The sequence below is a fragment of the Streptomyces sp. NPDC005931 genome (assembly GCF_042871235.1).
GTDB lineage: Bacteria > Actinomycetota > Actinomycetes > Streptomycetales > Streptomycetaceae > Streptomyces.
The window spans coordinates 317133-432475 of the sequence record NZ_JBIAIG010000002.1; the positions used below are offsets into that span (position 1 = coordinate 317133).

A 115343-nucleotide genomic window follows, 5' to 3' on the forward strand; every position below is an offset into this window, starting at 1 on the left:
AGCGGGTCGCTCAGCTCGCCCGGCAGCGGGTCGCGATGGAGAGCGCCCGGCAGAAGCGGCTGCGGGACGCCGACCCGCACCGCTTCGGTCTGCGCCGCTCCGTGCTCGCCGAGGCGGGCGTCGCCGTCGTCCTGCTCGCCGTCACCACCGTGCTGACCCAGACCGAGCCCGGCCGTACCGAGCTGGAGGCCAGGGCGGCGACCTCGGACCCGTCGTCCGCGCCGTCCGGCCAGGGCGTCGGCGCCGTGACCCTGGACATGCCGTTCGACACCGGCGGCAAGAACGGCAAGGGCGTCGTCACCGTCGAGATCGACCCCGCGCGGGTGGGTGGCAACACCCTGCACGTCTATGCGAAGCGACCGGACGGGGAGGCGGTCGACCTTCCCGAGGTGAAGGTCGCCTTCACCCTGTCCGCCAAGGACATCGGGCCGCTGCCCGTGGTCCCCGACCGCCTGGCCACCGGACACTGGTCGGCGAGCGGAGTGCAGATCCCCATGGCGGGTGACTGGGAGATCGAGGTGACCGTGCGCACCTCGGACATCGACCAGGTGACCGTCTCCAAGAACGCGAAGATCGGCTGAACCACCCATGGCTGACCAGTCCCTTCCGCAGGCCCGTGGCCCGGAGGCACCCCAGGAGGGCGCCGCCGTCGCGCAGGGCACCACGGACGGCATCTCCCGGCGCCGACTGCTCGGCACCGCCGGTGCCGCCGGGCTCGTGCTCGGCGCGGCGGGCGGTGCCGTGGGGTACTCCACCGCACCCGCCGAGGCCACGACGCCGCTCGCCTCGGTGGGCGAGGGCCGGGTGATGTTTCACGGGAAACATCAGCCCGGCATCACCCAGGCGCTTCAGGCCCGCGGTCACCTCGTCGCCTTCGACCTGGCACCGGCCGCCGGCCGAAAGGAGGCCGCCGCACTGCTGCGCCGCTGGTCGGACACCGCCCGGCGGCTGATGGCGGGTGAGCCGGCCACCCAGGAGGACACCGGTGTGGCGCGCGACGCGGGCCCCTCCTCGCTGACCGTCACCTTCGGATTCGGCCACAGCTTTTTCGGCCGCACCGGACTGGAGAAGCAGCGCCCGGTCGCCCTCGACCCGCTGCCCGACTTCTCCTCCGACCGCCTCGACAGGGCCCGCAGCAACGGCGACCTGTGGGTGCAGATCGGTGCCGACGACGCGCTCGTCGCCTTCCACGCGCTGCGCGCGATCCAGAAGGACGCGGGGTCGGCCGCCCGGGTGCGCTGGCAGATGAACGGCTTCAACCGTTCACCCGGGGCCACCGCCCGCCCCATGACGGCCCGCAACCTGATGGGCCAGGTCGACGGCACCCGCAACCCGAAGTCCTCCGACCCCGACTTCGGCCGGCGGATCTTCGTGCCGGAAGGCGGCGAGCCCGGCTGGATGGCCCACGGCTCCTACGCCGTCGTACGCCGGATCCGCATGCTGCTCGACGACTGGGAGAAGCTGTCGCTCACGGAGCAGGAGAGCGTCATCGGGCGCCGCAAGTCCGACGGGGCACCGCTGTCCGGGGGCACCGAGACCTCGGAGATGGACCTGGAGAAGACGAACGCCCACGGCGATCTGGTCGTCCCCATCAACGCACACGCCCGGATCACCCGCCCCGACCAGAACGGCGGTGCGGCGATGCTCCGGCGCCCCTTCTCCTACCACGACGGCATCGACGCGGACGGGGTGCCGGACGCGGGGCTGCTGTTCATCTGCTGGCAGGCGGATCCGTTGCGCGGCTTCGTTCCCGTGCAGCGCAAGCTGGACCGGGGCGACGCCCTCACGCCGTTCGTCCGGCACGAGGCGAGCGGGTTGTTCGCGGTGCCGGGCGGGGCCGCGGAGGGCGAGTATGTGGGACAGAAGCTGCTGGAGGGGTGAGAGCCGCCCACTGTCACTCCTGGGAGCGCAACCCGCGATGGTGCCGGGCGCGGGCCCATTAGGGTGAGGTCATGCCAGCGAGCTATGCGTATCTGGGCCCCGAGGGCACCTTCACCGAGGTCGCCCTGCGCACCCTTCCCGAGGCGGCCACCCGGGAGCTGATCCCTTACGTGTCCGTGCAGTCCGCGCTCGACGCGGTACGCGCCGGCGAGGCCGAGGCCGCGTTCGTGCCGATCGAGAACTCCGTCGAGGGCGGCATCACCACCACCCTCGACGAACTGGTCGCGGGCACGCCGCTGATGATCTACCGCGAGGTGCTGCTGTCGATCACCTTCGCGCTGCTCGTCCGTCCCGGCACCAAGCTGTCCGACATCAAGACGGTCACCGCCCACCCCGCCGCCCAGCCGCAGGTCCGCAACTGGCTGCGGAGGCACCTCCCGGACGTCACGTGGGAGTCGGCCGCCTCCAACGCCGACGGCGCCCGGTTGGTGCAGGAGGGCCGCTACGACGCCGCCTTCGCCGGCGAGTTCGCCGCCGCCCGGTACGGCCTGGAGGCCCTGGAGACCGGGATCCACGACGCGGAGAACGCCCAGACGCGGTTCGTGCTGGTCGGACGGCCCGCCCGGCCCGCCGCACCGACCGGTGCCGACAAGACGTCCGTCGTGCTGTGGCAGCGCGACGATCACCCCGGTGGGCTGCGCGATCTGCTGGGCGAGTTCGCCACGCGGGGCATCAACCTGATGCTGCTCCAGTCCCGGCCCACCGGCGCGGGCATCGGCAATTACTGCTTCTGCATCGACGCCGAGGGGCACATCTCGGACCGCAGGGTGGCCGAGGCGCTGATGGGGCTCAAGCGGATCTGCCTCCAGGTGCGTTTCCTGGGTTCGTATCCGCGTGCGGACGTCAGGCCCGGTGATGTGGGGGCGCCGCTGCTCGGGACGTCGGACGAGGAGTTCGTGTCGGCGGCGGACTGGGTGGCGCGGTGCCAGGACGGCCGGTTCTGAAGGGAGCCGTGGTCCGGTGGCCGCCGGGCCCCCCGTGTCGTTCCGCCGGTCCGGCCTGCCGCACCGCAGGTCCTGCCTGCTGATCCTCAGGTCCTACCTGCTGATTTTCGTTGTCCACAGGAGTTATCCACAGGTCCGCTTCTCGACCTGGGGACAAGTCGACAGCGAAGAGGCATTCAGTCGACAAATCGCCCTTCGGGCCATGATCGAGTTCATCGTTGCGCATCTCGCCCTTCGTCCGTGCTTTTCCTTTGGTCAACCCTTTGGGATGAACCCTTTCCGCTCGAAAGTGGGGTCAAAGGGAGTTTGGCCTGGGATTCCTCGGATGTGGCTCGGCGTATCGGAGTGATCAATTCCGATGTCCACAGATCTTCCCCACACCCTGTGGATAACTTCCGTCCCTACACGGGATCCCTGTGGACAACCAGACGCCAAATCCCCCTGATCGCAAGGGACTCGGGTCAACCGGTCTCCGGCGGGCCACCGCTTCGGGGCGGCCACCCCGCCTTTCCTTGACCGGAGGAACACAATGCGCAATTCCCCCATAACGTAAGGTAAGCGACACCCCGCAATAGTGAGTCGTGAGCCGTCGTGCCGCACCGGTAGCCTTGACCGCGTGATTGACCTTCGCCTGCTCCGTGAGGACCCCGACCGTGTGCGCGCCTCGCAGCGCGCCCGTGGAGAGGACGTCGCGCTCGTCGACTCCCTCCTGTCCGCTGACGAACGGCGCAGGTCGTCCGGCGTCCGCTTCGACGAGCTGCGCGCCGAGCAGAAGGCGCTCGGAAAGCTCATTCCCAAGGCGGCCGGTGACGAGAAGGCCGAGCTGCTGAAGAAGGCGAGCCAGCTCGCCGCGGACGTCAAGGCGGCCGACGCCGAGCGCGACGCCGCCGCGGCCGAGACCCAGGAGCTGCTGCTCAAGCTGAGCAACCTCGTCCACCCCGACGTGCCCGTCGGCGGCGAGGAGGACTTTGTCACGCTGGAGACGCACGGCACCGTCCGCGACTTCGACGCCGAGGGCTTCGAGCCCAGGGACCACCTGGAACTCGGCCAGCTCCTCGGCGCCATCGACGTAGAGCGCGGCGCCAAGGTGTCCGGCTCGCGCTTCTACTTCCTCACCGGTGTCGGCGCGCTGCTCGAGCTCGCCCTGGTGAACGCCGCGATGGCGCAGGCCACGGCGGCCGGCTTCACCCCGATGCTGACCCCGGCGCTGGTCCGTCCGCAGTCCATGGCGGGCACCGGCTTCCTCGGCCAGGCGGCCCAGGACGTCTACCACCTCCCCGCCGACGACCTCTACCTCGTCGGCACCTCCGAGGTGGCGCTCGCCGCGTACCACTCGGACGAGATCATCGACGCCGACCGGCTGCCGCTGCGGTACGCAGGCTTCTCGCCCTGCTTCCGCCGCGAGGCCGGCTCGCACGGCCGGGACACCCGGGGCATCTTCCGCGTGCACCAGTTCGACAAGGTGGAGATGTTCTCCTACGTCACCCCGGAGGAGTCGCAGGAGGAGCACCAGCGGCTGCTGGAGTGGGAGAAGCAGTGGCTGACCTCGCTGGAGCTGCCGTTCCGAGTGATCGACGTGGCCTCGGGCGACCTCGGCTCCTCGGCCGCGCGCAAGTACGACTGCGAGGCGTGGATCCCCACCCAGGGCAAGTACCGCGAGCTGACCTCGACCTCGGACTGCACCGAGTTCCAGTCCCGCCGCCTCCAGATCCGGGTCCGTGACGGCAAGCAGGTGCGCCCGCTGGCCACGCTCAACGGCACGCTGTGCGCCGTACCGCGCACCATCGTGGCGATCCTGGAGAACCACCAGCAGGCCGACGGCTCGGTGCGGGTGCCCGAGGTGCTGCGTCCCTACCTGGGCGGCCGGGAGATTCTGGAACCGGTCGCCGAGTGAGCACGGACGCCTCGACCCTGCCGTACCGGCTCGTAGCGACCGACCTCGACGGCACGCTGTTGCGTGACGACCACTCGGTCTCCCGGCGCACCCGGGACGCGCTCGCCGCGGCCACCGCGGCGGGCGCCGCACACATCGTGGTCACCGGCCGCGCCGTGCCCTGGACCCGCCCGATCCTCGACGACCTCGGCTACCGGGGCCTCGCCGTCTGCGGCCAGGGCGCCCAGGTGTACGACGCCGGTGCGGGCCGCCTGCTCACCTCGGTGACGCTGGACCGGCAGCTGGCCGGGGTGGCGCTGGCCAAGATCGAGGCGGAGACCGGTCCGCTGCACCTGGCGGCGAGCCGCGACGGGCTGGACGGCGAGGTGCTGGTCGGTCCCGGTTACGAGGTCGTGGGCGGGCTGCCCGGGATCCCCTTCTCGGACGCGTCCGACCTGTGGACGGCGCCCCTGAACAAGCTGTACATCCAGCACCCGAACCTCGCCTCCGACGAGCTCGCCAAGGTGGCGGACCGTGCCGCGGGCGGTTTCGTCACCGTGACCATGGCGGGCGAGGGCATCGTCGAGCTGCTGCCACTCGGGCTGTCCAAGGCCACCGGGCTGTCGCTGGCGGCCCGGCGGCTGGGCGTGAAGGCCGCGGAGACGATCGCCTTCGGCGACATGCCCAACGACATCCCGATGTTCGCCTGGGCCGCGCACGGCGTGGCCATGGCCAACGCCCACCAGGAACTGCGGGCGGTGGCCGACGAGGTGACGTCCTCCAACCAGGAGGACGGGATCGCGGTGGTGCTGGAGCGGTTGCTGGGCTGACGCCCGGCATGCTGCGGAGGATGCACGGATCGAACGTGCGCGGGCTTTCCGGCCCGACCGTGGTTTGAGCCCAAACCAGTGCCTTACCCCTCGGCCAATCCTCCGGGTGGGCGGCCTCACGCGGCCCGACGGCGCGTGCTCGAAGCGGCCGCCCCGGGCAGCTCCCCGTGCGGGGCGGACTCGACGGAGCAGTGGGACCACCCCGGAGTCCGCCACGGGCTGCCCTGACGGGAGCGGGACGTACTGCCGTGCATGGACATGCGCCCCGCTCCTCTCCCCGTGCGCGACACCGGACATTCCCGGCGGTGCGGACACCACCACTCTGCCCGCCGGGCCCCGCGGACGCCACCGAATTAGCCGGCCCGCGGATGCGGGGACCGCGCCGAGCACGCCGGCCCGGCGCAGGTGAGATCCCCGGCAAGAGCGCGTCCGCCTCACTCCTCGCCGGCGAGGGTCAGGGTGCGCAGCTTCCGGCCCGCGTACCAGGTGGCCAGAACGGTGACCGCGACCAGCAGGGCCGTTGCGGTCGTCAGGCCCACGTCCGAGGTGACCATGTCGCCGCCGGAGACCTTTTGGGCCACGGCGAGCGACCACTGCTGGACGCTCAGCGTGCGCGCGCCGGGCACCAGCGAGCCGAACAGCGCCTCCCACACCAGCGCGTAGACCAGGCCGAAGACCACGGCGTGCCGGGACACCGTGCCCAGCAGCAGGAACAGCGCGGCGTAGGCGATGGAGGCGACCAGCGCGGCGACCGTGTAGGCGACGGCGATCTGCTGCCCGTTGCCGTTCAGGACCAGGCCCGCGATCAGCGTGGGCACCGCCGAGAAGACCATCGTCACGGCGATCGCGACGATCAGCTTGGTGTAGATGATCGTCGGCCGCTTGATCGGCTTGGACAGCAGGTAGACCACGGAACCGTCGTCGATCTCGGGACCGATCGCGCCGGTGCCCGCGATGACACCGATGATCGGCACCATGGTGGCGAGCGCCAGACCGCCCAGCAGGTCGGCGGTCGTCTGGTCGTCGGCGCCGGCGAGACCGCGCACCGCCACGGAGATCACGATCAGCAGCAGCGGCAGGGCGCCCAGGATGAGGGCCCGGCGACGGCCGAGCAGGGCCCGGTAGGTGAGCCGGGCGACTGTGGGGTCGTACATCTTTCGGCCTCCTACGCCGCGACCAGATACGAGAAGACGGACTCGAGGGACTCGTCGGACGGCGAGACCGTGAGCAGGCGGATGCCGTGCTCGCGCGCGACCCTGGGCAGCAGGACGGTGAAGCGGCCGAAGTCGACGGCCTGGACGCGCAGCGCGCCCTCGGCGTGGTCGACCTCGATGCCGGAGGTGGACGGGTCGGCGATCAGCGCGGCGGCGAGGGCACGGTCGTCGCTGGAACGCACCAGGTAGCGGTGCGGGCGGTCGGTCATCAGCCGGCGGATCCTGCGGAAGTCACCGCTGGCCGCGTGCCGGCCGGCGACGACGACCTCGATGTGCCAGGCGAGCTGCTCGACCTCCTCCAGGATGTGGGAGGAGAACAGCACGGTGCGGCCCTCGTCGCCCATGCGCCGCAGCAGGTCCATCAGCTGCATGCGCTGACGCGGGTCCATGCCGTTGAAGGGCTCGTCCAGCAGCAGCAGCGACGGCTGGTGCACCAGGGCGGACGCCATCTTCACGCGCTGGCGCATGCCCTTGGAGTAAGTGGCGATCTTGCGGTCCTGCGCGTACTCCATCTCGACCGTGGCCAGCGCCTGCTGGGCCGCCCTGGCGCCCAGACCGTGCAGCTCGGCGTTGGCGAGGACGAACTCGCGGCCGGTGAGGAAGTCGTACATCGCCTCCCGCTCGGGGACGATGCCGATGTGGCGGTAGACGGCCTCGTTGCGCCACACCTGCTGCCCGTCGAGGGTGACGGTGCCGGTGGAGGGGGCGAGGAAGCCGGCCATCATGTTGATGAGGGTGGACTTCCCGGCTCCGTTGGGGCCGAGCAGCCCGGTGACACCGGGGCCGATCGTCATGGTGATGTCGTTGACGGCGACCACGTTGCCGAACCAGCGGGAGACGTGGTCGATGCTGAGCGTGGTCACAGTCCCACCTTCTTGTAGCGCCGCACGAGGAGTCCGTAGCAGGCGGCGATCAGGCCGAGGCCGACCAGGACGTAGACCACGCCCTCGGTGTCGCTCGGACCCACTCCGCCGGGGAAGGAGGAGTTCGCGCCCAGGAAGGCCGACTGCACCCCGTCAATGAGGGTGATCGGCGAGAACAGGCCGATCCAGGCGATCGAGCCGCCGCTGCCCTGGACGTCCGCGATCGCCTGGAGGGTGGAGACCGCGCCGTAGGAGATGGTCAGGACGGCGATCACGGCGGCGATGCCGAAGCCGCGGCGCGGGGTGACCGAGGCGATGACCAGTCCGATGCCGGCGAAGAGCAGTGAGAGCAGTGCCACCGAGACGAGTCCCTGTGCGAATCCCTTGGTCTGGTCGGTGAGGTCGAGCTTGGCCAGCAGCGCCCCGATGTACAGCACCAGCAGGGGAGCTGCGGTGAGGACGAACAGCGCCGAGGCCAGCGCCGCGAACTTGGCGCGCACGTAGTCGGCGGTCTCGATGGGCCGTGAGAAGTACAGCGGCACCGTCTTGAAGCGCAGGTCGCGCGAGACGGACTGGGGCGCCTGCGAGGCGACGTACAGGCTGATCACGGCCTGCATGATGATCGCGTAGCGCGTGTAGTCGACCGGCAGTTCCTTCGCCTTGGTGGCGACCGCGACGGCGACCATGATGGCGGCGGGCACGCACATCACCACGAACAGCAGCATCGGCAGCACCTTGGACTTCGCCGAGCGGCCGAGGCCGTAGGCGCCGCGCAGGGACTGCGAGTACAGCGAGAGCCGTGCGTAGGCGCGGCCGAGGCGAGGACCGTCGTAGGAGCGGTAGCCGATGTTGTGGATGCGGGTCTGGTCGCCCGGCGCGGTCGCCGGTGTGGGCACGGGGTGCTCAGCCGCCATGGCCGACCTCCTCCTTCCGCTGCTCGCCGCTGCCGGTGCCGGCCGCGGAGTCGCTGTCGTGCGTGAAGACCTCGGAGATGTGGTGTCGGCGCTGTTCCATGCGCACCAGGCCGAGGCCGAGGTCGGCGATGACGTCGCGGACCAGGTCGTAGGTCTCCTCGCCCTGCGCGGTGAGCAGCAGCACGTGTCCGGCGCCGGGCAGGCCGCTGCCGTCCTCGACGCTCACCCCGCGCGCGTGGAGCGCGTCGCGCACCGCGCGGGTGCCGTCCGGGTGCTCGTCGGTGTCGGTGACCTCGATCGCGAGGGTCGTGGTGGTCTGGGTGAAGTCGGTGGTGGAACTGGAGCGCAGCAGCTTGCCGCCGTCGACGACGACGACGTGGTCGCAGGTGCGTTCCAGCTCGCCCAGCAGGTGGGAGGTGACCAGGACCGAGATGCCGAAGTCGGTGTGAATGCGGCGGATCAGGCCGAGCATCTCGTCCCGGCCGACCGGGTCGAGGCCGTTGGTCGGCTCGTCCAGGAAGACCAGCTGCGGGTCGTGCACCAGGGCCTGCGCGAGCTTCACGCGCTGCTTCATGCCGGTGGAGTAGCCGCCGATGGGCCGGTAGCGCTCCTCGTAGAGGCCGACGTGGCGCAGGGTGTCCGCGGTGCGCTCCCGCGCGGCGGCCGGCGGCAGGCCGGACATGCGCGCCATGTGGACGACGAACTCGGTGGCCGAGACGTCGGGCGGCAGGCAGTCGTGCTCCGGCATGTAGCCGACGCGCTCCCGGATGGCGGCGCCCTTGGTCGCGACATCGAGTCCGAGCACTTCGGCGCGGCCCTCGGTGGCGGGGGACAGACCCAGCAGGATCTTGATCAGTGTGGACTTGCCGGCCCCGTTGGCTCCGACGAGTCCGGTCACACCGGGCCCGACCTCCACGGAGAGCCGGTCAAGCGCGGTCACCCGGGGGAACCGCTTGCTCAGGCTTTCGGTCGCGATCACAGTCACGTCCACGACGGTAGTGACCCGCGCCACGCCGGTCGTCAGACCGGAGAGCAGTCCTGCGTCCGCCTGGAGTCGTACGGGCCCGTAGGGGATCCCCTGCCTGAGAGGTACCACGGACGGTCCGGCACTGTTGACGGATTCTCTAACAAGTGCCAGATTCGCCGGTGTCACCCCACGGACACGTACCGTTGGCGTGGGCGGGCGACAGCGGCGCGGGACGGCCGGTCCCCGGGGGAGCGGAGGAGAGGTGACGGACTTGTCGCAGGTCGAGGCCCGGCTGAAGGGCGCGCGGGAGCGGTGGGTGCGCACGGGCGGGATCGAGCTGTGCGTGGCCGAACTCGGTGACCCGGAGCGGCCGACGATCGTCCTGGTGCACGGCTACCCCGACACCCAGGAGGTGTGGTCCGAGGTCGCACCCCGCCTCGCGGAGCACTTCCACGTAGTGGCCTACGACGTGCGGGGCCACGGCCGGTCGACGGCGCCGCGGCCGCTGCGCGGCGGCTTCACGCTGGAGAAGCTGACGGACGACTTCCTGGCCGTCGCGGACGCGGTGAGTCCCGACCGGCCCGTACACCTGGTGGGGCACGACTGGGGCTCGGTGCAGTCCTGGGAGTTCGTCACCGTCGCACGCACCGAGGGGCGGATCGCCTCCTTCACGTCCATGTCCGGGCCGTCCCTGGACCACCTCGGCCACTGGATCAACGGGCGGCTCCGGCGGCCCACCCCGCGCCGGGTCGCCCAGCTGCTCGGCCAGGGCGCCCGGTCCTGGTACGTCCACCTGCTGCACATACCCGTGCTGCCCGAGCTGGCCTGGCGCGGCCCCCTCGGCAAGGGCTGGCCGCGCATTCTGGAGCGCGGTCAGGAAATCACCGGTGGTGACCACCCGGCCCCGACCCTCCCCCGGGACGCCGCCCACGGGGCGTGGCTGTACCGGGACAACGTACGCCCGCGGCTGCGCAGGCCGCGCACCGACGCCTACGCACACGTGCCCGTGCAGCTGATCACGCCCCTGGCCGACAGGTTCCTCTCCGAGCGGCTGTACGACGACCTGGAGCTGTGGGCGCCGCGGCTGACCCGCCGGTCGCTGCCGGCTCGCCACTGGGTGCCGCGCACCCGCCCCGACCAGCTGACCGCCTGGATCACCGAGTTCGTCGGGTCCGTCGAGGGCGGCAGGACCGCGGTGTCCGCCCCCGGCCCGCACGCCGACCGGTTCGGCGGGCAGCTGGTCCTGGTCACCGGGGCGGGCAGCGGCATCGGACGGGCCACGGCGCTGGCGTTCGCCGGTGCGGGCGCACGCGTGGTGGCCGTCGACCGGAACGCCGGGGCCGCGGTGCGCACCGCCGAGGAGTGCCTGCGCGCGGGCGCGTCCGCGGCCTGGGCGGAGACGGCGGACGTCTCCGACGGGCAGGCGATGGAGACGCTCGCCGAGAAGGTCACCGCCGAGTACGGCGTGGTGGACGTCCTCGTGAACAACGCGGGCGTCGGACTGTCCGGCTCCTTCTTCGACACGACGCCGGCGGACTGGAAGAGGGTCCTTGACGTCAATCTGTGGGGAGTGATCCACGGCTGCCGGCTCTTCGGGAAGCGGATGGCGGACCGCGGCCAGGGCGGCCACATCGTCAACGTGGCCTCCGCCGCGGCCTTCCTGCCGTCCCGGGCGCTGCCCGCCTACAGCACCTCCAAGGCCGCGGTGCTGATGCTCAGCGAATGCCTGCGGGCGGAACTGGCGGAGCGGGGGATCGGCGTGACGGCGGTGTGCCCCGGCTTCGTCAACACGAGCATCACCTCCACCGCGCGCTTCGCGGGCGTGGATGCCGAGGAGGAGCGGCGCCTGCAGAAGCGTGCGGCCCGCCTCTACGGGATGCGCAACTATCCGCCGGAGAAGGTGGCCGACGCCGTCCTGCGGGCCGTGGTGCGGAACGAGGCGGTGATGCCGGTGACCCCGGAGGCGCGGGGGGCGTACGCGCTGCGGCGGTGGATGCCGGGCGTGCTGCGGAGGGCGGCCCGGGTGAGGCCGCCGGTGTGAGGGCGGGCGGCGGGGGCGGTCTCGGGGGCGGCGGTGCCGCCGCCCACCGCTGCCGCGACGATCGCCACCGCGTCGGTGCCGGCGTCGGCACGGGCTCGGCGTAGGGGCGCGGGGTCGACGTCGAGGGACGGGGTGCCTCGAACTCGCCTGAGTCCGGGGTGGGTTGTCCACAGAGCCGCCCATTTCCGCTGTGGATAACCGCACTTGGCTGTGGATCAAACCTGCGAAGGTAAATCTTTCGCGTGATGCGTGTCTCCCCCGGCAGTCTGGACGCATGGACGAAAGACACACCGTGAAGGTGTCGAAGTACCTCGCCAGGCATCTGCGCCACCAGCCCGACCGCATCGGGCTCACGCTCGACGAGGGCGGCTGGGTCGAGATCGACACGCTGATCGCGGCTGCCGCGGCGCACGGCTTCCCGTTCACCCGCGACGAACTCGACCACGTCGTCGCCGCCAACGACAAGCGGCGCTTCGCGATCGAGGGCGGCCGGATCCGGGCCAGCCAGGGCCACAGCGTCGAGGTCGACCTCGGTCTGCCGTCGGCCACCCCGCCGCCGTATCTCTACCACGGCACCGTCGCCCGTTCTCTGGAGGCAATCAGGGCCGAGGGGCTCAGACCCATGGACCGGCACGACGTGCACCTCTCGGCCGACCGCGAGACGGCGACCCGTGTCGGTGCCCGCAGGGGCCGACCGGTCGTGCTGTCGGTGGACGCGGGCGCCATGCACCGCGACGGCCACGTCTTCCGGATCAGCGCGAACGGCGTGTGGCTCACCAGGGCGGTGGCCCCGCGGTATCTGCGGTTTCCCCAGGGCCATTGAGCCTGCATCATCACCGGTATGGATCACCTGCCCACGACGGAAGCCGCCGTGACCGCCCTGCGGGAACTCGCCGAGGAGTACGAGCGCGAGTTGGAGGTCACCCACGCCATCGGCGCCGACCAGACCTCGCGGCGCACCTCGGCGGGCGTCGGCGTCACCACCGACCCGGACGGCTCGCTCCCCCACGAGGCCTTCGCCGAGTTCGGCGGGGTGCCCCGGGTGAGCGTACGGCTGTTTCCCGAGGACGACGCGCTGATCGACGTCGAGGGCGTCGAGTGCCCCGACATCCCCCGCGACGACGTACCGGCCTTCCTGCGATCCGTCTTCGGCGGCCTCGCGTATGTCAGGGCGCGGCGCTTCCCTCCGGGCTACTTCCTGATCGTGCCGCTGCCGGGGGACCGTACGCACAAGGAGTTCATCCCGATGATCGTGCTCACGCCATGGCTGAGCGGGCGGGTGCGCTGAGTGACCGGCACCGGGCATGAGGTGGCGGTTTCACGTGAAACACATGAGGGCACTTAGGCTCGACCCCATGAGCCTGCGTCTGAGCACCGTGATCCTTCCCCACCGCCGCTGGCACGAGGGCGGCCGTGCGGCCTGGACGCGGGCCGAACAGCTCGGCTTCCACACCGCGTACACGTACGACCACCTGTCCTGGCGCAGCTTCCGCAACGGCCCGTGGTTCGGTGCCGTGCCCACGCTGACCGCCGCCGCGTCCGTGACCGAGCGGATGCGGCTGGGCACCCTGGTGACGTCGCCGAACTTCCGGCATCCGGTGACCCTCGCCAAGGAGCTGATCTCCCTCGACGACATCTCCGGTGGCCGGATCACGCTGGGCATCGGCGCGGGCGGCACCGGTTTCGACGCCACCGCGCTGGGCCAGGAGCCGTGGACCCCGCGCGAGCGCGCCGACCGCTTCGCCGAGTTCGTTCCGCTCCTCGACCGGCTGCTCACCAAGGACGCGGTCTCCTACGAGGGCGACTTCTACCAGGCGCACGAGGCCCGCAACATCCCCGGGTGCGTGCAGCGTCCCCGGCTGCCCTTCGCCGTGGCGGCCACCGGCCCGCGCGGTCTGCGGCTCGCCGCCCGCCACGGCCAGGCATGGGTCACCACGGGCGACCCGAAGCTGTTCGAGGACGGCACCCCCGAGCAGTCGGTTCAGGCCATCCGCCGCCAGGCGGAGAAGCTGGCCGACGCCTGTGCCGAGATCGGCCGTGACGTGACGGCGCTGGACAAGATCCTGCTCACCGGCTTCACCCCGGACCGCGGCCGCCCGCTCGCATCGCTGGACGCGTTCGTCGACTTCGCGGGGCGGCACGCGGAACTGGGATTCACCGAGATCGCGGTCCACTGGCCCATCCCCGACTCGGACTTCGCCGCGGACCAGAAGGTCTTCGAGCGCATCGCCATGGAGGCCCCGGCACAGCTGCGGTGAGCCGGTCACCCTCCGGAACCGGCCCCGGGCACGCCGTTCCCGGCCGGTGCCGTGGCAGCCGGGCCGGTCGTGCCGCCGGGCACGGGCGGCGCCGCCGGCAGGAGCGGTTACCACTCAGATGTGCGGAGTGCCGCACGGGCGTGCGGGCATATGCGGGACAATGGCCGGGTGACCTCAGCGACCCGTCAATCCGAGACCCCGGCCTCCCCCAAGCTCACGACCGCGACCGAGCAGGGAGGTGCTCCCATCACCCCACCCCGGCTGATCGCCACCGACCTCGACGGCACCCTGCTGCGCGACGACAAGTCGGTGTCCCCCCGCACCGTCGCCGCGCTGGCCGCCGCGGAGGAGGCGGGCATCGAGGTCTTCTTCGTCACCGGCCGCCCGGCCCGCTGGATGGACGTGGTCAGCGACCACGTCCACGGTCACGGTCTCGCCATCTGCGGCAACGGTGCCGCCGTCGTCGACCTGCACGGCGGCCCCGGAGCGCACCGGTTCGTCAAGGTCCGCGAGCTGGCCCGGGAGAACGCGCTGGACGCCGTACGGCTGCTGCGCGAGGCCGCGCCGGGCACGGTGTACGCCGTCGAGCAGACCTACGGCTTCAACCAGGAGCCGGACTACCCCAAGCTGCACATGGAGATCCCGGACGTCCTGGCCCCCGCCGAGAACCTGCTGGGCCCGGACGCCCACACCGCCGGTGAGCCGGTGCTCAAGATCCTCGCCTTCCACCCCGAGATCGAACCCGACGCCTTCCTCACCCTGGCGCGGCTGGCCATCGGCGACCGCGCCAACGTCACCCGCTCCAGCCCCAGCGCCCTTCTGGAGATCAGCGGCCCCGGTGTGTCCAAGGCCAGCACCCTCGCCCTGTGCTGTGCCGAACGCGGTATCTCGCACGACGAGGTCGTCGCCTTCGGCGACATGCCCAACGACGTCGAGATGCTCACCTGGGCGGGACGGTCCTACGCGATGGGCAACGCCCACCCGGACGTGCTCGCCGCCGCTTCGGGGCGCACGATCGCCAACAACGACGACGGGGTGGCCGTCGTCATCGAGGAACTGCTGGCCGAGCGCGGGTAGCCGCCCCGGCACCGGCCGGTGCCGGGCCCGGGCAGGGGGTTCACAGCTCCACCCCGCGCCGTGCCAGCCACGACGCCGGATCCACCGCCGAGCCCATCTCCGGGGTGACCCGCACCTCGAAGTGCAGGTGCGGACCGGTGGAGTTGCCGCTGGTTCCGGACTGCCCGATCCACTGCCCCGGCGACACGTGCTCACCCTGGTCGACGGCGACGGCGGCGAGGTGCGCGTACTGCGTGTAGTAGCCGCCCGCGTGCTCGAGCACGATCTCGATGCCGAAGGCCCCGCCGCACGACACCTTCACCACCCTGCCGGCGCCCACCGCCCGCACGGGTGTGCCGATCGGCACCGCGAAGTCCTGCCCGGTGTGCCGGTTCGCCCACCGCGCGCCACCGCTCCCGAAGGAAGCAGACAACTCGTACGTCTCCACCGGGGCGACCCAGGAACGCGTGAACATCGTCTCCGCCTGGTCGAGCCGCACCGCGCCCCGGCAGGCACCGGCCGCGACCGAGGAGTCCGCCTGCCCCTGGAGCTTCCACCGTGCCGCCTCGAGCTTCCCCTCGATGTCCTTCTTCAGCTCGGCCAGTTCCTCGTTCCGCCGCTCCAGCGTGCGCCACTCCGCCGCGGCCTTCGCCTCGTCCCGCGCCAGCCCGGCCTCGGCCCGGGCGCTCTTCTCGATGGCGTTGTTGAGAGCCAGGTCGGCCTGCCACACGGCACGCTGACCGCGCATCAGCTCTTCGGGATCGTCCGCGAAGATCAGGTGCGCCGTGAGCGGCAGTCCGCCGCCGCTGCGGTACTGGGAGCGCGCGATCCGGCCCAGGTCCTCGCGCAGGCCGTCGATCTGCCGCCGCTCGCGGTCGAGGAGCCTCTCCAGCCGCTGTGCCTTCGTCCGCTGCTTCTCCGCCGCCTGCCGTCCGGCCTCGTAGCGCCGGGTCGCCGCCTCCGCGTCCTTGTACAGCCGCACCACGTCCGCGCTGATGCCGGAGCCGGAACCATGGCCGGGAACAGGGGGGCCGTCCTCGGCGGGCCGGGCCGCGAGGACGGCGAGCGCGCACAGCAGCACGGCGAGGGGGAGGGGGTGACGGCGGGTGAGACGCATGACTGCGATCCTTGCCCCGCCCCCGCGCCCGGTCCTGTTCACCTCGTACACACGGGGGAACCGCCACCACGGATGGCCCAGGGACACCGCCGAACAGGGCGGGAGAACCCCGGGACTGACGTGCCGTCACTCCATGGAGGCCCCAGGCCCTTCGTCCTCTCTAGCCCACACCCGCCATCAGGTCCGCCTCGGCCTCCCGGCGGACCATCGTCCGCAACAGCCCTTCGACGGCGAGCAGTTCGGTGTACGTACCGCGCTGTGCCACGCGACCCTCGTCCAGGACGACGACCTCGTCCACCGCCTCCAGGCCCGCCAGCCGGTGGGTGATGAGCAGGGTCGTACGGCCCTCGGTGGCGGCGAGCAGGTCGGCGGTGAGCGCGTCGGCGGTCGGCAGGTCCAGATGCTCCGCCGGCTCGTCGAGGACCAGCACCGGGAAGTCCGCGAGCAGCGCCCGGGCGAGGGCCAGGCGTTGCCGCTGCCCACCGGACAGGCGGGCCCCGTGCTCGCCGACGAGCGTGTCGAGCCCGTCGGGCAGGCCGTCGGCCCAGTCCAGCAGCCGGGCCCGGGAGAGCGCGTCGCGGAGTTCCTCCTCGGTGGCACCCCGCTTCGCGAGGAGCAGGTTCTCGCGCACCGTACTGTCGAAGAGGTGCGCGTTCTGGGCGCACAGCCCGACCAGCCGCCGCACGTCGTCGCCGTCCAGGGCGAACGCGTCCACCCCGGCCAGCGTGCAGGAGCCCGCCCGCGGGTCCAGGAAGCGCAGCAGCACCTGCGCGAGCGTCGTCTTGCCGGAACCGGACCTGCCGACCACGGCGATCCGGCGACCCTCCTCCAGGCGCAGGTCCAGCCCGGCGAGCGCGTCCCGGTCCTGCCCCGCGTGCCGGGCCGACAGCCCCTTGACCACGAGCGGGAACGGGGCGGCGGGCGCCTGCCGCGGCTGCTCCGGCTCCCGCACGGGCACCGGGGCGTCCAGAACCTCGTACACGCGCTCGGCACTCCTGCGCACTCGCTGCCGGTACTGCACGGCGAGCGGCATCCCGAGCACGGCCTCGAAGGCGGCCAGGGGAGTGAGGACCACGACGGCCATCGTGACCCCGGCCAGCCGCCCGTCGGCCACCGCCTGGGCACCGACGAGCGCGGTGGCCGCGACGGTCAGGCCGCAGACCAGCGCGGTCAGCCCATCGCCGAGGGCGGTGGCGGTGGCCGCGCGCGAGGCGATCCGGGTGAGGACGCCGTCGGCCCGCCGCGCCTCCGCGGCCCGGGTGGGAAGCGCACCGGCGACGGTCAGCTCGGCGGTGCCGGTGAGCAAATCGGCCACGCGGGTGGCGAGCGTTCCGCGGGCGGGCGCCAGCCTGCGCTCGGCACGCCGGGCCACCGCACCCGTGAGCAGCGGCACCCCGGCCCCCGCGGCCAGCAGCCCGAGGGCGAGCAGGGCCCCTGCCTCGGGCAGCAGCCACGCGGTGAAACCGACGGACAGGGCGGAGACCGTGACGGCCGCACCGGCCGGCAGCAACCAGCGCAGCCAGTAGTCCTGCAACGCGTCCACGTCGGCGACCAGGCGGGAGAGCAGGTCGCCCCGGCGCATCCCGCGCAGTCCGGCCGGCGCCAGCCGCTCCAGCCTCCGGTACACCGCGACCCTGGTGTCGGCGAGCATCCGCAGCACCGCGTCGTGCGACACCAGGCGCTCGGCGTACCGGAACACGGCCCGGCCGATGCCGAAGGCCCGCGTCGCGGTCACCGCCATCATCAGGTACAGCACGGGCGGCTGCTGGGAGGCCCGGGAGATGAGCCATCCGGACGTCGCCATGAGGCCGACGGCGCTGCCCAGCGCGAGACTGCCGAGCAGCAGGGCCAGCGTGAGCCGCCCGCGCCGGGCGCCGGACACGGCACGGACCCGGGAGAGCACACCACCGGATCCCGGTGCCGGGACGGGCGGGCGGCCGACGCCCTCGGTGACGGTCGCCCCCGCGTCGGCGCGGGTGTCCGTGCCCCGGTCCACCGGCCCGTGGCCAGGGGTGCCCGCCTCGGCCGCCTGCGCGGCGGAACCGGTCTCCCCGTGCGCACCGGTGCCGGCGCCCGGCCCGCCGGTCCGCCCCCTCAACCGCACCACGCGGTCCGCCACCGCCAGCAGCGCCGGGCGGTGCACCACCAGCAGGACCGTCCGGCCGGCCGCGAGCCGCCGTACCGCCGCCACGACCTCCGCCTCGGTGGCCCCGTCCAGCGCGGCCGTCGGCTCGTCCAGCAGCAGCACGGGCCGGTCCGCCAGGAACGCCCGGGCCAGCGCGAGCCGCTGCCGCTGCCCCGCCGACAGCCCGGCACCGTCCTCACCGAGCACGGTGTCCACGCCCTCGGGCAGCCCGTCCACGAACTCCAGCGCCCCCGCGTCCCGCAGGGCCCGCCGCACGGCGTCGTCGTCCGCGTCGGGGCGGACCAGCCGCACGTTCTCGGCGACGGTACCGGCGTACAGGTGCGGCCGCTGCGGCACCCAGGCGACGTGGCTGTGCCACTCGGCCGGGTCGAGGCCGGCGAGATCGGCTCCCCCGATCCGCACCCGTCCCTCGGCCGGCCGTACGAAGCCCAGCAGCACGTGCAGCAGCGTCGACTTGCCCGCCCCGCTCGGCCCGACGAGGGCGACCGTCTCTCCGGGTTCGACCGTGAGGGACACGCCGGACACGGCGTCCGCGGAGCGCCCGGGGTAGCGGACCGTCACGCCCTCGAAGGAGAGGGCCCCGCCCGTCGGCACCGCCCCGGTCCCCGTCGCCGGTACGGGGGTTTCCAGCACCTCGAAGATCTGCTGGGCTGCCGCCAGTCCCTCCGCCGCCGCGTGGTACTGCGCCCCGACCTGCCGCAGCGGCAGGTACGCCTCGGGCGCGAGCACGAGGATGACCAGTCCGATGTAGAGGTCCATCTCGCCGTGCACGAGGCGCATGCCGATCGTCACCGCGACCAGCGCCACCGAGAGGGTGGCCAGCAGCTCCAGCGCGAAGGAGGAGAGGAAGGCGATCCGCAACGTGCGCATGGTCGCCCGCCGGTACTCGGCGGTGATCCGCCGGATCGACTCGGCCTGCGCCTTGGCCCGCCCGAACACCTTCAGCGTCGGCAGCCCGGCGACGACGTCCAGGAAGTGCCCGGACAGCCGGGACAGCAGCCGCCACTGCCGGTCCATCCGTGACTGGGTGGCCCAGCCGATCAGCATCATGAAGACCGGGATCAGCGGCAGGGTGCCGACGATGATCGCCGCCGACACCCAGTCCTCGGTGACGATCCGCGCCAGCACCGCCACCGGCACGACGACCGCGAGCCCCAGTTGGGGCAGATAACGCGAGAAGTAGCCGTCGAGTGCGTCCACGCCCCGGGTCGCCAGGGCGACCAGGGAACCGGTTCGCTGCCCACCCAGCCATTCCGGGCCCAGCGCCGCCGCCCGCTCCAGCAGGCGTCCGCGCAGCTCCGACTTCACCGCCGCGCTCGCCCGGTGCGCGGCCAGCTCGGTGAGCCAGGCCACCACCGCTCGCCCCAGGGCGACGGCCACCAGCAGCACCAGGGGAGTGCGCAGCTGGGTGACCGTCAGCCCGTGCTGGAAGGCACCGACCACCACCTCGGCGATGAGCATCGCCTGGGCGATCACCAGCACCGCCCCCGCGGCACCCAGACCGACCACCGCCAGCAGGAAGAGCCGGGTGGTGCGGGCGTGGCGCAGGAGACGCGGGTCGATCGGTTTCACGTGAAACACACCTCAGTGCACGGATTCGGCGATGTGCTGGGTGCCGATCCGCTTGCGGAACACCCAGTACGTCCACCCCTGGTAGAGGAGCACGACCGGCGTGGCGATGACCGCGAGCCAGGTCATGATCTTCAGGGTGTAGGGGCTGGAGGAGGCATTGGTGACGGTGAGGCTCCAGTCCGCGTCCAGCGTGGACGGCATGACGTTCGGGAAGAGCGTCAGGAAGAGCATCGCCACCGCGGCCACGATGGTGACACCGGAGAGCGTGAACGCCCAGCCCTCCCGTCCCGCCCGGTTGGCCGCCAGGGCGGCGACCAGCGCGGCGACCGCCACGACCAGGGCGAGCAGGCTCGTGCCGTCACCGCTGTCGGCCTGTGTCCACAGCAGGAAGGCCAGCGCCAGCACCGCCGTGACGAGACCCACGCGCGTCGCCAGGTCCCGCGCCCGATCCCGGATCTCCCCGACCGTCTTGAGCGCGGTGAACACCGCGCCGTGGAAGGTGAACAGCGTCAGCGTGACCAGGCCGCCGAGCAGCGCGTACGGGTTGAGCAGGTCCCAGAGGGTCCCGACGTACTCGAAGTCGGAGTCGATCTTCACGCCGCGCACGATGTTCCCGAACGCCACCCCCCACAGGAACGCCGGCAGGAGCGAGGTCCAGAAGATGGCCGTCTCCCAGTTGCGCTGCCAGTTCTCCTCGGGCCGCTTCGCCCGGTACTCGAAGGCGACACCGCGGATGATCAGACAGACCAGGATGAGCAGCAGGGGCAGGTAGAAACCGGAGAAGAGGGTGGCGTACCACTCCGGGAAGGCCGCGAAGGTCGCGCCGCCCGCCGTGAGCAGCCACACCTCGTTGCCGTCCCAGACGGGGCCGATGGTGTTGATCAGCACCCGCTTCTCGGCGCGGTCTCGAGCGAGCAGCCGGGTGAGGATGCCGACTCCGAAGTCGAAGCCCTCCAGGAAGAAGTAGCCGATCCACAGGACGGCGATGAGAACGAACCAGACGTCGTGCAGTTCCATGACTGTGCAGCTCCCTCGGCCTAGTACGAGAAGGCCATCGGCCTGTCGGCGTCACGGAGGTCGCCGCCGATCTTCGTGGGCGGGTTGAGGTCGTCGTCGGTGAGCTCGGGCGGGCCCGCCTTGACGTACTTCATGAGCAGCTTGACCTCGATGACGGCCAGCGCGGCGTACAGGAGGGTGAAGACGCTCATCGACGCGATCACTTCGGCCTGCGAGACACCGGGGGAGACCGCGTCCTCGGTCCGCATCACGCCGTAGACGACCCAGGGCTGCCGGCCCATCTCGGTGAAGATCCAGCCCCAGGAGTTGGCGGCCAGCGGGAAGGCCATGGTCCACAGGGCCAGCAGCCAGTACAGCCGGGTGAGCCTCGTGCCGAGCGGCTGCTTCAGCAGCACCAGGTGCGGCACGTCGTCGTCCCCGGTGCGCAGGGCGGCGGGCAGCAGGAACTTCTTCCGCGTGAGCCACAGCCCCAGCACGCCGAGGCCGAAGGAGACCATGCCGAAGCCGATCATCCAGCGGAAGCCCCAGTAGGCGACGGGGACGATGGGCTTGTAGTCACCGGGGCCGAACTGCTCCTGCAGGGCCTCGTTGGTGTCGTTGATGCCCGGCACGTACGACTCGAAGTCGCTGTGGGCCAGGAAGGAAAGCAGGCCGGGGATCTCGAGGGCGACCTTGTTGTGGCCTTCGTCGACGTCTCCGTAGGCGAAGACGGAGAAGGGCGCCGGCCCCTCGCCGTCCCACAGGGCCTCGGCGGCGGCCATCTTCATCGGCTGCTGCTCGTACATGACCTTGCCGAGGGTGTCACCGCTGATCGCGGTGAACAGGCCGCCGACCGCCAGGGTGACCAGGCCGAGGCGGAGCGAGGTCCGCATCACCGGGACGTGCTTCCTGCGCATCAGGTGGAAGGCGGCGATGCCGACCATGAAGGCGCCGCCCGTCAGGAAGGCCGCGGAGAAGCTGTGGAAGACCTGGTTGAGGGTGGTGTTCTGGGTGAGGACCAGCCAGAAGTCGGTGAGCTCGGCGCGGCCCTTCTCCCCGTTGATCCGGTAGCCGACGGGGTGCTGCATCCAGGAGTTGGCCGCGAGGATGAAGTACGCCGACAGCAGCGTGCCGATGGAGACCATCCAGATGCAGGCCAGATGGACCTTCTTGGGCAGCTTGTCCCAGCCGAAGATCCACAGGCCGATGAAGGTGGACTCGAAGAAGAAGGCGATCAGGGCCTCGAAGGCGAGCGGGGCGCCGAAGACGTCGCCGACGAAACGCGAGTAGTCGGACCAGTTCATGCCGAACTGGAACTCCTGCACGATGCCGGTGACCACACCCATCGCGATGTTGATCAGGAACAGCTTGCCCCAGAACTTCGTCGCCCCGAGGTACTTCTCCTTCCCCGTCCGCACCCAGGCGGTCTGCAACCCGGCGGTGAGCGCGGCGAGCGAGATCGTCAGGGGAACGAAGAGAAAGTGGTAGACGGTGGTGATACCGAACTGCCATCGCGCCAGGGTCTCCGGCGCCAAAGCCAGCTCCACGTCGTGGCTCCTTACTTCGCCGTGGTCACAGCGGCCGTTTGCTCCCGTTCGTCCCCCGCAGGCCAGGAAAACGGGACGCGCTTGTGAACGCGTTCACATTCACAAGCAATTATGACCTACTGCTTTTCAGACGCGTAAGGGGGGTCCCCTGTGACGTCAACCCCTTCACGACAGTCAGTCGGCCGGTGACCGAAGTCACCGGCCGGCTGAGGTCTCCGCGGGCGTGGGTACGGTGTCCGCGGGCGTGGGTACGGCTCAGAACTCCTTGCGGAAGTCCCCCGCCACCTTCAGGAAGATGTCGTTCGCCTCGGCCTCGCCCACCGTGACCCGCACGCCCTCGCCGACGAACGGCCGGACGACCACGCCCGCCTGCTCACACGCCTGCGCGAACGCCACCGTGCGCTCCCCCAGCCGCAGCCACACGAAGTTGGCCTGCGTCTCGGGCACCGTCCAGCCCTGGCCGCGCAAGCCCTCCAGCACGCGGTTGCGCTCGCACACCAGCGAGCCGACCCGGCCGATCAGCTCGTCCTCGGCACGCAGCGAGGCGATCGCCGCGTCCTGCGCGATCTGGCTCACCCCGAACGGCACCGCCGTCTTGCGCAGCGCCGCGGCCACCGGCTCATGGGCGATCGCGAAGCCGACCCGCAGCCCCGCCAGTCCGTACGCCTTGGAGAAGGTGCGCAGCACGCAGACGTTGGGCCGCTCCCGGTAGATCTCGACGCCGTCCGGCACCTCGGGATCGCGGATGAACTCGCGGTAGGCCTCGTCGAGCACCACCAGGACGTCGCGGGGCACCCGGTCGAGGAAGCGCTCCAGCTCGGCCCGCCGGACCACCGTGCCGGTCGGGTTGTTCGGGTTGCAGACGAAGATCAGCCGGGTCCGGTCCGTGATCGCCTCGGCCATCGCGTCCAGGTCGTGCACATCGCCCGGCGTCAGCGGCACCTGCACGGACCTGGCCCCACTGATCTGGGTGATGATCGGGTACGCCTCGAAGGACCGCCAGGCGTAGATCACCTCGTCGCCGGGGCCGGACGTGGCCTGGAGCAGCTGCTGGGCGACGCCGACCGAGCCGGTGCCGGTGGCCAGGTGGGAGGCCGGGACGCCGAAGCGCTCGGACAGCTCCGCCATGAGGGCCGCGCAGGCCATGTCGGGGTAGCGGTTGAAGGAGGAGGCCGCGGCCGTCACGCGCTCCATCACGCCCGGCAGCGGCGGGTAGGGGTTCTCGTTGGAGGACAGCTTGTAGGCCACCGGGCCACCGGCCGCCGCCGGCTTGCCCGGCTTGTAGGTGGGGATCCCCTCCAGCTCGGCGCGCAGCTTGGGGCTCGTCTCGCTCACCGCAGTCCTCCTCGCGAAGACCGGCGGCCCTGACCGCCGCCGACATCCAATACTGCTCACCTTAAGAGGATTCGCGACCGCTGCGTAGAGCGGCGGCGAAGACGGGGCGCCGGGGCCTCAGCAGTCACACCGGCAACACGGGCAACACCGCCCCAAGCGCGCGAAACGGGGGGCGCGCCTCACATATATCTATGCGCCGGTGGCTCGCGCCGTGGCGCGCATCCCCCGTGCAGGTGAGTTGAGACCTCTTCGCAACATCGCCCCCTCGACAGGCCCGCGTGCGCCGACACGTCAGGTCCTGGCATCGAGGGACTCAACCTCCTTTATTTCTTAGGAACTTGACCCTTGAGGATCATGCAGAAACGTGCCTGTCGACGCGTGCATATGCGTCCGCCCTACCCCACCGCATGAGCCCTACTATCGGCTCGCCATGACAGCAGCAGGGAAGCACCAGGTGAGCCGCGCGGAAACCTCCCGTCGAGGCAGCCGGCCGGGTCGAGCGGGCATCAGGGACGTGGCCGCCGCCGCCGGGGTCTCCATCACGACCGTCTCCGACGCCCTCAACGGCAAGGGCAGGCTCCCGGACGCCACCCGTCGCCACGTCCGCGAGGTCGCCGACCGGCTGGGATACCGCCCCTCGGCGGCCGCCCGCACGCTCCGCACGGGCAAGTCGGGACTCATCGGCCTGACGGTGACCACGTACGGGGATGAACCTTTCACCTTCACGGAGTTCGCATACTTCGCCGAGATGGCCCGCGCCGCGACCTCCGCGGCGCTCGCCCGCGGCTACGCCCTCGTCATCCTCCCCGCCACCTCCCGCCACGACGTGTGGTCCAACGTCGCCCTCGACGGCACGGTCGTCATCGACCCGTCCGACCAGGACCCCGTGGTCAGCGAGCTGGTACGGCAGGGGTTACCGGTCGTCTCCGACGGCCGCCCGGCCGGCGCGCTCCCGGTCACGGCCTGGGTGGACAACGACCACGAGGCCGCGGTCCTCGGCATCCTCGACCATCTGGCCGACGCCGGCGCCCGCCGCATCGGTCTGCTGACCGGGACCACCACCGACACCTACACCCATCTGTCGACCACCGCGTACCTGCGCTGGTGCGAGCGGGTCGGCCAGGATCCCGTGTACGAGGCCTACCCGGCGCACGATCCGTGCGCGGGCACCGTCGCCGCCGACCGGCTGCTCGCCCGCCCGGACCGGCCGGACGCCGTCTACGGCCTGTTCGACCCCAACGGCACCGACCTGCTCGCCGCCGCCCGCCGCTACGGCCTGCGCGTACCCGACGACCTGCTGCTGGTCTGCTGCAGCGAGTCCACCGTCTACGCCAGCACCGATCCGCCGATCACCACCCTCTCCCTGAAACCGCGCCGCATCGGGACCGCCGTGGTCCAGTTGCTCATCGACGCCATCGAGGGCGTCGCCTCGGACCGTCCGGTGGAGCAGGTGATACCGACGGAGCTGATCGTGCGCACCTCCTCTCAGCGCAGGCCGCAGCGCAGGACCGTCAGCCCGCCGCGCTCACCGGAGGAGCAGTGACGGCGGGGCACGGACGCGGTGCGGCGACTCACCCGCACGCCCGACCCGGGACCGGCGGCCGAGCCCGCGCCGTCGGGGGCCACCGGCCCCGGAACCGGCCCCCGGAGGGGTGAACGGGGCCCGCCGCACCGCCACGCCTGCGGGGGAAACGGGCCGGTCTCCCGACAAACCGGGGCGCTCCCGTCCGGGGCGGACGCGGGAGCAGGCGGGCGAAGACGGTCACAGAACGGCCGAAGCCCGGTCCAAACGGGATGAAAGCCTCGGTGAACTGGAGTATTGCTCCGATTCACCACCCCTGGGTCATCACATGGCGCGATCCGCATTCCTATGATGGGCCCACGACACCGCGGGCCGCTGCGACCAGGCAGTCCGATGCGGTGCAGATGCGGCGCGATGGTGGAGGGGTCGATGACTCAGGGGGCCGGTCAGGGACCCGAGGTGGAGCGGACGGCGACGTTGCGCGACTTCCGGGTACCCGCGTACGTCCACGAGACCGGTCCGTACGCCCACAGCACCCACCCCGGCAACGTGGCCCCGCCGGACCAGGAGACGTATCCGGAGGGCTACACGCCCACCGAGCGCGACCTCCCCGTCATCAATCGGGGGGACACTGTTCAGGTGACCGTCGACCCCGCGTCCGTCGCCACCCCGCAGCCGGCCACCGGCCCCGGCCCGCTGTACGTGGTCGGTGACGTCCACGGCTACCTCGACCAGCTGGTGGCCGCGCTCCAGGAGAAGGGCCTCGTCGACTCCGCGGGCCAGTGGTGCGCCGGCACCGCGCGCCTGTGGTTCCTCGGCGACTTCACCGACCGCGGCCCGGACGGCATCGGCGTCATCGACCTCGTGATGCGGCTGTCCGCCGAGGCCGCCGCGGCCGGCGGCTACTGCAAGGCGCTCATGGGCAATCACGAGCTGCTGCTGCTCGGCGCCAAGCGGTTCGGCGACACCCCCGTCAACTCGGGCGCGGGCACAGCCACCTTCCAGGCCGCCTGGCTGCTCAACGGCGGGCAGAAGACCGACATGGACCGCCTCCAGGACCACCACCTCCAGTGGATGGCCCGCCTGGACGCCGTCGAGGAGGTGGACGGCCACCTGCTGTTGCACTCCGACACCACCGCCTACCTCGACTACGGCCGCTCCATCGAGGAGGTCAACGACACCGTCCGCGAAACGCTCACCCGTAACGACGCGGACGAGGTCTGGGACCTGTTCCGCAAGTTCACCAAGCGGTTCTCCTTCCGCGACGAGGGCGGCGCCGACGCGGTGCGCTCCCTGCTCGACACCTACGGCGGCACCCGAGTGGTTCACGGCCACAGCCCCATCCCGTACCTGCTGGGCGAGGTCGGTTCCGAGGACGGCGAGGACGACACCGGGCCCGTGGTCGAAGGACCGCACGTCTACGCCGACGGTCTGGCCATCGCGATGGACGGCGGCGTGACGATGGCCGGAAAGCTGCTGGTCCAGCAACTGCCGCTGGACAACTGAGCGTTCACCGCCCGGTGATCCCCCGGCCCGGGACCGTACCGGGCCGGTGCCAATTTCGGTAAATCCTCTGTCACCACGCGCCGTCACCGCTCTACCATCGGCTTATCCGTAGCAGGCTCCCCTCCGTTTCTGCCCGACGGCTCGTCAGCATGCCGAGCCCCAAGCCCTACGGAGCATCGGGGGATGCACATGAACAGCGTTCCGCAGCACCTGTTGAGCGAGGACCGCCAGGAATACGAGCGGATTCTCGATGAGGCGCTGCGCTCCGCACCACACCGCCCGGAACTGACCGCTGTCGGACAGCGGCTCAACCCCGAACAACTGCGCACCATGGCGCTCAACGCCACCGCGATCATCACCGCGGCCGCGGCGGCCGAGTACCAGCACTACGTGAAGGTGCGCGAGGCACTGCGCCGCCCACCGGCGCCGTCCACCCCGTCCCCGCGCGAGTCCGCCTCCACCGAGACGGACACCGGCGCGGCGGGAATCACCGCCGCCATGGGCGAGGCCGCCGAGACCGCCGGCGCGGGCGCCGTCGCCGTCGTCGCCGTGCTGGCGCCCGTCCTGGCCGGCACGGCGGCCGCGATCTTCCTGCTCGTCGGCTACCTCCTGCGGATGCTCGACCCGGAGGCCGCGTTCGCCCGGACCATGCTCACCACCGGCTGGGTGTTCGGCGCGGTCACCGCGGTCGCGATCCTCGTCGCCGCGGCGGGCCTGCTGCTCACGGCCCTGCGCAATGCGCCCGCGGTCCAGAGCGGCGCGTACGACGAAGCCGACGGGGAAGTCACCCGGGCCAGGGACGCCTGGCGTGAGGCACTCGTGGAGCGCGGCATCGTGCCGTTCCTGCGGGACGCACTCGCCGACCCGGGCACGGCCGCCGCGCTGCACCCCGCGGCACCGTCCGCACCGACCAGCCGTATCCCGCACCTGGGCTACGACCGGCCGGGTTTCACCAGCCCCGACGGGGGGCCGGCCCGCGGCCCGCGGCCGAGCTTCTCCAGCCCGGACTACACCAGCCCGGACTTCGGCGGGCCGGAACACCAGCCCGAGTAGCGCCCCGCGTTTCGTCCCTCCCCGGCGGAGCCCCTCTCGTCAGGCTCCGCGTCGGGGGCGGGATGAGGGGCGCCGGGGGCCGTCGCAGCGAGCGGACCTCGGGGTGTCAAGTGTCGCGGGCGTCAGGGCGTCGGCGGTGTGACGGCATCGGGGCGTCGCGGCGGTACCCTCCGGGTCGCCGGGCCGGTCAGATGATGCCCGCGCGCCCCGCCGCCGTGATCCACTGGGGGAACTCGGACAGTATCCGGTCGTAGAGTTCCTGGTCGGGCACGGTGCTGATGTCGTCGACGGCGAAGAAGCCGACGTTGTCGACACGGCGGCCCGGGAGCGTGTCGAAGCGCTCCAGCACCCCGTAATTGGCCCGGCCCAGCCCCACGAACTGCCAGAAGACGGGTTCCTCCACCGCCTCGCGCAGTTCCCGTTCGATCTCGGCGTTGCGGTAGACACCGCCGTCGGAGAAGAACAGCACCAGCGTGGGAGCCGCCGCCGGGTTCTCCCGGACGAACCCGCGGACCTCGGCGATGACCTTCTGCTCCTCGTTCTGGATGCCGACGTCCCGCATGTCGACCTGATCGGCCGCCAGCCCCTTCTTCCGTCCGCGCCGCCGGAACAGACCCATCTCGCCGACGCGCACGTGCAGCCGCAGCCACTCGGGTAGCTCGCCCAGCCGTAGGTCCGGCAGCCGGGCCGGGTTCGAGGCGAACGTCCAAGCCTGCATCTCGCCGTCGTCATCGAGCTGCGCGGCCACGGCGGCCATGCGCTCGACGACATCGCTCACGACGCCCTTGGAGTAGAGCATCGCCATCGACCCGGAGGCGTCGAGGACGAGCACGACGCGCGCGGTCACCCCGGCCGCCCCGTGCTTGCGCAGGCTGACGGCGACCTGCTCCTTGCGCAGGGACAGCCGCTTGCGCATGTCGACGGGCAGCCGCTCCTCCCCCTTGGTGAGCCGGGGGGCGCCGGGCGGGGGAGCGGCGGGTGGGACGGAGGCGGGTCGCCTGGAGGGGGCGGCGGTGGCTGCGGGCTCCGTCACCGCCGGAGATGCCGGAGATGCCGGGGGTCCGGGAGGAGCGGCAGGGGGAGTGGGCGCGGAAGACGCGGGGGCCGCGGAGGGAGCGTCGTCCACCGTGATGCCGAAGTCGGTGGCCAGTCCGGCGAGTCCGGAGGCGTACCCCTGGCCCACCGCGCGGAACTTCCACCTGCCCTGTCTCCGGTACAACTCCCCGCCGACGAGCGCCGTCTCCGTCCCGGCCTCGATGTCGAACCTCGCGACCTCGCCGCCCGTGCCGGCGTCGAGCAGCCTCAACGACAGCCCCGGCACCTGGCCGAACGTCCCGCCGTCGGCCGAGGCACACAGCACGATGCGCTCGACGACCGGCTCCAGCGAGCGCAGGTCCACCTCCACGGTGTCGGTCGCGGCGGCGCCGGTACTCCGCTTGCCCAGGTGCGTCACGGCCCGGGACGCGTGACGCGGCTGGTTGTAGAAGACGAAGTCCCCGTCGTCCCGCACCCTCCCCGCCGCCGTGAGCAGCAGTGCCGAGGCATCGACGTCGGGCACCCCGGGCCCGCCGGTCCAGGCGATCTCGACGCGCACCACAGGGGCGTCGACGGGAAGGTTGGAGCCCTTGCTCATGGATGTCACGGTCATGCACCCAGTCTGCCGAGTGGACGCCCACGGTGCGGAGAGGTGGGCGGAGCAGCGCATCCGGCGTTGGCATCGGTTCCGGCGTACTCCGAGGAGAACGCCCGCGATGCGGATCACGAAGCGATACGAGAGGTACCCGATCGGTTCAGCGTCGGCGCGTGCGGAGTTGCCCATCGATACACGTCCGGAATCGGGAACCCGAAATCGGGACACCGGAATCTGGCACCCGGACGGCAATACGGTGCGACTCCGCCCGCACACACGGGCGCCATGGATGACGAGGCCGAGGATTCCGGTCCGGCCCGCGCTACAGCGCACCGGACCGGATTCCCCGTGGAGGGACTCAGTCGGCCAGCGGGAGGTACACCCGGTTGCCCGCCGCCGCGAACTCCTTCGACTTCTGGGCCATGCCCTCCTCGATCTCGGTCCGCGTACCGCCGTGTTCGCGGCGGATGTCCTGCGAGATCTTCATCGAGCAGAACTTCGGCCCGCACATCGAGCAGAAGTGGGCCGTCTTGGCGGGCTCCGCCGGCAGCGTCTCGTCGTGGAACTCCCGTGCCGTGTCCGGGTCGAGGGCCAGGTTGAACTGGTCCTCCCACCGGAACTCGAAGCGCGCGTCGGACAGCGCGTCGTCCCACTCCTGCGCGCCCGGGTGCCCCTTGGCCAGGTCCGCCGCGTGGGCGGCGATCTTGTAGGTGATGACGCCGGTCTTGACGTCGTCCCGGTTGGGCAGACCCAGGTGCTCCTTGGGCGTGACGTAGCAGAGCATCGCCGTGCCCCACCAGGCGATCATCGCGGCACCGATGCCCGAGGTGATGTGGTCGTAGGCAGGCGCGACGTCGGTCGTCAGCGGGCCGAGCGTATAGAACGGAGCCTCGTCACAGATCTCCTGCTGAAGGTCGATGTTCTCCTTGATCTTGTGCATCGGGACATGTCCCGGGCCCTCGATCATGGTCTGCACGTTGAAACGCTTCGCGATCCGGTTGAGTTCCCCGAGCGTCCTCAACTCCGCGAACTGAGCCTCGTCGTTGGCATCCGCGATGGACCCCGGCCGCAGGCCGTCGCCGAGGGAGTACGTCACGTCGTACGCGGCGAGGATCTCGCAGAGCTCCTCGAAGTTCTCGTACAGGAAGGACTCCTTGTGGTGTGCCAGACACCACGCGGCCATGATCGAGCCACCGCGCGAGACGATGCCGGTCTTGCGGTTGGCGGTGAGCGGCACGTACGCCAGGCGCACGCCCGCGTGGACCGTCATGTAGTCCACGCCCTGCTCTGCCTGCTCGATGACCGTGTCCTTGTAGATGTCCCAGGTCAGTTCCTCGGCCCTGCCGTCGACCTTCTCCAGCGCCTGGTAGAGCGGCACGGTACCGATGGGCACGGGCGAGTTGCGCAGCACCCACTCGCGGGTGGTGTGGATGTTGCGGCCGGTGGAGAGGTCCATGACGGTGTCGGCGCCCCAGCGGGTCGCCCAGGTCATCTTCTCGACCTCCTCCTCGATGGAGGACGTCACCGCCGAGTTGCCGATGTTGGCGTTGACCTTCACCAGGAACCGCTTGCCGATGATCATCGGCTCGATCTCCGGGTGGTTGACGTTCGCCGGCAGAACCGCCCGGCCCGCCGCGATCTCCTCCCGAACCACCTCGGGAGACACGTTCTCGCGGATCGCCACGTACTCCATCTCCGGCGTGATCTCGCCCCGCCGTGCGTACGCGAGTTGAGTGACGGCCGCACCGTCACGCCCCCGGCGCGGCAGGCGCGGCCGTCCCGGGAAGACCGCATCGAGGTTGCGCAGACCACCGCGCGGTGAGGTGTGCTTGATACCGTCGTCCTCGGGACGGACGGGACGGCCCGCGTACTCCTCGGTGTCGCCGCGGGCGATGATCCAGTTCTCCCGCAGCGGCTGCAGACCCCTGCGGACGTCGGTGTCGACGAGTGGATCGGTGTACGGGCCCGATGTGTCGTACAACGTCATCGACTGCCCGTTCGTGAGATGCACCTGACGGACCGGCACGCGCAGATCGGGGCGGGTGCCCTCGATGTACGCCTTGTGCCAGCCGATGGACTTCCCGGCCTCCCCGCTCACCGACGTCTCCGTCGAGTTCTGCGTGGAGGCAGGCGTGCGCGCGTCCTTGCTGGTCATGAGACCTACTCCCTACGCCGGCATTACCCGGTAACAGGTTCGGCGGTCGACGCAGCGGTATCCGTCTGCCGACGTTCCGTGTGAAACATCACTCTGCTTCGGTGATGTTTCATGTGAAACATCGCAGGGACGGAGGTCAGCGCCCTCTCAGCCCGGTGCTCCGAGCTCCCGCGTGTACAAAAGGTGCCTCCACGCTAGCGTCAGTTCTGGCGCGGTGACCAGAGGGTCCCCTTCGTTCTTGCGATGATCGGTCGGTGACCTCGACGCAACCTCCCCCGTACCCACCGCCCGAACCACCCCGCGGATCCGGCGCCGGAAACGGCGTGGGCCGTGGCGGAGGCGATGCCGGATTCGGCTACGGTCGGGCGCCCGGAACCGGAGCGCCCGACGGGCACGGCACCGGCCGGAACCCGGGTGGTGACGTCTACGGCAGCGGCCCGAACCTGGGCGCCGGCCACGGCGACCAGCCCCAGCGGGGAGGACGAGGCGGCTACGGCGACGGCCCCGGCCATGGTCGTGGCGAACACGGCCACGGCGGAGGTCGGGGTTCCGGTGACCGTGGCAGTGATGGCACGGGCGACGGTTGGGGTGCCGGTGACCCTGGCGGTGCCGGTGGCGACGGCGGGGGCGACGGCGGGCGTGGACGCGGCGGGGATGCCGGGGGCGGTGGCGGGCACGGCCATCCACATGGTCACAGTCACAGCCACGGTCCGGCCGCTCCCGTGTCGCAGCACCTGCGCAAGGTCATCGCGGCGATCCTGATCCCGTTCGCGGCCGCGGTCCTGATCGGCCTCGCCGTGCTGTGGCCGGGCGGTGCTCCGGGGCACGAACGCACCGGTGTCGGTTTCGACCGGCAGACGCAGCAGGCCACCGTGACCGAGGTGGTCGAGGTGAGCTGCGCGTCCGTCAACGCCTCCGGAGGCGTCCCGACCGGCGACACCTCCACCGCCGAGGGCTCCTCCGCCCAGCAGCAGGCGGACGGCACCTGCAAGAAGGCGACCGTCCGCGTCGACACCGGCAAGGACAAGGGCCGTACGTTCACCGAGATCGTGCAGCCGGACCAGTCCCGTCAGCTGAGCGAGGGTCAGGAAGTTGTCGTGGCCTACGAGCCCTCGGCCCCCCAGGACCTCCAGTACTCGGTGACGGACGTGAACCGGCGCCTCCCCCTGGCGCTGCTCGCCGGCATCTTCGCGCTCGCCGTCGTGGCCGTCGGCCGGTTGCGCGGTGTGATGGCGCTCGTTTCGCTGGCGATCAGCTTCCTGGTGCTGAACTTCTTCATCCTGCCCGCCATCCTCCAGGGCTCGAACCCGCTGGTCGTGGCGGTGGTGGGGGCGAGCGCGATCATGCTGATCGCCCTGTACCTCTGTCACGGGCCATCGGCGCGCACATCCGTGGCGGTGCTCGGCACCCTCGTCTCACTGCTGCTGATCGGTGTCCTCGGCTCGGTCTTCATCGGGTGGGCGGCGCTCACCGGCAACACCGACGACAACACCGGCCTGATCCACGGGCTGTATCCCGAGATCGACATGAGCGGTCTGCTGCTGGCCGGCGTCATCATCGGTTCCCTCGGTGTCCTCGACGATGTGACGGTCACGCAGACGTCCGCGGTCTGGGAGCTTCATGAGGCCAACCCGTCGGTGGGCCGGCGCGGGCTGTACCGCGCGGGCATCCGGATCGGCCGCGACCACATCGCCTCCGTGGTCAACACGCTCGTCCTCGCCTACGCGGGCGCCGCACTGCCCCTGTTGCTGCTGTTCTCCATCGCCCAGAGCAGCGTGGGGACGGTCGCCAACAGCGAGCTGGTGGCGGAGGAGATCGTGCGCACACTGATCGGATCTATCGGTCTGGTCGCCTCGGTGCCGGTCACCACGGCCCTGGCCGCCCTGGTGGTCTCGGCCGACCGTCCTCCGGCCAAGGGACAGACGGAGGCTGCCCAGTCGGCTCCGGCGCGCGGCGGCCGGGGCAGGCGGCGCAAGCGCTGACGTCGTCCGCTCCGGGCGGCGGTTCACGCCCCCACCGCCTCGTCAGCTGCCGGTATGGCCTGTTCCGAGCCTGCTCCCGGCCGTCCCCGGCCGCTGGACCGTCCGTCCCGGCCGACGGCTCACCCCCCTCCGTCCGCCGGGCCACGCCGCGTCCGGTGTCAAGGCCGCCGCCCCCTCCGCAGAACCGTTCCTGCCTAGAGGGGCGGCGACCAGGGCAAGCCGACCGACGCCGCCCCGGGTGAAGCATTGCATCACCCTCCCGGGCGAGCGCTTCACCCGGCCCCCTGCTCCGCCAGGATGCGGTCCAGCGCGTCGTCGAGGTGGGCGTCGAAGTCGGCCAGCGCCCCCTCCTGCCCCAGTGGCACCAGCTTGTCCGTGCGGTCGAGGAAGGCGACGAGGGGCGCCGTGGACGACCGGAACAACGCGTGGTCGGTGCCGACCTGAAGCCGGATCAGCACCTCGCCCAATGTGTCGGGTTCCACCGGCCCGACCCGCACATCGCCCTCACCGCAGGGCCGCCCGACGCCGTCGATCAGCAGTTCCCGGCCGAACGCCCACGTCACGGGGGCGTCGCCCGGCAGATGGAAGGTCAGCCGTACGGCGTAGGGATCACAGGTGTCGTAGCGCAGCTCCACCGGGATGCGGAAGGACAGCTCCTCCGACACGAGAAAGCTCATCATGACCTCTGCCTGCACGGACTCGCGCATCGCCTACCCCGTCATTCGCCGTCGACTGGCCGGGAATGGACCCCTGACACTTGGTGAATCTTGCTGAACGTACACACCAGATCACAAGGAGTGATTTTTCAGATACTGATAGAGAGCGCGAACGAACCGATCAGCCGGCCCACCTCCGCCTGGAGCCGCTGTGCCGCGGGCACCAGCCGGTCGGACTGGTGGACGGGCAGGGAGATGGCGATCGTGGCGGCCATGGTGCCGACGGTGATGGGAAGGGCGGCGCAGACCGTACCCAGGGCGTACTCCTGCCGCTCGGTCACCAGATCCATGCGACGGGTGCGCTCCAGCCGCCGCAGCAGACTGTGGTCGTCGCGCACGGTGTACGGGGTCACGGGCTGGGCCGGGTAGCGGTCGAGGTGGTCACGACGGGCGTCCTCGTCGAGCTGGGACAGCAGACACTGACCCACCGCGTGGGCGTGGGCGGTCTCCCGGAAGCCGGCCCACTCCTCGACCGCCGGGTAGGCGGCGCTCTCCGAGACGCACAGGACGTCGACCTCCCCCTCCCGGTACGCCGCGTAGTAGACGGGAGCTCCGACGAGGTCACGCCAGCGGGCGAGCGCGTCGACAACCGTGCTGCGACGTTTCTGCTGTGCTGCGCTGCTGCTCAGCAGCTCGGCCGCCTCACCCAGGAAGAACAGTCCCCGGTCCCGGCGCAGATAGCCCTCGTGGACGAGGGTGCGCAGCAGGTGGTACGTCGTGGGGAGCGCCAGCCCCGTCTCGCGGGCCAGTTGCTTGGCGGGCGCGCCGTACTCGTGTCCCGCGACGGTCTCCAGCAACCGCATGGCGCGCTGCACGGAGCCGATGAGGGTCGCGGTGGGGGCCGCCGCGGGGGGATCCGGTGAGCGGGGCTGCGCGGGGACCGCGGTGAGGTGTGCAGGGGCGGTGTCAGCCGTGGCCAAGGGTCACTCCCGAAGCGCGAGGGGGCAGCCCGTGCGGGTGCACGGGTGGGGGTCTACGCCGCTCGCGGGGATCGTCCCCGCGTCGAGTTCCCGGACTCTAACCGCCTGTCACCGCACGCAGACGGGCCCTTCGGGAAACTTCCCCCGCCCGAGGGAACCGGCGGATTCCGTTACCGCTCCACCGGTCCCCGTGGCACTCACCAGTCGCCGCGCGACGAGGAACTCGTTGTGAACTTCCGTACGACATAGATCAGTCCGCCGACCAGGGCGACGAAGACCAGCAGTTTGAACAGCAGTCCGACGACGAACCCGACCACGCTGGCGATCAGTCCGCCGAACACGACCAGGGCGATGACCGGCACCGCGATCCACTTCACCCACCACGGAAGTCCCGCGAAGATCTCTCGCATCGCCCTCGTCCTTGCCTCTCCGCCCGTCGAGCGCCCGGGTCGCTTCGATGATGTCCTGCACTCGATGCTAGGGCGGCGGGCGGGACGGCGGGGGCCTCGCATCCCTTGTCCTCCCCTGACGCGTCCCCTAGGGAACCCCGAGGACGCGGCTCAGCTCTCCGGGGGAGAGAACACCACCAGGACCCGCAGGTCCTCGCTGATGTGGTGGAACTTGTGGGCGACGCCGGCCGGCACGTAGACGACGCTTCCGCGCGCCACCTGCGTGGTCTCCATGCCGACGGTGATCGCCGCCCGGCCGCTCACGACGAAGTACACCTCGTCCTGGTCGTGCGGCTTCTGCGGGTCCAGGGCACCGGCGTCCAGGGCGTAGAGGCCGACCGACATGTTCCGCTCGCGCAGGAACTGGAGGTACGCCCCGTCGTTGGCGGCGCGTTCCGCCTCCAGTTCGTCCAACCGGAATGCTTTCATCGCCTTGTCCGCCCCCGCATCACTGCTCAGTTCCGGTCGTGTCTGCCACGATCAGACACATGATGAATTTCCTAGTCAAGACGATCGCCAACGCGGGCGCCCTGGCGGTCGCGGTATGGCTGCTGGACAAGATCACCCTCACAGGTGACAGCACGGGCAAGAAGATCGGTACCCTGCTCCTCGTCGCACTGATCTTCGGCCTGGTGAACGTCCTGGTCAAGCCGATCGTGAAGCTCCTCAGCCTCCCGTTGCTGATCCTGACGCTGGGCCTGTTCACCCTGGTGGTGAACGCGTTGATGCTGCTGCTCACCTCCTGGCTCGCCGACGGGCTCGACCTGAGCTTCCATGTGGAGGGCTTCTGGACGGCCGTCCTGGGCGGCCTGATCATCTCGATCGTCTCCTGGGCGCTGAACGTCGTCCTGCCCGACAAGGACTGAGCGATGACCTACCGCGTCTGCTTCGTCTGCACCGGCAACATCTGCCGCTCCCCCATGGCCGAGGTCGTCTTCCGCGCACGCGTGGCGGAGGCCGGACTCGAGGGCCTGGTCGAGGTCGACAGCGCCGGGACCGGCGGCTGGCACGAGGGCGACGGCGCCGACCCGCGCACGGTGACCGTCCTGGAGGAGCACGGATACGACGCCGTCCACATCGCCCGGCAGTTCGATCCGTCCTGGTTCTCCCGGCTCGATCTCGTCGTCGCGCTCGACTCCGGCCACCTCCGGGCGCTGCGCCGCTTGGCGCCCACGGAGCGGGACGCGGCCAAGGTGCGCCTGCTGCGCTCGTTCGACCCGGCCACCGACGACGACCTCGACGTTCCCGACCCGTACTACGGAGAGGCGGACGGCTTCGACGCGTGCCTCGAGATGGTGGAGGCGGCAAGCGTCGGTCTGCTCGCCGCGGTACGCGCGCAGGTGGAAGGACGAGCCGCATGAACGAGTCGATCACGGACGGGGGAGCCGACGGCGGGACCGGTGACGGCACGCGCGCGGTACGGGCCGGGCTGCCCGAGCCGGTCAAGCACGAGCCGACCCTGCCGGGGCCGGTGTTCGCCGCGCACTTTCATCTGCCCGGCGACCCCGTCGGCCCGTACACCTACGGCCGGGACGAGAACCCGACCTGGACCCTGCTGGAGCGGGCCATCGGCGAGCTGGAGGCGCCGGGGGAGGACGGCGTCGAGACCCTCGCCTTCGCCTCCGGCATGGCCGCGATCTCCGCGGTGCTCTTCTCCCAGCTGCGCGCCGGTGACGTGGCCGTCCTGCCCGACGACGGCTACCAGGCGCTGCCCTTGGCGCACGACCAGCTCCGGGCGTACGGCATCGAGGTGCGCACCGCGCCGACCGCCCGGGACGCCCAGCTCGACGTGCTCGACGGCGCGAAGCTGCTGTGGATCGAGACCCCGTCGAACCCCGGCCTCGATGTGTGCGACGTGCGGCGCCTCGCCGAGGCGGCACACGCGCGCGGTGCGCTGGTCGCCGTCGACAACACCCTGGCCACGCCGCTCGGCCAGCGTCCGCTGGAGCTCGGCGCCGACTTCGCCGTGGCCAGCGGCACCAAGCAGCTCACCGGACACGGTGACGTCCTCCTGGGATACGTCGCCGGACGCGATCCCGAGGCCCTGGCGGCCGTGCGCAGATGGCGCAAGATCGCCGGGGCGATCCCCGGGCCGATGGAGGCGTGGCTCGCACACCGTTCGATCGCCACGCTGCACCTGCGCGTCGACCGGCAGAACGCCACCGCGCTGACGGTCGCCCGGGCGCTGCGGGAGCGGCCGGAGGTGACGGGACTCCGGTATCCGGGACTGCCCGAGGACCCTGCGTACAAGATCGCCTCGCAGCAGATGCGGCGCTACGGGTGCGTGGTGTCCTTCACGCTGCCCACGCGCACACGGGCGGACCGGTTCCTGGACGCCCTGCGGCTCGTGGACGACGCGACGAGCTTCGGCGGGGTGCGCTCCACGGCCGAACGGCGCGGTCGCTGGGGAGGGGACGCGGTGCCGGAGGGCTTCATCCGGCTCTCCGTGGGCGCCGAGGATCCCGAGGACCTGGTCGCCGATGTGCTCCGCGCACTCGACGAGTCGGCCGACTGAGCCGTCCGGCAACGGGCGACACCGTCGCACGGCATACGACGGACGGTCCGAGCCTCCCCCCTCGTGGCTCGGACCGCCCCGGTTCCGCGCGCGAGAACCGCGCGACCAAGGCTAGTTGACTGTCTGTCAGTGTCCAATCACGGTAGCGACAGAGGCCTATCGACAAATTTATAGTTGGGCCTGGTCGGGGGCCGGGATCGGGGGCCGCAAGAGGGAGGAGAGCCGTGGATCTGGCCTTGCTGCGGACCTTCGTGACCGTGCACCGGGCCGGCTCCTTCACTCGCGCCGCCGCCCTGCTCGGCCTTTCCCAGCCCGCCGTGACCTCACAGATCCGGACGCTGGAACAGCAGTTGGGACGACCTCTGTTCCTGCGGCAGGCACGCGGGGTGACCCCGACGACCATCGGGGACGAGCTCGCCCACAAGGCCGCACCGCATCTGGACGCCCTGGTGGAGATCGCCGAGACAGGGCTGGAGGAGGACTCCTCCTTACGGACCCTGCACCTGGTCGGGCCTCTGGAGTTCACCGCCGAGCGGGCGTTGCCCGCGCTCACCGAGCTGACCGGCGAGGACGGCCAGGGTTTCGCCCTGCGTGCCTCCTTCGGCACCGCCGAGGAGGCTCTGGAGGGACTCGCCGCCGGCCATCATGATCTGGCCATCAGCACCGTCCGCCCCCGCGGCGCACTGCTCTCGGCGACCACTCTCTGCGACGAGGAGCATGTGCTGGTCGCCGCCCCGTGGTGGGTCGAGCACCTCGGCACCGGCGACCCCGACCGGACCGCCTCGTCCACCCTGGACGCTCTTGAACGGACTCCGGTGATCGAGGTGCACGAGTCGCTGCCCTTCGTCTCCCGCTACTGGGCCTCCGTCTTCGACTCCCGCCCTGTGGCCCCCGGGAGGGTCATCGTCCCGGATCTACGCGCGGTGCTCGCCTGTGCCGTGGCGGGCGCCGGGCTCGCGGTCCTGCCGCGCTATCTGTGCGAGCCCGCGCTCGAGCGGGGTGACGTGATCGCGCTGCACGAACCGGCTGTGCCTCCGCTGCGGACGTACTTCCTGGTGGTGCGCACGGGCACCCTGGCGATGCCGCATATCGCGCGGGCCCACGAGTGGTTGAGGCAGGCGGCCGAGGACTGGTGCTGAGCGAGCCGTAATGATCTCCCGCCGGCAACGCGACGGGTGGCCCATGGATGTTTCACGTGGAACCAGCCGGGCCACATTTCACCCATGACCGTCCGTCCTGTCGTCAAGCGCACCGCCCGTGCCGTTCTTCTGGACGGTGACGACCTGATCCTTATCAAGCGCACCAAGCCCGGTGTGGATCCCTACTGGGTCACCCCGGGCGGTGGAGTCGAGCCGGAGGACCCGACCGTCGTCGACGCCCTGCACCGAGAGGTGTACGAGGAACTCGGCGCCAAGATCACCGATGTGGTGCCCTGTTTCGTCGACACCATGGAACACATCGGCGAGGACGGGGGCGCCACGGGTGTGAAGGTGCAGCACTTCTTCGTATGCCGTCTGGAGTCCATGGACCCCTCCTTGCGGCACGGCCCGGAGGTCGACGAGCCGACCGGCGAGTACGAGATCGTTCGGGTGCCGTTCACCCGGGTCGGTATCGCATCCGTCCATCTCGTTCCGCTGTCGCTGCGGCACTACCTGGACGGCAACATCGAGGGGGTCCGCGCCATGCACGCCCCCGACCTGGGCTGACGTGGACCAGCCGTCCGCCCTCACCAGAGCGCAGGCCTCCCACAGGTCCATGTCCGCCGGCCACCCACCGTTCGTGCACGTTCCACGTGAAACACCCGCGCCCGCCATGTCGGGGGCGTCCTGACCGCTGCATGACCAAAAGCTCATGCGTGTCCGACGAAACGGGTGGACGCCGACGGTTCAGGTCGGACAGCCTGACCTGCGTGCCGACACCTTCCCTTGACGCTCTGCCCATTCGCCGCCTGACGCTCCGCGATCTCACCGCCTGCGCCGACCTGTCCGAGGACCGGGGGTGGCCACGGGAGGAACACAAGTGGGGGCTCCTCCTCTCCGCCGGCAAGGGTTACGGCATCGCTGACCCCGGTGGCGGCCTGGTCTCCGCCTGCGTCGTCACCGAGTACGGACCGCGGGAGTACCCGGCCCTCGGCGCCATCGGCATGGTGCTGGTGGCCGAGCGGCACGCACGACAGGGCGTGGGCCGTCGACTGATGCGCCACGTCATCTCGGCCATGGGCACCACGCCCCTCACCCTTCACGCGACGCCCAACGGCCGTCCTCTCTACGAGGAGCTCGGCTTCAAGGTCACCGGCCGGGCGGAGATGCTGCGCGGCCGTTTCGTCCCCGGTGGGCCCAAGCCCCGGATCGCCACCCGTGCGGCGACCGCCGAGGACCTTCCGGCGATTCTCCGGCTCGACGAGGAGGTGTTCGGCGTGGACCGTACGCACATCGTCACCCGGCTCCCCGCCTTCGCCGACCACCTGCGCGTCGCCGAGGACGGCGGGCGGCTCATCGGGTACGCGGCCGCCTGGCCCAACATGGACACCCATGTCGTGGGTCCGTTGATCGCCCGCGACACCGGCACGGCGAAGGCGCTCCTGGCGTCCCTCGCCGCACACAGCGACCGGCCGCTGCGCACCGACATCGACGTCCGGCACGAGGAGCTGCTGGCCTGGGCCAAGGAACGTGGTCTGGCGTCCGTCGCCTTCAACGCCGTCATGACCTACGGGATCACGGAGTTGCCAGGGGTCTGGCAACGGCGGTTCGCCCCGGTGACAGTCGCAGCGGGCTGAGCCGCACCGGCATGACGAACGCCGGTTCCCGATGCTCTCGGGAACCGGTGTTTCGTATGAGCAAGCCGGTGTCAGGCGAGCGCCTCCACGGCAGCCGTCGCTAAGGCGTGGTCCTGCTCCGGCGCTCCACCACCGACGCCGATAGCGCCGATCAGGCGTCCGTCGCGGTGGATGGGCAGGCCGCCCGCGATGAACAGCAGTGGCCGGTCGAGCGCGGTGGGAAGGGTGTGGAAGGGGCCACCGGGCTGCACGGCGTCGACGAGATCGGCGGTGGGCGCGTTCAGCTGGAGCGCGGTGTACGCCTTGCGAGTGCTGGTCTCGCCGGAGATCAGCACGGCCCGGTCGTCACGCCGGAAGGCGAGCAGATGGCCTCCGGCGTCCAGGACGGTGACGCTGACCGTCGCCCCGGCGGCTTCGGCGGCCCGGCGGGCGGTGGCCACGAGCGATTCGGTGTCGGCGATGCCGAGCGGGGCAGCGGTGGTGATGCGCATGGGATCGGTCTCCTGGTGTGGTGCGGGTGGTGCCGGCTGTGCCGAGGTGGGGCCAGCCGATGGCGGCGGGAACGGTCTTGACACCGCAGCGGTCGTTCGGGGGCTCAGTGATGCACGGGGGTCGGCCGGTCGGCGGACAGGGAACCCGTGATCACGGTGCCGGTGGCCTGCTCGCGGCGCTCGAGGCCGGCCGAAACGAACGCCAGCACCAGGGCGGCCGCGGCGAGGACGGCACCGACCCAGTTGGGGGCGGTGTAGCCCAGGCCCGCTGCGATGACGAGACCGCCGAGCCAGGCGGACAGGGCGTTGCCGAGGTTGAAGGCTCCGATGTTCACCGCTGAGGCGAGGGTGGGGGCACCGTGCGCCTGGTCGAGCACCCGCTTCTGGAGCGGTGGGACGGTGGCGAAGCCCAGGGCGCCGACGAGTGCGATGGTGACGGCCGCGGCGAACTTGTTGTGCGCGGTCAGCGTGAACAGCGCGAGGACGAGGGCGAGGGCGCCCAAGGACACGTAGAGCAGGGGCATCAGGGCCCGGTCGGCGTAGGCGCCCCCGACCAGGTTGCCGCCGACCATGCCGAGGCCGAAGAGGACCAGCAGCCAGGTGACGGAGCCATCGGCGAAGCCGGCCACGTGGGTCATCATCGGTGCGATATAGGTGATGGCCGCGAAGACACCGCCGAAGCCGAGGACGGTCATCGCCATGGCGAGCAGGACCTGGACGTTCTTGAAGGCGGCCAGTTCGTGGCGCAGGTGGACGCCCTCGGTCCTGGGCAGGTCGGGCACGAGCCGGGCGATGCCCGCCAGGCCGATCACGCCGAGAGCGACGACGATGCCGAAGGTGACGCGCCAGCCGGCGGACTGGCCGACGAGCGTGCCCAGCGGGACACCCACGACGTTGGCGACAGTCAGCCCGGTGAACATCATGGCGATGGCTCCGGCCTTCTTGTCCGGGGCGACCAGGTCGGCCGCGACCACCGAGCCGATGCCGAAGAAGGCGCCGTGGGCCAGCGAGGCGATCACCCTCCCGATCAGCATGACACCGAAGGCCGGTGCCAGGGCCGAGAGCAGGTTCCCGGCGATGAACAGGCCCATGAGCAGCATCAGCATCCGCTTGCGGGACATCCTGGTGCCGAGCACGGTCATGAGCGGGGCCCCGAACATGACCCCCAGGGCGTAGCCGGTGACCAGGTAGCCGGCCATGGGGATCGAGACGCCGAAGTCGCTCGCGACCTCGGGCAGCAAGCCCATGATCACGAATTCCGTCGTTCCGATCCCGAAGGCCCCGATCGCGAGGGCGAGGAGCGCGAGAGGCATGGGGACAGACACCTTCCAAAGTGATTGCAGGAGCTCCTAAGGCTTGACCACAATAATTGCAGACGCCGACTATTTGCAAACGTCGTCTATTGCGTTCCTGCTCTACCCTGGGGTGAGCCGCTCCTGGACGGAGGAACCGCCAATGACCGCGACGGACCCCGCGCTCACCGCCCTGGCCCAGGGCTGGTGCGCCCTCTCCCTGCTGCACGGAAGGATCGAGGCCCAGATCGAGCGCGCCCTGCAGGCCGAACACGATCTGAGCGTGCGCGAGTACTCCCTGCTCGACGTGCTCAGCCGGCAGCACGACGGCGACGGGGGCCATCTGCAGATGAAGCAGGTCGCCGATGCCGTCGTGCTCAGCCAGAGCGCCACGACCCGGCTGGTCACCCGGCTCGAGGACCGCGGCCTGCTGGAGCGCTACCTGTGCCCCACGGACCGGCGCGGCATCTACACGAACGTCACCGAGGCCGGTCTCCAGCTTCTTGAGGAGGCTCGGCCGACCAATGACAGGGCTCTGCGCCAAGCCCTCGACGAGGCGGCGAAGAACCCCGAGCTCGCTCCTCTGGTCCGGGCCGTGGAAACGCTCAAGGCCCCGGTACCGGCATAGCGCCGCGAGTCGCCGTGATGTCCGCTTAGGGTGCACCCATGGGAGATGTGCATATACGCCCCGCGGTCGCCGAGGACGTCCCCGCGATCGTCGGCCTGCTCGCGGACGACCCCTTGGGCGCGCAGCGCGAGTCGCCGGACGACCTCGGCCCGTACCTGTCCGCACTCGAGCGGCTCAGCTCCGATCCGAACCAGCGCCTGGTCGTCGCCGTGCGCGACGGCCGGGTCGTCGGCACGCTCCAGCTCACCGTCATTCCCGGTCTCTCCCGGCGGGGCTCCACCAGGTCGGTCGTCGAGGGCGTGCGGGTGCACGCCGATGAACGCGGCAGCGGCCTGGGGACTCGGCTCATGGAGTGGGCGATCGACGAATCCCGCGCTCAAGGCTGCCAGTTGGTACAGCTGACCTCGGACAATTCCCGCACGGACGCCCACCGCTTCTACGAACGGCTCGGCTTCACCGCCTCCCACGTGGGCTTCAAACGCCCCCTGTGACGGACCATGGCGCTGTTTCACGTGAAACAGCGCCCGCTCCGGTCAGAGCCCGCCGATCCCCCTCCACCCGTCGGGATCCACTCCGCCCGGCACCGACGCACTCGGGTCGTACGGCTGGCGCGTGAACACGAACGATCCCAGGTCGAGATGGCTCACGGCCCCGTCCGATCGCCGTACGGGCTTCAGAAACTCACCGGCGTAGTAGCCCTCCAGGCCCGTCCACGTGCCGTCACCGTTGGAACGGAAGCGGGAGCGACGGCCGTGGCCCGACAGCGGCTCCAAGGAGAGGAACTCGTCGGCCGACAGGCGCAACGCGAAGGCGGACGTTCCCCAGTACCACTGCCCCACGAGTTCCAGCACCGTCGGATCCGCCTCACGCAGCGGCTGCCACGGAGCGGGGATGCGCGGTTCCGCCTCGGCGACGATCCGGACGAGATCGGTGGCGACCGTGAGCAGCGGAACACCGGAAGTGCAGTTGGCCAGCACCACCGCGGCCACGTCGTCCTCCACGCTGATCACGAGACAGGCGAGGAAGCCGGGCAATGAGCCCGTGTGCCCGACGAGGGACCGTCCGTCCTGGTGACGCAACTCCATACCCAGGCCATAGGCGTAACCGCTCGCGACGTCCGCCGCCTCGGCCGGCGCCGCGGGGGTCCTCATCTCGCTCAGCGAGTCGGCACTCAGGACGCGCTCGTCTCCGTCGGCCAGGAAGGCCGCGAAGCGAGCGAGGTCGTTCGCGGTGGACCACAACTGCCCCGCAGGAGCCATCCGCCCCAGGTCTTCCGCGGGTTCCGCCATCATCACGTCGGCCCATGGATGCACCGCCCACCCTCCCGCGTGCGGGGCCGTCGGACGAACGTCCGTCCGGTTGAGACCCAGCGGTTCGAGCACTTCACGGCGAAGCACCTCCTCCCACGGGGCGCCCCGCAGTTCTTCCACCAGCGCGCCCAGCAGCGCGTAGCCGGGGTTCGAGTAGTGGAACCGCCGCCCGACGGGGTGCACGAGGGGCCGCTCACCCAGAACGTCGGCGAGTTCGGGGCGCAGGGCCCCCGGGCTCCGCTCCCACCAGGGCCCCGGCGTCTCGGCCGCCAGCCCTCCGGCATGCGCGAGCAGCTCAGCAATGGTCGCCTCCCCCACGCCCGTACCCGGGAGATGTTCCTCCAGCGCATCCCCGAGATCGATCACCCCCTCGTCCCTCAGCCGGAGGACGAGCACGGCGGTGAACGTCTTGGTGATCGAACCGATCCGGTACTGCACGTCCCCGTCCGGTGCATGCCCCTCCACGGAGGTCCGCGCCCCCGTCCACACGCTCTGCCCACCCCGCACGACCGCCGCGACAACCGACGGCGCCCGCCCCTCGGCCTGGGCAACAGCGATCCGGTGCAACAGGGCCCGACGCGTGGTGGGCAGAAGTTGTTCTTCCTGAGGTGTCGTCATGCCCTCAGTTCATCAGCTGCCGCACCCCCTTCCGGGCCGAAGGGCAGAGCGAACGACGGGGTCGGGGCGCGCGAGCCACGGCGGGGCCGGACGGTTCTCAAGAAGCCCCCGCGCCACATCCGGCTGGGACGATCTCATGGACGGTGTGGCCGGCTGCGGCGTCGTGGACATGGCGTCAGGTCTGGGCCATGTCCACGAAGCGGGAGTAGTGGCCCTGGAAGGCGACCGTGATGGTGGCCGTGGGGCCGTTTCGGTGCTTGGCGACGATCAGGTCGGCCTCGCCCGCGCGGGGGGACTCCTTCTCGTAGGCGTCCTCCCGGTGCAGCAGGATGACCATGTCGGCGTCCTGCTCGATGGAGCCGGACTCGCGCAGGTCGGAAACCATCGGCTTCTTGTCGGTGCGCTGCTCGGGCCCACGGTTCAGCTGCGAGAGTGCGATGACCGGGATCTCCAGCTCCTTGGCGAGCAGCTTGAGATTACGGGACATGTCCGAGACCTCCTGCTGACGGCTCTCGGCGCGCTTGGAGCCGCCGGACTGCATCAGCTGGAGGTAGTCGATGACGACCAGTTTGAGGTCGTTGCGCTGCTTCAGCCGGCGGCACTTGGCGCGGATCTCCATCATCGACAGGTTCGGGGAGTCGTCGATGTAGAGGGGTGCCGCGGAGACGTCCGGCATCCGGCGCGCCAGACGCGTCCAGTCCTCGTCGGTCATGGTTCCGGACCGCATGTGGTGCAGGGCGACCCGCGCCTCGGCGGACAGCAGACGCATCGCGATCTCGTTGCGCCCCATCTCGAGCGAGAAGATGACGCTCGGCAGGTTGTGCTTGATCGACGCCGCCCGCGCGAAGTCCAGCGCGAGCGTCGACTTGCCCATGGCGGGACGCGCGGCGATGACGATCATCTGGCCCGGGTGCAGGCCGTTGGTGAGCGAGTCGAAGTCGGTGAAGCCGGTGGGCACGCCCGTCATCTCGCCGCTGCGCGAGCCGATCGCCTCGATCTCGTCGAGCGCGCCCTCCATGATGTCGCCCAGCGGCAGGTAGTCCTCGCTGGTGCGCTGCTCGGTGACCGCGTAGATCTCGGCCTGGGCCCGGTTGACGATCTCGTCGACGTCGTCGTCGGCCGCGTATCCCATCTGGGTGATGCGCGTACCGGCCTCGACGAGACGGCGCAGTACGGCGCGCTCGTGCACGATCTCCGCGTAGTACGCCGCGTTGGCCGCCGTCGGCACCGTCTGGACGAGGGTGTGCAGGTACGAGGCCCCGCCGACCTTGTTGATCTCGCCGCGCTTGGTCAGCTCCGCGGCGATCGTGATGGGGTCGGCCGGCTCGCCCTTCGCGTAGACGTCGAGGATCGCCGTGTAGATGGTCTCGTGCGCCGGCTTGTAGAAGTCGTGGCCCTTGAGGATCTCCACGACGTCGGCGATGGCGTCCTTGGACAGCAGCATGCCGCCGAGGACGGACTGCTCGGCCTCGAGATCCTGAGGAGGCACCCGCTCGAAGGCGGAGCCTCCGCCGTCCCACGCTCCGGTGTCCCGGCCTCGTTCGTGCTGCTCGTCACGGCCCCGGCCGACGTCCTCACGGCGGCGGGAGGCGGGCAGACGATCGCTGGGTCCGCTGTCGGCCCACGGGTCGTCCAAGGGCTCGGAAATGCTCAACCGAGCCACCTCCTCCCGTCCGCCGAGCGGACCTCGCCGTGCCCCTCAGTTCTACGGCACGGCACTGACAAGTAAGAGGCCCAACTCCGGTTGCACCGTGCCGGAATTGTGGGGGTTTCTAAGCCGGCGGACGGAGGGGGCGCCGCACCACCGTAGGCCCGGCGGCACCGTCAGCCAATCTGGTTATCCACAGGCCATGTGGACGACTGGCCCAATGCTGTGGAGAACTCCGCGAAACCTGTGCACGACCCAGTGGACAGTCCTGTGAACAAGACCCCAGACCCTTCTCCCTCACCGCTTTGACCTGCTGTTTTGTCATCCACGGGTTGTGCAGGAGAAAAAGTTTCCCGGTCGGGTCAAGATCCCCTCCGGAGGTGTACGCAAGCACACACCCTCACCTTGCATGTAAGGACTGAGATTCCTTTGCATCTCTTACCTGTGGAAGATTAGATTGGTGCACATGACACAGGCCCCCGCGCGCCCTGGAGCCGCCCGGCGACAGCACGACCGAGAGATCGTCATGCTGGCCGTCCCGGCCTTCGGTGCCCTTGTCGCCGAGCCCCTTTTCGTCATGGCCGACAGCGCGATCGTCGGTCATCTCGGCACGGCACAGCTCGCCGGCCTCGGTATCGCCGCGGCTCTCCTGATGACCGCTGTCAGTGTGTTCGTCTTCCTCGCCTACGCCACCACGGCCGCCGTGGCCCGACGCGTCGGTGCCGGCGACCTCCCCGCAGCCCTCCGCCAGGGCATGGACGGCATCTGGCTGGCGCTGCTGCTGGGCGCCGCCGTCATCGCCGTGGTCCTGCCCACGGCGCCCGCCCTGGTGGACCTCTTCGGCGCCTCGGACACGGCAGCCCCGTATGCGATCACCTATCTGCGGATCTCGGCACTCGGCATACCCGCCATGCTGATCGTGCTCGCCGCGACCGGCGTGCTGCGCGGGCTCCAGGACACCAGGACGCCGCTGTACGTGGCCATCGGAGGCTTCATGGCCAACGGCGTCCTGAACGCGGTGCTCGTCTACGGCGCCGGCCTGGGTATCGCCGGCTCCGCCTGGGGCACGGTCATCGCGCAGAGCGGCATGGCCGCGGTCTATCTGGCCGTGGTGCTGCGCGGGGCGCGCAGACACGGGGCCTCGCTGCGGCCGGACGCCGCGGGGATCAAGGCTTCGGCCCAGGCCGGGGCGCCCCTGCTCGTCCGCACGCTCTCGCTCCGGGCGATCCTGATGATCGCGACGGCCGTGGCGGCCCGTCTCGGTGACTCGGACATCGCCGCCCACCAGATCATCCTCTCCCTGTGGAGTCTGCTCGCCTTCGCGCTGGACGCCATCGCCATCGCGGGGCAGGCCATCATCGGGCGCTACCTCGGAGCCGGCGACGCCCAGGGAGCACGCGAGGCATGCCGCCGCATGGTGGAGTGGGGCATCGCTGTCGGAGTCGTCCTCGGCGTGCTCGTGGTGCTCGCGCGGCCAGTGTTCCTGCCGCTGTTCACCGGCGATCCCGCGGTCAAGGACGTCGCCCTGCCCGCTCTGATGATCGTTGCCCTCTCCCAGCCCATTTCCGGAGTCGTCTTCGTCCTGGACGGGGTGCTGATGGGCGCCGGTGACGGCCCCTACCTGGCCTGGGCCATGCTGCTGACCCTGGCGGTCTTCACCCCGGTCGCCCTGCTGGTTCCGGTGTTCGGCGGCGGGCTCACCGCCCTCTGGGCCGCGATGACGCTCATGATGACGGTGCGGATGCTGACGCTGTGGCTGCGGACCCGCTCGGGCCGATGGATCGTCACGGGCGCCACACGCTGACCGCTTCACGTGAAGCGACGTGTTTCACGTGAAACGCGGGCGCCATACCCGGAACACTCTGCCGTTTGGCACACCGACGAACACAGCGATGGGGGCCGCACCCCGAAGGGTGCGGCCCCCATGCTCACTGCTTCAGCGAGCGCAGCACTCAGGCCGCGACGACCTCGATGTTGACCTTGGCGGCAACCTCGGGGTGCAGACGCACGGACGTCTCGTGAGCGCCCAGCGTCTTGATCGGCGCGCCGAGCTCGATGCGGCGCTTGTCGACCTCGGGGCCACCGGCAGCCTTGATCGCGGAAGCGATGTCGGCCGGGGTGACGGAACCGAAGAGACGACCGGCGTCGCCGGAACGGACCGCGAGGCGGACCTTGACGCCCTCGAGCTGGGCCTTCACCTGGTTGGCCTGCTCGATGGTCTGGATCTCGTGGATCTTGCGAGCACGACGGATCTGCTCGACGTCCTTCTCGCCACCCTTGGTCCAGCGGATCGCGAGCTTCCGCGGAACCAGGTAGTTGCGAGCGTAACCGTCCTTGACGTCGACGACGTCGCCCGCGGCACCGAGGCCGGAGACCTCGTGGGTGAGGATGATCTTCATGAGTCGGTCACCCTTCCCTTATCGCGCGGTGGAGGTGTAGGGCAGCAGCGCCATCTCACGGCTGTTCTTGACGGCCGTGGCGACGTCACGCTGGTGCTGCGTGCAGTTGCCGGTCACGCGGCGGGCACGGATCTTGCCGCGGTCGGAAATGAACTTCCGCAGCATGTTCGTGTCCTTGTAGTCCACGTACGTGACCTTGTCCTTGCAGAAAGCGCAGACCTTCTTCTTCGGCTTGCGCACAGGCGGCTTCGCCATGGTGATTCTCCTGTGTGATCAAGAAGTGTGGGTACGGCCCGCCTAGAAGGGGGGCTCGTCCGAGTAGCCGCCACCGCCGCCGGAGCCACCGCCCCAACCGCCGCCACCACCCTGCTGGCCACCGGCAGGAGCGCCGGTCGCCCACGGGTCGTCGGCGGGAGCGCCGCCCTGCTGGCCACCACCGGGGCCGCCGCCCCAGCCGCCGCCACCCTGCTGGCCGCCACCGCCGTATCCGCCCTGGCCACCGCGGCCGGTGGTCTTGGTGACCTTGGCCGTGGCATTGCGCAGGCTGGCGCCGACTTCCTCGACGTCCAGCTCGTAGACCGTGCGCTTGACGCCCTCACGGTCCTCGTAGGACCGCTGCTTCAGCCGGCCCTGCACGATGACGCGCATGCCTCGCTGGAGCGACTCGGCGACATTCTCCGCCGCCTGGCGCCAGACCGAGCAGGTCAGGAACAGGCTCTCGCCGTCCTTCCACTCGTTCGTCTGGCGGTCGAAGGTGCGGGGAGTCGACGCGACACGGAACTTCGCGACGGCCGCACCGGACGGGGTGAAGCGCAGCTCGGGGTCATCGACAAGATTGCCGACGACCGTGATGACGGTCTCGCCTGCCATGGGTGAACCTCTCGGCGGGTTTGCTGCTGGCTGCTGGTGCTGCTACTCGAATCCCGAGATCAGCTGAGCGAGAGCTCAGTGGGTCTCGGGGCGGAGGACCTTGGTCCGGAGGACCGACTCGTTCAGGTTCATCTGGCGGTCGAGCTCCTTGACGACCGCAGGCTCGGCCTGCAGGTCGATGACCGAGTAGATGCCCTCGGGCTTCTTCTTGATCTCGTACGAGAGACGACGACGGCCCCAGGTGTCGACCTTCTCGACCTTTCCGCCACCGTCACGGACGACAGAAAGGAAGTTCTCGATCAGCGGGGAGACAGCACGCTCCTCGAGATCGGGGTCGAGGATGACCATCACCTCGTAGTGACGCATGTGGAACCCACCTCCTTTGGACTCAGCGGCCACGGTCGTTCCGTGGCAGGAGGGTCGTGATGCGTTGCGCAACGATGCCTGTCAGTAAAACAGCCGCCACTGACAATCGAGGTCGGGCGGCGGTTTCCCCAGGCCGGCCGGGACGGACCGCGGTCCTCTCCCCGACTCCTGCCTGGCTCTGTCCGGACAGACACCGGTGCAGACGGTACAGACTACCCGCACACCGGCTTCCGGTTGAAATCCGCCCGGGGAGCCCGTCAGTCTGTACGCATCGGGTGTATATGGCGCTACCGTGCGCCGTCCCTTCGCAGGAGGTGCCCCATGGCACAGGCAATGCGACCCAACACCGCCGGAGGACTCTTCGCCTCGGACGGCAAGCCCCACCCGCTCCAGGACACCCTGCTCGCGGTGACCCTGGTGCTGGGGATCACGTCCTTCGTCACGGCGATGTTCCACCACCTGCACCTGCTCAGCTCCTGGACCGGTCTCCTGGGCATCATCGCCGGCGGGTACGGCCAGTGGATCTCGGAGACGACGCGTGAGCGCTTCGGGCTGATCCTGGGCCTCGGTGCCGCTGGGGTCGGCTTCTTCCTGGGCATGGCGCACGGCGGCCTCTTCGGCGGACTCGTCGACTGACGCCGGACTCACTGCAGAACACCGCGGAACGCCCCGGCCGGCGGACGGCCGGGGCGAAGCGTCCGTGCGCCCAACCGGGGGGCTCGCCAGGCGCAGTAGGCTTCGCGCGAGAGCCGGAGCCCCTGAACCCATGGGGACACACCAGCCCGAGGAGCGCCCCGAATGAGCCTGACCCTGAGGACCATCAGTCGAGAGCAGCATCTGGCCTACATCCAGAGCCTGCCGTCGGCGAGTCACATGCAGGTCCCGGCCTGGGCAGACGTGAAGGCGGAATGGCGCTCGGAGAACCTCGGCTGGTTCGACGACCGGACCGGTGAACTGGTGGGCGCCGGCCTCGTCCTCTACCGGCAGCTTCCCAAGATCAAGCGGTACCTCGCCTATCTTCCCGAGGGCCCGGTCATCAACTGGTTCGCGCCAAATCTCCAGGAGTGGATCGAGCCGATGCTGGCGCACCTGAAGCAGCAGGGCGCCTTCTCGGTCAAGATGGGGCCTCCGGTGATCATCCGGCGCTGGGAGGCCGCGACCATCAAGAAGGGCATCCAGGACCCGGACGTGAAGCGTCTGCGCGACCTGGAGGCCGACTTCATCGAGCCCCGCGCCTTCGAGGTCGCCGACAAGCTGCGCCGCATGGGCTGGCAGCAGGGCGAGGACGGCGGCGCCGGTTTCGGCGACGTCCAGCCGCGTTACGTCTACCAGGTGCCGCTGGCCAACCGCTCCCTGGAAGAGGTGCACAAGAACTTCAACCAGCTGTGGCGCCGCAACATCAAGAAGGCCGAGAAGGCCGGCGTCGAGGTCGTCCAGGGCGGCTACGAGGACCTGGCCGAGTGGCAGCGGCTGTACGAGATCACGGCCGTGCGCGACCACTTCCGGCCCCGCCCGCTCTCTTACTTCCAGCGCATGTGGACGGCCCTCAACAGCGAGGACCCCAACCGTATGCGGCTGTACTTCGCGCGGCACAACGGCGTGAACCTCTCGGCGGCCACGATGCTGATCGTGGGCGGCCACGTCTGGTACTCCTACGGTGCCTCCGACAACATCGGCCGGGAGGTCCGGCCCTCGAACGCGATGCAGTGGCGGATGCTGCGCGACGCCTACGCCCTCGGTGCCACCGTCTACGACCTGCGCGGCATCTCCGACTCGCTGGACGAGACCGACCACCTTTTCGGCCTGATCCAGTTCAAGGTGGGCACGGGCGGCCAGGCTGCCGAATACCTCGGCGAGTGGGACTTCCCGCTGAACAAGTTGCTGCACAAGGCGCTCGACATCTACATGTCGCGCCGCTGACCCCACGTCCGCCGCCCCGACGGCTTCGTTCGCTCCCATACCTCTGATACACCGCAGCCACGAGAAAGGTTCCAGGTCCGGCCATGGCGCTCACGCTCTACGTCGACACCGCGCGCTGGCGGGCGCACCACAAGCACGTGCAGGAGCAGTTCCCGGGTCTCGTCCCGGTCTGCAAGGGCAACGGCTACGGCTTCGGCCACGAGCGGCTGGCCGAGGAGGCCACACGGCTGGGCTCGGACGTGCTCGCCGTGGGCACGACGTACGAGGCCGCCCGGATCAAGGACTGGTTCGGCGGCGACCTGCTGGTGCTGACCCCGTACCGGCGTGGTGAGGAGCCTGTGCCGCTGCCCGACCGTGTCATCCGCTCGGTGTCGTCGGTCGACGGCGTGTACGGCCTCGTCGGCGCGCGTGTGGTCATCGAGGTGATGTCCTCGATGAAGCGCCACGGCATCAGCGAGCAGGACCTGCCGCAGCTGCACGCCGCCATAGAGAACGTCCGGCTGGAGGGCTTCGCCATCCATCTGCCGCTGGACCGCACCGACGGCTCGGATGCGGTCGAGGAGGTCATCGGCTGGATGGACCGCCTGCGGGCGGCCCGCCTGCCGCTGCACACGATGTTCGTCAGCCACCTCAAGGCCGATGAACTCGCCCGGCTTCAGCAGCAGTTCCCGCAGACCCGCTTCCGGGCCCGGATCGGCACGCGCCTGTGGCTGGGGGACCACGAGGCCACCGAGTACCGTGGCGCGGTTCTGGACGTCACGCGCGTCGCCAAGGGGGAGCGGTTCGGCTACCGGCAGCAGAAGGCCGCCTCCGACGGCTTCCTGGTGGTCGTGGCGGGCGGCACGTCGCACGGTGTGGGCCTGGAGGCCCCCAAGGCGATGCACGGTGTCATGCCGCGGGCCAAGGGCGTCGCCCGCGCCGGCCTCGCCACGGTGAACCGGAACCTCTCCCCGTTCGTCTGGGGCGGCAAGCAGCGCTGGTTCGCCGAGCCGCCGCACATGCAGGTGTCGATCCTGTTCGTGCCGGCGGACGCCCCGGAACCCAAGGTCGGCGAGGAGTTGGTGGCCCATCTCCGGCACACCACCACGCAGTTCGACCGTCTTGTCGACCACTGAGCCGAGCGCGAGCCGGAAAGGCCGTACACGGATATCCCGTGTACGGCCTTCCCCTTTCTCGAACCTCCCCAGGCGGAGCGTTCGCTCAGAGCGAACCGCCCGTGGCACCGGTCCGGCCCCACTCGACCGCAGGCCCCTTGATGTGCGCCGCGTGTCGCGCGGGACGGGCAGCGGGCCCGAAGACATGGACGTCCTCGGCCCCGTCGAGCACTCCGCCCGAGGGATCGTCGTCCCCGCCACGGCGCACGGGGTCCCGCTCCGGCATGAGGATGTCGCGCACGACCATGGCACACAGGTAGAACGTCCCCATCAGGTGCAGAACGATGGTCCAGTGGTAGCCGTCGGTCGGCAGGCCCTTGTGGGCGTCCCCGCTGGTCGTGTACGCGAGGTACATCCAGATGCCGAGGAAGTACGCCACCTCACAGGCCTGCCAGATCAGGAAGTCCCGCCACCGGGGCCGGGCAAGGGCGGCCAGGGGCACCAGCCACAGGACGTACTGCGGCGAGTACACCTTGTTGGTCAGGATGAACGCCGCGACGATCAGGAAGGCCAGCTGGGCGAAGCGCGGCCGGCGCGGAGCCATGAGGGCGAGTGCGGCGACGCCGACGCAGCCCAGGACCATGAGCAGCGTGGCAAGGGTATTGACCGTGTCGGTGCTGAGCGGGTCGGAGGAGTTCTGGGCCAGGATCAGCCAGAACGAGCCGAAGTCGACACCGCGCTCCTCGCTGAACGAGTAGAACTTCGACCAGCCGTCGAAGGCGGTGAGCATGACGGGCCCGTTCACCAGGGCCCAGGCGGCCAGCGCACCGCCCAGCGCGGTGCCGTACGCCCGCCATCGTCCCGTACGCCAGCACAGCACCAGCAGCGGCCCTAGCAGCAGCACGGGATAGAGCTTGGCGGCCGTCGCGAGCCCGAGCAGGACACCGAACGCGAAGGGACGCCCCCGCGACCACATCATCATCGCGGCGGCCGTCAGGGCGACCGCCAGCAGGTCCCAGTTGATCGTCGCGGTGAGCGCGAAGGCGGGCGCGAGGGCGACCAGCAGACCGTCCCAGGGCCGTCGTGCGTGCGTGCGGGTCACACAGACGGCGATGACGGCCACGCAGAGCATGAGCATCCCGGCGTTGGCCATCCAGTACCACTGGGCCTGCTCCTGGAGCGTGCCGGAGCCCGGCGTGAGCCAGGCGGCGACCTCCATGAACACGCCGGTCAGCACGGGGTACTCGAGGTACTCCATCTCGCCGGGGAGCTTGTCGAAGTACGGCACGAGTCCGTCGGCGAAGCCGCGTCCCTGGTAGAGGTGCGGGATGTCCGAATAGCAGGCGTGCGTGTACTGGGAACTGGCGCCGAAGAACCATGCGCCGTCGTAGCAGGGTGCCTTCTGCACCAGCCCGAGGGCGTACATGCCGATCGCCACGAGGGCGATCACCCGGACCGGGGTCCACCAGGAGGTCCCGAGCAGCGCACGGCGCCCGACGGGGCCGCCGATCAGCTCACTGCCGGCCGCGGCTACCTCGTCCTCCTCCGTCGGCCGCACCAGCTCGGGCTCGTGGGCGCTCGCTTGCGTCGATTCTCCACTGGGCATGCCGCACATCCTGCCGTACGTGTCCGGGAAAACGCCGAGGGCCGCCGTACCGGAAAGGTACGGCGGCCCATGTTTCACGTGAAACACCCGAGCGTTTCTCGCGAAACGCCGATGTCGGCCGATCGTGGGCTAAGCGGCGGGCCCCCCGAAGAGGCCTCCGCCTCCGTTGCCGTTCCCGCCCTTGTCGTCGCCGGAACCGTCCGTTGCGGTGGGCGTGGGTGAGGTGGTCACCCCACCGTCCGTGCCACCGGTATCGGTTCCGCCCTGGCCGTTGCCGCCCGTGTCCCCACCGCCGTCGTCACAGGTGAAGTCGAACGGATCACAGGTGGTGGTCTCGGTGGGGGTCGGGCTCTTCCCCGGCTTCTGGGTCGGCGTCTCGCTCGGCGTGGGAGTCGTCTCCACAGTCTCCGACGGCGTCGGAGTCGCACTCGGTGTCGGAATGTCGTTGACGATCTCGCCGATGGGCTGCGGTACCGGGAATTTCACCGGAGGCAGGTTCTTCAGTGCGTCCTCCATGTAGTCGGCCCAGATCACGGAGGGGAAGGAGGCACCGTGGATCTTCTTCTGGCCGCCCGTTCCGAACATCTCCAGGAACTGCCGGTCCTTGATGGACTCGTCGTCGGGATAACGGAACATGGTGATCGCGGTCGACAGCTGGGGCGTGTACCCGACGAACCAGGCGGATTTGTTGCCGTCCGTCGTACCGGTCTTGCCGGCCACCTCGCGGCCGGCCAACTGCGCGTTGGTACCGGTGCCCTTTTCGACGACGGTCTTCAGGACATCCGTGACGTTGTCGGCCACGAGGGAGGTGAACGCCTGCTTGGTCTCGGTCTTGTGGGTGAAGACCGTGCCGTTCTTGCTCGTCACCTTCTTGACGGAGAAGGGCGTCCGCTGCTTGCCGCTGGATGCGAACGTGGCGTAAGCGCCCGCCATGCGGATCGCACTGGGGTTGGATGTACCGATGGAGAACGACGGGTAGTCCGTGCCGGCAAGGCTGCTCTCGAGGATGCCCGCGTCGACCGCGGCCTCCTTCACCTTGTCCAGGCCGACATCCATGCCGAGCTGCACGAAGGAGGAGTTCACCGACTCCCGCATCGCCTCACGCAGATCGATCTTGTAGTCGGGCGGGGTGCCGTACGAGACGTCGCCGTCGTTGACCTGCAGCCACTCCTCTCCCTTCTCGTTCTGCCAGATCGACCCGTCGTAATTCTTGATCTTGAGTTTGTTCTTGCCGGGGTACAGGCTCTTCTCGGAGACCTGGGTGCGCTCGTCCTGAGCCTGATCCGGGTCCAGCTCGGGGTCACGGACGCCCCACTTCATCGCGGCCGCGAGCACGAACGGCTTGAACGTCGAACCGACCTGGGCGCCGGTCGCGTCCGCGTTGTTGGTGAAGTGCTTGGTCGCGTCCTCACCGCCGTAGATCGCCCTGATCGCGCCGGTCGCCGGGTCCACCGAGGCACCACCGAACTGGACGTGGGTGTCGGTCTCCGGACGCTCCTTGGGCTTGATGTTCTGCTTGTAGACCTTCTTGACCGACTTCTCGAGTTCCTCCACCTTCTTCCTGTCGAAGGTGGTGTAGATCGAGTAGCCGCCCTGCTCGAGGTCGCTCGCGGTGATTCCGGTCTCTTCGCTGTTGTTGACGATGTACGCCTTGGCGAGGTCCACGAGGTAGCCGACCTGGCCGCTCAGCGCGGTGTTCGACCGGGGGTTCTGCACGTGGGGCAGCTCGGGGTACTCACCCCTCGTCCCCGCGTCCAGAAGGCCGTACTCGACCATCTTGTCCAGCGTGTCCTGCATCTGCCGCTCGGCACGCTTCTTGTTCTTCGCGGGGGTCGCGCCGACCGGGTCGATGGAGGTCGCGCCGGCCGGGTCGTAGTAGGTGGCTCCCTTGAGCACCGCGGCCAGGAAGGCGCACTGGCCCTCGTTCAGCTGGATGGCGTCCTTGTTGAAGTAGGCCCGCGCCGCCGCCTGGATGCCGTAGGCACCACGACCGTAGTACGCGGAGTTCAGGTAGCCCTCGAGGATCTTGTTCTTGTCGACGGTGGCGCCCACCTTGACCGAGACCAGGACCTCCTTGAACTTGCGGGAGATCGTCTGGGACTGGTCGTCCAACATCGCGTTCTTGACGTACTGCTGGGTGATCGTCGAACCACCCTGCGTCTCGCCGCCCTTGGCCATGTTGAACAGGGCCCGGGCGATGCCCTTGGGGTCGATGCCCTTGTCGTCGTAGAAGGTCTTGTTCTCCTGGGCGATCACGGCGTTCTGCATCGCCTTGGGGATCTGGGCGAGGCCGACGATCTGGCGGTTGCGCTCACCACCCGTGGCGACCATCTGCGAGCCGTCGGCCCAGTAGTAGACGTTGTTCTGCGCCTGGGCGGTCTTGGCCACGTCCGGCACACCGACCAGCGCGTAACCGATCCCCGCGACGGCGACCATGCTGCCCAGGAAAGCGAGGCACAATCCGGACACGAGCTTCCAGGACGGCATCCAGCGCCGCCAGCCGTACTTGTCGTGCCGCGGATAGTCGATGATCCGCCTCTTGCCGGGGGGAGCGCCGCGTCCCCTGCCTCGACCGGGCCCCGCGGAACCGGCACGACGGCCGCCCCCGCCCCTCTGGGCCGCGCGCCGCGCCTCGGCACGGCTGCCGTACTGACGTTCCTCACCCCCCGAGCCGCGGGAACCCGTCCGATAGGACTCGGACGGAGACCCGGTGGCGCCTCGCGGTGCCGCGCGGCGGCCGGAGGACGAGCCGGACTGGCCGCGTCGGGCCGCGGCACGTCCGCCTCCCTGCGGCTGCGGCGGTTTGCGACGGTGCTCGCTCATCGAACGACTACTCCTCGGGCAGGCGCACCCTTGCGCGCCTGGAAACGGCGGCTGGTTTCCGGTCCCCCCGAAGTACGGATGCGGCTGGTGCCACATTCACCCGTACTGCACCGAGGACCATGACGCCCCCAGACATCACTCGGTTCCCGGTGTTGTGCATGGCGCACAGACTACGCACCGCCAAAACCTGCCGAGTCCAGAAGTTCACCTCAAATCAGGCAACTTACCTGTGACGAATCAGTGATGTGATCCCGTTCACCACACTCCCCCTTGTCGCAACCGGAACGCCGTTCTATCGTGCTGATGTATCGAGTCGATACATCAGCACGGCATAAGGACGGCGGCACTCCGTTCCGAACCCGTCACGGCACGACCGCGGCAGAGAGGAGGCGACGATGAGCCGGCGTTCCGGGATCCTCGAGTTCGCCGTACTCGGCCTGCTCCGCGAATCTCCTATGCACGGTTATGAGCTGCGCAAACGACTCAATACGTCGCTGGGCGTGTTCCGTGCCTTCAGCTACGGGACGCTCTACCCCTGCCTCAAGACGCTGGTCGCAAACGGCTGGTTGATCGAGGAACCGGGGAACACCGCCGAGGACGCCCTCGCCGCTCCGCTCGCGGGACGCCGCGCCAAGATCGTCTACCGGTTGACCGCGGAAGGTAAGGAGCACTTCGAACAGCTCCTGTCCCAGACGGGGCCGGACGCCTATGAGGACGAGACCTTCGCCGCGCGGTTCGCCTTCTTCGGGCAGACGTCGCGCGACGTACGGATGCGCGTGCTGGAGGGCCGTCGCAGCCGGCTGGAGGAGCGCCTGGAGAAGATGCGCGCCTCTCTGGCGCGGACCCGGGAGCGCCTCGACGACTACACGCTCGAGCTCCAGCGCCACGGTATGGAGTCCGTGGAGCGCGAAGTGCGCTGGCTGAACGAGCTCATCGAGAGTGAGCGGGCGGGGCGGGACCTGAGAGGTTCCGCGTCCGGGCGACCCGCTCAGCAGGACACCACACAGGGAGCGACGGGCGGCCTGCCCCGGCCGGGGGACGACCCCCGACCGGATACGCCCGACGACACCGCCACGTGAGGACCACTGAAGGTCCCCACTCGTACACATAGGGAGCAACCGGAATGGGTTCGGTTCGCGTAGCCATCGTCGGCGTGGGCAACTGCGCGGCATCGTTGGTGCAGGGAGTCGAGTACTACAAGGACGCCGACCCGGCGTCCAAGGTGCCGGGCCTGATGCACGTCCAGTTCGGCGACTACCACGTCCGTGACGTCGAGTTCGTCGCCGCGTTCGACGTGGACGCCAAGAAGGTCGGTCTCGACCTCGCGGACGCCATCGGCGCCTCGGAGAACAACACCATCAAGATCTGCGACGTGCCCAGCACCGGTGTGACGGTCCAGCGCGGCCACACCCTCGACGGTCTCGGCAAGTACTACCGCGAGACGATCGAGGAGTCCGCCGAGGCTCCCGTCGACGTCGTCCAGGTGCTCAAGGACAAGCAGGTCGACGTCCTCGTCTGCTACCTGCCCGTCGGCTCCGAGGACGCGGCGAAGTTCTACGCCCAGTGCGCCATCGACGCCAAGGTCGCCTTCGTCAACGCGCTCCCGGTCTTCATCGCCGGCACCAAGGAGTGGGCGGACAAGTTCACCGAGGCGGGCGTGCCGATCGTCGGTGACGACATCAAGTCCCAGGTCGGTGCGACCATCACGCACCGCGTCATGGCGAAGCTGTTCGAGGACCGCGGTGTCATCCTGGACCGCACGATGCAGCTGAACGTCGGCGGCAACATGGACTTCAAGAACATGCTCGAGCGCGAGCGCCTGGAGTCCAAGAAGATCTCCAAGACGCAGGCCGTCACCTCCCAGATCCCCGACCGGGACCTCGGCGAGAAGAACGTCCACATCGGCCCGTCCGACTACGTCGCGTGGCTCGACGACCGCAAGTGGGCCTACGTCCGCCTCGAGGGCCGTGCCTTCGGTGACGTCCCGCTGAACCTGGAGTACAAGCTCGAGGTCTGGGACTCCCCGAACTCCGCCGGTGTCATCATCGACGCCCTGCGCGCCGCGAAGATCGCCAAGGACCGGGGCATCGGTGGCCCGATCCTGTCGGCGTCCTCGTACTTCATGAAGTCCCCGCCGGTGCAGTACTTCGACGACGAGGCCCGCGAGAACGTCGAGAAGTTCATCAAGGGCGAGGTCGAGCGCTAGGACCGTCACCTTGCGGGCAGTTGAGGGTCTCCGGGTCGTACGGCCCGGAGACCCTTCCCCTATGTGAGGCTGAGCCCCATGGCCGTCGTCCGTGATCTGCGCGTCCTGCTGCGCTTCCAGGGCTTCAGGCGCCTGCTCGCCGTACGGCTGCTGTCCCAGGGTGCCGACGGAGTCTTCCAGGTCGCGCTCGCCGCCTACGTGGTCTTCTCGCCCGAGCGGCAGACGTCGGCCGCGGCGATCGCCTCCGCGATGGCCGTCCTGTTGCTCCCGTACTCCCTGGTCGGCCCCTTCGCCGGCGTGTTCCTGGACCGCTGGCGCCGCCGTCAGGTCTTCCTGTACGGCAATCTGCTGCGCGGGCTCATGGCCGCGGTGACCGCCGTGCTGATCCTCGCTCAGGTACCGGACTGGATCCTCTACGTCTCCGCCCTGTGCGTCACCGCCGTCAACCGTTTCGTCCTCGCGGGCCTGTCCGCCGCGCTGCCCCGCGTGGTCGACACAGAACGACTGGTCGTCGCGAACTCACTGTCGCCGACCGCGGGGACACTCGCCGCGACCGCCGGCGGTGGACTGGCGTTCGCCGTGCGCCTGGTCGTCGCGGACTCCGACGCGGCCGTCGTGGTCGTGGGCGCCGCCCTGTACCTGGGTGCGGCACTGGCGTCGCTGCGCATCGCGGCGGAACTGCTGGGCCCGGACCGCGCGTCGACGCCTCCGCGGCTGGCCACCGCGCTCACCGGCACGGCACGCGACCTGCTGGCGGGCGTACGACACCTGGCCGCCCCGCCGCGCAGGGAGGCCGCGTGGGCGCTCGTGGCGATGTCCCTCATGCGCTTCTGTTACGGCGCCATGCTCGTCATGCTGCTGATGCTGTGCCGGTACGCCCTGACGTCGACCACGGACGAGGGACTCGCCCTGCTGGGGCTGGCGTTGGGCGTCTCCGGCGCCGGCTTCTTCGCCGCCGCCGTCGTCACGCCGTGGGCAGCGGGGCGGCTGGGGCCGGGTCGCTGGATCATGGTGTGCGCCGGTGCGGCGGCAGTCCTGGAACCCGCACTCGGTCTGCTCTTCGCCACCGTTCCCTTGCTTGCCGGGGCGTTCGTCCTGGGGCTGACCACCCAGGGCGCCAAGATCGCCACGGACACCATCGTCCAGTCCTCCGTCGAGGACGGCTTCCGGGGCCGGATCTTCTCCGTCTACGACGTGCTGTTCAACGTGGCCTTCGTCGGCGCCGCCGTAGTCGCCGCCCTGATGCTGCCGCCTGACGGCCGGTCGGTTCCGCTGGTGGTAACAATCGCCGTTATCTACGGAGCGGTAGCTATCGCTATGGGCCGTTTTGCACGCCAGTAAGTGTCACATCAGTGCCACAGAGCCCCACTGGACTACAGGGATGTCAGTAGAGGCCGGTAGCTTACGTGCGTCTTATCAACGCGTCGTGTTATCGCCTCGTGTTATCGCGTCTTCGCATCACGCACCCAAGTTCTAGGGGGACCCCCAAGTGACCACTCCGCCGCCCCAGGGCAACCCGTTCGCGCAGGGTCAGCAGCCGCAGCCCTACGGTCAGCCGCCGCAGGGTTTCCCGCAGCAGGCGGGTCAGCCCGGGTTCCCCGCGCCGGGTGCTCCCGTTCCGCCCGAGCAGCCGCGCAGCAAGTGGGGCTTCAAGAAGATCAAGAACATCGTCGTCGTCGTGGCAGTGCTCAGCATTGCCATCGGCGGCTACATCGCCAGCCGGGACGACGCGGACCAGGCCAAGGTCGGCGACTGCCTGAAGGCCGCGTCGTCGTCCTCGGACCGCATGGAGGTCGTGGACTGCTCCTCCGCCGAGGCCGAGGCCAAGGTTCTCAAGAAGGTGCCGGGCAACTTCATCTCGCTGACCGCTGAGACCGAGTGCCGCAAGGTCAAGGGGGCCACTGGCTTCTACGCCGAGACGGGAGACGGCGAAGAGTTCCTGCTGTGCCTCGGCGACGCCTGACCCGTCGTTCCTTCAGCTGCTCAGCTGCAGAGGGCGGTGTTTCACGTGAAACACCGCCCTTCTTGCTGTGAGCGGTGTTGTTTCACGTGAAACACCCCCGTTCCCGACTCAGCCCTGCTGCTCGGCCCACCACTCCCTGAGTGCCGCCACCGCCGCATCGTGCTCCATGGGCCCGTGCTCCAGGCGAAGCTCCAGCAGGTGCTCGTAGGCCTTGCCGACGGCCGGGCCCGGCTTGATGTCAAGGATCTTCATAATCTGGTTACCGTCGAGGTCCGGACGGATGGCGTCCAGCTCCTCCTGCTCCTGCAGCTTGGCGATCCGCTCCTCCAGGCCGTCGTACGCGCGCGAGAGCGCGGCGGCCTTGCGCCGGTTGCGTGTGGTGCAGTCCGAGCGGGTCAGCTTGTGCAGGCGATCGAGCAGCGGGCCCGCGTCACGGACATAGCGCCGGACGGCCGAGTCCGTCCACTCTCCCGTGCCGTAGCCGTGGAAGCGCAGGTGGAGTTCGACGAGGCGCGAGACGTCCCTCACGAGCTCGTTGGAGTACTTGAGCGCCGTCATGCGCTTCTTGGTCATCTTCGCCCCGACCACCTCGTGGTGGTGGAACGAAACCCGGCCGTCCTTCTCGAAGCGGCGGGTGCGCGGCTTGCCGATGTCGTGGAGCAGTGCGGCCAGGCGCAGGGTGAGGTCGGGTCCGTCCTCCTCCAGGGCCATCGCCTGCTCCAGGACGATCAGCGTGTGCTCGTAGACGTCCTTGTGCCGGTGGTGCTCGTCGCTCTCCAGCTGCAGAGCCGGCAGCTCGGGCAGCACACGATCGGCCAGCCCGGTGTCGACGAGCAGCGTCAGCCCCTTGCGCGGATGGGCCGACAGGATCAGCTTGTTCAGCTCGTCCCGCACACGCTCGGCGGAGACGATCTCGATGCGCCCCGCCATCTCGTTCATGGCGGTGACGACCTCGGGAGCCACCTCGAAGTCGAGCTGGGCGGCGAAGCGCGCGGCGCGCATCATCCGCAGCGGGTCGTCCGAGAAGGACGCCTCGGGGGTGCCCGGGGTGCGCAGGACGCGCGCGGCGAGATCGTCGAGACCACCGTACGGGTCGATGAACTCCTTCTCCGGCAGCGCGACGGCCATCGCGTTCACCGTGAAGTCCCGGCGGACGAGATCCTCCTCGATCGAGTCACCGTAGGACACCTCCGGCTTGCGGGAGGTGCGGTCGTACGCCTCCGACCGGTAGGTGGTGACCTCGATCTGGTAGCCGTCCTTCTGGGCCCCGACCGTGCCGAACGCGATTCCGACCTCCCAGACGGCGTCCGCCCACGGACGCACGATCTTCAGCACGTCCTCCGGGCGGGCGTCGGTGGTGAAGTCCAGGTCGTTGCCGAGCCGGCCGAGCAGCGCGTCCCGGACCGAGCCGCCGACCAGGGCAAGTGAGAACCCGGCCTCCTGGAAACGGCGGGCGAGATCGTCCGCCACAGGGGCGACCCGCAGCAGTTCGCTCACTCCGCGGTGCTGCACTCGGCTCAGGGCACTGGTTTCTTCGTTGGCGTTCGGCACAACAGAAGAGGGTACGTGCCCCGGGCGGCCGACAGCTCCCTCATGGGAGCCCGCACGCACTGCCGAGGCGCCGTGCCGGTCCCCCTCACTGTTCCCGCGGCCCGGTCCGTGGCACGTCCCCACAGCGCGCATCGTTACCATGCGTGGACGCACATTCCGACGACCAATGAACGACGACGAGGGACGGACGAGCGCGTGGCCGAGGCGGCAGACTTCCAGGGGACCCTTCCCTCACCTGCCCGCCGCTGGCTGCGGCGCACCGGAGCGCTGCTCACCGGGGCGCCCCTGCTGGCCGCCCTCCTCCAGCTGCCCGCCGCCGCCACCGCCGCCGCCACCGGACAGGACGCCCCGCAGGCCCGTTCCGCCACGGGCTCCGTCTCCGTCTCCGTGGACTCGCTCACTCCCGGCGCTCCCACCGAGGACGACACGGTCACCGTGTCCGGCACAGTGACCAACACGGGCAAGCAGGCGGTCACCGACGCCCACGTCGATCTGCGCGTGGGCCAGCCGCTGACGACCCGCTCGGGAATCGACATCGTCGCCAGGAACAGCGACGACGTGCAGAGCACCGTCGGCACAGAGATCGACGAGAAGTACACGCAGGAGTTCACCGAACTCACGCCCGGCATCTCCCGCCCCTTTCGCATCTCCGTACCGGTCGACGAGCTGAACCTCGGAGAGGACGGTGTCTACCCGCTCGCCGTGTCACTCGCCGGGCAGACCTCGGCCCAGCCGTGGGAGCAGGTCCTCGGCGTCCAGCGGACGTTCCTGCCGTGGCAGCCCGAGGAAGCCGACACGAAGACGAGGACGACCTTTCTCTGGCCGCTCGTCTCCACCACCCACATGACGGCCGAGACCAAGTCGGACGAGCAGCAAACCCCGGTTTTCCGCGACGACGACCTCGCCAAGGAGATCGCGCCCGGAGGCCGGCTGGACCGGATGGTCGCGCTCGGCAAGGACCTGGACGTCACCTGGGTGATCGACCCCGACCTGCTGGCCTCGGTCAGCGCGATGACCGAAGCGTACGAGATCCAGGGCGAGGGTGGCTCCACCATCGCGGGCACTCACCAGGCCGCCGCCAACCGGTGGCTCGCCGAGCTCCAGGAGGCGGTGGCGGACAAGGAGGTCGTCGCCCTTCCGTTCGGTGATCCCGACCTCGCCTCGCTCGCCCACGGCGGCACGTCCGTGACCGGCTCGCTGAGCCACCTCAAGGAGGCCACGGACGTCGCCGTCGACACGGTGTGGTCGATCCTCCACGTGACGCCGAGCACGGACTTCGCCTGGCCGGTGAACGGCGCCGTCGACCCCTCGATCGTCAAGGTCGCGACCTCCGCCGGCGCCGACAAGGTGATCGCCCGCAGCGACAGCTTCCAGGAGACCGGCGGACTGTCCTACACACCGTCCGCGGCACGTCCCATCGGGGGCGGCACCACGGCGGTCGTCGCGGACTCCCGGCTGTCCACCGCGTTCCAGGGCGACATGACCAAGGCGTCCACGTCCACACTGGCGGTCCAGCGGTTCCTGGCCCAGAGTCTGATGCTCGGCCTCCAGACGAGTGAACAGCGCAGCGTCGTCGTCACTCCGCAGCGCACCCCCTCTGCCAGCCAGGCCCAGACGATGGCCGAGGCGCTGCGAGCCCTCCAGGACGGCGACTGGTCCCAGTCCCAGGACCTCACCGCGGCGGCCAGGGCCAAGCCGGATCCCGCCGCCACCACCAAGGTCCCCGCCGCCTCCGCGTACCCCTCCTGGATGCGCAAGCAGGAACTGCCCCGGACGGCCTTCGAGCAGATCGCCCGGACACAGGCCCAGCTCGACAAGTTCAAGGTGATCCTCTCCGACAAGTCCCGGGTGGTGACCCCGTTCGGGCGCGCCCTGAACCGCGGGATGTCCGTGTCCTGGCGCGCCCGGGCCGCCGAGGCAGCGATCTACCGCAGCGGGGTCGAGTCGTACCTCGGCACCCTCACCGACCAGGTGAAGCTGATCGACAAGTCGGACACCAAGCTCTCCGGCCGCAGCGCCACGATTCCCGTGACCGTCCAGAACAACCTGGTGCAGGGCGTCGAGCACCTCGTGCTGCGGCTCTCCTCCACCAACCCGACCCGTCTCGAGATCGACGGGGACGCCTACCAGGAACAGCCCATCGCGGTCTCCGGCGGCCACAGCCAGTCGGTGAAGTTCACCACCTCCGCCAACGCGAACGGCCAGGCCACGGTGGTGGCGCAGCTGTACACACAGGACGGTCAGAAGTACGGCGACCCCGTCACGTTCGACGTCAAGGTCACCGAGATCACCGCCACGGTGATGCTGGTCATCGGTGGCGGCGTGCTGCTGCTCGTGCTCGCCGGATTCCGTATGTACACGCAGCGCAAGCGAGCCGCTGCCCGCGAGGCCGGGGACGACGCCCGGGAGGACGGGCAGGAGGCGACGGCGCCGGCACGGACGGGCCACGACGCCGACGGCACCGAGGACGAAGGCCCGCGGAACCAGAACCCGAGTGCCCCAGGCGGGCGTCTCACCCAGGAGTCCGAGGCCGGCTCCCGGGCGGACGCCCCGGAGCAGCCGAGTGACCCGGCCCCGGACACCGAACCGGAAAGCGCCGACCCGTCCGGCACGGGTGAGAGAGTGGACCGTTGAGGATGTCGTGGCCGGTGGGCCCGGGACGATGAGGTGGGGTAACCATGAACGCGCCGTACGACGGTGACCGCGGCAGCGCCGCGGGCAGCTCGGGCCGCCCCGAGCCGGGTCATCCCGAGGGCCCGCCGCCCGGGCACGACCAGGTGCCGCAGCCACCCGCTGACATGTACCTCCAGGACGCCTACGACCAGGACCCCTATCGGGGCCAGGACATCGCCGCGCAGGATCCGGTGGCGGAGGCGCTCTACGACCGTGCGGCGCACCCGCCGCCGCCCCCGGGCACGCATCCGCCGCAGCAGCCGCTGTACGGGCAGCCGCCCCAGTCCCCGTACGCACCCGACCCACGGGTGTGGGCCCAGACCCCGGCCCCGGAACCGGAGGGACCGACGCAGTACCTGCCGTACGGCGACGATCCGCGCACGACCCAGTACGTAGGGGTGGACGACCTGATGGGCCGGTCCGGCGAGCAGCGCCACGAGCACGACGCCTTCGCGCATCTCTTCCGCGATCAGCAGCACGGTGGCGCGTTCCCCGACCAGCACGGCGGCGGACACCCCGAGCGGCCCGCCGGTGGGCACCCCGGCCACCACCAGGGCGGAGCACACCCGCAGCACGAGCCCGCCTCCGTGCCCGCCCCGTCTCCCGCGCCGGGCCAGTACGCGGCCCCGACGCCTCCCCCCGCCGCGGAGGCTCCCGAGCCGCAGGCGGCCCACGCCCCCGCCCCGAAGAAGGGCGGCCGGGCCGGTGGCCTGCTGAAGTCGAGCGCCGTGATGGCGGCGGGCACGATGGTGTCCCGTCTCACGGGGTTCATCCGGTCCGCGCTGATCGTCTCCGCGCTGGGTCTGGCTCTGCTGGGCGAGTCGTTCCAGATCGCGTACCAGCTGCCGACGATGATCTACATCCTGACCGTCGGCGGCGGCCTCAACTCCGTCTTCGTGCCGCAGCTCGTGCGGGCCATGAAGGACGACGAGGACGGTGGCGAGGCGTACGCGAACCGGCTGCTGACCCTTGTGATGGTGGCACTGGCGGCACTCACCGCGGTCGCGTGGCTGGCCGCTCCGCTCCTCGTGCGGGCGCTGTCGAACCCGGTTGCCACCGACCCCGAGGCCAACGACGTCGCAGTCACCTTCACCCGGTTCTTCCTGCCCTCGATCTTCTTCATGGGCGTTCACGTGGTGATGGGTCAGATCCTCAACGCCCGTGGCCGGTTCGGCGCGATGATGTGGACCCCGGTCCTGAACAACATCGTCATCATCGTCACGCTCGGCACGTTCATCTGGGTCTACGGCACCGCCGCCGAGTCCGGCATGACCGTCGAGACCATCCCGCCGGAGGGCGAGCGGCTGCTCGGCGTGGGTGTCCTCCTCGGACTGGTGGTCCAGGCCCTGGCGATGATCCCCTACCTCCGTGAGACCGGGTTCCGTATCCGGCTGCGCTTCGACTGGAAGGGCCACGGCCTCGGCAAGGCCGCCATGCTCGCCAAGTGGACGATCCTCTTCGTCCTCGCCAACCAGGCGGGCGCACTCGTCGTCACTCAGCTGGCCACCGCATCGGTCGTGGACTCGCGTGTCGCGGGCACCGGCTTCTCCGCCTATGCCAACGCCCAGTTGATCTGGGGTCTGCCGCAGGCCATCATCACCGTCTCCCTGATGGCCGCCCTCCTGCCGCGCATCTCGCGCTCGGCGGCCGAGGACGACGCCGGGGCCGTCCGCGACGACATCTCCCAGGGCCTGCGCAACACGGCCGTCGCGATCGTGCCGATCGCTTTCGGGTTCGTCGCGCTCGGCGTCCCGATGTGCACGCTGATCTTCGGGGCCTCGGGCACCAGCGAGGCGACCAACATGGGTTACATGCTGATGGCCTTCGGCCTCGGCCTGATCCCCTACTCGGTGCAGTACGTCGTCCTGCGCGCGTTCTACGCCTACGAGGACACCCGAACCCCTTTCTACAACACGGTCATCGTGGCGGCGGTGAACGCGGCTGCCTCGGTCGTCTGCTTCCTGGTGCTCCCGGCTCGCTGGGCCGTGGTCGGCATGGCCGCCGCGTACGGCCTGGCCTACGCGATCGGCGTCGGCGTGGCCTGGCAGAGGCTGCGCAAGCGACTGGGCGGTGATCTCGACGGCGCCCGCGTGCTGCGGACGTACGCCCGGTTGTGCATCGCCTCGGTGCCGGCCGCGCTGCTCAGCGGCGCCGCCTGCTACGGGATCAGCCAGGCACTCGGTCAGGGCGTCGTCGGATCCTTCGCCGCGATCCTGTTCGGCGGTGCCGCGCTGCTCGGGATCTTCTTCGTGGCCGCCCGCCGCATGCGCATCGAGGAACTCAACTCGCTGGTCGGCATGGTCCGCGGACGCCTGGGACGCTGAGGCGGGGGGTAGGGGCACAACCATCGTCAGCCACCGTGTGTCGTGCATAGCGGCGGACTGTGGGCACAATTGGTCTCGGCGTCGGACGGCGCACTACGGATGCCGGCCGACGCGTTATGGATGGGGAGGCAGGGAACGACGGTGGCGGAACGGAGCACAGCTGCCGTCGACGTGGCAGACAACAGCGGCGAGCAGTCGCTGACCGCAGAGGCGGACCAGTCCACGGCCGACGGGGTGGCCAAGAACCGGGAGCGGGACACGGACAGCGACGAGGCACAGGAGAACACCGGGACCGACGGTTCCGGGAAGACCTCGCCGCCCGAACTGCACAGCGGCCACAAGCTCGCCAGACGCTACCGCCTCGAGGAGTGCGTCACCCGTCTGGACGGCTTCAGCAGTTGGCGGGCCGTGGACGAGAAGCTCCGCCGCGCCGTCGGGGTCCACATCCTGCCCGCGGATCACTCACGGGCCCGCTCCGTCCTGGCCGCGGCGCGCTCCTCGGCCCTGCTCGGTGATCCCCGTTTCGTGCAGGTGCTGGACGCCGTCGAGGAGAACGACGTCGTCTACGTCGTGCACGAGTGGCTCCCCGACGCCACCGAGCTCACCACGCTGCTGGCCGCCGGCCCCCTGGAGGTCTACGACGCCTACCAGATGGTCAGTCAGGTCACCGCCGCCATGGCCGCGGCCCACCGCGAGGGCCTCGCGCACCTGCGCCTGAACCCCAACGCGGTGCTGCGCACCTCGACCGGCCAGTGGCGCATCCGCGGCCTCGCCGTGAACGCGGCACTGCGCGGCGTCAGCTCCGACACCCCGCAGCGGACCGACACCGAGTCCATCGGCGCCTTGCTGTACGCGGCACTCACCCAGCGCTGGCCCTACGAGAGCGATGCCTACGGCCTCTCCGGACTGCCCAAGGACGTCGGCCTGATCCCGCCCGACCAGGTGCGGGCCGGTGTCCACCGCGGTCTGTCGGAGCTCGCGATGCGGGCGCTCGCGAACGACGGGGCCACCGCCTCCCGCCACGAGTCGCCCTGCACGACGCCGGAGGAGCTGGTGAAGGCGATCGGCGAGATGCCCCGCATCCGCCCGCCGGAGCCCGCGTTCACCTCCCCGCCGGAGTACCAGCCCACCTCCTACCAGCAGGGCAGCTACGGCCGCCCGGCGCCCCACCCCGGCATCTCCCAGCCGGTCCCCACTCCGCCGCCCCCGCTGCAGAGCCGCACGGGCAAGGTATTGAAGTGGGCCGTCTCGGCCCTGCTGATCGCCGCGCTGGGCCTGGGCAGCTGGCAGCTCGCGGACGCGCTCATGGACCAGGGCGGCAAGACGGACGACTCCAACCAGACCCAGACGACGGACGGGGACGGCGACAGGAAGCCCGCCGCGCCCCTGCGGCGGATCCCGATCGAGAGCGTGCGGGAGTTCGCCCCGAGCGGGTCCGGCATACAGGAGGACGAGGTCCAGCTCGCCATCGACGGCAGGGCGGACACTGCCTGGATCACTCCGCAGTACAAGGGCTACGCCAACTTCGGGAACCTGCCGCAGCGACGTGAGGGCAGCGGACTGATCCTGGACCTCGGCAGCGTGAAGGACGTGTCACGTCTCGACGTCTCCATGTACCGGAGCGGACATACCACCGAGGTACTCGCGGCGGACGCCGACGCTTCGTTTCCTTCGTCCCTGAGTGACTTCTCCCAGCGGCTGACCAAGCTGTCCGTCGCGGGTTCGAGCCTCCAGGTCGAACTGAAGAAGCCGATCCGGACGCGGTACCTTCTCGTCCACGTCACGGAGTTGCCGCAGGACGGGTCTGCGAGCCTGTTCCGCGGCGGCATCGCGGAGGTCGAGGTCCGGGGCTGAGCCGGTCGGGGGTCGTGGTGTCCGGGGCCTGAGTCCCGATCTCGTCCGCGATGTCATGAGCCCACCTTCGGCTCCCCGCGTCAGGAGGAGGGAGCCACCTCCGGCTCCCTCAGACCTGTCGCGTACTCGATGGCGATTACGTAGAGTTGCCCGCGGGAGGGGCCTATGGCACAGGGCGCTGGTTACGGCGATGCAAGCGATCAGCACCTTCTCGCGTGCCATGTCGAAGGCGACCCCGACGCCTTCGGTGAGCTCGTACGCCGTCACCGTGACCGCCTCTGGGCGGTGGCCCTGCGCACGCTGGGGGACCGCGAGGAGGCCGCCGACGCCGTCCAGGACGCCCTGGTGTCCGCCTACCGTGCCGCCCACACGTTCCGCGGTCAGTCGGCCGTCACGACCTGGCTGCACCGGATCACCGTGAACGCCTGCCTGGACCGTGCCCGGAAGGCCGCCTCCCGCAAGACCTCACCGGTCGACGACACCGAGCGCCTGGAGCAGTTGCTGGAGCCGCACGAGTCCGCCTCGGCACCCGCGGAGCGCAACGATCTGCACCGCCAGCTGATCGAGGCCATGGGCACCCTCCCGCCCGATCAGCGGGCCGCCTTGGTGCTGGTTGACATGCAGGGCTACCCCGTCGCCGAGGCCGCCCGCATCCTCGGCGTGCCCACCGGCACGGTGAAGAGCCGCTGTGCCCGTGGCAGAGCCAGGCTTCTGCCCCTGCTCACCCATCTGCGGCCGGACGGCAGCCGTGAGGGCAGGAAACAGGGCGGGGAACGGAACCGGACTCCGGAGACATCCGTCCCACCCGCAGCGGGACCGCGTCGAGCAGACCCCCCGGACCCGGGACCGAGTGACCCAGCGACAGTGAAGGGCGGAGGTGGGCGAGCGTGACGTCGACGACCGACATGGCGGAGCACCCGGACGTCGCGGAGATCTCCGACCTCACCGAGGGAATCCTCCCGCCGGCCCGCACTGCCGAGGTACGCCGGCATCTGGACGGATGCGAGCTCTGCGCGGACGTCCAGGCCTCGCTCGAGGAGATCCGGGGTCTGCTCGGCACCGTGCCGGGAGCTCCCCGTATGCCCGCCGAAATCGCGGGCCGTATCGACGCCGCACTCGCCGCGGAGGCCCTGCTCCACGCCACCGCGCCCCAGCCGGAGCACGAGACCGCCCCGGAGTCGGTGGGCGCCTCACCCCATGCACCCGATGGCGACCGCGTCCCTGTTTCACGTGAAACACCGGCTGCCGTGGACCGCCCGACCGGGCACGCCCGCACATCCACCACCGGTCCGGGCCGCAAGGGCCGTCTGCGCGGCGGACGGCGCCGGGCCGCCGCCCTGGGAGCCGTACTCACCGTCGCCGCCCTGGGGCTCGGTTCCGTACTGCTCTCGTCGTTCGACGACGGTCCCGACGGGCGCGCTCAGGATCAGCAGACCTACGCCGCCGACACCTTCTCCGAGCGAGAGCTGGAGAAGCAGGTCTCCGATCTCCTCGCGAAGGATCAGCGAGAGGACAAGCTCTCGCGATCACCGCACACCCTCGGGAACGAGCCGGAAGGCAGCGGCGTCAACCCCAGGGTCCTGAAGCAGCCCGCGACGGTCCCGGCATGCGTCCGTGAGGGCATCGGCCGCAACGACGCAGCCCTCGCCACCGAGGAAGGCACGTACAAGGGGCGAGAGGCGCTGCTCGTGGTGCTCCCCGACGCTTCCGACGCCACCCGCGTCACCGCGTACATCGTCGAGGCGACCTGCGTGAACACCCCCTCCTCCGGCACCACAGCGAAGGTTCTGCTGAAGCACTCCTACACGCGATCCTGACGGGCATGACGTCGTCGGCGTCCAGCGCGGTACCCGTACGGTGACCGTCCTCCCATGCCGCTCCCGGGGCCCGTCCTCGTGTGCCCGGACACAGTGGGAATGCGCGCCCCTTAGGATCCGTTGGGTGGGGTGAGAGTTCCGAAAGAAGCTCCCACCGGTCGACGAAGCAGACCAGAGACGAGGAATCCAGCCGTGAGCGACGTCCGTAACGTGATCATCATCGGCTCGGGGCCCGCCGGCTACACGGCGGCGCTCTACACCGCCCGCGCGTCGCTGAAGCCCCTGGTGTTCGAGGGAGCCGTCACCGCAGGCGGTGCCCTGATGAACACCACCGAGGTCGAGAACTTCCCCGGCTTCCGGGACGGCATCATGGGCCCGGAACTCATGGACAACATGCGGGCCCAGGCGGAGCGCTTCGGCGCCGAGCTCATCCCGGACGACGTGGTCGCCGTCGACCTGACCGGTGAGATCAAGACCGTCACGGACACCGCGGGCACGGTCCACCGTGCGAAGGCCGTCATCGTCACCACGGGCTCGCAGCACCGCAAGCTCGGCCTGCCGAACGAGGACGCCCTCTCCGGCCGTGGCGTCTCCTGGTGCGCCACCTGTGACGGCTTCTTCTTCCGCGAGCAGGACATCGCCGTGATCGGCGGCGGCGACACCGCGATGGAGGAGGCCACCTTCCTCTCGCGCTTCGCGAAGTCGGTGACGGTCGTCCACCGCCGTGACACCCTGCGCGCCTCCAAGGCGATGCAGGAGCGGGCCTTCGCCGACCCGAAGATCTCCTTCATCTGGGACAGCGAGGTCGCCGAGATCCAGGGCGAGCAGAAGCTCTCAGGTCTGAAGCTGCGCAACGTGAAGACCGGCGAACTCTCGGACCTGGCGGTCACCGGCCTGTTCATCGCGATCGGTCACGACCCGCGCACCGAGCTCTTCAAGGGCCAGCTGGAGCTCGACGAGGAGGGCTACCTGAAGGTCGACGCGCCCTCGACGCGGACGAACCTCACTGGTGTGTTCGGCGCCGGCGACGTGGTGGACCACACCTACCGCCAAGCGATCACCGCGGCCGGTACGGGCTGTGCCGCCGCCCTCGACGCGGAGCGCTTCCTCGCCGCTCTGGCGGACGAGGAGAAGGCCGAGCCCGAGAAGACCGCTGTCTGACCCTCACTCCACGTACCCCTCAGTTAAGGAGCCCGCCGTGGCCGGCACCCTGAAGAATGTGACCGACGACTCCTTCGAACAGGACGTCCTCAAGAGCGACAAGCCCGTCCTGGTGGACTTCTGGGCCGCCTGGTGCGGTCCGTGCCGCCAGATCGCTCCGTCTCTCGAGGCGATCGCCTCCGAGTACGGAGACAAGATCGAGGTCGTCAAGCTCAACATCGACGAGAACCCGGGGACGGCCGCCAAGTACGGCGTCATGTCCATCCCCACCCTGAACGTCTACCAGGGTGGCGAGGTCGCCAAGACCATCGTCGGTGCCAAGCCGAAGGCCGCGATCGTTCGCGACCTCGAGGAGTTCATCGCCGAGTAGCCGGCTGCGCCGGTGACCCGGTGAGCGCCACACCGGCGGCGCACGTTTCACGTGAAACACGAATGGGCCGACCCTCATGGGTCGGCCCATTCGTACATGGTCACGTCGCCTCAGAGGGGACGCAGTGCCGGCTCCTTCTGCACGGCCCCCAGGAGCCTGTCCAGCGCCATCTCCACGTCTTCCTTCCAGGACAACGTGGTCCTCAGCTCCAGCCTCAGCCGGGGATACGCGGGGTGCTGGCGGACCGTTTTGAAGCCCACGGCCAGCAGATGGTCCGCGGGCAGGACGCAGGCGGGTTCCTTCCAGCGAGCGTCACCGAAAGCCTCGATCGCCTTGAAGCCCCGGCGCAGCAGGTCCTTCGCCACCGTCTGCACCATCACCCGGCCCAGCCCCTGTCCCTGGTAACCCGGCAGAATGAACGCGGTCATCAGTTGCACCGCATCGGGGGACACGGGGCTCGTGGGAAACGCCGTGGAGCGCGGCACATAGGCGGGAGGGGCATAGAGCACGAATCCCACGGGGACGTCGTCGACATAGACGACCCTGCCGCACGAGCCCCAGTCCAGCAGAACGGCGGAGATCCACGCCTCCTTCTCCAGAGCGGCCGTGGCTGCCTTTACTGCTGCTTCACCGCTGACCGGATCGAGCTCCCAGAACACACACGAGCGACACCGCTGGGGGAGGTCCTGAAGGTTGTCCAGCGTGAGCGGTACGAGCCGACGCCCCATGAAGGCTGTTCCTCGCTTCCTTCGCCCGCTGCGCCGCGGGCGGCTGTCAATGCGCTCCGTTCCCTGAGCAGACTGCCGATGAATCCTCCTACGGCGCCCACCCCTAACCCTGCACTCACCAGTCCCGTGCGGCTCGTCATGCGCATGGACCCTGCCCCACTCCTCGGAGCTCGCCTGCCATCCCCAGAGGCACTCCATAGGGATGCGCCATATCCGAACGCATCGTATCCACGAAGCGATTCCATCGATACCGGCAGAAAGCAAAGGGCGGACACTTTCCGGTACACACCGGACAAGAGTCCGCCCAGGTCGGCTGCTGAATGCCGCCGCTCGGTCACCGTCAGCTCAGGCTTCGCTCTCCTCGGCGTCACCGTCCAGCAGGCTCTTCTGCAGAACAGGACCCTCACCGGGAGCCAACGTACTCAGGATGCGTTCGAGGTCCTCCATGGAGGCGAACTCGACGGTGATTTTGCCCTTCTTCTGCCCCAGGTCGACCTTCACCCGAGTCTCGAAACGATCCGAGAGACGCGTGGCCAGGTCGCTCAGCGCCGGTGAGACACGGCCCCCGGCCCGTGGGCCCTTGGAACGCTGGGCCTTCTGCGGTCGTGATCCCATCAGGGTCACGATCTCCTCGACGGCCCGTACCGAAAGCCCCTCGGCCACGATTCGGTGGGCCAGTCGGTCCTGGTCCTCGGAGTCCTCGACGGACAGCAGTGCCCGGGCGTGCCCGGCGGAGAGCACCCCGGCGGCTACCCGGCGCTGCACGGCCGGCGACAGCTTCAGCAAGCGCAGTGTGTTGGAGACCTGCGGACGGGATCGACCGATGCGGTCCGCCAGCTGGTCGTGTGTGCAGTTGAAGTCCTTCAGCAACTGGTCGTAGGCGGCGGCCTCTTCCAGCGGGTTCAGCTGGGCTCGGTGCAGGTTCTCCAGCAGGGCGTCCAGGAGGAGTTTCTCGTCGTCCGTGGCCCGTACGATCGCGGGGATGGCTTCCAGGCCCGCCTCGCGGCAAGCCCGCCAGCGACGCTCGCCCATGATGAGCTCATAGCGTCCCGGTCCCACCTGTCGTACGACGACCGGCTGGAGGAGGCCGACCTCCTTGATCGAGGTGATGAGCTCGGACAGGGCGTCCTCGTCGAAAACCTCACGCGGCTGGCGTGGGTTCGGCGTGATGGCCTCAAGGGGAATCTCGGCAAAGTGGGCGCCGACGGGCGGTGCGGGCGTCATCGCAGCGACGCTCACCGACGGCTCCTCCGTTTCACGTGAAACAGGGGGCAGCGTGGCCACCTTCGCGGCGGCTACGCCACGCTCGTTCGGCAGCACCGGGACCGCCGCCGGAGACGTGGAAGCAGCGCCTCCCACAGCGGCCGGAGCCACTGTCTTCTCCGTCGGGGCCGCAGGGATCAGTGCGCCGAGACCACGGCCCAGCCCCCTCCGTCGCTCGCTCACTGGACGCCCTCCACCATGTTCGGATCGTTCTGTTGTGCGCCGATGTGCGCCTGGGAGCCGTCGTAGCCGACCCCCACGCCCTTCAGCGCGATCTCGCGTGCCGCCTCGAGGTAGGAGAGGGCACCGCTCGATCCAGGATCGTAAGTCAGTACCGTCTGCCCATAACTCGGCGCCTCCGAGATACGCACCGAGCGGGGGATACTCGTGCGCAGCACCTCGTCGCCGAAGTGGTTGCGCACCTCTTCCGCGACCTGGGACGCGAGGCGCGTCCGGCCGTCGTACATGGTGAGCAGGATCGTCGAGACGTGCAGGGTGGGGTTGAGGTGTCCCCGCACCAGGTCGACGTTGCGCAGCAGCTGGCCCAGGCCCTCCAGCGCGTAGTACTCGCACTGGATGGGAATCAGTACCTCCTGACCCGCGACCAGGGCATTGACGGTCAGCAGGCCCAGCGAGGGCGGGCAGTCGATGAGGATGTAGTCCAGCGGCTGCTCATATGCCTGGATCGCGCGCTCCAACCGGCTTTCCCGCGCCACCAGGGACACGAGCTCGATCTCCGCACCGGCGAGATCGATGGTGGCGGGTGCGCAGAAGAGTCCCTCGACGTCGGGGACCGGCTGGACAACCTCGGCCAACGGCTTGCTGTCGACCAAAACGTCGTAGATGGACGGAACTTCGGCGTGGTGGTCAATTCCCAGCGCCGTGGACGCGTTGCCCTGCGGGTCGAGGTCGATCACCAGGACGCGGCTGCCATGCAGAGCCAGCGAGGCAGCGAGGTTGACGGTGGTCGTCGTCTTGCCGACACCGCCCTTCTGGTTGGCGACCACCATGACGCGGGTCTGCTCCGGCCGTGGCAGGCCCTCGCCGGCGCGACCCAGAGCCTCCACCGCCAGTTGGGCGGCACGACCGATGGGAGTGTCGTCCATTGGAGGCGGTGTTTCACGTGAAACATCCGCCCCCATCGACTCGGTACGGGGACCGGGGACCGGATCGGTCATCGGTCCCGCGATGTTGGCGTCGGACCGCACGGATTCACTCTCCTCGACTTCAGGCTCGCAATGAACAGAGCCTCCCATGCCTTCGGGGTCGTGAACCAGTGAGGCCTGACGTTCTGTGGAGAAATCCACCTCTGTGGACAACTCCGTGCCCCCTGGCGGCGACGGAGGCCCATCGGAAGCAGGCCCCTCCCCAAGGGAACCGAGAGGCTTACGGTCGCGGGGTTCGGCCGCAGCGCGGCCCCGACTGATGATGCCGTGCAGCAGTGAGCGACGTTTCACGTGAAACACGATGCACAGCAGCAGGCATCGCGCAGCCACGACACTCCGGCACCCATGGCTCGGGCAGCTTGTGTGGAGTACGTCTTGTCCAGTGGCTCCGTTCCGTCCCGCGCGAAGTCGCCGGCGTCCGGCAGGAGCTCGGGACGAGCCGAGCGCCTATCCGCGCCGCCGACGGACCCGTCCCGTCCGGGCGGCCTTGGCCCGCTTCGCCGCGAACCGCACGCCTCCAGGGCTCTCACCGACCTCGACCCGAACGACCGTGGACATCGGATCCACTATGCCCTCACCCACGTGGATGATCGACGTGCCCACGGCTCCCAGCTTGCTCAGTGCCGTCGCCGCGCTCTTCAGCTCTTCCTCGGCAGTGTCGCCCTTGAGCGCGAGCATCTCGCCGTAGGGACGCAGGAGGGGAATGCCCCAGGTGGCCAGCCGATCGAGCGGAGCCACAGCACGGGCGGTCACCACGTGAACCGGAGTGAGCTTGCCCATGACCTCCTCGGCCCGGCCCCGCACGACCGTGACATGATCCAGGCCCAGCAGCTCCACGACCTCGGTCAGGAACGTCGTGCGCCGCAGCAGTGGCTCCAGCAGGGTGATCTTGAGATCCTCCCGGACCAGCGCCAGGGGAATGCCGGGCAGGCCGGCGCCCGAGCCGACATCGCACACCGTGACCCCCTCGGGCACCACCTCCGAGAGCACAGCGCAGTTCAGTAGATGCCGCTCCCACAGGCGGGGCACCTCTCGTGGGCCGATCAGACCGCGCTGCACGCCCGCCTCGGCGAGCAACTCCGCGTACCGGACCGCGTCCGCGAAGCGATCACCGAACACCTCGCGCGCCTGCTCGGGCGCGGGGGGAAGCTCCGCTGCCTCCGTCACGGGGGGACCGTCCTTCCGTACCGCGTCGGCACCGGGCGCCGACACCAGAACCACAGAACTATCAGGCTGACAAAGATCGGCCCCGTCTGCGCAACAGACGGGGCCGGTGGGTCGTGGAGCCGCTCAGGCGGGAAGCACGACGACGAAGCGCTGCGGCTCCTCGCCCTCGGACTCGCTGCGCAGGCCCGCGGCCTTGACCGCGTCGTGCACGACCTTGCGCTCGAAGGGGGTCATCGGCCGGAGCTTCACGGGCTCGCCGCTGCTCTTGGCCTCGGCCGCCGCCTTGGCACCCAGCTCCGACAGCTCGGTCCGCTTCGTGGCGCGGTACCCGGCGATGTCAAGCATCAGGCGGCTGCGGTCGCCGGTCTCCCGGTGCACGGCCAGGCGCGTGAGCTCCTGCAGCGCCTCGAGCACCTCGCCGTCGCGACCGACCAGCTTCTGCAGGTCTCGGCTGCCCGTGTCGCTGATGATCGAGACGGAGGCGCGGTCGGCCTCGACGTCCATGTCGATGTCGCCGTCGAGGTCGGCGATGTCGAGCAGACCCTCCAGGTAGTCCGCCGCGATCTCGCCCTCCTGCTCCAGGCGGGTCAGGGTGTCTGCACCCTCGGCAGCGGCGGAGGTGGTGCCTTCCGTCACGGGATGGACTCCTTCTTACTTCTTGGACGGGGACTTGGGCCGCTGCGGACCCTTGCGCTGCCCGGACTGGGCCTTGCTGCGGGTACCGCTGCCGGGCGCGGCGTTGCCCTTCCGAGCGGCCCCGGAGGGCTTGGCGTCGTCCTGGGGCTCGTCGGACTTGGTCAGCGAGGTGGGCTCACCAGCCGGCTTCGTCCCACCCGTCTGGCGCTTGGACTTGGGCTGACGCTTGGGCTGCTGACGCTTGGGAGCCGCGGTGCTGACCGGCGTACCGTCCTCGGTCTGGGCCGTCACGGCCGGCTCGCTCTTGACCACCGAGCCGTCGGACTGGGCAGCGAGGCCCGCCTTGTTCAGGCCGTTGATGAACTTGCGCTCGTACTCGTTGCGGTCCCGGCCCTTGGCGACGATGGCCTTCACAATGACGCGCTCGCGTCGGCTGCGGGTCTTGCCGTGCTTGGTGACGTGCTTGGAGAGGCGCTCCAGGTAGGCGGCCTGGGCCTTCGAACCCGGCGTCGGGTTGTTGTGAATGACGTACATCTGCTGACCCATGGTCCACACGTTGGTGGTCAGCCAGTAGACGAGGACACCGACCGGGAAGTTGATGCCGAAGACGGCGAAGATGATGGGGAAGACGTACATCAGCATCTTCTGCTGCTGCATGAAGGGCGTCTTCACCGTGGTGTCGATGTTCTTCGTCATCAGCTGGCGCTGCGTGTAGAACTGCGACAGCGACATCAGGATGATCATGAGCGCGGTGACGACACGCACGTCGGTCAGTGAGGCGTTGAGCGCCTCGACCTTGTCCGCGCTGTCCGTGAACTTCGCCGCGAGCGGGGCACCGAAGATGTGGGCCTTCTGCGCGCTCTCCAGCAGGCGTTCGTTGATCACGCCGACGGTGTCGTTGGACGCGATGCTGTTGAGCACGTGGTACAGGGCGAAGAAGAACGGGGACTGCGCCAGGATGGGAAGGCACGAGGAGAGCGGGTTGGTGCCCGTCTCCTTGTACAGCTTCATCATCTCTTCGGACTGACGCTGCCGGTCGTTCTTGTAGCGCTCCTGGATCTTCTTCATCTCCGGCTGGAGCGTCTGCATCGCGCGCGTCGCCTTGATCTGCTTCACGAAGAGCGGGATCAGGCAGATACGGATGAGGATCACCAGGGACACGATGGACAGGCCCCAGGCCCACCCGGTGTCGGGGCCGAAGATGGCGCCGTACACCTTGTGGAACTGGACGATGACCCAGGAGACGGGTGTCGTGATGAAGCTGAAGAGGCTGGCAATCGTGTCCACTAATCATGCTCCTTGGGCATGGGACGAGGTCTCTGCGGCCGGGCTCGAAGGACTCGTCGGACTTGTGGGAGAAGTCTGTCCTTCGGTGGCCGGTTCGGCGGCGGAGGGCCCGCCCTTGCGTGCGCGCCAGGCGGTACGCAGCATTTCGTGCCACCGCGGACGCTTGCGCGGCGGGACATGGTCCACACCGCCCAGCGACCACGGGTTGCACCGCAGGATGCGCCAGGCCGTGAGTGCTGTGCCCTTGATGGCACCGTGCCGGTCGATGGCCGTGTAGCCGTAGTGGGAACACGACGGGTAGTACTTGCACACCGGCCCCAGCAGTGGACTGATCGTCCACTGGTAGAGCTTGATCAGAGCCAGCAGCGGGTACTTCATCGTGCGCCCCCTCCCAGGAGCCGCTGGAGGGCGGCGTCCAGGTCTCGGGCCAGTTGTGCATGGTCGGCGTCACCCGCTCCGGGCAGCGCTCGTACGACTACCAGGCTACCGGGGGGAAGCAGGGCGACTCGGTCGCGCATCAGGTGGCGAAGCCTGCGCTTCACCTTGTTGCGGACCACCGCGCCCCCCACGGCCTTGCTCACGACGAAACCCGCACGCGTCGGGGGAGCGCTCTCCCCAGGCGCATGCGGGTCCGTGGCACCGCTACGTAGGTGTACGACGAGATGCTGGCGTCCGGCCCTGCGTCCTCGCCGTACCGCGGTCGCGAAGTCCTCGCGCCGCCTCAGCCGGTTCTCGGTGGGCAGCACGACGTCATGACCTGACCGGGATCAGGCGGACAGACGGGCGCGACCCTTGCTGCGGCGGGACGCGAGAATCGCGCGGCCGGCACGGGTACGCATACGCAGCCGGAAGCCGTGGGTCTTGGCGCGACGACGGTTGTTCGGCTGGAAGGTGCGCTTGCTCACTCGGGGGCTCCAGAAGAAATCGGTGGTTGCGGGGTGCCGTCCTGGCTGTCACCGTGCGCCCACGAGTAGCTCGCGTTACGCCCGAGTGCACCGCTGACCGATCAATCTTGCGCGATCTGTGCCCATCGGAGGCAGGCGGCAGCAGCCATCGACAACTCGACCTGGTTACGGTACGCGCGGCTGCGCCATTCGGTCAAACCAGCGGTCACCGGGAGACACTTGTCCACAGGCTGGGGACAACAACTTGAACCGCACCGGTCGCCCTGACTACCGTGACTGGACTCCGATTCGTTCCCTTGACCCTCCACCACCCCATTTACATCCCGACCTTCCTTCGAATCACACCTTCGAGGGACCTGTGAGAGAGCGTGCCCTGTGGCTGACGTACCTGCCGATCTTGCCGCAGTGTGGCCACGCGTACTGGAGCAGCTACTCGGCGAGGGCCGCGGCCAGGGGGTCGAGGGGAAGGACGAGCACTGGATCCGGCGCTGCCAGCCGCTGGCGCTGGTCGCGGACACGGCTCTGCTCGCCGTGCCGAACGAGTTCGCCAAGGGCGTGCTCGAGGGCCGTCTGGCACCGATCGTCAGCGAGAGCCTGAGCCGCGAGTGCGGCCGTCCCATCCGCATCGCGATCACCGTCGACGACTCCGCCGGCGAGCCCCCGCCCCCGCCGGCGCCCCGGCCGCAGTCCCGCTACGAGGAGCCCGAACTCCCCGCCTCCCGCCAGGACCGTCCCGAGCGCCCCGAGCGGCAGGACCGTCCGGAGCGCGAGCAGTACGAGGGGTACGACGGCTACGAGGGATACGGCCGCCGTCGCGCCGACCAGCAGTCCGGGCCGTCCGGCGACCAGCTCCCCACGGCCCGGCCCGCCTACCCCTCGGAGTACCAGCGCCCCGAGCCCGGCTCCTGGCCGCGCCCGGCGCAGGACGAGTACGGCTGGCAGCAGCAGCGCCTCGGCTTCCCGGAGCGGGACCCGTACGCCTCGCCGTCGCAGGACGCGTACGGCGCGCCGGACCGGTACGGCGCCAAGGACGGCTACGGCCCCCAGGACGGCTACGGCCCCCAGGACGGTTATGGCGGTGGCCCTTCGCAGGACTACCGTCCGCAGCCGATGGAGCGTGCGACGTACGACCAGCCGCGCTCCGACTACGACCGCGGGGACTACGACCAGCGCGATTCCGCCCGCCGCGAGCTGCCCGAGCCGCCCTCCGGCTCCGGGCACGTGCACCGCGGTGGCCCTGTGGGCCCGAACCTGCCGACCACCGGCGCGCCCGGTCCGCTGGCGGCGCAGCCCGCGCCTGCCACGGGCCCCGGTGAGCCGACCGCGCGGCTGAACCCGAAGTACCTCTTCGACACGTTCGTCATCGGCGCCTCCAACAGGTTCGCGCACGCGGCCGCGGTGGCCGTCGCCGAGGCTCCCGCCAAGGCGTACAACCCTCTCTTCATCTACGGGGAGTCCGGGCTCGGCAAGACGCACCTGCTGCACGCGATCGGACACTACGCGCGGAGCCTCTACCCGGGCACGCGCGTGCGGTACGTGAGCTCGGAGGAGTTCACGAACGAGTTCATCAACTCGATCCGCGACGGCAAGGGCGACAGCTTCCGCAAGCGCTACCGCGAGATGGACATCCTGCTCGTGGACGACATCCAGTTCCTCGCGGACAAGGAGTCGACGCAGGAGGAGTTCTTCCACACCTTCAACACGCTCCACAACGCCAACAAGCAGATCGTGCTGTCCTCCGACCGGCCGCCGAAGCAGCTGGTCACCCTGGAGGACCGGCTGCGGAACCGTTTCGAGTGGGGTCTGATCACCGACGTGCAGCCGCCGGAGCTGGAGACGCGGATCGCGATCCTGCGCAAGAAGGCGGTGCAGGAGCAGCTCAACGCCCCGCCGGAGGTACTGGAGTTCATCGCCTCCCGGATCTCACGGAACATCCGTGAGCTGGAGGGCGCACTGATCCGGGTGACGGCGTTCGCGTCGCTCAACCGGCAGCCGGTGGACCTCGGGCTGACGGAGATCGTCCTGAAGGACCTGATGCCGGGCGGGGACGACTCCGCCCCGGAGATCACCTCGACGGCCATCATGAGTGCGACCGCCGACTACTTCGGGCTCACGGTCGAGGACCTGTGCGGCACCTCGCGCGGGCGCGCGTTGGTGACCGCCCGGCAGATCGCCATGTATCTGTGCCGCGAGCTGACGGACCTGTCCCTGCCGAAGATCGGCGCACTGTTCGGCGGCCGCGATCATACGACGGTGATGCACGCCGACCGGAAGATCCGCAATCTGATGGCCGAGCGGCGCTCCATCTACAACCAGGTCACCGAGCTGACGAACCGCATCAAGGCCGGCTGACGGGCCGCCTCACCGCCTCACCGCCTCACCACCGCCACCGCCACCGCACTGCCGTATCGGCCCCCACCGCATCGAGGGCGCCCCGGGACCCACGCTCCCAGGGCGCCCCTCTTCTTGCCGAGTGCCCCCGCCGACGGTCCGCTGCGCGGCGGGACGCCCGTCACCTCGCCCGCCGGTGCGACGCCGCTTGTTCGATTACCTGCCTGGTTACGGCCTCTCTCCACAGATTCGGCGACTTTTTCCCGTCCACATCCTGGGGACCGTGAGGTTGTCCCGATGCTGTCCACAGGCATTCCTGGTGAGAGATCATCGATCCAGGTCAGCCCCTTGTGGATTCGTGGACGAAGGATCTCCACAGGCTGTGGACAAAGCAGTGGTCCACAGCCTGTGCATCGAGTTGTCCACGGGCAACCCACAGGCTGGGCCCGGTTGTCCCCAGTGATCACCAGCTTCTCCACATGGCTGTCCACTGTTCGGCAACGAGAGGCGCTCCCTCACCGTGTCGAGTGAAAGGCATCACATGAAGCTGCCGGAGGGGGCTGTGGGAAAGACGGGCAAAGCTGGGGACGGCTCTGGGGAGAACTCGCCCCGACCTGTGCACGGGGTGTGCAGAACTTTCCGTTCTCCACAGCGGGCCCCGGTTGTCCACTGCTCCCGCCCACAGGCCCCGTGGACAAAATCACTGCTCTGAGCTGGGAAAACGGGGTTATCCACGGTATCCACAGGCCCTACTACTACTCCCGACAAGAGAGAGTGCTGAATTCGTTTCGAAGAAGGCCCTGTGCACAACTCGCCGCTCGGACCCCGACTGCCACTCGTCACGACTTGACCCCGAGGGGCACCTACTGTCAGTGCGGTGCGTCAGACTGGTCCCCGGTGTCCTTCCCCTCCCAGGGGCCGACGACACCGAGTCAGACGACGAAGCCAGGCAGGGCGAGAGCGCCGGCAACAGCAGGAGGCGGCAACAGTGAAGATCCGGGTGGAACGCGACGTACTCGCGGAGGCAGTGGCCTGGGCGGCGCGCAGCCTTCCGGCCCGTCCGCCGGCGCCTGTCCTCGCCGGCCTGCTGCTGAAGGCCGACGACGGCCAGCTCAGCCTGTCCAGCTTCGACTACGAGGTCTCCGCGCGGGTGTCCGTCGAGGCGGAGGTCGAGGAGGAGGGCACCGTCCTCGTCTCCGGCCGGCTGCTCGCCGACATCTCCCGCGCCCTCCCCAACCGCCCCGTGGAGATTTCCACAGACGGTGTACGGGCGACGGTGGTCTGCGGCTCCTCTCGGTTCACCCTCCACACCCTGCCCGTGGAGGAGTACCCGGCCCTGCCGCAGATGCCGAACGCGACGGGCACGGTCCCCGGCGAGGTGTTTGCCTCCGCCGTGCAGCAGGTCGCCATCGCGGCCGGCCGCGACGACACGCTGCCCGTCCTCACCGGTGTGCGCATCGAGATCGAGGGCGACACCGTGACGCTGGCCTCCACCGACCGGTACCGTTTCGCGGTCCGCGAGTTCCTGTGGAAGCCGGAGAACCCGGACGCGTCCGCGGTCGCCCTGGTGCCCGCCAAGACGCTCCTGGACACGGCCAAGGCCCTCACGAGCGGCGACCAGGTGATCCTGGCGCTGTCCGGTTCGGGCGCGGGCGAGGGCCTGATCGGCTTCGAGGGCGCAGGACGCCGTACGACCACGCGTCTGCTCGAGGGGGATCTCCCGAAGTACCGCACGCTGTTCCCGACGGAGTTCAACAGCGTCGCCGTCATCGAGACCGCCCCCTTCGTGGAGGCCGTCAAGCGCGTGGCCCTGGTCGCCGAGCGCAACACCCCGGTGCGGCTGAGCTTCGAGCAGGGCGTGCTCATCCTGGAGGCCGGTTCCAGCGACGACGCACAGGCTGTGGAAAGGGTCGACGCCCAGCTTGAGGGCGACGACATCTCGATCGCCTTCAACCCCACGTTCCTGCTGGACGGCCTGAGCGCCATCGACTCCCCGGTGGCCCAGCTGTCCTTCACCACGTCCACCAAGCCGGCGCTGCTCAGCGGCCGCCCGGCGGTGGACGCGGAGGCGGACGAGGCGTACAAGTACCTGATCATGCCGGTGCGGCTCAGCGGCTGAGGCCGGACGCGGCCGTCCGGCGGCCGCCGCGCGGTCCGCGCACCGCTGTCCACAGCTGTGCACACCGTTTCCGGGTCCGGTGGACAACCCGAGGCCGGACCCGGAGACCGCCCGCTGGGGCCTGTCGGGGAAACCGCAGGTGAGGGCGTGCGCATGAGCGCGTATGCCCACAGATGTGCGTGCGCGTCCGGGTTTAGGCTCGGGCCGGTACGTCAGTGCCGCGGCACGAGCGTGCCGCCACCCACGTCGCAACCTAAGGAACACAACTGATGGAGCTCGGTCTCGTCGGCCTCGGCAAGATGGGCGGCAACATGCGCGAGCGGATCCGCCGCGCAGGCCACACCGTCTACGGATACGACCGCAACCCGGACCTCGCCGATGTCCACAGCCTGGAAGAGCTTGTGGGAAAGCTTGCGGGCCCGCGGGTGGTGTGGGTGATGGTCCCGGCCGGCGAGCCCACCCAGTCCACCATCGACAGGCTCGCCGAGCTGCTGGAACCCGGTGACGTCGTGGTGGACGGCGGCAACTCCCGCTGGACGGACGACGAGAGGCACGCCGAGGAGCTGGCGGCCAAGGGCATAGGGTTCGTCGACTGCGGCGTCTCCGGCGGCGTCTGGGGCCTGGAGAACGGCTACGCGCTGATGTACGGCGGCGACAAGGAGAACGTCGCCAAGGTGCAGCCGATCTTCGACGCCCTCAAGCCGGAGGGCGACTTCGGCTCGGTGCACGCGGGCAGGGTGGGGGCGGGCCACTTCGCGAAGATGGTCCACAACGGCATCGAGTACGCGATGATGCAGGCCTACGCCGAGGGCTGGGAGCTGCTGGAGAAGGTCGACTCGGTGACCGACGTCCGGGAGGTCTTCCGGTCCTGGCAGGAGGGCACCGTCATCCGCTCCTGGCTGCTGGACCTGGCCGTGCACGCCCTGGACGAGGACGAGCACCTGGACGGTCTCCGGGGTTATGCACAGGACTCCGGTGAGGGACGCTGGACCGTGGAGGCCGCCATCGACAACGCGGTCCCGCTGCCGGCGATCACCGCCTCGCTGTTCGCGCGGTTCGCCTCACGTCAGGAGGACTCGCCGCAGATGAAGATGATCGCGGCGCTGCGCAACCAGTTCGGCGGCCACGCGGTCGAGAAGAAGTAAGCGTTGCTCGAAGGAACATGGGTGGAGGTCGGCGCACGACCATGCACGTCACGCATCTGTCGCTGGCCGACTTCCGCTCCTACCCCCGGGTCGAGGTCCCCCTCGACCCCGGGGTGAGCGCCTTCGTCGGGCCCAACGGTCAGGGCAAGACCAACCTCGTGGAGGCGGTCGGCTACCTGGCCACCCTCGGCAGCCACCGCGTCTCCTCCGATGCCCCGCTGGTCCGCATGGGAGCCGACCGCGCGATCATCCGCGCCCAGGTCCGCCAGGGCGAGCGGCAGCAACTGGTCGAGCTGGAGCTGAACCCGGGCCGCGCCAACCGGGCCCGCATCAACCGGTCCTCGCAGGTCAGGCCGCGGGACGTGCTGGGCATCGTGCGCACCGTGCTGTTCGCGCCGGAGGACCTCGCCCTGGTCAAGGGCGACCCCGGGGAGCGGCGCCGCTTCCTGGACGAGCTGATCACCGCCCGCTCCCCGCGCATGGCCGGCGTCCGCTCCGACTACGACCGGGTCCTCAAGCAGCGCAACACCCTGCTCAAGTCGGCCGCGCTGGCGCGCCGACACGGCGGCCGGACCATGGACCTGTCGACCCTCGACGTGTGGGACCAGCACCTCGCGCGGGCCGGCGCCGAGCTGCTCGCCCAGCGGCTCGATATGATCGCCGCGCTCCAGCCACTGGCCGACAAGGCGTACGAGCAGCTGGCACCGGGAGGCGGCCCCGTCGCCCTGGAGTACAAGCCGTCCGCAGCGGGTGAGGCACACACGCGCGAGGACCTCTTCGAGCAGTTGACGGCGGCGCTCGCCGAGACGCGCAGGCAGGAGATCGAGCGGGGGGTCACCCTCGTGGGACCCCACCGGGACGATCTGCTTCTCAAACTCGGTCAGCTGCCCGCCAAGGGCTACGCCTCGCACGGCGAGTCCTGGTCGTACGCGCTGGCGCTGCGCCTGGCCTCCTACGACCTGCTGCGCGCCGAGGGCAACGAGCCGGTGCTGGTGCTCGACGACGTCTTCGCCGAGCTGGACACCCGCCGCCGCGAGCGCCTCGCCGAGCTGGTCGCGCCCGGCGAGCAGGTGCTGGTGACCGCGGCCGTCGACGACGACGTCCCGCACGTGCTGTCGGGGACCCGGTTCACCGTGTCCGAGGGGACGGTGGAGCGCGTATGAGCGAGCCCGGCCCGCCCGACCGCGCCCCCGGCGACGCCCCGGGGAAGACGCCCGAGCCCTCCGGGGTCGACCTCGCGCGCGTGGCGCTGCGCGCGGCCAAGGAGGCGGCACGCGCGCGGGGTGACGCGGCACAGCAGAAGAAGCAGGCCCGGCGCGGGGGCCTGCGCTCCGGCGCGCGGGCAGACCGGCGCGATCCCATGGCGCTCGGCGCCGCGATCAACCGGCTGCTGACCGAGCGGGGCTGGGAGGCCCCGGCCGCGGTGGGCGGTGTGATGGGCCGCTGGCCGGAGATCGTCGGCGAGGACGTGGCCAAGCACTGCGAGCCGGAACGGTACGACGAGGACGAGCGGGTGCTGGTCGTGCGCTGCGACTCCACGGCCTGGGCGACGAACCTGCGGCTGCTGGCCCCGACCCTCGTGGCACGGCTCAACGAGGACCTCGGGCACGGCACCGTACGGCTGATCAAGGTCAACGGCCCCGGCGGCCCGGTCCGCCGCTACGGCCCGCTGCGGGCCCCCGGAAGCACGGGCCCCGGCGACACGTACGGGTGATTCGACAGCGATTTCCCGCCCTTCGGCAACAAGTGACGGACATCACATTCGGGCCCCGCGGTGGCCCCTCCGTGCCCTCGGCGCGCCCTTGGCCGAGGGGCCGCACACGGTTGCGAATCGTCACCTGACTCCTAAGTAGCCAAGGGTTGACGGCTCGAAGCGCTGAGTGCCCTTGTGAGCCTCTCGGAGCCCCCATCCGTATATCGGGAGTCGGGCGAGACCCGGCGAGGGCGGCACATGCGGAGCCAGGTACCGGCAAACCCCCATCGATGTCAGTGCTACCGGTAGACTGGGAGACAATCCCGCCCCGATCGTGGGGACCGTCCGGGAAAAGCTGAGCAACGCTGAATCAGGGCTTACCAACGCAACATGCCGCAGCCGCTCCGGCGACCTTCCCCCTCCAGCGGGGGAACCCCCAGGAGCCTGGCTCGTGCTGTGCCAGAAAGGGCGCTTCGTGGCCGATTCCGGCAACCCCAACGAGAACATCCCGTCCACCGACACCGGCGTGAACAGCGAGGCCACTGCCTCCGGCAACGAGGTCACCGCCTCGTACGACGCCAGTGCCATCACCGTCCTCGAGGGTCTGGACGCGGTCCGCAAGCGACCCGGCATGTACATCGGCTCGACCGGTGAGCGAGGACTGCACCACCTCGTGTACGAGGTCGTGGACAACTCCGTCGACGAGGCGCTGGCCGGTCACGCGGACACGATCGACGTCACGATCCTCGCCGACGGCGGCGTCCGGGTCGTCGACAACGGCCGAGGCATCCCGGTGGGCATCCACCCGGTCGAGAAGAAGCCGGCCGTCGAGGTCGTGCTGACCGTGCTGCACGCGGGCGGCAAGTTCGGCGGTGGCGGCTACGCGGTCTCCGGTGGTCTGCACGGCGTCGGTGTCTCCGTCGTGAACGCCCTGTCGACCAAGGTGTCGGTCGAGATCAAGCGCGACGGCTACCGGTGGACGCAGGACTACAAGATGGGCGTCCCGACGGCCCCCCTCGCGCGGCACGAGGAGACCGGGGAGACCGGCACCACGGTCACCTTCTGGGCCGACCCGGACATCTTCGAGACCACCGAGTACTCCTTCGAGACGCTCTCGCGGCGCTTCCAGGAGATGGCGTTCCTCAACAAGGGCCTGACCATCAGGATCACCGACGAGCGTGAGTCGGCCAAGGCCGTCACCGGTGCCGACGAGGCGGGTGCGGACGAGAAGGACGAGGTCAAGGCCGTCACGTACCACTACGAGGGCGGCATCGTCGACTTCGTGAAGTACCTCAACTCCCGCAAGGGAGAGCTGGTGCACCCCTCCGTGATCGACATCGAGGCCGAGGACAAGGACCGGCTCCTGTCCCTCGAGGTCGCCATGCAGTGGAACAACGGCTACAGCGAGGGCGTGTACTCCTTCGCCAACACCATCCACACCCACGAGGGCGGCACCCACGAGGAGGGCTTCCGCGCGGCGCTGACCAACCTGGTCAACAAGTACGCGCGCGACAAGCGGCTGCTGCGCGAGAAGGACGACAACCTCACCGGTGACGACATCCGCGAGGGTCTGACCGCGATCATCTCGGTCAAGCTGGGCGAGCCGCAGTTCGAGGGCCAGACCAAGACCAAGCTCGGCAACACCGAGGCGAAGACGTTCGTCCAGAAGGTCGTCTACGAGCACCTCCAGGACTGGCTGGACCGCAACCCCAACGAGGCCGCGGACATCGTCCGCAAGGGCATCGCGGCAGCCACCGCGCGCGTGGCGGCCCGCAAGGCGCGCGACCTGACCCGCCGCAAGGGACTGCTGGAGTCGGCGTCCCTGCCGGGCAAGCTCTCCGACTGCCAGTCGAACGACCCCACCAAGTGCGAGATTTTCATCGTCGAGGGCGACTCCGCCGGCGGCTCGGCCAAGTCCGGCCGCAACCCGCAGTACCAGGCGATCCTCCCGATCCGTGGAAAGATCCTCAACGTCGAGAAGGCGCGCATCGACCGGATCCTGCAGAACCAGGAGATCCAGGCGATGATCTCCGCGTTCGGCACCGGTGTGCACGAGGACTTCGACATCGAGAAACTCCGCTATCACAAGATCATCCTGATGGCGGACGCCGACGTCGACGGCCAGCACATCAACACCCTGCTGCTGACCTTCCTGTTCCGTTTCATGCGGCCGCTGGTCGAGGCCGGTCACGTGTACCTCTCCCGCCCGCCGCTCTACAAGATCAAGTGGGGCAAGGACGACTTCGAGTACGCGTACTCCGACCGCGAGCGCGACGCGCTGATCGAGATGGGCCGCCAGGCCGGCAAGCGCATCCGTGAGGACTCCGTCCAGCGCTTCAAGGGCCTCGGTGAGATGAACGCCGAGGAGCTGCGCATCACGACCATGGACCAGGAGCACCGCGTCCTCGGCCAGGTCACCCTCGACGACGCCGCGCAGGCCGACGACCTGTTCTCGGTGCTCATGGGCGAGGACGTCGAGGCCCGCCGCGCGTTCATCCAGCGCAACGCCAAGGACGTCCGCTTCCTCGACATCTGAGTCGGTCTCAGCTGACCGCACCAGGAAGGATCTTCACCAGCAATGACCGACGAGAACACTCCCGTCACGCCCGAAGAGGACGGCCTCGTCCTGCGCGTCGAGCCCGTGGGGCTCGAGACGGAGATGCAGCGCTCGTACCTCGACTACGCGATGTCCGTCATCGTCTCGCGTGCGCTGCCGGACGTCCGTGACGGCCTCAAGCCCGTCCACCGCCGCGTGCTGTACGCCATGTACGACGGCGGCTACCGCCCCGAGCGCGGCTTCTACAAGTGCGCCCGCGTCGTCGGCGACGTCATGGGCAACTACCACCCGCACGGCGACTCCTCGATCTACGACGCACTGGTCCGCCTCGCGCAGCCGTGGTCGATGCGGATGCCGCTGGTGGACTCCAACGGCAACTTCGGCTCCCCGGGCAACGACCCCGCGGCGGCGATGCGCTACACCGAGTGCAAGATGGCGCCGCTGTCGATGGAGATGGTCCGTGACATCGACGAGGAGACCGTCGACTTCACGGACAACTACGACGGCCGCTCCCAGGAGCCGACCGTCCTGCCGGCCCGCTTCCCGAACCTGCTGATCAACGGTTCGGCCGGTATCGCGGTCGGCATGGCGACCAACATCCCGCCGCACAACCTGCGCGAGGTCGCCGCCGGTGCGCAGTGGTACCTGGAGAACCCGGAGGCCTCGCACGAGGAGCTCCTGGACGCGCTGATCGACCGCATCAAGGGCCCCGACTTCCCGACCGGCGCGCTCGTCGTGGGCCGCAAGGGAATCGAGGAGGCGTACCGCACGGGGCGCGGCTCGATCACCATGCGCGCCGTGGTCGAGGTCGAAGAGATCCAGAACCGCCAGTGCCTGGTGGTCACCGAGCTGCCCTACCAGGTCAACCCGGACAACCTAGCGCAGAAGATCGCCGACCTGGTGAAGGACGGCAAGATCGGCGGCATCGCCGACGTCCGCGACGAGACGTCCTCGCGCACCGGCCAGCGCCTGGTGATCGTGCTCAAGCGGGACGCGGTCGCCAAGGTGGTGCTGAACAACCTCTACAAGCACACCGACCTCCAGACCAACTTCGGCGCCAACATGCTGGCCCTGGTCGACGGCGTGCCGCGCACGCTGTCGCTGGACGCGTTCATCCGCCACTGGGTGACCCACCAGATCGAGGTCATCGTCCGCCGTACGCGCTTCCGCCTGCGCAAGGCCGAGGAGCGCGCCCACATCCTGCGCGGCCTGCTGAAGGCGCTGGACGCCATCGACGAGGTCATCGCGCTGATCCGACGCAGCGACACGGTCGAGATCGCGCGCGGGGGTCTGATGGGCCTCCTGGACATCGACGAGATCCAGGCGAACGCCATCCTCGAGATGCAGCTGCGCCGGCTGGCCGCCCTGGAACGCCAGAAGATCGTCCAGGAGCACGACGAACTCCAGGCGAAGATCACCGAGTACAACGAGATCCTCGCCTCCCCGCTGCGTCAGCGCGGCATCGTCAGCGGGGAGCTCGCCGCGATCGTCGAGAAGTACGGCGACGACCGCAAGACCAAGCTGATCCCCTACGAGGGCGACATGTCCATCGAGGACCTGATCGCCGAAGAGGACATCGTCGTCACCGTCACGCGCGGCGGTTACGTGAAGCGCACCAAGACCGACGACTACCGGGCGCAGAAGCGCGGCGGCAAGGGCGTGCGCGGAGCGAAGCTGAAGGAAGACGACATCGTCGACCACTTCTTCGTCTCCACCACGCACCACTGGCTGCTGTTCTTCACCAACAAGGGCCGCGTATACCGCGTGAAGGCGTACGAGCTCCCGGACGCCGGGCGGGACGCGCGCGGGCAGCACGTGGCGAACCTGCTGGCCTTCCAGCCGGACGAGGCGATCGCCGAGATCCTCGCGATCCGCGACTACGACGCCGCCCCGTACCTGGTCCTGGCCACCAAGGCCGGCCTGGTGAAGAAGACGCCGCTGAAGGACTACGACTCCCCGCGCTCGGGCGGTGTGATCGCGATCAACCTGCGCGAGCGGGAGGACGGCAGCGACGACGAACTGATCGGTGCCGAACTTGTCTCGTCCGACGACGATCTCCTGCTGATCAGCAGGAAGGCGCAGTCGATCAGGTTCACCGCTACGGACGACACTCTGCGCCCCATGGGCCGTGCGACCTCGGGTGTCAAGGGCATGAGTTTCCGCGAGGGGGACGAGCTGCTCTCGATGAATGTCGTTCGACCCGGTACGTTCGTGTTCACTGCCACAGACGGCGGGTACGCGAAGCGCACCGCCGTCGACGAGTACCGCGTCCAGGGTCGCGGCGGCCTCGGCATCAAGGCCGCCAAGATCGTCGAGGACCGTGGGTCCCTCGTCGGCGCGCTGGTGGTCGAGGAGACCGACGAGATCCTCGCCATCACGCTGTCGGGCGGCGTGATTCGTACGCGAGTCAACGAGGTCAGGGAGACGGGCCGTGACACCATGGGCGTCCAACTGATCAATCTGGGCAAGCGCGATGCCGTGGTCGGCATCGCCCGTAACGCCGAGGCGGGACGCGAGGCGGAGGAAGTCGACGGCGACCTGGCCGTGGACGAGACCGACGAGGGTGCCACGACCACCGGCACGGACGAGGGTGAGGCGCCCTCGGCCGAGTAGGACGAGGAGTGAGTCAGCGTGAGCGGAGCCACGGGCGCCGGACCGACCGGTACCAGTACGGACACGGGCGGCGGTGGCCGTGGCTCAGCCGCGCGGGCGACGGATCCGCACACGACCAATCTGAAAGCGATCAGGTCGCCCGCCAAGGACTCGCCCTCGTCCGGCACGCATGGATCCCAGGGGGCACCTGTGACGGACACCCGAGGTCAGCAGCAGGCCGCGCCGGACCAGGGCGCCGGCGCTCAGCCGGCTTCGCCGCTGCCGGGGGAACGGCAGCCGCAGCAGCAGGCGGGGCCCTACCACCCGCCGCAGGCGTACCAGGCGGGCCCCGCGGGAGGCCCGGCCGACGCGGTACGCCGCGCGCGCACCGGGGCGCGCACCACTCCGCGGGTGCGCAAGGCGCGCCTGCGCGTGGCGAAGGCCGACCCGTGGTCGGTGATGAAGGTGAGCTTCCTGCTCTCCATCGCCCTGGGCATCTGCACGATCGTCGCGTCGGCGGTGCTGTGGATGGTCATGGACGCGATGGGCGTGTTCTCGACCGTCGGCGGCACGATCTCCGAGGCGACCGGCTCCAACGAGTCGAACGGCTTCGACCTCCAGTCGTTCCTGTCGCTGCCCAATGTCCTGCTCTTCACCACGATCATCGCGGTCATCGACGTCGTCCTGGCGACGGCCCTCGCGACGCTCGGCGCGTTCATCTACAACCTCTCCGCGGGCTTCGTGGGCGGGGTGGAGCTGACGCTGGCCGAGGACGAGTGAACGACCGCATCAGCGGACCCCGACGTGCTGCGGGGCACTCCGACGGTCCTCCGGGAACCGATTTTGGGACTGCCCCTGTCGTGCGCTAATCTTCAGGAGTCAGCGCGCGGGACACACACCGCAGAGCGCGGCGGGGCTATAGCTCAGTTGGTTAGAGCGCATCCCTGATAAGGATGAGGCCACAGGTTCAAATCCTGTTAGCCCCACCAGCGAGAAGACCCCCAGTCGATACCGGCTGGGGGTCTTTGGCATCCATGGCTGACATCAGCCGATGAGCGGATCTTCCAGAAGCTCGGCGAGCATGCCCACCGCTTCGCGCTCACTGTCGCCGACGACGTGCGTGTAGACGTCCATGGTCATGCTGATCTGGCTGTGCCGGAGGATCGCCTGAGCGACCTTGGGATGCACCTTCAGGAAGGCGAGCAGGGTCCCGCAGGTGTGCCGGGCGAGGCGAACCGTGATTCGGCGCACACCGGCCCGCCTGACGAGCCGATCGAAGGTGCGGGAGAAACCCACCGGGTCGATCATGCCGCCGTGCTCGGAGGAGAAGATCAGAGATCCTTGAGGACCAGACCCACGCCCTTGACCCGCTGAACCTGCTTGACCGGGGTGAAGTGGCCGGCCTCGAAGTCGATGTCTTGCCAGCGCAGCCCGAGCACCTCGCTGCGACGAAGGCCGAGGACCAGGACGAGGACACAGGCCGCGTAGAGGCGGTGAGCGCGGACCGAGCGGAGGAAGGCGATCGCTTCCCGCGCGTTCCACGCCGTGCCCCTGTCCTTGGCCACCTTGGGCATGTCGACCAGGAGCGCGACGTTGCGCGTCACCAGCTCCTCGCGCATTGCCCGGTTGAGCGCGTTGCGGAGGACGCGCAGAACCTCGAAGCGGGCGGAGGCCCCGACCTTCTCCCGCGCCAGCGTGGCCATGAAGGCGCGAATCTGTGCCGGGGTGAGCTTGACCAGCGGCTTCTTGCCAAGGTGGGGAACCAGGTAGAGCCGCACCTTGGACTCGTACTTCACGTACGTGTTGTGCTCCCGCTCCGGGGCGACGATGTGCTCCAGCCAGTAGGCCAGCCACTCGCCGAGCGTCCAGGACCGGGAAGGCACCGGGATGGCGTTGCGCTCCTGGTCCTGGAGCTTGCCGAGCTTCTCGTTCGCCTCGTCCCACGTCCGGCCGTACACGTACTTGCGCACCCGGTTGCCGTCCGTGTCGGTCACGTAGGCGGCCCCCTGGTACCGGCCATCGGACCGCTTCGTGATCGTGCCACCGCCATTGGGTCGACGCTTCGCCATCAGGCAGCCTCCCCGATCTGCCCGGCGATGAAGTCGCGGACGGCGTGGTCCGGGATGCGGCGGCATCCGTCGACCTTGATGGACACGAGGCGATGGGTGCGGATCAGGTCGTAGACCTTGGTCCGGCCCACCTTCAGCCGCGCCATGACTTCGGGCACGGTCAACAGCTCCGGGGCAGCGGTGGTCATGTAGCGGCTCCTTCCAGGTCGAGCAGGGCGGGTAGTTCCTCGCGGGCGGTTTCGCGGTTGTGCTGGATGTCGCGGCGGATGTTGGCGGCGAGCCAGGATTCGCCGGGGGTGTGGCCGTGGCCGGCGTAGGTCCAGTGGGCGAGGGTGAGCGTGGTGGCTTCCTTGTCGTCGGGGTCGGGCAGGCCGAGGGCGGCGCGTTGCTGGGCGGCGCGGTAGTCGGCGCGGGTCTGGCGCAGTTCGCCGAGGGTGGTGGAGTAGCGGCGGGACTTGGTGGAGAAGTGGCCGCGGAAGCCGAGCATGTGGGCCCAGTCGCGGAGCTTGCGGTCCGGGTAGAGCGGGTGGAGGTCGAGGCAGGCGGCGATGAGCCGGGCCGGGTGCTCGGGGACGTCGAGCAGGACCAGAGCTTCCTTGTTGCCGATGCGGCGGTCCACGGTGCCGGTGGTCTCGGCTGCTTTGGTGGCGTACTTGGCGACGTAGGAGGCGACCGCCTGCTCGGTGACGTCCTCGCCGTCGCCGAAGGCGCGGATCGGGCGTACGTCGAGCTGGGTGCCCCATCGCAGGGTCCGGGCCGGTTGGTCCCCGGACGGGGGCACGTCGACTTCCACACGGGCGGCAGCGGCCCTAATGGCGTCGGTGAGCAGATGGAGGGTGGCCCACGCGGGGGGCGGGTCGTCGGGGCCGGCCGGGCCGTCGAGGCGGATCACGGCATGGAAGTGCACCGCCCCGCGCTTCTGGTACTCGGCGACCTTCCCGAACGACACCCGCGACTGCTCGCGGGCCGCCTTCTGCGTGAGTCCGGCCAGCTTGGCGATCTCCCGGCGCAGGTAGATCGTGAAGTAGCGCCACAGCTCGGAGGCATGGTTGTTCCACAGCACCGCGCCCGCGTAGCCGTAGGTGTCCGGGTCGAGGGGTGTGCCCAGCTCGGGGGCGTCTTCGGTGTGGCGGTTGCCGCAGCGGCAGGGCCGGTTGCCGGGACGGTTGTGGACCGGGCCGAAGGACGGCGCGGTGAGCGTGGTGAACACGCGCGGGTGGTCGCGGATCGTCTCGGGGGTGCCCTTGGCGGGGTCGCCGACGAGGCCGGCGCGGATCAGGTGGTAGGTGTCGCCCGCGTAGGTCCAGGCGCAGGCCGGGCAGCGGGAGGCGCGGCGGTTGCCGCAGGCGACGCGCAGGACCCCGCCGGGTTCGGCGTCGGTCGAGTACGAGTGCAGCACCTGCCCCGTGGCTGCGTCGCGGGTGACGGTCGAGCCCGTCAGGCGGATTGGGTCGGTGCAGCCGCCGGTACGGCGGATCTGGTCTTGGATGCGGTCGAAGCCGGGAGACCCGGCCAGCCTCAGCACGTCGGCGAGGGTGGCCGGGTCCAGGCCCGCCATCGTGGCGGTGTCGGTCACTTGATCACCGCCCCCAGCGGGCGCACACGGCGGGCGGTGCCGGTGCCCCTGCAGGCCGGGCAGGCGACGCGGAGAGTGGCGCGGGAGCCGTCCGGGCGGCGGACTCCGGTGGTGATCGCGGCGGTGGCGTAGCCGTCGCAGTCGCGGCAGACGCGCGTGATCTGGGCGTGTTGGGGCATGATGAGGCGCCCTTTCGGGTCCGTTGGATCTGGATGGGTGGAGCCGTCCGGGGCGGCGGATACTTGGCGGTAGAGGCCGCCCCGGAGGGCGTTACTTGATGTGGCCGGAGCGCTTGCGTCCGGCGTTCCAGATGCGCTTGTCCTGCTTCGTGGCGGTGCCGTCCCTGATCCGGCTGTAGATCTCCCGGTTGAGCTGCGCGCCGCGACGCTTGCCCTCTTCGATGTGCCTGTCCTCGTCGGGGTGGGGACGCTTGCTGAAGATGCCCATGTCAGATTCCTTTCTTGGTTTTGGACGTGCGGTTGATGGCGTAGGTGAGTCCGCTGGTGGCCGACAGGACCGCGACGGCGGCACCGGCCACGACCTGGGCGACGAAGGCGATGACCAGCAGCATCGCGATCGACCCGGTGACGACGACGAGCGTCAGCACGATCGGCCCGGTGTAAGAGCGGGGTGCTTCCTGCACGATCACGACACGTCGCACATCGGTGCCGGGCGGGAGCCGCCGGTAGACGTCGGCGGGGATGTGACCGGCGCGGAGCTGGTCTTCGGGGAGCTGCATGGTCGGCCCTCCTCTCAGGGGTTGCAGCGGTGGGTGCGGGCGGCGAGTTCGGCCGCCGAGCGGTCGCGGTGCTCGGTGGAGAAGCCGCACTCGGGAGCGGTGCAGGCGGCGGTGTGCCGGGTCTGGCCACGGCCGTTGTTGAAGGTGCCGACCTGCACGGGTCCGATGCGGATCACGTCGTAGAAGCGGTTCGGGCGCACCTGGTCACCTCCTTTCAGGCGAGTTGGGCGACGATCGCGCCGGCGAGGTCTTCCGGGATGCCGAGACGAGCGCGCAGGGTGGCGGTGTCGATGTCGGTTCCGGTGCGGGTGCGGTGCTCGGTGGCGACCTTGCGTGCGTGGTCGACCAGAGCCGGGGGCACCACCGGCAGCGAGGCCGGGGCTTCCGGCAGAGCCGGGACCGGTTCGGCCGGGGCGATCTCCGGTCCCTCGTCCGCCACGTCGGGGCGGTCGATGACCGGCGCGGGATCGGCAGAAGCCGCGGGTGCCGGTGCGGGTTCGGTGGGTTGGTGGACGAGGAGGGTGCCGCCGAGGAAGGCCAGCGCGGGCCAGCCCGCGACGAGGATGCGCAGCCAGGCGGGAACGTTGGCCAGGTCGAGGAGTCCGGCGGTCGCGACGTTCGCGCCGAGGGAGGCGACCAGGGCGATAACAAACCACGTCCAGGCCGAGCGATCCCGACGGGCGCCGCGCAGTCGACGCCAGGCCGCCACCAACAGCAGGTCGACGGAGACCGGGTAGGCCCACGCCTTCCAGCCGGACTGTCCGGCCGCTTCGGCGAGGTCGTGCAGGTGGGCGAAGGACAGGGCACCGGCGATCACGGCCTGAATGAGCACGGCATCGATGCGGATCGAGCGGAACGCGTCCTCACCTCCCTCAGTGGTCAGGACTGCGGGACGGACGGCGGTGTGGTGGGCATTGGCGGGATCGCCACGGGCGGGCGGAACGAGGCCAGGAACGGCAGGTCCGGGGTCATGTGGGCGTACTCCCGGCAGACGGCCGCCGCTTGCGCCGGCGTGGTCTCCGGGGTGCGGATGCGCGACCAGCCACCGGAGGTGTCACCGGCCACCGCGACACCGGGACGGTCCACCCGGATCGAGGTCGCGGACACGACCGCCTCAGCGGCGATGTCACCCAGGCCCATCTCTGCCGTCTGCTTGTCGTTGACGCGGTGCACCACACGGCCGGTGAGCTGAGCCCGCAGGGCGGTCGCGCCACGGCCGAGGTCGGAGCCGAAGCGCTGCCCGCACACCTCCAGGTAGATCCCGACCGCGCGGGCCATCTGCCCCAGCCGCACGAGCTGCATGACCGTCCTGTCCCGCGCCGCTTCCTCCTTCTTGGAGGTGACGAAGAACAGCTCCGCCACCTCGTCGACGAGGACGACCAGCGGCACCGGTCGCAGCTTCTCGGGCAGATCCCACAGGTCGGAGACCCCGTGCAGGGCGAGGAGATCGAAGCGTTCGCTCATCTCCAGCACCAGCGCGTCTATCAGGCGGCCGGCCATGTCCGGATCGGTGGCCAGCGCCGACAGGCGGGGCAGGTACCGGCTGTGCTCGACACCGCGCTTGCAGTCGATCCCGACCAGGCCGACCGGGAGCTTCGCCAGGCCCATCACCAGGTTGCGCTGGTACATCGACTTCCCCGACGAGTTCGCCCCCAAAGTCAGGGCGTGCGGCATCTTGCGGTAGTCCCGCTCGAAGACCGTGCCGTCCTCCCGCAGCGCCACCGGCACCACCAGGTCGCGCGGCCGGGCCTTGCGCGGCAGACGCACACGCCGCAGCACGTCATAGCCCGTCATCCGGAGTTCCACATAGCCCGGCTTGGTCTCCGCCACGTTCACCGACTGCACCCCGAAGGCGTGCCGCAGCCGCTCTGAGGACACCGCCACGTCGATCGGCTCCAGACCGGCCGGCAGCCGCAACGTCACCCGCAGGCCCGTCAAGGTCGGGCGGATACGGCGGACCTTCGGCGCCACGGGCCGGACCTCACGCCGGGCCAGGTTGCGGGTCATGAACGCCCGCAGACCCGTCGGCTGCACCGTCAGCCCGCACACCTCCATCGTGGATCGGTACGACCAGGCGAACCGGCCCCACGTCAGCGGCAGACCCACCGTCGACCAGTACACGCGCGGAGCCCGAACCTTGGCGTAGCCGACACCGCCGGCCCCCGCTAACGCCCCCGTGGCCTCCAGCCACAACGTCCAGTCGCTCATGGTCAGGCCGCCGGGGTGATCGCGACGGCGCGGAACGAGATCCCGTGCCGCTTCTGGCCGTTGAACTCGTTCTCCCAGTCCCGCGCCTTGAGCCCGACGACCCGCACCGGCATACCCGGCTGGAGCCCTTCCGGCAGGCCCGTCTCCGGGATGGTCACCTGGTAGAGGTTCCCCTCCCCCTCGTCCGAGACCAGCAGGCCCACCGTCGACAGCGGAGCCCCGGTCTCCCGGTCCATCGCCCGCTCGCCGGTCTTCGCGTTCGCCAGCTTCGGCACCGGCGCGGTCGCCACGAACACCACAGCAGACGACGTGTCGATCTTGAAGGACGGCATCAGTTCTCCCAGCGTTGAAGACGAGGCAGCCCAAACCGGACTGCATGACGCTCGCTGTCCTAGGACTGCGAGCCGCTGAGAGAGATAGTGCACCGCAGTCCTAGGACTGTCAACAGTCCTAGGACTATGTTTCACTAGACCTCGTTGAGAGGGGTTCGAGATGGCGTCCAAGTGGCGGGAGCTGGCGGACAAGCTGGCCGAGCAGATTAGAAGGGGTGACTACGCCCCTGGCCAGCGCTTGCCTCACATCCGAGAACTCGTCGACGCCGGTGAAGGCTCCAAGGCGACCGTGCACGCCGCCTACAAGGCACTGGAAGCCGAGGGCCTGGTCACCTCTTCACGCGGCCACGGCACTGTCGTGCGCCAGCAGGTCCCCCTCAAGCGCTTGGGCATTGCCCGCTACGACAAGGCCAAGTGGCGAGACGGCGACGAAGTCGCGTTCATCGCGGACCGTGTGGCATCAGGCCGCAGCTACCGCCGGAACGAGCAGACCCAGACGGTGAGCCGCGTCGTGGCACCGCCGGAGGTCGCAGCCGCACACGGGCTGCCGGAAGGCGCGGAGGTCTACGCACGCGCTCGCTTGGTCAAAGAAGGCGACCAACCGACGCACACGCTGACCAGCTACTACCGGCCCGAGCACGTGGAAGGGACGCGACTGGTCGACCCCACTCCGGGCCCCGCCGGCCGAGGCGGCGGATTCCGCGTGCTGTACGAGGCGGGATACGAGATCGACCACATGAAGGAGCAGCTGTTCGCTCGCGCCGCCACACCGGACGAGGTGAAGCAGCTCCAGTTGCCGCCGGGCGAACCGGTGGTCGAGCTGCACCGGACGACGTACACAGCCGACGGCACCGTCGTGGAGTTCGCCATCGGGGTGCACGCGGCATCACGCTTCGCGTGGGAGTACGACTTCAAGGTGCCCGACTCGGCGAGGGACGGAGAAGAACAGCAGTGATCTCGACGCAGGATTGGGCCGACGCCCGGCGCGTATGGGACTACCACCAGATGGGCCATGCGCCCCGGCCGTGCTCCGTGGCCATCGGACTGGGCAGTCACGACCTGGGAGTGGCTGACACCGCCGTGGACCTGTACAAGCGCGGCATGGCCCCTCTGCTCGTCTTCACCGGAGCCACGAGCCCGACGACACGGGAGCGAATGCCCCGCGGCGAAGCCGTCCACTACCGCGAGCGGGCATTGGAGCTGGGGGTTCCCAGCACGGCCATCTTCGTGGAGCCGCACGCCCGGAACACCGGGGAGAACATCCGCTTCTCCCGGCAGCTGTTGGTGGGGAAGGGGGAGGAGGTCTCCTCTGTACTGCTGATCAGCAAGCCGTACGAGGAGCGGCGCGCGTATGCCACGGCACGCAAGCTCTGGCCCGAGGTCGAAGTCGTCAGCGCTTCCACGCCCATGACCTTCGCCGAGTACGTCGACTCCATCGGCGACGCCCGCTTGGTGATCGACATGCTTGTCGGCGCCCTGCAACGGCTGATGATCTATCCGGATCAGGGATTCATGATCCGCCAGCCAGTACCCGGCGACGTGGCCGAGGCGTACGAGCGCCTGTGCCAAGCCGGGTACACGAGCCGACTCACGACCGCCGCGACATCTTCGACCTGACCAGCGAAACGATGTCTGGTCCCAGCTGATGCCTGACGTTTCTGTCCCGGGTGATGCTTGACGGTGGGCCTAGACAACGTAGGGAGCCCCGTGGGGCTTGTTCGCTTTCACGTTACGGACCGGGACGTCGGTCGTGCGCCGGATCACCCGGATCTGCCCGTCCAGCTCGACGCTGATCGTCGTGTCAGACACGTGGACGGTCACGGTCTGCCCTGCGTACGGGCGGCCCAGGGAGACGACCTGCCGACAGACCATGACCGTGCCCACCGCGCTGACCCGCCGCTGCACCCGCACCGGCTCGACGCCCGGACGCGGCGGCGGTCCGGCCGGACGCAGGCCCCGTAGCCGACGGACTTCCTCGCTGGTCAGCGGGTTGGGCCGCACCCGCAGCAGTTCCCGCGAGGACGGATCGAAGAACGACAGCGTCTCACCGTCGATCCGGATGCCCACCTGGCGGCCACCGAGGATCTCCGCCGCCAGCACCTGGCGCCCGCCCAAACCGACCAGGCCGCTGTTGTTCACCACCCGGTCCACCTCGAACGCCGCCCCGTCACCGCCCGGCAGCGGGGCCGGCCCCGCCGGACGTCCGCCCCGGACAGCCAGCCTCGCCAGATCCGTTACCGACAGGTGCGAGCGCACGGTCTTGATCCGCGCCCCGGCGATCAGCAGATGGATCACCTGCGTGTCGGCCCAGAAGGTCACCGTCAGCCCTGAGCGGGCCGGTCCCAGCCAGAACTGCTTGCCCGCGACCTGCAGATTCCCACTCGCAGGCACCACCCGCTCGAACTCCACCGGCCCACCGGACTCCACCGACATCTCAGGCAAGGCGGCAGGAACCTCGCAGGCTTCGGTCGGAGCCGGCTCCGGAGCCTCTGAGGGTGTCCGCTGCTGCGGCACCAGCGCCAGCACTCCAGGGATCTTCAGGCCCAGGACGTCCCGCTCCTGCTCGGCAACCGGGGCGAACCGGTCTCCCGGAGACTGCATGTCCAGCGCCTGATGCGGCCGCGAGGAGTTGTATTCCTCCACCCACGCATCCAGTGCCGCCTGAGCCTGCTCGACGCTCTCGAAAGCCCCACAGTCGTCGAGGAGTTCGCGCCTCAGCGTCTGGTGGAACCGCTCCACCTTGCCCGTCGTGGTCGGCGAGGCCGGCTGGGTGAGGCGGTGCGCGATCCCGTTCTCCCGGCAGATCCGGTCGAACAACACCTCACCGCCCTGCCCGAACCGGTCGGTGAACTGCTTGCCGTTGTCGGTCAGCACTTCCTCCGGCACCCCGAACGTCTGCAAGGCCCGAACGAAGGCCGCACAGACCGCCCTCCCAGTCGCCCGCTCGACCACCGACGCGATCACGCAATACCGGGAATGGTCATCCACCCCGGTCACGACCTTCGCCTCGGTCAGCTCCCCGGTGACCGGGTCGACCAGCATCACGCCGCCGACGATGTCCATCTGCCACAACTGCATCGGACGGTCCCGCTGCCAGCGCTTGTAATCCGACCGCTTCCGGCGCCGCACTCCCGGCTCCACCAGGCCATGCCGGAGCAGGATCCGATACACGGTCATCCGCGACGGCACCGGGCTCACCGTCCCGGACCGCTCCAGCACATGAGCGATCCGCCGCGGACCCCACTTCGGGTGCTTGCGCCGCAGCTCACACACGTCCGCTTCGACCTCGGCAGAGGCCTGATGCGGACACGACGCCGGCCTGCGCGAACGGTCCGCCAACCCGGCCAGACCCGAAGCCTCATACCTCGACTTCCAGCCGCTGACCGTCTGCCGCGACACCCCAAGCGACGCGGCAACCTCCGTCACCGTCGCCCCCGCCAGCACCGCAAGCACAGCCCGGTATCTCTGCTCGACAACCGACAACTCCACCAGCGCCAATCCCGGCCTCCTGCCACACGCCGCAACGACGCGCACAGAAAAGCCGATCACGGCCATCGTCAACCATCAGCTGGGATCGAACTGTCAAGCATCTACCGGGACCGGACAAGACCAGCGAAACGAGAGCTGTTACAGGTTTCTCTACCTCATCAAGTGCCCGCGCGAGGCGCGGGCTGGCCCTGGGGGCGGCCCCCCACACGCCTGCGGCGCAGGGGGCCGCCCCCTGGGCCGCAGCGAACTACGGCCCATGAGTCGATCACCGCATAGAGCGGCCCGCGGCCAAGACAATGCCTCCGGCGGGGGATCGGCCGGCACCGGGATGGAGGGGGCACCGCCCCCGGCTGCGGGTCCGTAGGGGCGTGCGGGGGAGGCTCCCATCCCCGTCCACCATCGACCCAGGCAGAGCCGAGCAGACGCGGCCCATGGCGTCCAGGTCGTTCGTACAGTGGCGCGCTCCACCTGGACGCCATGAACCACGCCTGCTCCACGATGTGTGGGTCGACGGCGGACGGGATGGGAGCTGGGGTGAGTGGTGGGAACTTCTGGCTTGGCAGGGGCGGGCTATCCACCAGCAGCAGAAGAGAACAGTGCCGCCGCGCCCCCAAGGACAACCAGCTGCACGATGCCAGCAATACGCCAGCCCTTGGCCAGGAGGCCACCGCCTGTGACTACCGCGCCGCCTACCAGTAGCCACGATGCCTGCAATGCCACCCCCGACGCACTCGACGGCTTGGTGTTGTCACTGTCGTAGCTTTCGGCCCATCCCGTCATCCCGTAGACGTACACAGCGCAGGCGATGACCATGAAGTCGATGACGAGTAGCGCCACGCTGACCGCGATCTGCCGGCCGGTTGATGGCTTATCTGCCTGTCCCATGCCCACTGTCGTCCCGTCTTCAGGCCGATCTGCTAAGTACATGGAGTCAGCATGGTGTTAGGGCGGGCACTGCACATGAGCACAGGTACTCAGATGCGCCGTCTCCACGAAGTACCGGGCCGAATCTGTCAAGGCTGTCGCTCTGGGCTGACATCAGCGGCTGACACCAACAAGCGCGAACAGCGGGGACCTGAGCCGGACGGCAGCGCACGAGCAGGCAAGGCACGGAGCGCCTTGACCGATGTCGCCGACACCGCATGATCGACCTGATAAGGATGAGGCCACAGGTTCAAACCCTGTTAGCCCCACCAGCACAAACACCCCCAGTCGGTACCGGCTGGGGGTCTTTGGCATCCACGGCGATGGTCCGCCGGGTGTCGGCACGCTTGGTCCTCTGCGACCGTGTCGTGGACGTCGCGGACAGCGCGAGGGTCCTGGGCACGACCCTTCTACGATCCTCGGCGCTTGGGAAGCGAACCTGTGGAAGCCGAGGCACGTTTCCACTGTGGCCTGACCGCCTGGGGGTACGGCGTGCAAGCTTCCCGTTGCCGGCTCGACGGCACAGGCCGCAGACGCGCGGCTGACGGCGTGCTCGGACTCTCCGTGGGGGCGGGGAGCCGCCGGGGTGCTTCCGGTCGCCGGCCTGTGGGCATGCCGCGGGCCCGGCTGCTCTGGTGGGCTGCCGGGCCTGTGCCGCGTGGTGCGTTGGGATGCGCTGGGTGCGTGCCGTCGTGCTGTACGCAAGTTCGCCGGGACTTCAGGGAGCCGGGGACGGCACGGGGAGGGTCAGGGGGGCGAGGGCAGGTCCCTCGGGATCAGCGCTGGAGCGGGGCGGTGTGCTCGGTGACGGGGTCCGCCGGGGCGGTGGTGTCGTCGGAGCAGGTCGTTGCCGTCGTGTCCGCGGTCGCGTCCTCGAGCGGGCGGTGGCGGCAGCGGGGTGACTTTCCGTGGGCCTCGGCGTGGATGCGCTGTTTCATCGTGGGGGGCAGGGCCCGTGCGTGGGACCAGGACCAGGGGGACAGCACCGGTGCCGGTGCGGGTGCGCTGCTGTCGCTGTTGCGCGTCGTCTCGGTCTGCGGTACCGCCGCGGTGGCGGTCGTGGTGATCAGTCCGAGCGCCGTGAACAGCGCGAGGAAGGCGGTGACGATGGTGGTCCACAGCTTCATGACCTTGTTCCGGGCCATGGTCCCTCACTTTCGGGTCGGGCGATTTGCGTACTTTCCTCATGATGTGTATGGGGCTCGCGAAGTGGTGGACCGACGCCCGTGGCGCGTCGATGTTCAGATGAACACCACTCGGATGGGTGCAAGGCGGTCGAAAATCAGGGGATGAGGGCCAGAAACGGTCAAAGTGACCGTCCGTGCGAGTGTGATCACCCTCCGATCGGATCGGACCAGGTGCGCCTACTGGGCACATTCGACGGGAAGTTGATGGGCCGACGCAGGTCACCGATCGGTATCGGTCGGTGTGTATAGTCGGGCGCCAGAGGTCCCCTACGTCAACGAAAGACGAGGTCGCGCGGTGAAGAAGCTTCTCCTGGTCGCACTGGCCGCCATCGGCGGGCTCCTCGTGTACCGCCAGATCCAGGCGGATCGCGCCGAGCAGGATCTGTGGACGGAGGCGACTGACTCCGTGCCCACGGGTTCGTGAGTACCGACATCCGACGCTGAACAGACCCCGGCCGCCCTCGCGGCCGGGGTTTTGTGTGGGGCGGGTCATGTCCACGGCCCGTGCCCGCGGGGCAGGATGGGCCACGGTTCGACGTCCGGCGACGACAGGGGAGGCGCGTGAGGGGACGGCGGTGTACGGCGCGGGGGCGCGTACGGGCTGGACGCGGTCGTCCGCCGCTGTCGGTGCGGGGCGGTGCGCTGACCGCGGTGTCCGCCGTGGTGGTCGCGCTCGGCCTGGGGGGCGTGCCGGTCGGGCAGGAGGCGGCCGCGGCACCCGGCGCGGCGTCCGGCACGCCCCGGCCGTACGCCTTCGCCGAGGGGGCACGGACGGTCGACGGGGCCCTGAGCACCGCGGACGCCGTACGACTCGAGATCGGACCGGCCCACCGGAGCACCCTTCCGTCGAACGGCAGGGTCCACTACAGCCTGGAACTCGACGCCGCCTCGAACGCGTACGTCTCCGCCACCGCGGTTCCCCCGGCGGGCGGCACCGGCTCCGTGAGCGACGGCATCAAGGTGTCCCTGAAGGACGACGACGGCCGGTCCTGCGACGCCGACACCGCGACCTTCGGCGCGGCCCGCAGCCCGCATCCGCTGGCCGCGTCGGCCGTGCGCGAGATCGCCTCCACCCGGTCGCTCTGCCAGCAGCCCGGCACGTACTACCTCACCGTTGAACGCGCCGATCCGGACGGCGCCGGATCCTCCCCCGGCCCCTGGGAACTTGAGCTCACCGCGGTGACGGAACCGCCACTGGAGGGGACCGCCGCGACGGAGGAGCCCGAGGACTGGGACTCCGCCTCGCCCGCACCCGTCGCAGGGGAGCCCCGGCGACGGGCGGGCGGCGCGGGCTTCGCGAGGGCGACGACCCTCGGCGAGGGGGCGTGGCGGGACGACATCCGGCCCGGGCAGACGCTCTTCTACAGGGTCCCCGTCGACTGGGGCGGGCGCATCCACGCCACCGCCGAACTGGGCAGCTCCCGCTCCGGCGGCCGGGGATTCGTCCCCGCTGCGCTCGACCTCGACCTCTACAACCCCGTCCGGGGCCGCGTCACGGACCTGGGCATCGGCTACGACGGCAACCAGAAGTCGGACGGCCTCGATCCCCTGCCGCCCGTCGCGCACGCCAATCGTCACGCCGTCAGCAGCCGGGTGAAGGCGATGCGGTTCGCCGGCTCCTACTACCTCGTCGCGCACCTCGCGGCCGGGGTGGCGGACGACTTCGGGGACGGGCCCGTGGGGCTGACGCTGCGGATACGGGTGGGCGGCGCTGCGCAGAGCGGTCCGCGGTACGCGGGGGAGCCGGTCCCGGCGGAGGTCTTCACGGTCACCGAGGAGGACCGGGAGACGGCGGCCGGGGGCGACGCCGCTGACGACCGGACCGCGATGACGGCGCTCGCCGTGGGCGGGATCGGCACCGGGAGCGCGCTGCTGGTGGGGCTGGGCGTGTGGACGGTGCTCGCTCGCCGGAGGGCCGTGCCGTAGCGCCGTCGTCGCCGCACCGGTCGCTGTCGCCGGTGCACCGGTCGCTGCACCGCCGCCGCGCCGCCGTGCGGGACGGTCAGAGCCGGGTGAGGGCCCAGAATCCCACGGCGTAACAGGCCAGGGCGAGCAGCAGGAGGGGGACCGCGACCTTCGCCGTGGGGCCGGTGCGGCGGCGGTGTGACCGGTGGTGTGACCGGTGGGTCGCTGCGGGCCGCCCGATCACCCCGGCCGGAGGGGGAACCCGAGGCTCCTGGGCGGTGTATGAAGCAGTAGAGGCATCGGGGCGGTCGTACCTGGCCGCGACGGAGGGGGACGGCGGGTGCGGCAGGGGGGAACGCAGCGGGTGAGTGGGGTCGTGCGGGGAGACGTGGGGGGCGGGGGCCTGCTGAGGGGCCACGCCGTGGCGGTCGTGGCCGCTGTGGCCCTGGGCCTGCGCCGATGCCTGCGCCTGTGCCTCATGTCGTGTCGGAGGGGTGGGTACGTCGGTTCGCGGGGCCGGTGGAGGAGGGGGAGCGGGAGAGGGCGAGGAAGTGACCGTGCCGGACGCCGACTGGGGCGGCGGCAGGTGGAAGCTGCCGGTGTCGGACATGGAGGGCGGCTGTGCGGAGGGGGCCGGCGCCGGGCCGGAGGGGGCCGAAGTGGGTGGTGCCGGCGTGGGCGAGGCGCTCTGCCGGGGGTCGGCCGGCGTGACGCCGCCGCCGGGTACCGCGCCGGTGCCACCGGCAGGGGCGGACCCGGTACGGGCGTCCGTCGGACCGTGGACGACACCGTGCATTCCCGTGACGCCGTCGGCCCCTTGTGCACCGGAAGCCCTCTGCGCGTCGAAAGCCTCTTGAGCACCGGCGCCATCAGCCCTGTGGGCACCGGCCGCAGCGGCCCGGTCGGCCTCACCGGACACGGGGGCGGCAGCGGCATCCCCGGCCCGGCTGCCCTCCACAGCCGCACGGCGGCCCCCGGGACGCAGACCCGTGGCTTCCTTCAGTGGGCCGTCGGGGCCGAAGCCCGGGGGGAGCGGGCCGAGTTGGTCGAAGATCTCGATCAGCTCGTCGTCGGGACCCGGCTCCGGGAGGAGCTCCGCGGACGCGGCGAGCGCCTTGCGCGCCCCCGTGGCGGTGCGGAACCGCGCCTGCGGGTCCGGTTGCAGCAGCGTGGCCACCACCTGCCACAGCGGTTCGGGGATGCCCTGGGGCGCACCGGGCGTTCCGTGGTCCGCGAAGTACTGGATGAGTGCCTTGGTGTCCGGCTTGGCACCCTCCAGCAGGTAGAGCGCGACCAGGCCCACGGCGAACAGGTCGGCCGGGAAGTCCGGTTCGGCCCCCATGATCTGTTCCGGCGCGAGATATCCGGGCGTGCCCACCACGAGGTTGGTCTCGGTCAGGCGGGGTTCGCCCAGCCGCATCGCGATGCCGAAGTCGGACAGCCGCAACCGCGGCCTGCCGGTGCCGGTGGCCTCCAGGAGCACGTTGGCCGGTTTGATGTCGCGGTGTACGACGCCTTCCGCGTGCACCGCGGCGAGCCCCGCCAGCAACTGGTCGAGCAGGGTGCAGACGAAGGCCGGGGGCAGGGGCCCGTAGTCGCCCACGAGGTGGACCAGTGAGCCGCCGGCGACCAGGTCCATGGTGAACAGGACCTTGTCGTCGTCGGCGGCCCAGCTGGTGGGGGCGAGCACATGGGGATGGTCGATCCGCAGGGCCTGCTCACGCACGAAACGCAGCAGGGAGTGGGCGTCGCTCTGGAGGAGCACCTTGGCGGCCACGTAACGACGGCGGCGGTGGTCCCAGGCGCGCCAGACCGCGCCGACGCCTCCGCGTCCGATCGGGTCGACCAGTTCGTAACGGCCGGCGAAGACCTCACCCATGGCTGTGCGTCGCTCCTCCCCCTGCGGTCTCCCCCTTGCTTCCCCCGTGACGAGCGGTGCGACTCCCCCCGCGGCACACCCGTCCCGGCGACCGACCCGCTGCGGCGGCCGGGGCGGGGATCAGTTCTGGTGGGACTGGTAGTGCGCGACCGCGTCGGAGGTGCGGCCGGCGCCGTAGACCCGGAGGAACTCCGCCAGCTCGGGGTGGGTGGGAGCGAGGGTGTCGGCGGCGTCGATGATGTCGCCGGCGGCCGCCACCGAGCGCAGCAGGGACTGGATCTCGCGAACCACCCGCTTGACCGTGGGCGCCCCCGAACTGCTCGTCGTCTGCGTGGTGTTGCTGAGTACCGAGCCCCCCTGCGACTTCTTGATCTCCTCCATGCGCTCGGTCGCCTCGGCGGCGCTGACGCTGCCGTCCGCGACCTGCCCCGCCAGATCCTGCAGCAGCTGTACCCGCTGGACCACCGCGGGATTGCCGATCTTCGCTCGCTGGCCGCTCATCAGCTGCGACAGCATCGGTGCGGACAGTCCCAGGACCCCCGCCAGCCGGGCCTGGTTGAGGCCCAGGTCGTCTATGAGCCTACGGAAGAGCGCCCCCAGCGGCTCCCCGTACCAGTTCCGCTGCAGTTCCCGCGCTCTTGCGGTGGCTTCCTGCTGTGCGGCGTCCATTGCGTCTCCCCATCGCTTCCCCGAGAACTGCGGTTCGCTGTAGCGAACCACGCCGAGCATCTTACGGAGAGTGGTCGGCCACGGGGACCCCCAATCTTTTTGCGGAATCACGGGGGTGACCCGGTACTCTGGTCTCCGGCGCCCGCCGGGAGACGTTCTTCCGGGCGGACGTTTCCCTTCCGGGGCCTTAGCTCAGTTGGTAGAGCGCTGTCTTTGCATGGCAGATGTCAGGGGTTCGACTCCCCTAGGCTCCACATGCCGACCCCTCCCACCTGCGGAAACGTGGTGGGAGGGGTCTTGTTTCACGTGAAACGGCGCGGTGGGGCCGAAGACGTCATGTCTTCGGCCCCACCGCGCCGTCGAAGGGGTGCGGGCCCTTTCTGTCAGGGCTCCTCGTCGCGCTTGGCGGCCTCCTGGGCCTCCTTCGCCTCGACCTCGGGATCGAGCACGGTCGCACCACTGCCGTCCACCGACGTCAGCCCGCCCGACTCGGAGACGTCCGTCGCAGCCGGCGGTTCGACCAGCCAGTCGGGGTTGGCCTGCTTGTCCCACCACTTCCAGGCGGCGTAGGCCCCACCCACGGCGACGCTCAGCATCAGCAGGGTCCGCGCGGCCCGGCCGGCCTTCGCCCGCCGCTGCTGCTTGCGGACCAGCTTCTGGATCTGCTGCGGCGTGACCTGACCGCGGAGCGCGGCCAGCACCGCCAGGCTGCGAGCCGCGGCCTCTTCCCTGGCGGGCCCGGCGACGGCCACCGCCTGCTCGATCCGCGGCCGGGAGTACTCCGCCGCCTGACGGGCGGCCTTGCGAGTGCGGGTGACGGCCTCGTGGGCGGCGAGGTCGACCTTCGGTGGCACATGCGCCCGAGCCTGTTCCAGATACGGCTGGACGTGGGCGCCGTACTGGACGCGAGCCTGCCCGGCGGCCTGCGTCACCTTGGGCGCGAGCCGTACGCGTGCCTCGTGTGCGTAGTGCGCGGCCCTTACCTTGGCCGTGTCGGCGTAGGGCGCCACCACTTCCGCGGCGTGCAGCACGCTGTCCTTCGCCGAACCTGTCGCGGCGCGCACGCTGTCGATGCGGGTCACGGGTTCCTCCTCCTCGGTGGCGTACGGTATTTCGACTTTCCACCCTTTTACGGATCATGCCTGTCCGGTCGCTGCGGGGCATGCGCGGGCGGGCATACGGGTGCCGATGGAGTTGATCGAGTGCAATAGAGGATGAATCAGGGGCAACGGAGCTTGTCGTCGACAATGCCACGGATCGCTGCCGCGCGCCCCCGCCACGGGCCCACCGTGCCGGTTTTCCGCAAGCGGATCGGTGAGGTTGCTCCCCTGTGAACGGGCGCCGGGCGACTGCGCGCCCCGTCCGTGCGAGGATCAGGGAGTCACGGAAAGACAACGGAAGGCACATCGTGGCTGAGCAGCTCTACGCCACCCTGAAGACCAATCACGGCGACATCGACGTTCGGCTCTTCCCGAACCAGGCGCCGAAGACGGTCAAGAACTTCGTCGAGCTCGCCAAGGGCGAGCGGGAGTGGACCCACCCGCAGACCGGTGCCAAGTCCACGGACAAGCTCTACGACGGTACGGTCTTCCACCGGGTGATCAGTGGCTTCATGATCCAGGGCGGTGACCCGCTGGGCAACGGCACCGGCGGTCCCGGCTACCAGTTCGAGGACGAGTTCCACCCGGACCTGCGCTTCGACAAGCCCTACCTGCTGGCGATGGCCAACGCCGGCCCGGGCACCAACGGCTCGCAGTTCTTCATCACCGTCGCCCCGACGGCGTGGCTGAACCGCAAGCACACCATCTTCGGTGAGGTCGCCGACGCCGCGAGCCAGAAGGTCGTCGACACCATCGCCTCGGCGCAGACCAACCCGCGCACCGACCGGCCGCTCAACGACGTGGTGATCGAGTCGGTCGAGATCCGCGAAGGCTGAGCACCTCCCGGTGTTCCCGGCGCTCAGGCAGGCGCAGGAGCGCTGACGTGCAGGTGCCGGGAGCGCTGATATCCCCCAGAGGGAACCAATCGCCCCGTTCATCCGTAAGGATGGGCGGGGCGGGGCTTTTCCACACGACGTAGGGGATCGCATGGACGACCAGGCTGCCGGCAGCCCGCAGGACGCGCACAGCGTCCCGGCGTGCTATCGCCACCCGGACCGCGAGACGGGCGTGCGCTGCACCCGCTGCGAGCGGCCGATCTGCCCGGAGTGCATGGTCGACGCCTCGGTCGGGTTCCAGTGCCCGGAGTGCGTCCGCGGCGGATCGGGGACCGGGCACGCTCCCGCGGCCTCGGCGCCCCGCACCCTCGCCGGAGGCACGGTCGCCGCCGATCCCAGGCTGATCACCAAGGTCCTTCTGGGAATCAACCTGGTGGTGTTCGTCGCGATCTGGATCGACGAGTCGCTGGCGCGCGAACTCTATCTCGTGGGGGCGTGGCCCCCCGCACCGTTCCAGCCCGTCGTCGGGGTCGCCGACGGTGAGTGGTACCGCATGGTCACCGCGATGTTCACGCACGAGGCGCCCTGGCACTTCGCGTTCAACATGCTCGGCCTGTGGTGGCTCGGCGGACCGCTGGAGGAGGCTCTCGGACGGGCCCGGTATCTCGCGCTCTATCTGCTCTCCGGGCTGGCAGGCAGCGCACTGACCTACCTGCTCGCCGAGGGTACCGCTGCCTCCCTCGGGGCGTCCGGCGCGATCTTCGGCCTCTTCGGCGCGACGGCCGTGCTGGCCCGTCGGCTGCGCTACGACATGCGGCCGATCATCGCCCTGCTGGTGATCAACCTCATCTTCACCTTCGGGTGGAGCAACATCGCCTGGCAGGCGCACATCGGCGGGCTCGTGGCCGGTGCGGTGATCGGGTACGCCATGGTGCACGCCCCGCGCGAGCGGCGGCCGCTGATCCAGTACGGGGCCTGCGCCCTGGTCCTGGCGGTGATCGTGCTCATCACCCTGCTGAGGACGGCGCAGCTCACCTGAGCAGGAGTTGTCCACAGCGTGTGGCGGATCTTGTGCACACGGTGCGGGAACATCTGTGCCCCCTGTCGCTGACTTGTGTTTCCGCAGGTCAGCCAGGGGGCGAACGCATTTTCGATTGCCGGTGCTTCTGTCACACCGGCGTCAACACCTGATGAGTTATCCACAGATGGTCGTTCTTTTTCCCCATGTGGAAAACGGCTGTGGATAACTCAGTGGATACTCTGCCCGGAGCCGACGGACGACGGTGGGCCGAGCCACCCTCAGGCGGGGCCGAGCGCTACTTCCACTGCGTGGAGACGCCGAATCCGGCGGCGATGAAGCCGAAGCCCACCACGATGTTCCAGTTGCCCAAGCTGTCGATCGGCAGCGAGCCGTCGGTGACGTAGAACACGACGATCCAGGCCAGGCCGATGAGGAACAGGGCGAGCATCACCGGCGCGACCCAGGCGCGGTTGGTGAGCTTGAGCGTGGTCGCCTGCTTCGCCGGCGGCGGCGTGTAGTCGGCCTTCTTGCGGATACGTGACTTCGGCACGAGGGTCTCTCCTGTCGATGCGCTGCGTGGCCGCGCAGGGAACTGGGTCGGGCTCGGGTCAGCGTACAAGGGGACTCTGAGCGCTCCCCCGGGCGTCCGTTAGCGTAGTGCTTCCGCGGCGCCGAAGGAGATAAGGGTACGTTGAGCAATTCTGCCGACTTCCCGGGGACGGAATCCAGCCCTGCCCGCCGGCACCGTTTCCGGCCCGTGCGGGTGCTCACCGCTGCCGTCTTCGCTCTCGCCGGACTCATCTTCTTCACCAGCTTCAGCACCGCCAGGGGCACCAACATCCGCACGGACGACTCCCTGCTGAAGCTGTCCGACCTCATCCAGGAGCGCAGCCGCAAGAACGGCGAGCTGGACGAGTCCAATGCCGCCCTGCGCGAGGACATGGAGGCGCTCGCCGAGCGCGACGACGGCAGCACCAAGGAGGAGGACGCCAGACTGGCCGGTCTGGAGAAGCGCGCGGGCACCCAGAAGCTCAAGGGCGAGGCGATCAGCGTCACGCTGAACGACGCCCCGCCGGACGCCACGGCCAAGCTTCCCGGCTACCCCGAGCCCCAGCCCGACTACCTGGTCATCCACCAGCAGGACCTCCAAGCCGTGGTGAACGCCCTGTGGCAGGGAGGTGCCGAGGGCATCAAGGTCATGGACCAGCGGCTGATCTCCACCAGCGCGGTCCGCTGCGTCGGGAACACCCTGATCCTCCAGGGCCGCGTCTACTCACCGCCGTACAAGATCACGGCGGTCGGAGACCCGGAGAAGCTGAAAAAGGCTCTCACGGCCTCACCGGCGATCCAGAACTACATGGTCTACGTCAACGTCTACGGGCTCGGCTGGAAGGTCGAGGACAACGGGACGGTCACGCTGCCCGGCTACACGGGCACAGTGGACCTGCACTACGCCGAGCCCGTGGAGTAAGCGGCGAGGACCGGGGAGCCGCCGGTGCGGGTGATCGTCACGGCTCCGTGAGCGGTGGGCCGGACGGAGCGCGCACCCGGCGGCCGTGCCGCGCGCCCCCCCGCGGGATCCCCGGAGGCCGGGCCCTGCGTGAGCGGCAGTCCCTACGCGATCATGCACGTCCCGCGTCTTGGTTTCACGTGGAACACGGCCCCCGTTCGAGGCACCGCCGCGGTGCCGACCCACGGCACGAGCTGGTTCCTGTACCGGATCGGCGAAGGGCCGTACAAAACTGTGCCCACGGACATCGAGGTGATCGACCCTGTGCCCCGTACTTCGGGGTACACGCGTCCGGGCCGTGCTGTCGTACGCCGACGACGCGCGAACCGGAACGGGACCACGGTCACCCGCCGATCGTCCGGGCCCGCCCGGCCTCCACACGGCCTGTGGAGGCCGGGAAACCGGAGGCGTTGCGCCGTTAGTCTGGTGGCGTACGGCGTGTGTCTGGTGCCGTGGTACGACGGAAGGGACGGCATGTACAGCTGGAT

At 69.8% G+C, this 115343-nt stretch carries 106 protein-coding genes, 3 tRNA genes and 1 riboswitch (2 of these 110 cut by a window edge); of the genes, 55 read left to right on the top strand and 54 right to left on the bottom strand.

Annotation, left to right across the window (positions count from 1 at the left end; all coding sequences use genetic code 11):
• The 5 genes from ACFYOV_RS05410 to ACFYOV_RS05430 form a co-directional block, all read left to right on the top strand.
• A protein-coding gene (locus tag ACFYOV_RS05410; protein ID WP_389083076.1) for a copper resistance CopC/CopD family protein crosses the window boundary here: on the top strand, positions 1–581 show its 3' end. Its footprint begins 1582 nt before the window's first position; 581 of the gene's 2163 nt are visible here — the last part of the coding sequence; the start codon falls outside the window, past its left edge; its stop codon occupies positions 579–581.
• Positions 582–588: 7 nt separating this feature from the next.
• Positions 589–1881, top strand: coding sequence for an iron uptake transporter deferrochelatase/peroxidase subunit (efeB, locus tag ACFYOV_RS05415; protein WP_389083078.1), 1293 nt, complete (start codon positions 589–591; stop codon positions 1879–1881).
• A 71-nt stretch (positions 1882–1952) separates the two neighbouring features.
• Entirely contained in the window at positions 1953–2885 is a 933-nt protein-coding gene (pheA, locus tag ACFYOV_RS05420; RefSeq protein ID WP_389083081.1) for a prephenate dehydratase, read from the top strand.
• Positions 2886–3501: 616 nt separating this feature from the next.
• Complete coding sequence (serS, locus tag ACFYOV_RS05425) at positions 3502–4779, top strand: serine--tRNA ligase (RefSeq protein WP_389083083.1); 1278 nt, start codon at positions 3502–3504, stop codon at positions 4777–4779.
• Complete coding sequence (locus ACFYOV_RS05430) at positions 4776–5588, top strand: HAD family hydrolase (protein ID WP_389083086.1); 813 nt, start codon at positions 4776–4778, stop codon at positions 5586–5588. Before serS ends, ACFYOV_RS05430 begins: the two co-directional genes overlap by 4 nt.
• A gap of 14 nt (positions 5589–5602) precedes the next feature.
• On the opposite strand, the gene ACFYOV_RS05435 is transcribed toward ACFYOV_RS05430, so the two are convergent.
• From ACFYOV_RS05435 to ACFYOV_RS05455, 5 genes are all read right to left on the bottom strand, one after another.
• Positions 5603–5692 (bottom strand) — tRNA-OTHER (locus ACFYOV_RS05435).
• Positions 5693–6022: 330 nt separating this feature from the next.
• The gene (locus ACFYOV_RS05440) at positions 6023–6742 is read right to left on the bottom strand and encodes an ABC transporter permease subunit (RefSeq protein WP_389083088.1); all 720 of its coding nucleotides are present in this window, start codon (positions 6740–6742) and stop codon (positions 6023–6025) included.
• An 11-nt stretch (positions 6743–6753) separates the two neighbouring features.
• On the bottom strand, positions 6754–7665 hold the full coding sequence (locus ACFYOV_RS05445; RefSeq protein ID WP_389083090.1) for an ABC transporter ATP-binding protein: 912 nt from the start codon (positions 7663–7665) through the stop codon (positions 6754–6756).
• On the bottom strand, positions 7662–8579 hold the full coding sequence (locus tag ACFYOV_RS05450) for an ABC transporter permease (RefSeq protein ID WP_389083093.1): 918 nt from the start codon (positions 8577–8579) through the stop codon (positions 7662–7664). Before ACFYOV_RS05450 ends, ACFYOV_RS05445 begins: the two co-directional genes overlap by 4 nt.
• Positions 8569–9558 carry an ABC transporter ATP-binding protein gene (locus tag ACFYOV_RS05455; RefSeq protein ID WP_389084068.1) on the bottom strand — a complete coding sequence of 330 codons (990 nt, stop codon included), beginning with the start codon at positions 9556–9558 and terminating at the stop codon, positions 8569–8571. The genes ACFYOV_RS05450 and ACFYOV_RS05455 overlap by 11 nt, the downstream gene beginning before the upstream one ends.
• Positions 9559–9808: 250 nt before the next feature.
• Between ACFYOV_RS05455 and ACFYOV_RS05460 the strand changes: the two genes are divergently transcribed.
• The 5 genes from ACFYOV_RS05460 to ACFYOV_RS05480 all read left to right on the top strand — a co-directional run bounded on the left by ACFYOV_RS05460 (position 9809) and on the right by ACFYOV_RS05480 (position 14922).
• Entirely contained in the window at positions 9809–11587 is a 1779-nt protein-coding gene (locus tag ACFYOV_RS05460) for an SDR family oxidoreductase (protein ID WP_389083095.1), read from the top strand.
• Between the two features lie 274 nt (positions 11588–11861).
• Complete coding sequence (locus ACFYOV_RS05465) at positions 11862–12410, top strand: RNA 2'-phosphotransferase (RefSeq protein ID WP_389083097.1); 549 nt, start codon at positions 11862–11864, stop codon at positions 12408–12410.
• 18 nt (positions 12411–12428) lie between these two features.
• Positions 12429–12875, top strand: coding sequence for a hypothetical protein (locus ACFYOV_RS05470; RefSeq protein WP_389083099.1), 447 nt, complete (start codon positions 12429–12431; stop codon positions 12873–12875).
• A gap of 67 nt (positions 12876–12942) precedes the next feature.
• Positions 12943–13845: an LLM class flavin-dependent oxidoreductase gene (locus ACFYOV_RS05475; protein ID WP_389083101.1), complete on the top strand. Its 903-nt coding sequence runs from the start codon at positions 12943–12945 to the stop codon at positions 13843–13845.
• A 150-nt stretch (positions 13846–13995) separates the two neighbouring features.
• Positions 13996–14922: an HAD family hydrolase gene (locus ACFYOV_RS05480; RefSeq protein ID WP_389083104.1), complete on the top strand. Its 927-nt coding sequence runs from the start codon at positions 13996–13998 to the stop codon at positions 14920–14922.
• A gap of 40 nt (positions 14923–14962) precedes the next feature.
• Here ACFYOV_RS05480 and ACFYOV_RS05485 read toward each other — a convergent pair whose 3' ends face one another.
• The 5 genes from ACFYOV_RS05485 to hisC all read right to left on the bottom strand — a co-directional run bounded on the left by ACFYOV_RS05485 (position 14963) and on the right by hisC (position 23614).
• On the bottom strand, positions 14963–16018 hold the full coding sequence (locus ACFYOV_RS05485) for a peptidoglycan DD-metalloendopeptidase family protein (RefSeq protein ID WP_389083107.1): 1056 nt from the start codon (positions 16016–16018) through the stop codon (positions 14963–14965).
• A 160-nt stretch (positions 16019–16178) separates the two neighbouring features.
• A complete protein-coding gene (gene cydD / locus ACFYOV_RS05490) occupies positions 16179–19736 on the bottom strand; it encodes a thiol reductant ABC exporter subunit CydD (RefSeq protein WP_389083110.1) in 3558 nt (1185 codons plus the stop codon).
• 12 nt (positions 19737–19748) lie between these two features.
• Positions 19749–20753: a cytochrome d ubiquinol oxidase subunit II gene (gene cydB, locus ACFYOV_RS05495; protein WP_389083112.1), complete on the bottom strand. Its 1005-nt coding sequence runs from the start codon at positions 20751–20753 to the stop codon at positions 19749–19751.
• A 20-nt stretch (positions 20754–20773) separates the two neighbouring features.
• A complete protein-coding gene (locus ACFYOV_RS05500) occupies positions 20774–22279 on the bottom strand; it encodes a cytochrome ubiquinol oxidase subunit I (RefSeq protein ID WP_389083114.1) in 1506 nt (501 codons plus the stop codon).
• A gap of 255 nt (positions 22280–22534) precedes the next feature.
• On the bottom strand, positions 22535–23614 hold the full coding sequence (hisC, locus tag ACFYOV_RS05505) for a histidinol-phosphate transaminase (RefSeq protein ID WP_389083117.1): 1080 nt from the start codon (positions 23612–23614) through the stop codon (positions 22535–22537).
• A 430-nt stretch (positions 23615–24044) separates the two neighbouring features.
• Here hisC and ACFYOV_RS05510 point away from each other — a divergent pair, with 430 nt between their 5' ends.
• The 3 genes from ACFYOV_RS05510 to ACFYOV_RS05520 all read left to right on the top strand — a co-directional run bounded on the left by ACFYOV_RS05510 (position 24045) and on the right by ACFYOV_RS05520 (position 27695).
• Positions 24045–25157: a LacI family DNA-binding transcriptional regulator gene (locus ACFYOV_RS05510; protein WP_389083120.1), complete on the top strand. Its 1113-nt coding sequence runs from the start codon at positions 24045–24047 to the stop codon at positions 25155–25157.
• A 393-nt stretch (positions 25158–25550) separates the two neighbouring features.
• On the top strand, positions 25551–26642 hold the full coding sequence (locus ACFYOV_RS05515) for a metallophosphoesterase (protein WP_389083122.1): 1092 nt from the start codon (positions 25551–25553) through the stop codon (positions 26640–26642).
• A gap of 183 nt (positions 26643–26825) precedes the next feature.
• Entirely contained in the window at positions 26826–27695 is an 870-nt protein-coding gene (locus ACFYOV_RS05520) for a hypothetical protein (protein ID WP_389083124.1), read from the top strand.
• Positions 27696–27882: 187 nt separating this feature from the next.
• Here the strand turns inward: ACFYOV_RS05520 and ACFYOV_RS05525 are convergent, their stop codons facing one another.
• Both ACFYOV_RS05525 and thiC read right to left on the bottom strand, forming a co-directional pair.
• Positions 27883–29343, bottom strand: coding sequence for a VWA domain-containing protein (locus ACFYOV_RS05525; protein ID WP_389083127.1), 1461 nt, complete (start codon positions 29341–29343; stop codon positions 27883–27885).
• Between the two features lie 340 nt (positions 29344–29683).
• Complete coding sequence (gene thiC / locus ACFYOV_RS05530; protein ID WP_389083129.1) at positions 29684–31480, bottom strand: phosphomethylpyrimidine synthase ThiC; 1797 nt, start codon at positions 31478–31480, stop codon at positions 29684–29686.
• Positions 31473–31662: riboswitch (TPP riboswitch) on the bottom strand. (Overlaps the previous gene by 8 nt.)
• A 72-nt stretch (positions 31663–31734) precedes the next feature.
• On the opposite strand from thiC, the gene ACFYOV_RS05535 reads away from it, so the two are divergent.
• Complete coding sequence (locus ACFYOV_RS05535) at positions 31735–33462, top strand: YibE/F family protein (protein WP_389083131.1); 1728 nt, start codon at positions 31735–31737, stop codon at positions 33460–33462.
• A 272-nt stretch (positions 33463–33734) separates the two neighbouring features.
• On the opposite strand, the gene ACFYOV_RS05540 is transcribed toward ACFYOV_RS05535, so the two are convergent.
• The 4 genes from ACFYOV_RS05540 to ACFYOV_RS05555 form a co-directional block, all read right to left on the bottom strand.
• Positions 33735–34169 (bottom strand): SsgA family sporulation/cell division regulator, encoded by a 435-nt coding sequence (locus tag ACFYOV_RS05540; protein WP_389083134.1) that lies wholly within the window; start codon positions 34167–34169, stop codon positions 33735–33737.
• A 98-nt stretch (positions 34170–34267) separates the two neighbouring features.
• Entirely contained in the window at positions 34268–35098 is an 831-nt protein-coding gene (locus ACFYOV_RS05545) for an IclR family transcriptional regulator (protein WP_389083136.1), read from the bottom strand.
• Between the two features lie 197 nt (positions 35099–35295).
• On the bottom strand, positions 35296–35508 hold the full coding sequence (locus ACFYOV_RS05550) for a DUF5326 family protein (protein ID WP_389083139.1): 213 nt from the start codon (positions 35506–35508) through the stop codon (positions 35296–35298).
• 150 nt (positions 35509–35658) lie between these two features.
• Positions 35659–35976 carry a cupin domain-containing protein gene (locus ACFYOV_RS05555; RefSeq protein WP_389083140.1) on the bottom strand — a complete coding sequence of 106 codons (318 nt, stop codon included), beginning with the start codon at positions 35974–35976 and terminating at the stop codon, positions 35659–35661.
• Between the two features lie 59 nt (positions 35977–36035).
• Here ACFYOV_RS05555 and ACFYOV_RS05560 point away from each other — a divergent pair, with 59 nt between their 5' ends.
• The 6 genes from ACFYOV_RS05560 to ACFYOV_RS05585 all read left to right on the top strand — a co-directional run bounded on the left by ACFYOV_RS05560 (position 36036) and on the right by ACFYOV_RS05585 (position 40838).
• Positions 36036–36413 (top strand): phage holin family protein, encoded by a 378-nt coding sequence (locus tag ACFYOV_RS05560; RefSeq protein WP_389083143.1) that lies wholly within the window; start codon positions 36036–36038, stop codon positions 36411–36413.
• A 3-nt stretch (positions 36414–36416) separates the two neighbouring features.
• Positions 36417–36908 carry a low molecular weight protein-tyrosine-phosphatase gene (locus tag ACFYOV_RS05565; protein ID WP_389083145.1) on the top strand — a complete coding sequence of 164 codons (492 nt, stop codon included), beginning with the start codon at positions 36417–36419 and terminating at the stop codon, positions 36906–36908.
• Positions 36905–38062: a cystathionine gamma-lyase gene (locus tag ACFYOV_RS05570; protein ID WP_389083148.1), complete on the top strand. Its 1158-nt coding sequence runs from the start codon at positions 36905–36907 to the stop codon at positions 38060–38062. The genes ACFYOV_RS05565 and ACFYOV_RS05570 overlap by 4 nt, the downstream gene beginning before the upstream one ends.
• Positions 38063–38286: 224 nt before the next feature.
• Entirely contained in the window at positions 38287–39201 is a 915-nt protein-coding gene (locus tag ACFYOV_RS05575) for a LysR family transcriptional regulator (RefSeq protein WP_389083150.1), read from the top strand.
• Positions 39202–39285: 84 nt separating this feature from the next.
• Positions 39286–39768 carry an NUDIX domain-containing protein gene (locus ACFYOV_RS05580; protein ID WP_389083152.1) on the top strand — a complete coding sequence of 161 codons (483 nt, stop codon included), beginning with the start codon at positions 39286–39288 and terminating at the stop codon, positions 39766–39768.
• Between the two features lie 203 nt (positions 39769–39971).
• Complete coding sequence (locus tag ACFYOV_RS05585; RefSeq protein ID WP_389083155.1) at positions 39972–40838, top strand: GNAT family N-acetyltransferase; 867 nt, start codon at positions 39972–39974, stop codon at positions 40836–40838.
• 71 nt (positions 40839–40909) lie between these two features.
• On the opposite strand, the gene ACFYOV_RS05590 is transcribed toward ACFYOV_RS05585, so the two are convergent.
• Complete coding sequence (locus ACFYOV_RS05590) at positions 40910–41329, bottom strand: heme-binding protein (protein WP_389083157.1); 420 nt, start codon at positions 41327–41329, stop codon at positions 40910–40912.
• A gap of 104 nt (positions 41330–41433) precedes the next feature.
• Positions 41434–42642: an MFS transporter gene (locus ACFYOV_RS05595; protein ID WP_389083160.1), complete on the bottom strand. Its 1209-nt coding sequence runs from the start codon at positions 42640–42642 to the stop codon at positions 41434–41436.
• 142 nt (positions 42643–42784) lie between these two features.
• On the opposite strand from ACFYOV_RS05595, the gene ACFYOV_RS05600 reads away from it, so the two are divergent.
• Both ACFYOV_RS05600 and ACFYOV_RS05605 read left to right on the top strand, forming a co-directional pair.
• Positions 42785–43249 (top strand): MarR family winged helix-turn-helix transcriptional regulator, encoded by a 465-nt coding sequence (locus tag ACFYOV_RS05600; protein ID WP_389083163.1) that lies wholly within the window; start codon positions 42785–42787, stop codon positions 43247–43249.
• Positions 43250–43287: 38 nt separating this feature from the next.
• Positions 43288–43740: a GNAT family N-acetyltransferase gene (locus tag ACFYOV_RS05605; RefSeq protein WP_389083165.1), complete on the top strand. Its 453-nt coding sequence runs from the start codon at positions 43288–43290 to the stop codon at positions 43738–43740.
• A gap of 42 nt (positions 43741–43782) precedes the next feature.
• On the opposite strand, the gene ACFYOV_RS05610 is transcribed toward ACFYOV_RS05605, so the two are convergent.
• On the bottom strand, positions 43783–45177 hold the full coding sequence (locus ACFYOV_RS05610; protein ID WP_389083168.1) for a serine hydrolase domain-containing protein: 1395 nt from the start codon (positions 45175–45177) through the stop codon (positions 43783–43785).
• A gap of 175 nt (positions 45178–45352) precedes the next feature.
• Positions 45353–46831: a replicative DNA helicase gene (dnaB, locus tag ACFYOV_RS05615; RefSeq protein ID WP_389083170.1), complete on the bottom strand. Its 1479-nt coding sequence runs from the start codon at positions 46829–46831 to the stop codon at positions 45353–45355.
• Positions 46832–47291: 460 nt separating this feature from the next.
• On the opposite strand from dnaB, the gene ACFYOV_RS05620 reads away from it, so the two are divergent.
• On the top strand, positions 47292–48629 hold the full coding sequence (locus ACFYOV_RS05620) for an MATE family efflux transporter (protein WP_389083173.1): 1338 nt from the start codon (positions 47292–47294) through the stop codon (positions 48627–48629).
• 148 nt (positions 48630–48777) lie between these two features.
• Here ACFYOV_RS05620 and rplI read toward each other — a convergent pair whose 3' ends face one another.
• The 4 genes from rplI to rpsF form a co-directional block, all read right to left on the bottom strand.
• Positions 48778–49224 (bottom strand): 50S ribosomal protein L9, encoded by a 447-nt coding sequence (rplI, locus tag ACFYOV_RS05625; RefSeq protein ID WP_081236198.1) that lies wholly within the window; start codon positions 49222–49224, stop codon positions 48778–48780.
• An 18-nt stretch (positions 49225–49242) separates the two neighbouring features.
• On the bottom strand, positions 49243–49479 hold the full coding sequence (gene rpsR / locus ACFYOV_RS05630; protein ID WP_003949403.1) for a 30S ribosomal protein S18: 237 nt from the start codon (positions 49477–49479) through the stop codon (positions 49243–49245).
• A 42-nt stretch (positions 49480–49521) separates the two neighbouring features.
• Positions 49522–50094, bottom strand: coding sequence for a single-stranded DNA-binding protein (locus ACFYOV_RS05635; protein ID WP_389083176.1), 573 nt, complete (start codon positions 50092–50094; stop codon positions 49522–49524).
• 75 nt (positions 50095–50169) lie between these two features.
• Complete coding sequence (gene rpsF / locus ACFYOV_RS05640; protein ID WP_004985983.1) at positions 50170–50460, bottom strand: 30S ribosomal protein S6; 291 nt, start codon at positions 50458–50460, stop codon at positions 50170–50172.
• A 321-nt stretch (positions 50461–50781) separates the two neighbouring features.
• Between rpsF and ACFYOV_RS05645 the strand changes: the two genes are divergently transcribed.
• The 3 genes from ACFYOV_RS05645 to ACFYOV_RS05655 all read left to right on the top strand — a co-directional run bounded on the left by ACFYOV_RS05645 (position 50782) and on the right by ACFYOV_RS05655 (position 53495).
• Positions 50782–51096: a hypothetical protein gene (locus ACFYOV_RS05645; protein ID WP_389083178.1), complete on the top strand. Its 315-nt coding sequence runs from the start codon at positions 50782–50784 to the stop codon at positions 51094–51096.
• A gap of 162 nt (positions 51097–51258) precedes the next feature.
• Positions 51259–52380: a peptidoglycan bridge formation glycyltransferase FemX gene (femX, locus tag ACFYOV_RS05650; RefSeq protein WP_260824913.1), complete on the top strand. Its 1122-nt coding sequence runs from the start codon at positions 51259–51261 to the stop codon at positions 52378–52380.
• Positions 52381–52463: 83 nt separating this feature from the next.
• On the top strand, positions 52464–53495 hold the full coding sequence (locus tag ACFYOV_RS05655; RefSeq protein ID WP_389083181.1) for an alanine racemase: 1032 nt from the start codon (positions 52464–52466) through the stop codon (positions 53493–53495).
• 85 nt (positions 53496–53580) lie between these two features.
• Here the strand turns inward: ACFYOV_RS05655 and ACFYOV_RS05660 are convergent, their stop codons facing one another.
• On the bottom strand, positions 53581–55089 hold the full coding sequence (locus tag ACFYOV_RS05660; protein ID WP_389084071.1) for a glycosyltransferase family 87 protein: 1509 nt from the start codon (positions 55087–55089) through the stop codon (positions 53581–53583).
• Between the two features lie 120 nt (positions 55090–55209).
• Entirely contained in the window at positions 55210–57903 is a 2694-nt protein-coding gene (locus ACFYOV_RS05665) for a transglycosylase domain-containing protein (RefSeq protein ID WP_389083183.1), read from the bottom strand.
• A gap of 395 nt (positions 57904–58298) precedes the next feature.
• Here ACFYOV_RS05665 and ACFYOV_RS05670 point away from each other — a divergent pair, with 395 nt between their 5' ends.
• The 4 genes from ACFYOV_RS05670 (at position 58299) to ACFYOV_RS05685 (ending at position 62072) form a co-directional block, all read left to right on the top strand.
• On the top strand, positions 58299–58982 hold the full coding sequence (locus tag ACFYOV_RS05670; RefSeq protein WP_389083186.1) for a PadR family transcriptional regulator: 684 nt from the start codon (positions 58299–58301) through the stop codon (positions 58980–58982).
• A 44-nt stretch (positions 58983–59026) separates the two neighbouring features.
• The gene (locus ACFYOV_RS05675; RefSeq protein ID WP_389083188.1) at positions 59027–60109 is read left to right on the top strand and encodes an inositol-3-phosphate synthase; all 1083 of its coding nucleotides are present in this window, start codon (positions 59027–59029) and stop codon (positions 60107–60109) included.
• 78 nt (positions 60110–60187) lie between these two features.
• The gene (locus ACFYOV_RS05680; protein ID WP_389083190.1) at positions 60188–61450 is read left to right on the top strand and encodes an MFS transporter; all 1263 of its coding nucleotides are present in this window, start codon (positions 60188–60190) and stop codon (positions 61448–61450) included.
• Positions 61451–61598: 148 nt separating this feature from the next.
• The gene (locus ACFYOV_RS05685) at positions 61599–62072 is read left to right on the top strand and encodes a hypothetical protein (protein ID WP_389083192.1); all 474 of its coding nucleotides are present in this window, start codon (positions 61599–61601) and stop codon (positions 62070–62072) included.
• Positions 62073–62180: 108 nt separating this feature from the next.
• Here ACFYOV_RS05685 and ACFYOV_RS05690 read toward each other — a convergent pair whose 3' ends face one another.
• Positions 62181–63623, bottom strand: coding sequence for a CCA tRNA nucleotidyltransferase (locus ACFYOV_RS05690; RefSeq protein ID WP_389083194.1), 1443 nt, complete (start codon positions 63621–63623; stop codon positions 62181–62183).
• A 195-nt stretch (positions 63624–63818) separates the two neighbouring features.
• Here ACFYOV_RS05690 and ACFYOV_RS05695 point away from each other — a divergent pair, with 195 nt between their 5' ends.
• The 7 genes from ACFYOV_RS05695 to trxA all read left to right on the top strand — a co-directional run bounded on the left by ACFYOV_RS05695 (position 63819) and on the right by trxA (position 73822).
• Positions 63819–66257: a DUF6049 family protein gene (locus ACFYOV_RS05695; RefSeq protein WP_389083197.1), complete on the top strand. Its 2439-nt coding sequence runs from the start codon at positions 63819–63821 to the stop codon at positions 66255–66257.
• A 44-nt stretch (positions 66258–66301) separates the two neighbouring features.
• Positions 66302–68620, top strand: coding sequence for a murein biosynthesis integral membrane protein MurJ (murJ, locus tag ACFYOV_RS05700; RefSeq protein ID WP_389083199.1), 2319 nt, complete (start codon positions 66302–66304; stop codon positions 68618–68620).
• A gap of 141 nt (positions 68621–68761) precedes the next feature.
• Positions 68762–70474 (top strand): protein kinase family protein, encoded by a 1713-nt coding sequence (locus ACFYOV_RS05705; RefSeq protein WP_389083202.1) that lies wholly within the window; start codon positions 68762–68764, stop codon positions 70472–70474.
• A 165-nt stretch (positions 70475–70639) separates the two neighbouring features.
• On the top strand, positions 70640–71365 hold the full coding sequence (sigM, locus tag ACFYOV_RS05710; RefSeq protein WP_389083204.1) for an RNA polymerase sigma factor SigM: 726 nt from the start codon (positions 70640–70642) through the stop codon (positions 71363–71365).
• A complete protein-coding gene (locus ACFYOV_RS05715; RefSeq protein ID WP_389083206.1) occupies positions 71362–72291 on the top strand; it encodes an anti-sigma factor family protein in 930 nt (309 codons plus the stop codon). The genes sigM and ACFYOV_RS05715 overlap by 4 nt, the downstream gene beginning before the upstream one ends.
• A 192-nt stretch (positions 72292–72483) precedes the next feature.
• The gene (trxB, locus tag ACFYOV_RS05720; protein WP_389083208.1) at positions 72484–73452 is read left to right on the top strand and encodes a thioredoxin-disulfide reductase; all 969 of its coding nucleotides are present in this window, start codon (positions 72484–72486) and stop codon (positions 73450–73452) included.
• A gap of 37 nt (positions 73453–73489) precedes the next feature.
• Entirely contained in the window at positions 73490–73822 is a 333-nt protein-coding gene (gene trxA, locus ACFYOV_RS05725; protein WP_010032728.1) for a thioredoxin, read from the top strand.
• A gap of 110 nt (positions 73823–73932) precedes the next feature.
• Here the strand turns inward: trxA and ACFYOV_RS05730 are convergent, their stop codons facing one another.
• From ACFYOV_RS05730 to rpmH, 9 genes are all read right to left on the bottom strand, one after another.
• Positions 73933–74550 carry a GNAT family N-acetyltransferase gene (locus ACFYOV_RS05730; protein ID WP_389083211.1) on the bottom strand — a complete coding sequence of 206 codons (618 nt, stop codon included), beginning with the start codon at positions 74548–74550 and terminating at the stop codon, positions 73933–73935.
• Positions 74551–74895: 345 nt separating this feature from the next.
• Complete coding sequence (locus tag ACFYOV_RS05735) at positions 74896–75996, bottom strand: ParB/RepB/Spo0J family partition protein (RefSeq protein WP_389083214.1); 1101 nt, start codon at positions 75994–75996, stop codon at positions 74896–74898.
• Positions 75993–77069, bottom strand: coding sequence for a ParA family protein (locus tag ACFYOV_RS05740; protein ID WP_389084073.1), 1077 nt, complete (start codon positions 77067–77069; stop codon positions 75993–75995). The genes ACFYOV_RS05735 and ACFYOV_RS05740 overlap by 4 nt, the downstream gene beginning before the upstream one ends.
• Positions 77070–77426: 357 nt before the next feature.
• Complete coding sequence (gene rsmG / locus ACFYOV_RS05745) at positions 77427–78146, bottom strand: 16S rRNA (guanine(527)-N(7))-methyltransferase RsmG (protein WP_389083216.1); 720 nt, start codon at positions 78144–78146, stop codon at positions 77427–77429.
• Between the two features lie 123 nt (positions 78147–78269).
• A complete protein-coding gene (locus ACFYOV_RS05750; protein ID WP_389083219.1) occupies positions 78270–78782 on the bottom strand; it encodes a protein jag in 513 nt (170 codons plus the stop codon).
• A 15-nt stretch (positions 78783–78797) separates the two neighbouring features.
• Entirely contained in the window at positions 78798–80069 is a 1272-nt protein-coding gene (gene yidC / locus ACFYOV_RS05755) for a membrane protein insertase YidC (RefSeq protein WP_389083221.1), read from the bottom strand.
• A 3-nt stretch (positions 80070–80072) separates the two neighbouring features.
• Entirely contained in the window at positions 80073–80447 is a 375-nt protein-coding gene (yidD, locus tag ACFYOV_RS05760; protein WP_389083224.1) for a membrane protein insertion efficiency factor YidD, read from the bottom strand.
• On the bottom strand, positions 80444–80815 hold the full coding sequence (gene rnpA / locus ACFYOV_RS05765; protein WP_389083226.1) for a ribonuclease P protein component: 372 nt from the start codon (positions 80813–80815) through the stop codon (positions 80444–80446). Before rnpA ends, yidD begins: the two co-directional genes overlap by 4 nt.
• Positions 80816–80836: 21 nt before the next feature.
• A complete protein-coding gene (gene rpmH, locus ACFYOV_RS05770; protein WP_003956500.1) occupies positions 80837–80974 on the bottom strand; it encodes a 50S ribosomal protein L34 in 138 nt (45 codons plus the stop codon).
• A gap of 375 nt (positions 80975–81349) precedes the next feature.
• On the opposite strand from rpmH, the gene dnaA reads away from it, so the two are divergent.
• The 9 genes from dnaA to ACFYOV_RS05815 all read left to right on the top strand — a co-directional run bounded on the left by dnaA (position 81350) and on the right by ACFYOV_RS05815 (position 94400).
• The gene (gene dnaA / locus ACFYOV_RS05775) at positions 81350–83326 is read left to right on the top strand and encodes a chromosomal replication initiator protein DnaA (protein ID WP_389083229.1); all 1977 of its coding nucleotides are present in this window, start codon (positions 81350–81352) and stop codon (positions 83324–83326) included.
• A gap of 967 nt (positions 83327–84293) precedes the next feature.
• Complete coding sequence (gene dnaN / locus ACFYOV_RS05780; RefSeq protein ID WP_389083231.1) at positions 84294–85424, top strand: DNA polymerase III subunit beta; 1131 nt, start codon at positions 84294–84296, stop codon at positions 85422–85424.
• Between the two features lie 269 nt (positions 85425–85693).
• Entirely contained in the window at positions 85694–86569 is an 876-nt protein-coding gene (gene gnd, locus ACFYOV_RS05785; RefSeq protein ID WP_389083233.1) for a phosphogluconate dehydrogenase (NAD(+)-dependent, decarboxylating), read from the top strand.
• A 41-nt stretch (positions 86570–86610) separates the two neighbouring features.
• Complete coding sequence (gene recF / locus ACFYOV_RS05790; RefSeq protein WP_389083236.1) at positions 86611–87732, top strand: DNA replication/repair protein RecF; 1122 nt, start codon at positions 86611–86613, stop codon at positions 87730–87732.
• Positions 87729–88283: a DUF721 domain-containing protein gene (locus tag ACFYOV_RS05795; RefSeq protein WP_389083238.1), complete on the top strand. Its 555-nt coding sequence runs from the start codon at positions 87729–87731 to the stop codon at positions 88281–88283. The genes recF and ACFYOV_RS05795 overlap by 4 nt, the downstream gene beginning before the upstream one ends.
• 454 nt (positions 88284–88737) lie before the next feature.
• Complete coding sequence (gene gyrB, locus ACFYOV_RS05800) at positions 88738–90798, top strand: DNA topoisomerase (ATP-hydrolyzing) subunit B (RefSeq protein WP_389084076.1); 2061 nt, start codon at positions 88738–88740, stop codon at positions 90796–90798.
• Positions 90799–90840: 42 nt separating this feature from the next.
• Positions 90841–93432 carry a DNA gyrase subunit A gene (gene gyrA / locus ACFYOV_RS05805; RefSeq protein WP_389083241.1) on the top strand — a complete coding sequence of 864 codons (2592 nt, stop codon included), beginning with the start codon at positions 90841–90843 and terminating at the stop codon, positions 93430–93432.
• A gap of 18 nt (positions 93433–93450) precedes the next feature.
• Positions 93451–94191: a DUF3566 domain-containing protein gene (locus ACFYOV_RS05810; protein WP_389083244.1), complete on the top strand. Its 741-nt coding sequence runs from the start codon at positions 93451–93453 to the stop codon at positions 94189–94191.
• A 132-nt stretch (positions 94192–94323) separates the two neighbouring features.
• Positions 94324–94400, top strand: a tRNA-Ile gene (locus tag ACFYOV_RS05815).
• Between the two features lie 55 nt (positions 94401–94455).
• Here the strand turns inward: ACFYOV_RS05815 and ACFYOV_RS05820 are convergent.
• The 11 genes from ACFYOV_RS05820 to ACFYOV_RS05870 form a co-directional block, all read right to left on the bottom strand.
• Positions 94456–94719, bottom strand: coding sequence for a tyrosine-type recombinase/integrase (locus tag ACFYOV_RS05820; RefSeq protein ID WP_389083246.1), 264 nt, complete (start codon positions 94717–94719; stop codon positions 94456–94458).
• Positions 94720–94742: 23 nt separating this feature from the next.
• On the bottom strand, positions 94743–95480 hold the full coding sequence (gene xerC, locus ACFYOV_RS05825) for a tyrosine recombinase XerC (protein ID WP_389083248.1): 738 nt from the start codon (positions 95478–95480) through the stop codon (positions 94743–94745).
• Positions 95480–95668 (bottom strand): helix-turn-helix domain-containing protein, encoded by a 189-nt coding sequence (locus ACFYOV_RS05830; RefSeq protein WP_019527440.1) that lies wholly within the window; start codon positions 95666–95668, stop codon positions 95480–95482. Before ACFYOV_RS05830 ends, xerC begins: the two co-directional genes overlap by 1 nt.
• The gene (gene repSA, locus ACFYOV_RS05835) at positions 95665–97056 is read right to left on the bottom strand and encodes a replication initiator protein RepSA (RefSeq protein WP_389083252.1); all 1392 of its coding nucleotides are present in this window, start codon (positions 97054–97056) and stop codon (positions 95665–95667) included. The genes ACFYOV_RS05830 and repSA overlap by 4 nt, the downstream gene beginning before the upstream one ends.
• The gene (locus ACFYOV_RS05840) at positions 97053–97235 is read right to left on the bottom strand and encodes a hypothetical protein (RefSeq protein WP_389083254.1); all 183 of its coding nucleotides are present in this window, start codon (positions 97233–97235) and stop codon (positions 97053–97055) included. Before ACFYOV_RS05840 ends, repSA begins: the two co-directional genes overlap by 4 nt.
• 91 nt (positions 97236–97326) lie before the next feature.
• On the bottom strand, positions 97327–97503 hold the full coding sequence (locus ACFYOV_RS05845; RefSeq protein WP_389083256.1) for a hypothetical protein: 177 nt from the start codon (positions 97501–97503) through the stop codon (positions 97327–97329).
• 1 nt (position 97504) lies between these two features.
• Positions 97505–97795 (bottom strand): hypothetical protein, encoded by a 291-nt coding sequence (locus ACFYOV_RS05850; RefSeq protein ID WP_389083259.1) that lies wholly within the window; start codon positions 97793–97795, stop codon positions 97505–97507.
• 14 nt (positions 97796–97809) lie between these two features.
• The gene (locus ACFYOV_RS05855) at positions 97810–97995 is read right to left on the bottom strand and encodes a mobile element transfer protein (RefSeq protein ID WP_019527436.1); all 186 of its coding nucleotides are present in this window, start codon (positions 97993–97995) and stop codon (positions 97810–97812) included.
• Positions 97996–98009: 14 nt separating this feature from the next.
• Complete coding sequence (locus ACFYOV_RS05860; protein WP_389083262.1) at positions 98010–98627, bottom strand: DUF2637 domain-containing protein; 618 nt, start codon at positions 98625–98627, stop codon at positions 98010–98012.
• Between the two features lie 47 nt (positions 98628–98674).
• A complete protein-coding gene (locus ACFYOV_RS05865) occupies positions 98675–100003 on the bottom strand; it encodes an FtsK/SpoIIIE domain-containing protein (RefSeq protein ID WP_389083265.1) in 1329 nt (442 codons plus the stop codon).
• A gap of 2 nt (positions 100004–100005) precedes the next feature.
• Positions 100006–100335, bottom strand: coding sequence for a hypothetical protein (locus ACFYOV_RS05870; protein ID WP_358875592.1), 330 nt, complete (start codon positions 100333–100335; stop codon positions 100006–100008).
• Between the two features lie 160 nt (positions 100336–100495).
• On the opposite strand from ACFYOV_RS05870, the gene ACFYOV_RS05875 reads away from it, so the two are divergent.
• A complete protein-coding gene (locus ACFYOV_RS05875) occupies positions 100496–101290 on the top strand; it encodes a GntR family transcriptional regulator (protein WP_389083267.1) in 795 nt (264 codons plus the stop codon).
• Entirely contained in the window at positions 101287–101952 is a 666-nt protein-coding gene (locus ACFYOV_RS05880; RefSeq protein WP_389083270.1) for a YdcF family protein, read from the top strand. Before ACFYOV_RS05875 ends, ACFYOV_RS05880 begins: the two co-directional genes overlap by 4 nt.
• Positions 101953–102021: 69 nt before the next feature.
• Here the strand turns inward: ACFYOV_RS05880 and ACFYOV_RS05885 are convergent, their stop codons facing one another.
• The 3 genes from ACFYOV_RS05885 to ACFYOV_RS05895 form a co-directional block, all read right to left on the bottom strand.
• Complete coding sequence (locus ACFYOV_RS05885; RefSeq protein WP_389083272.1) at positions 102022–103833, bottom strand: IS481 family transposase; 1812 nt, start codon at positions 103831–103833, stop codon at positions 102022–102024.
• Positions 103834–104394: 561 nt separating this feature from the next.
• A complete protein-coding gene (locus ACFYOV_RS05890; RefSeq protein ID WP_389083275.1) occupies positions 104395–104709 on the bottom strand; it encodes a DUF6234 family protein in 315 nt (104 codons plus the stop codon).
• A gap of 815 nt (positions 104710–105524) precedes the next feature.
• Positions 105525–105893: a DUF6344 domain-containing protein gene (locus tag ACFYOV_RS05895; RefSeq protein ID WP_389083277.1), complete on the bottom strand. Its 369-nt coding sequence runs from the start codon at positions 105891–105893 to the stop codon at positions 105525–105527.
• A gap of 337 nt (positions 105894–106230) precedes the next feature.
• Between ACFYOV_RS05895 and ACFYOV_RS05900 the strand changes: the two genes are divergently transcribed.
• Positions 106231–106359, top strand: a complete 129-nt coding sequence (locus ACFYOV_RS05900; RefSeq protein WP_003999697.1) for a DLW-39 family protein — start codon at positions 106231–106233, stop codon at positions 106357–106359.
• A 137-nt stretch (positions 106360–106496) separates the two neighbouring features.
• Positions 106497–107861, top strand: coding sequence for a hypothetical protein (locus tag ACFYOV_RS05905; RefSeq protein ID WP_389083280.1), 1365 nt, complete (start codon positions 106497–106499; stop codon positions 107859–107861).
• A 76-nt stretch (positions 107862–107937) separates the two neighbouring features.
• Here ACFYOV_RS05905 and ACFYOV_RS05910 read toward each other — a convergent pair whose 3' ends face one another.
• On the bottom strand, positions 107938–109719 hold the full coding sequence (locus ACFYOV_RS05910; RefSeq protein WP_389083282.1) for a serine/threonine-protein kinase: 1782 nt from the start codon (positions 109717–109719) through the stop codon (positions 107938–107940).
• Between the two features lie 120 nt (positions 109720–109839).
• Positions 109840–110388, bottom strand: coding sequence for a helix-turn-helix domain-containing protein (locus ACFYOV_RS05915; protein ID WP_389083285.1), 549 nt, complete (start codon positions 110386–110388; stop codon positions 109840–109842).
• A 181-nt stretch (positions 110389–110569) separates the two neighbouring features.
• Between ACFYOV_RS05915 and ACFYOV_RS05920 the strand changes: the two genes are divergently transcribed.
• Positions 110570–110642 (top strand) — tRNA-Ala (locus ACFYOV_RS05920).
• A gap of 129 nt (positions 110643–110771) precedes the next feature.
• On the opposite strand, the gene ACFYOV_RS05925 is transcribed toward ACFYOV_RS05920, so the two are convergent.
• Positions 110772–111470 (bottom strand): DUF5324 family protein, encoded by a 699-nt coding sequence (locus ACFYOV_RS05925; RefSeq protein ID WP_389083287.1) that lies wholly within the window; start codon positions 111468–111470, stop codon positions 110772–110774.
• A gap of 326 nt (positions 111471–111796) precedes the next feature.
• Here ACFYOV_RS05925 and ACFYOV_RS05930 point away from each other — a divergent pair, with 326 nt between their 5' ends.
• Together ACFYOV_RS05930 and ACFYOV_RS05935 are read left to right on the top strand one after the other, a co-directional pair.
• Positions 111797–112324, top strand: coding sequence for a peptidylprolyl isomerase (locus ACFYOV_RS05930; RefSeq protein ID WP_389083290.1), 528 nt, complete (start codon positions 111797–111799; stop codon positions 112322–112324).
• Between the two features lie 151 nt (positions 112325–112475).
• Entirely contained in the window at positions 112476–113363 is an 888-nt protein-coding gene (locus ACFYOV_RS05935; protein ID WP_389083292.1) for a rhomboid family intramembrane serine protease, read from the top strand.
• Between the two features lie 277 nt (positions 113364–113640).
• Here ACFYOV_RS05935 and crgA read toward each other — a convergent pair whose 3' ends face one another.
• Entirely contained in the window at positions 113641–113895 is a 255-nt protein-coding gene (gene crgA / locus ACFYOV_RS05940; RefSeq protein ID WP_389083295.1) for a cell division protein CrgA, read from the bottom strand.
• A 141-nt stretch (positions 113896–114036) separates the two neighbouring features.
• On the opposite strand from crgA, the gene ACFYOV_RS05945 reads away from it, so the two are divergent.
• Entirely contained in the window at positions 114037–114816 is a 780-nt protein-coding gene (locus ACFYOV_RS05945; RefSeq protein WP_389083297.1) for a DUF881 domain-containing protein, read from the top strand.
• Positions 114817–115329: 513 nt separating this feature from the next.
• Positions 115330–115343: the 5' portion of a hypothetical protein gene (locus ACFYOV_RS05950; RefSeq protein ID WP_184764307.1), read on the top strand. It continues 148 nt past the right edge of the window; the window shows 14 of its 162 coding nt (coding positions 1–14); the start codon lies at positions 115330–115332; its stop codon lies off the right edge, out of view.

What these genes read in the sequence shown, in the direction of transcription:
- xerC (WP_389083248.1), bottom strand. Translation starts at nt 95,480, where the DNA reads ATGGCGAAGCGTCGACCCAATGGCGGTGGCACGATCACGAAGCGGTCC.
- ACFYOV_RS05480 (WP_389083104.1), top strand. Translation starts at nt 13,996, where the DNA reads ATGCGGGACAATGGCCGGGTGACCTCAGCGACCCGTCAATCCGAGACC.
- ACFYOV_RS05795 (WP_389083238.1), top strand. Translation starts at nt 87,729, where the DNA reads ATGAGCGAGCCCGGCCCGCCCGACCGCGCCCCCGGCGACGCCCCGGGG.
- rpsF (WP_004985983.1), bottom strand. Translation starts at nt 50,460, where the DNA reads ATGCGTCACTACGAGGTGATGGTCATCCTCGACCCCGATCTCGAGGAG.
- ACFYOV_RS05580 (WP_389083152.1), top strand. Translation starts at nt 39,286, where the DNA reads ATGACCGTCCGTCCTGTCGTCAAGCGCACCGCCCGTGCCGTTCTTCTG.
- ACFYOV_RS05520 (WP_389083124.1), top strand. Translation starts at nt 26,826, where the DNA reads ATGCACATGAACAGCGTTCCGCAGCACCTGTTGAGCGAGGACCGCCAG.
- ACFYOV_RS05680 (WP_389083190.1), top strand. Translation starts at nt 60,188, where the DNA reads ATGGCCGTCGTCCGTGATCTGCGCGTCCTGCTGCGCTTCCAGGGCTTC.
- rplI (WP_081236198.1), bottom strand. Translation starts at nt 49,224, where the DNA reads ATGAAGATCATCCTCACCCACGAGGTCTCCGGCCTCGGTGCCGCGGGC.
- ACFYOV_RS05605 (WP_389083165.1), top strand. Translation starts at nt 43,288, where the DNA reads ATGGGAGATGTGCATATACGCCCCGCGGTCGCCGAGGACGTCCCCGCG.
- ACFYOV_RS05820 (WP_389083246.1), bottom strand. Translation starts at nt 94,719, where the DNA reads ATGATCGACCCGGTGGGTTTCTCCCGCACCTTCGATCGGCTCGTCAGG.
- ACFYOV_RS05550 (WP_389083139.1), bottom strand. Translation starts at nt 35,508, where the DNA reads ATGCGAGAGATCTTCGCGGGACTTCCGTGGTGGGTGAAGTGGATCGCG.
- ACFYOV_RS05865 (WP_389083265.1), bottom strand. Translation starts at nt 100,003, where the DNA reads ATGAGCGACTGGACGTTGTGGCTGGAGGCCACGGGGGCGTTAGCGGGG.
- ACFYOV_RS05620 (WP_389083173.1), top strand. Translation starts at nt 47,292, where the DNA reads ATGACACAGGCCCCCGCGCGCCCTGGAGCCGCCCGGCGACAGCACGAC.
- ACFYOV_RS05935 (WP_389083292.1), top strand. Translation starts at nt 112,476, where the DNA reads ATGGACGACCAGGCTGCCGGCAGCCCGCAGGACGCGCACAGCGTCCCG.
- ACFYOV_RS05525 (WP_389083127.1), bottom strand. Translation starts at nt 29,343, where the DNA reads ATGACCGTGACATCCATGAGCAAGGGCTCCAACCTTCCCGTCGACGCC.
- ACFYOV_RS05600 (WP_389083163.1), top strand. Translation starts at nt 42,785, where the DNA reads ATGACCGCGACGGACCCCGCGCTCACCGCCCTGGCCCAGGGCTGGTGC.
- ACFYOV_RS05730 (WP_389083211.1), bottom strand. Translation starts at nt 74,550, where the DNA reads ATGGGGCGTCGGCTCGTACCGCTCACGCTGGACAACCTTCAGGACCTC.
- ACFYOV_RS05635 (WP_389083176.1), bottom strand. Translation starts at nt 50,094, where the DNA reads ATGGCAGGCGAGACCGTCATCACGGTCGTCGGCAATCTTGTCGATGAC.
- ACFYOV_RS05675 (WP_389083188.1), top strand. Translation starts at nt 59,027, where the DNA reads ATGGGTTCGGTTCGCGTAGCCATCGTCGGCGTGGGCAACTGCGCGGCA.
- femX (WP_260824913.1), top strand. Translation starts at nt 51,259, where the DNA reads ATGAGCCTGACCCTGAGGACCATCAGTCGAGAGCAGCATCTGGCCTAC.
- ACFYOV_RS05655 (WP_389083181.1), top strand. Translation starts at nt 52,464, where the DNA reads ATGGCGCTCACGCTCTACGTCGACACCGCGCGCTGGCGGGCGCACCAC.
- cydB (WP_389083112.1), bottom strand. Translation starts at nt 20,753, where the DNA reads ATGGAACTGCACGACGTCTGGTTCGTTCTCATCGCCGTCCTGTGGATC.
- ACFYOV_RS05875 (WP_389083267.1), top strand. Translation starts at nt 100,496, where the DNA reads ATGGCGTCCAAGTGGCGGGAGCTGGCGGACAAGCTGGCCGAGCAGATT.
- murJ (WP_389083199.1), top strand. Translation starts at nt 66,302, where the DNA reads ATGAACGCGCCGTACGACGGTGACCGCGGCAGCGCCGCGGGCAGCTCG.
- ACFYOV_RS05740 (WP_389084073.1), bottom strand. Translation starts at nt 77,069, where the DNA reads ATGGGAGGCTCTGTTCATTGCGAGCCTGAAGTCGAGGAGAGTGAATCC.
- ACFYOV_RS05555 (WP_389083140.1), bottom strand. Translation starts at nt 35,976, where the DNA reads ATGAAAGCATTCCGGTTGGACGAACTGGAGGCGGAACGCGCCGCCAAC.
- sigM (WP_389083204.1), top strand. Translation starts at nt 70,640, where the DNA reads ATGGCACAGGGCGCTGGTTACGGCGATGCAAGCGATCAGCACCTTCTC.
- ACFYOV_RS05830 (WP_019527440.1), bottom strand. Translation starts at nt 95,668, where the DNA reads ATGACCACCGCTGCCCCGGAGCTGTTGACCGTGCCCGAAGTCATGGCG.
- ACFYOV_RS05890 (WP_389083275.1), bottom strand. Translation starts at nt 104,709, where the DNA reads ATGGGACAGGCAGATAAGCCATCAACCGGCCGGCAGATCGCGGTCAGC.
- ACFYOV_RS05475 (WP_389083101.1), top strand. Translation starts at nt 12,943, where the DNA reads ATGAGCCTGCGTCTGAGCACCGTGATCCTTCCCCACCGCCGCTGGCAC.
- ACFYOV_RS05560 (WP_389083143.1), top strand. Translation starts at nt 36,036, where the DNA reads ATGATGAATTTCCTAGTCAAGACGATCGCCAACGCGGGCGCCCTGGCG.
- ACFYOV_RS05660 (WP_389084071.1), bottom strand. Translation starts at nt 55,089, where the DNA reads ATGTGCGGCATGCCCAGTGGAGAATCGACGCAAGCGAGCGCCCACGAG.
- pheA (WP_389083081.1), top strand. Translation starts at nt 1,953, where the DNA reads ATGCCAGCGAGCTATGCGTATCTGGGCCCCGAGGGCACCTTCACCGAG.
- rpsR (WP_003949403.1), bottom strand. Translation starts at nt 49,479, where the DNA reads ATGGCGAAGCCGCCTGTGCGCAAGCCGAAGAAGAAGGTCTGCGCTTTC.
- ACFYOV_RS05915 (WP_389083285.1), bottom strand. Translation starts at nt 110,388, where the DNA reads ATGGACGCCGCACAGCAGGAAGCCACCGCAAGAGCGCGGGAACTGCAG.
- ACFYOV_RS05465 (WP_389083097.1), top strand. Translation starts at nt 11,862, where the DNA reads ATGGACGAAAGACACACCGTGAAGGTGTCGAAGTACCTCGCCAGGCAT.
- ACFYOV_RS05910 (WP_389083282.1), bottom strand. Translation starts at nt 109,719, where the DNA reads ATGGGTGAGGTCTTCGCCGGCCGTTACGAACTGGTCGACCCGATCGGA.
- ACFYOV_RS05610 (WP_389083168.1), bottom strand. Translation starts at nt 45,177, where the DNA reads ATGACGACACCTCAGGAAGAACAACTTCTGCCCACCACGCGTCGGGCC.
- ACFYOV_RS05450 (WP_389083093.1), bottom strand. Translation starts at nt 8,579, where the DNA reads ATGGCGGCTGAGCACCCCGTGCCCACACCGGCGACCGCGCCGGGCGAC.
- ACFYOV_RS05540 (WP_389083134.1), bottom strand. Translation starts at nt 34,169, where the DNA reads ATGCGCGAGTCCGTGCAGGCAGAGGTCATGATGAGCTTTCTCGTGTCG.
- ACFYOV_RS05645 (WP_389083178.1), top strand. Translation starts at nt 50,782, where the DNA reads ATGGCACAGGCAATGCGACCCAACACCGCCGGAGGACTCTTCGCCTCG.
- ACFYOV_RS05840 (WP_389083254.1), bottom strand. Translation starts at nt 97,235, where the DNA reads ATGCCCCAACACGCCCAGATCACGCGCGTCTGCCGCGACTGCGACGGC.
- ACFYOV_RS05440 (WP_389083088.1), bottom strand. Translation starts at nt 6,742, where the DNA reads ATGTACGACCCCACAGTCGCCCGGCTCACCTACCGGGCCCTGCTCGGC.
- recF (WP_389083236.1), top strand. Translation starts at nt 86,611, where the DNA reads ATGCACGTCACGCATCTGTCGCTGGCCGACTTCCGCTCCTACCCCCGG.
- ACFYOV_RS05895 (WP_389083277.1), bottom strand. Translation starts at nt 105,893, where the DNA reads ATGGCCCGGAACAAGGTCATGAAGCTGTGGACCACCATCGTCACCGCC.
- ACFYOV_RS05510 (WP_389083120.1), top strand. Translation starts at nt 24,045, where the DNA reads ATGACAGCAGCAGGGAAGCACCAGGTGAGCCGCGCGGAAACCTCCCGT.
- thiC (WP_389083129.1), bottom strand. Translation starts at nt 31,480, where the DNA reads ATGACCAGCAAGGACGCGCGCACGCCTGCCTCCACGCAGAACTCGACG.
- ACFYOV_RS05515 (WP_389083122.1), top strand. Translation starts at nt 25,551, where the DNA reads ATGGTGGAGGGGTCGATGACTCAGGGGGCCGGTCAGGGACCCGAGGTG.
- gnd (WP_389083233.1), top strand. Translation starts at nt 85,694, where the DNA reads ATGGAGCTCGGTCTCGTCGGCCTCGGCAAGATGGGCGGCAACATGCGC.
- ACFYOV_RS05590 (WP_389083157.1), bottom strand. Translation starts at nt 41,329, where the DNA reads ATGCGCATCACCACCGCTGCCCCGCTCGGCATCGCCGACACCGAATCG.
- ACFYOV_RS05665 (WP_389083183.1), bottom strand. Translation starts at nt 57,903, where the DNA reads ATGAGCGAGCACCGTCGCAAACCGCCGCAGCCGCAGGGAGGCGGACGT.
- ACFYOV_RS05595 (WP_389083160.1), bottom strand. Translation starts at nt 42,642, where the DNA reads ATGCCTCTCGCGCTCCTCGCCCTCGCGATCGGGGCCTTCGGGATCGGA.
- ACFYOV_RS05565 (WP_389083145.1), top strand. Translation starts at nt 36,417, where the DNA reads ATGACCTACCGCGTCTGCTTCGTCTGCACCGGCAACATCTGCCGCTCC.
- efeB (WP_389083078.1), top strand. Translation starts at nt 589, where the DNA reads ATGGCTGACCAGTCCCTTCCGCAGGCCCGTGGCCCGGAGGCACCCCAG.
- ACFYOV_RS05845 (WP_389083256.1), bottom strand. Translation starts at nt 97,503, where the DNA reads ATGGGCATCTTCAGCAAGCGTCCCCACCCCGACGAGGACAGGCACATC.
- ACFYOV_RS05850 (WP_389083259.1), bottom strand. Translation starts at nt 97,795, where the DNA reads ATGCAGCTCCCCGAAGACCAGCTCCGCGCCGGTCACATCCCCGCCGAC.
- ACFYOV_RS05670 (WP_389083186.1), top strand. Translation starts at nt 58,299, where the DNA reads ATGAGCCGGCGTTCCGGGATCCTCGAGTTCGCCGTACTCGGCCTGCTC.
- ACFYOV_RS05570 (WP_389083148.1), top strand. Translation starts at nt 36,905, where the DNA reads ATGAACGAGTCGATCACGGACGGGGGAGCCGACGGCGGGACCGGTGAC.
- yidD (WP_389083224.1), bottom strand. Translation starts at nt 80,447, where the DNA reads ATGAAGTACCCGCTGCTGGCTCTGATCAAGCTCTACCAGTGGACGATC.
- gyrA (WP_389083241.1), top strand. Translation starts at nt 90,841, where the DNA reads ATGACCGACGAGAACACTCCCGTCACGCCCGAAGAGGACGGCCTCGTC.
- ACFYOV_RS05485 (WP_389083107.1), bottom strand. Translation starts at nt 16,018, where the DNA reads ATGCGTCTCACCCGCCGTCACCCCCTCCCCCTCGCCGTGCTGCTGTGC.
- ACFYOV_RS05870 (WP_358875592.1), bottom strand. Translation starts at nt 100,335, where the DNA reads ATGCCGTCCTTCAAGATCGACACGTCGTCTGCTGTGGTGTTCGTGGCG.
- ACFYOV_RS05470 (WP_389083099.1), top strand. Translation starts at nt 12,429, where the DNA reads ATGGATCACCTGCCCACGACGGAAGCCGCCGTGACCGCCCTGCGGGAA.